Source organism: Caenimonas koreensis DSM 17982 (assembly GCF_009646335.1).
Taxonomy (GTDB): Bacteria; Pseudomonadota; Gammaproteobacteria; order Burkholderiales; family Burkholderiaceae_C; genus Ramlibacter; species Ramlibacter koreensis.
On the sequence record NZ_WJBU01000005.1, the window covers coordinates 56626 to 169172 of the forward strand.

Annotated in this window: 113 protein-coding genes, 1 pseudogene and 1 riboswitch (2 of these 115 only partly in view); of the genes and pseudogenes, 78 read left to right on the plus strand and 36 right to left on the minus strand. The window is 64.1% G+C overall.

Annotated elements, in window-relative coordinates; translation table 11 throughout:
• The 9 genes in view from GHT07_RS05570 to GHT07_RS05610 are tightly spaced (at most 30 nt apart) and all read left to right on the plus strand, a layout consistent with a single transcriptional unit that may run on beyond the window.
• On the plus strand, positions 1–133 hold the end of the coding sequence (locus tag GHT07_RS05570) for a fumarylacetoacetate hydrolase family protein (protein ID WP_323740812.1). Its footprint begins 614 nt before the window's first position; the window shows 133 of its 747 coding nt (coding positions 615–747); the start codon falls outside the window, past its left edge; it ends in the stop codon at positions 131–133.
• Between the two features lie 4 nt (positions 134–137).
• Positions 138–1595, plus strand: a complete 1458-nt coding sequence (gene hpaE / locus GHT07_RS05575; RefSeq protein ID WP_153584080.1) for a 5-carboxymethyl-2-hydroxymuconate semialdehyde dehydrogenase — start codon at positions 138–140, stop codon at positions 1593–1595.
• A 2-nt stretch (positions 1596–1597) separates the two neighbouring features.
• On the plus strand, positions 1598–2470 hold the full coding sequence (hpaD, locus tag GHT07_RS05580) for a 3,4-dihydroxyphenylacetate 2,3-dioxygenase (protein WP_194792837.1): 873 nt from the start codon (positions 1598–1600) through the stop codon (positions 2468–2470).
• 14 nt (positions 2471–2484) lie between these two features.
• Positions 2485–2889 carry a 5-carboxymethyl-2-hydroxymuconate Delta-isomerase gene (locus GHT07_RS05585; protein ID WP_153584082.1) on the plus strand — a complete coding sequence of 135 codons (405 nt, stop codon included), beginning with the start codon at positions 2485–2487 and terminating at the stop codon, positions 2887–2889.
• Positions 2886–3683 (plus strand): 2-oxo-hept-4-ene-1,7-dioate hydratase, encoded by a 798-nt coding sequence (gene hpaH / locus GHT07_RS05590; RefSeq protein ID WP_153584083.1) that lies wholly within the window; start codon positions 2886–2888, stop codon positions 3681–3683. Before GHT07_RS05585 ends, hpaH begins: the two co-directional genes overlap by 4 nt.
• Before the next feature lie 30 nt (positions 3684–3713).
• Entirely contained in the window at positions 3714–4496 is a 783-nt protein-coding gene (locus GHT07_RS05595) for an aldolase/citrate lyase family protein (protein ID WP_153584084.1), read from the plus strand.
• A 14-nt stretch (positions 4497–4510) separates the two neighbouring features.
• Entirely contained in the window at positions 4511–5287 is a 777-nt protein-coding gene (locus tag GHT07_RS05600; protein ID WP_153584085.1) for a class II aldolase/adducin family protein, read from the plus strand.
• A 6-nt stretch (positions 5288–5293) separates the two neighbouring features.
• Positions 5294–6289: a 2-dehydropantoate 2-reductase gene (locus GHT07_RS05605; RefSeq protein ID WP_153584086.1), complete on the plus strand. Its 996-nt coding sequence runs from the start codon at positions 5294–5296 to the stop codon at positions 6287–6289.
• On the plus strand, positions 6289–7191 hold the full coding sequence (locus GHT07_RS05610) for an EamA family transporter (protein WP_153584087.1): 903 nt from the start codon (positions 6289–6291) through the stop codon (positions 7189–7191). Before GHT07_RS05605 ends, GHT07_RS05610 begins: the two co-directional genes overlap by 1 nt.
• A gap of 2 nt (positions 7192–7193) precedes the next feature.
• Here GHT07_RS05610 and GHT07_RS05615 read toward each other — a convergent pair whose 3' ends face one another.
• A complete protein-coding gene (locus GHT07_RS05615) occupies positions 7194–7991 on the minus strand; it encodes a hypothetical protein (RefSeq protein ID WP_153584088.1) in 798 nt (265 codons plus the stop codon).
• Positions 7988–9085 carry an alanine racemase gene (alr, locus tag GHT07_RS05620; protein ID WP_153584089.1) on the minus strand — a complete coding sequence of 366 codons (1098 nt, stop codon included), beginning with the start codon at positions 9083–9085 and terminating at the stop codon, positions 7988–7990. The genes GHT07_RS05615 and alr overlap by 4 nt, the downstream gene beginning before the upstream one ends.
• A 103-nt stretch (positions 9086–9188) precedes the next feature.
• On the opposite strand from alr, the gene lplT reads away from it, so the two are divergent.
• Genes lplT through GHT07_RS05635 form a run of 3 tightly spaced genes read left to right on the plus strand, consistent with a single transcriptional unit; the run spans position 9189 to position 11882 of the window.
• The gene (lplT, locus tag GHT07_RS05625) at positions 9189–10472 is read left to right on the plus strand and encodes a lysophospholipid transporter LplT (protein ID WP_153584090.1); all 1284 of its coding nucleotides are present in this window, start codon (positions 9189–9191) and stop codon (positions 10470–10472) included.
• Positions 10465–11373 carry a DMT family transporter gene (locus GHT07_RS05630; protein WP_153584091.1) on the plus strand — a complete coding sequence of 303 codons (909 nt, stop codon included), beginning with the start codon at positions 10465–10467 and terminating at the stop codon, positions 11371–11373. Before lplT ends, GHT07_RS05630 begins: the two co-directional genes overlap by 8 nt.
• 26 nt (positions 11374–11399) lie before the next feature.
• Positions 11400–11882 (plus strand): glutathione peroxidase, encoded by a 483-nt coding sequence (locus GHT07_RS05635; RefSeq protein WP_153584092.1) that lies wholly within the window; start codon positions 11400–11402, stop codon positions 11880–11882.
• Here GHT07_RS05635 and GHT07_RS05640 read toward each other — a convergent pair.
• Positions 11815–13011: an acyltransferase family protein gene (locus tag GHT07_RS05640; protein ID WP_153584093.1), complete on the minus strand. Its 1197-nt coding sequence runs from the start codon at positions 13009–13011 to the stop codon at positions 11815–11817. The genes GHT07_RS05635 and GHT07_RS05640 overlap by 68 nt on opposite strands.
• A gap of 143 nt (positions 13012–13154) precedes the next feature.
• On the opposite strand from GHT07_RS05640, the gene GHT07_RS05645 reads away from it, so the two are divergent.
• Positions 13155–14033 (plus strand): LytTR family DNA-binding domain-containing protein, encoded by an 879-nt coding sequence (locus GHT07_RS05645; RefSeq protein WP_153584094.1) that lies wholly within the window; start codon positions 13155–13157, stop codon positions 14031–14033.
• 23 nt (positions 14034–14056) lie between these two features.
• Here GHT07_RS05645 and GHT07_RS05650 read toward each other — a convergent pair whose 3' ends face one another.
• The 7 genes from GHT07_RS05650 to GHT07_RS05680 all read right to left on the minus strand — a co-directional run bounded on the left by GHT07_RS05650 (position 14057) and on the right by GHT07_RS05680 (position 20980).
• A complete protein-coding gene (locus GHT07_RS05650) occupies positions 14057–14767 on the minus strand; it encodes a helix-turn-helix transcriptional regulator (protein WP_153584095.1) in 711 nt (236 codons plus the stop codon).
• A 66-nt stretch (positions 14768–14833) separates the two neighbouring features.
• The gene (gene glcF, locus GHT07_RS05655) at positions 14834–16075 is read right to left on the minus strand and encodes a glycolate oxidase subunit GlcF (RefSeq protein ID WP_153584096.1); all 1242 of its coding nucleotides are present in this window, start codon (positions 16073–16075) and stop codon (positions 14834–14836) included.
• 7 nt (positions 16076–16082) lie between these two features.
• The gene (gene glcE / locus GHT07_RS05660; RefSeq protein WP_153584097.1) at positions 16083–17168 is read right to left on the minus strand and encodes a glycolate oxidase subunit GlcE; all 1086 of its coding nucleotides are present in this window, start codon (positions 17166–17168) and stop codon (positions 16083–16085) included.
• A gap of 61 nt (positions 17169–17229) precedes the next feature.
• On the minus strand, positions 17230–18177 hold the full coding sequence (locus GHT07_RS05665) for an SMP-30/gluconolactonase/LRE family protein (RefSeq protein ID WP_153584098.1): 948 nt from the start codon (positions 18175–18177) through the stop codon (positions 17230–17232).
• 110 nt (positions 18178–18287) lie between these two features.
• Positions 18288–19841, minus strand: a complete 1554-nt coding sequence (locus GHT07_RS05670; RefSeq protein WP_153584099.1) for an ammonium transporter — start codon at positions 19839–19841, stop codon at positions 18288–18290.
• Between the two features lie 34 nt (positions 19842–19875).
• The gene (gene glnK, locus GHT07_RS05675; protein ID WP_153584100.1) at positions 19876–20214 is read right to left on the minus strand and encodes a P-II family nitrogen regulator; all 339 of its coding nucleotides are present in this window, start codon (positions 20212–20214) and stop codon (positions 19876–19878) included.
• Between the two features lie 28 nt (positions 20215–20242).
• Positions 20243–20980 (minus strand): TorF family putative porin, encoded by a 738-nt coding sequence (locus GHT07_RS05680; protein WP_323740813.1) that lies wholly within the window; start codon positions 20978–20980, stop codon positions 20243–20245.
• Positions 20981–21204: 224 nt separating this feature from the next.
• On the opposite strand from GHT07_RS05680, the gene GHT07_RS05685 reads away from it, so the two are divergent.
• Positions 21205–22749 (plus strand): YifB family Mg chelatase-like AAA ATPase, encoded by a 1545-nt coding sequence (locus GHT07_RS05685; RefSeq protein ID WP_153584101.1) that lies wholly within the window; start codon positions 21205–21207, stop codon positions 22747–22749.
• On the plus strand, positions 22746–23948 hold the full coding sequence (locus tag GHT07_RS05690) for an MFS transporter (protein ID WP_153584102.1): 1203 nt from the start codon (positions 22746–22748) through the stop codon (positions 23946–23948). Before GHT07_RS05685 ends, GHT07_RS05690 begins: the two co-directional genes overlap by 4 nt.
• Positions 23949–23960: 12 nt before the next feature.
• On the opposite strand, the gene GHT07_RS05695 is transcribed toward GHT07_RS05690, so the two are convergent.
• A complete protein-coding gene (locus tag GHT07_RS05695) occupies positions 23961–24833 on the minus strand; it encodes a YihY/virulence factor BrkB family protein (protein ID WP_153584103.1) in 873 nt (290 codons plus the stop codon).
• 90 nt (positions 24834–24923) lie between these two features.
• On the minus strand, positions 24924–27644 hold the full coding sequence (gene metH / locus GHT07_RS05700; RefSeq protein ID WP_153584104.1) for a methionine synthase: 2721 nt from the start codon (positions 27642–27644) through the stop codon (positions 24924–24926).
• Between the two features lie 39 nt (positions 27645–27683).
• Positions 27684–27776: riboswitch (S-adenosyl-L-homocysteine riboswitch) on the minus strand.
• A 60-nt stretch (positions 27777–27836) separates the two neighbouring features.
• Between metH and GHT07_RS05705 the strand changes: the two genes are divergently transcribed.
• On the plus strand, positions 27837–28451 hold the full coding sequence (locus tag GHT07_RS05705) for a Crp/Fnr family transcriptional regulator (RefSeq protein WP_153584105.1): 615 nt from the start codon (positions 27837–27839) through the stop codon (positions 28449–28451).
• A gap of 137 nt (positions 28452–28588) precedes the next feature.
• On the opposite strand, the gene GHT07_RS05710 is transcribed toward GHT07_RS05705, so the two are convergent.
• Both GHT07_RS05710 and GHT07_RS05715 read right to left on the minus strand, forming a co-directional pair.
• Positions 28589–29041 carry an Lrp/AsnC family transcriptional regulator gene (locus GHT07_RS05710; RefSeq protein WP_153584106.1) on the minus strand — a complete coding sequence of 151 codons (453 nt, stop codon included), beginning with the start codon at positions 29039–29041 and terminating at the stop codon, positions 28589–28591.
• A gap of 250 nt (positions 29042–29291) precedes the next feature.
• Positions 29292–30338, minus strand: a complete 1047-nt coding sequence (locus GHT07_RS05715) for a homocysteine S-methyltransferase family protein (protein ID WP_153584107.1) — start codon at positions 30336–30338, stop codon at positions 29292–29294.
• A gap of 68 nt (positions 30339–30406) precedes the next feature.
• Here GHT07_RS05715 and recQ point away from each other — a divergent pair, with 68 nt between their 5' ends.
• Positions 30407–32275 carry a DNA helicase RecQ gene (gene recQ / locus GHT07_RS05720; protein ID WP_153584108.1) on the plus strand — a complete coding sequence of 623 codons (1869 nt, stop codon included), beginning with the start codon at positions 30407–30409 and terminating at the stop codon, positions 32273–32275.
• Here recQ and GHT07_RS05725 read toward each other — a convergent pair.
• Positions 32272–32742 (minus strand): Lrp/AsnC family transcriptional regulator, encoded by a 471-nt coding sequence (locus GHT07_RS05725; RefSeq protein WP_153584109.1) that lies wholly within the window; start codon positions 32740–32742, stop codon positions 32272–32274. The genes recQ and GHT07_RS05725 overlap by 4 nt on opposite strands.
• Before the next feature lie 83 nt (positions 32743–32825).
• On the opposite strand from GHT07_RS05725, the gene GHT07_RS21270 reads away from it, so the two are divergent.
• The gene (locus tag GHT07_RS21270; RefSeq protein WP_194792838.1) at positions 32826–33191 is read left to right on the plus strand and encodes a DUF6356 family protein; all 366 of its coding nucleotides are present in this window, start codon (positions 32826–32828) and stop codon (positions 33189–33191) included.
• Here the strand turns inward: GHT07_RS21270 and GHT07_RS05735 are convergent.
• The 3 genes from GHT07_RS05735 to GHT07_RS05745 form a co-directional block, all read right to left on the minus strand.
• Positions 33182–33430: a hypothetical protein gene (locus GHT07_RS05735; protein WP_194792839.1), complete on the minus strand. Its 249-nt coding sequence runs from the start codon at positions 33428–33430 to the stop codon at positions 33182–33184. The genes GHT07_RS21270 and GHT07_RS05735 overlap by 10 nt on opposite strands.
• Positions 33431–33453: 23 nt before the next feature.
• Positions 33454–33990 (minus strand): hypothetical protein, encoded by a 537-nt coding sequence (locus tag GHT07_RS05740; protein WP_153584111.1) that lies wholly within the window; start codon positions 33988–33990, stop codon positions 33454–33456.
• Between the two features lie 92 nt (positions 33991–34082).
• Positions 34083–36407, minus strand: coding sequence for an ATP-binding protein (locus GHT07_RS05745; RefSeq protein WP_153584112.1), 2325 nt, complete (start codon positions 36405–36407; stop codon positions 34083–34085).
• Between the two features lie 102 nt (positions 36408–36509).
• Between GHT07_RS05745 and GHT07_RS05750 the strand changes: the two genes are divergently transcribed.
• From GHT07_RS05750 to GHT07_RS05780, 8 genes are all read left to right on the plus strand, one after another.
• The gene (locus tag GHT07_RS05750; RefSeq protein ID WP_153584113.1) at positions 36510–37709 is read left to right on the plus strand and encodes a threonine ammonia-lyase; all 1200 of its coding nucleotides are present in this window, start codon (positions 36510–36512) and stop codon (positions 37707–37709) included.
• Positions 37709–38113: a PaaI family thioesterase gene (locus GHT07_RS05755; RefSeq protein WP_153584115.1), complete on the plus strand. Its 405-nt coding sequence runs from the start codon at positions 37709–37711 to the stop codon at positions 38111–38113. The genes GHT07_RS05750 and GHT07_RS05755 overlap by 1 nt, the downstream gene beginning before the upstream one ends.
• A 46-nt stretch (positions 38114–38159) precedes the next feature.
• Positions 38160–38309, plus strand: a complete 150-nt coding sequence (locus GHT07_RS21275; RefSeq protein WP_194792840.1) for a hypothetical protein — start codon at positions 38160–38162, stop codon at positions 38307–38309.
• 155 nt (positions 38310–38464) lie between these two features.
• The gene (locus GHT07_RS05760; RefSeq protein ID WP_153584116.1) at positions 38465–39421 is read left to right on the plus strand and encodes an IS1595 family transposase; all 957 of its coding nucleotides are present in this window, start codon (positions 38465–38467) and stop codon (positions 39419–39421) included.
• A gap of 216 nt (positions 39422–39637) precedes the next feature.
• Positions 39638–39943, plus strand: coding sequence for a hypothetical protein (locus tag GHT07_RS05765; protein ID WP_153584117.1), 306 nt, complete (start codon positions 39638–39640; stop codon positions 39941–39943).
• A gap of 52 nt (positions 39944–39995) precedes the next feature.
• Positions 39996–40373 (plus strand): hypothetical protein, encoded by a 378-nt coding sequence (locus GHT07_RS05770; protein WP_153584118.1) that lies wholly within the window; start codon positions 39996–39998, stop codon positions 40371–40373.
• A gap of 169 nt (positions 40374–40542) precedes the next feature.
• Positions 40543–41211 carry a hypothetical protein gene (locus tag GHT07_RS05775; RefSeq protein WP_153584119.1) on the plus strand — a complete coding sequence of 223 codons (669 nt, stop codon included), beginning with the start codon at positions 40543–40545 and terminating at the stop codon, positions 41209–41211.
• Positions 41212–41571: 360 nt separating this feature from the next.
• Positions 41572–43446: a phosphoenolpyruvate carboxykinase (GTP) gene (locus GHT07_RS05780; protein ID WP_153584120.1), complete on the plus strand. Its 1875-nt coding sequence runs from the start codon at positions 41572–41574 to the stop codon at positions 43444–43446.
• A 71-nt stretch (positions 43447–43517) separates the two neighbouring features.
• Here the strand turns inward: GHT07_RS05780 and GHT07_RS05785 are convergent, their stop codons facing one another.
• A complete protein-coding gene (locus tag GHT07_RS05785; RefSeq protein ID WP_153584121.1) occupies positions 43518–43673 on the minus strand; it encodes a hypothetical protein in 156 nt (51 codons plus the stop codon).
• A gap of 13 nt (positions 43674–43686) precedes the next feature.
• A complete protein-coding gene (locus GHT07_RS05790) occupies positions 43687–44127 on the minus strand; it encodes a hypothetical protein (protein ID WP_153584122.1) in 441 nt (146 codons plus the stop codon).
• 123 nt (positions 44128–44250) lie between these two features.
• Here GHT07_RS05790 and GHT07_RS05795 point away from each other — a divergent pair, with 123 nt between their 5' ends.
• Positions 44251–45216, plus strand: coding sequence for a LysR family transcriptional regulator (locus GHT07_RS05795; protein WP_153584123.1), 966 nt, complete (start codon positions 44251–44253; stop codon positions 45214–45216).
• A 38-nt stretch (positions 45217–45254) separates the two neighbouring features.
• Complete coding sequence (locus GHT07_RS05800) at positions 45255–46226, plus strand: Bug family tripartite tricarboxylate transporter substrate binding protein (protein WP_153584124.1); 972 nt, start codon at positions 45255–45257, stop codon at positions 46224–46226.
• Positions 46227–46235: 9 nt separating this feature from the next.
• On the opposite strand, the gene GHT07_RS05805 is transcribed toward GHT07_RS05800, so the two are convergent.
• Positions 46236–46400: a hypothetical protein gene (locus GHT07_RS05805; protein WP_153584125.1), complete on the minus strand. Its 165-nt coding sequence runs from the start codon at positions 46398–46400 to the stop codon at positions 46236–46238.
• A 138-nt stretch (positions 46401–46538) separates the two neighbouring features.
• Between GHT07_RS05805 and GHT07_RS05810 the strand changes: the two genes are divergently transcribed.
• The 5 genes from GHT07_RS05810 (at position 46539) to GHT07_RS05830 (ending at position 52104) form a co-directional block, all read left to right on the plus strand.
• Positions 46539–48500 (plus strand): sensor histidine kinase, encoded by a 1962-nt coding sequence (locus GHT07_RS05810; RefSeq protein ID WP_194792841.1) that lies wholly within the window; start codon positions 46539–46541, stop codon positions 48498–48500.
• 4 nt (positions 48501–48504) lie between these two features.
• A complete protein-coding gene (locus GHT07_RS05815; RefSeq protein WP_153584127.1) occupies positions 48505–49872 on the plus strand; it encodes a sigma-54-dependent transcriptional regulator in 1368 nt (455 codons plus the stop codon).
• Positions 49873–50070: 198 nt separating this feature from the next.
• Positions 50071–50496: a globin family protein gene (locus GHT07_RS05820; protein WP_153584128.1), complete on the plus strand. Its 426-nt coding sequence runs from the start codon at positions 50071–50073 to the stop codon at positions 50494–50496.
• A gap of 50 nt (positions 50497–50546) precedes the next feature.
• On the plus strand, positions 50547–51374 hold the full coding sequence (locus GHT07_RS05825) for a metallophosphoesterase (RefSeq protein ID WP_323740814.1): 828 nt from the start codon (positions 50547–50549) through the stop codon (positions 51372–51374).
• A gap of 175 nt (positions 51375–51549) precedes the next feature.
• Positions 51550–52104: a hypothetical protein gene (locus GHT07_RS05830; protein ID WP_228488202.1), complete on the plus strand. Its 555-nt coding sequence runs from the start codon at positions 51550–51552 to the stop codon at positions 52102–52104.
• A 13-nt stretch (positions 52105–52117) separates the two neighbouring features.
• Here the strand turns inward: GHT07_RS05830 and GHT07_RS05835 are convergent, their stop codons facing one another.
• A complete protein-coding gene (locus GHT07_RS05835) occupies positions 52118–53026 on the minus strand; it encodes a LysR family transcriptional regulator ArgP (protein ID WP_153584129.1) in 909 nt (302 codons plus the stop codon).
• An 89-nt stretch (positions 53027–53115) separates the two neighbouring features.
• Between GHT07_RS05835 and GHT07_RS05840 the strand changes: the two genes are divergently transcribed.
• Entirely contained in the window at positions 53116–54441 is a 1326-nt protein-coding gene (locus GHT07_RS05840) for a D-amino acid dehydrogenase (protein ID WP_153584130.1), read from the plus strand.
• A 38-nt stretch (positions 54442–54479) separates the two neighbouring features.
• Here the strand turns inward: GHT07_RS05840 and GHT07_RS05845 are convergent, their stop codons facing one another.
• The 6 genes from GHT07_RS05845 to GHT07_RS05870 all read right to left on the minus strand — a co-directional run bounded on the left by GHT07_RS05845 (position 54480) and on the right by GHT07_RS05870 (position 60189).
• On the minus strand, positions 54480–55235 hold the full coding sequence (locus GHT07_RS05845) for a M14 family zinc carboxypeptidase (RefSeq protein ID WP_323740815.1): 756 nt from the start codon (positions 55233–55235) through the stop codon (positions 54480–54482).
• A gap of 122 nt (positions 55236–55357) precedes the next feature.
• The gene (locus GHT07_RS05850; RefSeq protein ID WP_153584131.1) at positions 55358–56149 is read right to left on the minus strand and encodes a molybdopterin-dependent oxidoreductase; all 792 of its coding nucleotides are present in this window, start codon (positions 56147–56149) and stop codon (positions 55358–55360) included.
• Positions 56146–56964 carry a cytochrome b/b6 domain-containing protein gene (locus tag GHT07_RS05855; RefSeq protein WP_153584132.1) on the minus strand — a complete coding sequence of 273 codons (819 nt, stop codon included), beginning with the start codon at positions 56962–56964 and terminating at the stop codon, positions 56146–56148. The genes GHT07_RS05850 and GHT07_RS05855 overlap by 4 nt, the downstream gene beginning before the upstream one ends.
• Positions 56965–57069: 105 nt before the next feature.
• On the minus strand, positions 57070–58335 hold the full coding sequence (locus GHT07_RS05860) for an acyl-CoA dehydrogenase family protein (RefSeq protein ID WP_194792842.1): 1266 nt from the start codon (positions 58333–58335) through the stop codon (positions 57070–57072).
• A 34-nt stretch (positions 58336–58369) separates the two neighbouring features.
• A complete protein-coding gene (locus GHT07_RS05865) occupies positions 58370–59155 on the minus strand; it encodes an alpha/beta fold hydrolase (RefSeq protein WP_323740816.1) in 786 nt (261 codons plus the stop codon).
• Positions 59152–60189, minus strand: coding sequence for a M29 family metallopeptidase (locus GHT07_RS05870; RefSeq protein WP_153584133.1), 1038 nt, complete (start codon positions 60187–60189; stop codon positions 59152–59154). Before GHT07_RS05870 ends, GHT07_RS05865 begins: the two co-directional genes overlap by 4 nt.
• A gap of 25 nt (positions 60190–60214) precedes the next feature.
• Here GHT07_RS05870 and GHT07_RS05875 point away from each other — a divergent pair, with 25 nt between their 5' ends.
• The 3 genes from GHT07_RS05875 to GHT07_RS05885 are packed head-to-tail and all read left to right on the plus strand — an operon-like array spanning position 60215 to position 62121.
• On the plus strand, positions 60215–60748 hold the full coding sequence (locus tag GHT07_RS05875) for a flavin reductase family protein (protein ID WP_194792843.1): 534 nt from the start codon (positions 60215–60217) through the stop codon (positions 60746–60748).
• A 1-nt stretch (position 60749) separates the two neighbouring features.
• Positions 60750–61178, plus strand: a complete 429-nt coding sequence (locus tag GHT07_RS05880) for a MarR family winged helix-turn-helix transcriptional regulator (protein WP_153584134.1) — start codon at positions 60750–60752, stop codon at positions 61176–61178.
• 37 nt (positions 61179–61215) lie between these two features.
• Complete coding sequence (locus tag GHT07_RS05885; protein WP_153584135.1) at positions 61216–62121, plus strand: DMT family transporter; 906 nt, start codon at positions 61216–61218, stop codon at positions 62119–62121.
• Here the strand turns inward: GHT07_RS05885 and GHT07_RS05890 are convergent, their stop codons facing one another.
• Positions 62122–64134: an acetoacetate--CoA ligase gene (locus GHT07_RS05890; RefSeq protein ID WP_153584136.1), complete on the minus strand. Its 2013-nt coding sequence runs from the start codon at positions 64132–64134 to the stop codon at positions 62122–62124.
• A gap of 65 nt (positions 64135–64199) precedes the next feature.
• Between GHT07_RS05890 and GHT07_RS05895 the strand changes: the two genes are divergently transcribed.
• The 6 genes from GHT07_RS05895 to GHT07_RS05915 all read left to right on the plus strand — a co-directional run bounded on the left by GHT07_RS05895 (position 64200) and on the right by GHT07_RS05915 (position 69681).
• Complete coding sequence (locus GHT07_RS05895; RefSeq protein ID WP_153584137.1) at positions 64200–64802, plus strand: TetR/AcrR family transcriptional regulator; 603 nt, start codon at positions 64200–64202, stop codon at positions 64800–64802.
• A 77-nt stretch (positions 64803–64879) separates the two neighbouring features.
• Positions 64880–65005: a hypothetical protein gene (locus tag GHT07_RS21625; RefSeq protein WP_267237605.1), complete on the plus strand. Its 126-nt coding sequence runs from the start codon at positions 64880–64882 to the stop codon at positions 65003–65005.
• Positions 65005–65892, plus strand: a complete 888-nt coding sequence (locus GHT07_RS05900) for an alpha/beta hydrolase (RefSeq protein WP_153584138.1) — start codon at positions 65005–65007, stop codon at positions 65890–65892. The genes GHT07_RS21625 and GHT07_RS05900 overlap by 1 nt, the downstream gene beginning before the upstream one ends.
• A 77-nt stretch (positions 65893–65969) precedes the next feature.
• Positions 65970–67292 (plus strand): solute carrier family 23 protein, encoded by a 1323-nt coding sequence (locus tag GHT07_RS05905; protein WP_153584139.1) that lies wholly within the window; start codon positions 65970–65972, stop codon positions 67290–67292.
• A 20-nt stretch (positions 67293–67312) separates the two neighbouring features.
• Positions 67313–69232 carry an acyltransferase family protein gene (locus tag GHT07_RS05910; protein WP_194792844.1) on the plus strand — a complete coding sequence of 640 codons (1920 nt, stop codon included), beginning with the start codon at positions 67313–67315 and terminating at the stop codon, positions 69230–69232.
• 26 nt (positions 69233–69258) lie between these two features.
• Positions 69259–69681 (plus strand): hotdog fold thioesterase, encoded by a 423-nt coding sequence (locus tag GHT07_RS05915; RefSeq protein ID WP_153584141.1) that lies wholly within the window; start codon positions 69259–69261, stop codon positions 69679–69681.
• 12 nt (positions 69682–69693) lie between these two features.
• Here GHT07_RS05915 and GHT07_RS05920 read toward each other — a convergent pair whose 3' ends face one another.
• Positions 69694–70254 (minus strand): cob(I)yrinic acid a,c-diamide adenosyltransferase, encoded by a 561-nt coding sequence (locus GHT07_RS05920; RefSeq protein ID WP_153584142.1) that lies wholly within the window; start codon positions 70252–70254, stop codon positions 69694–69696.
• A 147-nt stretch (positions 70255–70401) separates the two neighbouring features.
• Here GHT07_RS05920 and GHT07_RS05925 point away from each other — a divergent pair, with 147 nt between their 5' ends.
• Both GHT07_RS05925 and GHT07_RS05930 read left to right on the plus strand, forming a co-directional pair.
• The gene (locus GHT07_RS05925; RefSeq protein ID WP_153584143.1) at positions 70402–71826 is read left to right on the plus strand and encodes an FAD-binding oxidoreductase; all 1425 of its coding nucleotides are present in this window, start codon (positions 70402–70404) and stop codon (positions 71824–71826) included.
• A 97-nt stretch (positions 71827–71923) separates the two neighbouring features.
• Positions 71924–72904, plus strand: a complete 981-nt coding sequence (locus GHT07_RS05930) for a hypothetical protein (RefSeq protein WP_153584144.1) — start codon at positions 71924–71926, stop codon at positions 72902–72904.
• Positions 72905–72927: 23 nt separating this feature from the next.
• On the opposite strand, the gene GHT07_RS05935 is transcribed toward GHT07_RS05930, so the two are convergent.
• The 6 genes from GHT07_RS05935 to mnmG are packed head-to-tail and all read right to left on the minus strand — an operon-like array spanning position 72928 to position 78495.
• Positions 72928–73848, minus strand: coding sequence for a ParB/RepB/Spo0J family partition protein (locus tag GHT07_RS05935; protein ID WP_153584145.1), 921 nt, complete (start codon positions 73846–73848; stop codon positions 72928–72930).
• A gap of 7 nt (positions 73849–73855) precedes the next feature.
• The gene (locus GHT07_RS05940; protein WP_153584146.1) at positions 73856–74395 is read right to left on the minus strand and encodes an RBBP9/YdeN family alpha/beta hydrolase; all 540 of its coding nucleotides are present in this window, start codon (positions 74393–74395) and stop codon (positions 73856–73858) included.
• A gap of 55 nt (positions 74396–74450) precedes the next feature.
• Positions 74451–75227, minus strand: coding sequence for a ParA family protein (locus GHT07_RS05945; RefSeq protein WP_323740817.1), 777 nt, complete (start codon positions 75225–75227; stop codon positions 74451–74453).
• Positions 75224–75838 carry a LysE family translocator gene (locus GHT07_RS05950; RefSeq protein ID WP_153584147.1) on the minus strand — a complete coding sequence of 205 codons (615 nt, stop codon included), beginning with the start codon at positions 75836–75838 and terminating at the stop codon, positions 75224–75226. The genes GHT07_RS05945 and GHT07_RS05950 overlap by 4 nt, the downstream gene beginning before the upstream one ends.
• A 30-nt stretch (positions 75839–75868) precedes the next feature.
• On the minus strand, positions 75869–76546 hold the full coding sequence (gene rsmG, locus GHT07_RS05955) for a 16S rRNA (guanine(527)-N(7))-methyltransferase RsmG (RefSeq protein ID WP_153584148.1): 678 nt from the start codon (positions 76544–76546) through the stop codon (positions 75869–75871).
• Positions 76543–78495 carry a tRNA uridine-5-carboxymethylaminomethyl(34) synthesis enzyme MnmG gene (mnmG, locus tag GHT07_RS05960; protein WP_153584149.1) on the minus strand — a complete coding sequence of 651 codons (1953 nt, stop codon included), beginning with the start codon at positions 78493–78495 and terminating at the stop codon, positions 76543–76545. Before mnmG ends, rsmG begins: the two co-directional genes overlap by 4 nt.
• On the opposite strand from mnmG, the gene GHT07_RS05965 reads away from it, so the two are divergent.
• The 33 genes and pseudogenes from GHT07_RS05965 to GHT07_RS06125 form a co-directional block, all read left to right on the plus strand.
• Complete coding sequence (locus GHT07_RS05965) at positions 78494–80068, plus strand: hypothetical protein (protein WP_153584150.1); 1575 nt, start codon at positions 78494–78496, stop codon at positions 80066–80068. The two genes, mnmG and GHT07_RS05965, sit on opposite strands and share 2 nt — an antisense overlap.
• 7 nt (positions 80069–80075) lie before the next feature.
• On the plus strand, positions 80076–81260 hold the full coding sequence (locus tag GHT07_RS05970; RefSeq protein WP_153584151.1) for a nucleotidyltransferase family protein: 1185 nt from the start codon (positions 80076–80078) through the stop codon (positions 81258–81260).
• Positions 81257–82939, plus strand: a complete 1683-nt coding sequence (locus tag GHT07_RS05975; protein WP_194792845.1) for an ABC transporter ATP-binding protein — start codon at positions 81257–81259, stop codon at positions 82937–82939. Before GHT07_RS05970 ends, GHT07_RS05975 begins: the two co-directional genes overlap by 4 nt.
• Positions 82936–83397 (plus strand): lasso peptide biosynthesis B2 protein, encoded by a 462-nt coding sequence (locus GHT07_RS05980; RefSeq protein WP_153584153.1) that lies wholly within the window; start codon positions 82936–82938, stop codon positions 83395–83397. The genes GHT07_RS05975 and GHT07_RS05980 overlap by 4 nt, the downstream gene beginning before the upstream one ends.
• A 5-nt stretch (positions 83398–83402) precedes the next feature.
• Entirely contained in the window at positions 83403–84527 is a 1125-nt protein-coding gene (locus GHT07_RS05985) for a 50S ribosomal protein L11 methyltransferase (RefSeq protein WP_228488214.1), read from the plus strand.
• A gap of 10 nt (positions 84528–84537) precedes the next feature.
• On the plus strand, positions 84538–86445 hold the full coding sequence (locus GHT07_RS05990) for an asparagine synthase-related protein (protein WP_153584155.1): 1908 nt from the start codon (positions 84538–84540) through the stop codon (positions 86443–86445).
• Between the two features lie 62 nt (positions 86446–86507).
• On the plus strand, positions 86508–86660 hold the full coding sequence (locus GHT07_RS05995; RefSeq protein WP_153584156.1) for a lasso RiPP family leader peptide-containing protein: 153 nt from the start codon (positions 86508–86510) through the stop codon (positions 86658–86660).
• A 77-nt stretch (positions 86661–86737) separates the two neighbouring features.
• Positions 86738–87625: a hypothetical protein gene (locus tag GHT07_RS06000; protein WP_153584157.1), complete on the plus strand. Its 888-nt coding sequence runs from the start codon at positions 86738–86740 to the stop codon at positions 87623–87625.
• Positions 87615–87896, plus strand: a complete 282-nt coding sequence (locus GHT07_RS06005; RefSeq protein ID WP_153584158.1) for a PqqD family protein — start codon at positions 87615–87617, stop codon at positions 87894–87896. Before GHT07_RS06000 ends, GHT07_RS06005 begins: the two co-directional genes overlap by 11 nt.
• Positions 87897–87898: 2 nt before the next feature.
• Positions 87899–88864: a GDP-L-fucose synthase gene (fcl, locus tag GHT07_RS06010; protein ID WP_153584159.1), complete on the plus strand. Its 966-nt coding sequence runs from the start codon at positions 87899–87901 to the stop codon at positions 88862–88864.
• A 7-nt stretch (positions 88865–88871) separates the two neighbouring features.
• Complete coding sequence (locus GHT07_RS06015; RefSeq protein WP_153584310.1) at positions 88872–89831, plus strand: UDP-glucuronic acid decarboxylase family protein; 960 nt, start codon at positions 88872–88874, stop codon at positions 89829–89831.
• A 2-nt stretch (positions 89832–89833) separates the two neighbouring features.
• Positions 89834–92905: an asparagine synthase (glutamine-hydrolyzing) gene (asnB, locus tag GHT07_RS06020; RefSeq protein WP_153584160.1), complete on the plus strand. Its 3072-nt coding sequence runs from the start codon at positions 89834–89836 to the stop codon at positions 92903–92905.
• A gap of 8 nt (positions 92906–92913) precedes the next feature.
• On the plus strand, positions 92914–93765 hold the full coding sequence (locus GHT07_RS06025; RefSeq protein WP_194792847.1) for an ABC transporter permease: 852 nt from the start codon (positions 92914–92916) through the stop codon (positions 93763–93765).
• Position 93766: 1 nt separating this feature from the next.
• Positions 93767–94981, plus strand: coding sequence for an ABC transporter ATP-binding protein (locus tag GHT07_RS06030; protein ID WP_153584162.1), 1215 nt, complete (start codon positions 93767–93769; stop codon positions 94979–94981).
• 464 nt (positions 94982–95445) lie between these two features.
• Positions 95446–95595: pseudogene (locus GHT07_RS21780) on the plus strand (DapH/DapD/GlmU-related protein); the annotation flags it as partial.
• Between the two features lie 89 nt (positions 95596–95684).
• On the plus strand, positions 95685–96881 hold the full coding sequence (locus GHT07_RS06040; protein ID WP_153584163.1) for a glycosyltransferase: 1197 nt from the start codon (positions 95685–95687) through the stop codon (positions 96879–96881).
• A gap of 4 nt (positions 96882–96885) precedes the next feature.
• Positions 96886–97959, plus strand: a complete 1074-nt coding sequence (locus GHT07_RS06045) for a glycosyltransferase family protein (protein ID WP_153584164.1) — start codon at positions 96886–96888, stop codon at positions 97957–97959.
• Positions 97956–98738, plus strand: coding sequence for an FkbM family methyltransferase (locus GHT07_RS06050; protein ID WP_153584165.1), 783 nt, complete (start codon positions 97956–97958; stop codon positions 98736–98738). The genes GHT07_RS06045 and GHT07_RS06050 overlap by 4 nt, the downstream gene beginning before the upstream one ends.
• A complete protein-coding gene (locus tag GHT07_RS06055; RefSeq protein WP_153584166.1) occupies positions 98735–100075 on the plus strand; it encodes a glycosyltransferase family 4 protein in 1341 nt (446 codons plus the stop codon). The genes GHT07_RS06050 and GHT07_RS06055 overlap by 4 nt, the downstream gene beginning before the upstream one ends.
• A complete protein-coding gene (locus GHT07_RS06060; protein ID WP_153584167.1) occupies positions 100072–101172 on the plus strand; it encodes a glycosyltransferase family protein in 1101 nt (366 codons plus the stop codon). Before GHT07_RS06055 ends, GHT07_RS06060 begins: the two co-directional genes overlap by 4 nt.
• Positions 101169–102008 (plus strand): FkbM family methyltransferase, encoded by an 840-nt coding sequence (locus tag GHT07_RS06065; RefSeq protein ID WP_153584168.1) that lies wholly within the window; start codon positions 101169–101171, stop codon positions 102006–102008. The genes GHT07_RS06060 and GHT07_RS06065 overlap by 4 nt, the downstream gene beginning before the upstream one ends.
• A 9-nt stretch (positions 102009–102017) precedes the next feature.
• Positions 102018–102905, plus strand: a complete 888-nt coding sequence (locus GHT07_RS06070) for a glycosyltransferase (RefSeq protein ID WP_153584169.1) — start codon at positions 102018–102020, stop codon at positions 102903–102905.
• A 12-nt stretch (positions 102906–102917) separates the two neighbouring features.
• Positions 102918–103805 (plus strand): glycosyltransferase family 2 protein, encoded by an 888-nt coding sequence (locus GHT07_RS06075; protein WP_153584170.1) that lies wholly within the window; start codon positions 102918–102920, stop codon positions 103803–103805.
• 6 nt (positions 103806–103811) lie between these two features.
• Positions 103812–104387: an acyltransferase family protein gene (locus GHT07_RS06080; protein ID WP_153584171.1), complete on the plus strand. Its 576-nt coding sequence runs from the start codon at positions 103812–103814 to the stop codon at positions 104385–104387.
• Positions 104384–105580: a glycosyltransferase family 4 protein gene (locus tag GHT07_RS06085; protein WP_153584172.1), complete on the plus strand. Its 1197-nt coding sequence runs from the start codon at positions 104384–104386 to the stop codon at positions 105578–105580. Before GHT07_RS06080 ends, GHT07_RS06085 begins: the two co-directional genes overlap by 4 nt.
• Entirely contained in the window at positions 105574–106275 is a 702-nt protein-coding gene (locus GHT07_RS06090) for a hypothetical protein (protein WP_153584173.1), read from the plus strand. Before GHT07_RS06085 ends, GHT07_RS06090 begins: the two co-directional genes overlap by 7 nt.
• Before the next feature lie 138 nt (positions 106276–106413).
• Entirely contained in the window at positions 106414–107082 is a 669-nt protein-coding gene (locus GHT07_RS06095; protein ID WP_153584174.1) for a hypothetical protein, read from the plus strand.
• 225 nt (positions 107083–107307) lie between these two features.
• Positions 107308–108267: a glycosyltransferase family 2 protein gene (locus tag GHT07_RS06100; protein WP_194792848.1), complete on the plus strand. Its 960-nt coding sequence runs from the start codon at positions 107308–107310 to the stop codon at positions 108265–108267.
• Positions 108264–109127 (plus strand): formyl transferase, encoded by an 864-nt coding sequence (locus GHT07_RS06105; protein WP_153584176.1) that lies wholly within the window; start codon positions 108264–108266, stop codon positions 109125–109127. The genes GHT07_RS06100 and GHT07_RS06105 overlap by 4 nt, the downstream gene beginning before the upstream one ends.
• Positions 109124–110119: a polysaccharide deacetylase family protein gene (locus tag GHT07_RS06110; RefSeq protein WP_153584177.1), complete on the plus strand. Its 996-nt coding sequence runs from the start codon at positions 109124–109126 to the stop codon at positions 110117–110119. Before GHT07_RS06105 ends, GHT07_RS06110 begins: the two co-directional genes overlap by 4 nt.
• 1 nt (position 110120) lies before the next feature.
• Positions 110121–111017 carry a glycosyltransferase family 2 protein gene (locus GHT07_RS06115; RefSeq protein WP_153584178.1) on the plus strand — a complete coding sequence of 299 codons (897 nt, stop codon included), beginning with the start codon at positions 110121–110123 and terminating at the stop codon, positions 111015–111017.
• Positions 111014–112510, plus strand: a complete 1497-nt coding sequence (locus GHT07_RS06120; protein ID WP_153584179.1) for a hypothetical protein — start codon at positions 111014–111016, stop codon at positions 112508–112510. Before GHT07_RS06115 ends, GHT07_RS06120 begins: the two co-directional genes overlap by 4 nt.
• Positions 112491–112547, plus strand: the 5' portion of a protein-coding gene (locus GHT07_RS06125; protein ID WP_153584180.1) for a glycosyltransferase family 4 protein. The gene runs 1155 nt beyond the window's last position; 57 of the gene's 1212 nt are visible here — the first part of the coding sequence; the start codon lies at positions 112491–112493; its stop codon lies off the right edge, out of view. The genes GHT07_RS06120 and GHT07_RS06125 overlap by 20 nt, the downstream gene beginning before the upstream one ends.

Here is a 112547-nt window from a genome sequence, read left to right on the forward strand (position 1 = left end):
CGCTTTCATGACGCTGCAACCCGGCGACATCATTCTCACCGGCACGCCCGACGGCGTTGTCGATTGCAAGGCCGGTGATGTGATCGTCACCGAGATCGAGGGCATCGGCGCCCTCATGAACACCATCGGATAGCCACATGCGAATCGACCATCTCATCGACGGCAAGCACGTTGCGGGCCGCGACTACTTCGAGACCCTGAACCCCGCAACGCAGGAAGTGCTCGCGGAAGTTGCATCGGGCGGTGAAGACGAAGTGAATGCTGCCGTTGCCGCAGCGAAGCAGGCTTTCCCGAAGTGGGCCGCGACGCCCGCGCCGCAGCGTGCGAAGCTGATCCGCAAGCTCGGCGACCTGATCGCCGCGCATGTGCCCGAGATCGCGCAGATGGAGACGAACGACTGCGGGCAAGTCATCGCGCAGACCGGCAAGCAGCTGATTCCGCGCGCTGCCGACAACTTCTACTACTTCGCAGAAATGTGCACGCGCGTCGATGGCCACACGTACCCGACCGAGACGCACCTGAACTACACGCTGTTCCATCCGGTGGGCGTGTGCGCGCTGATCTCACCTTGGAACGTTCCGTTCATGACGGCGACGTGGAAAGTTGCGCCCTGCCTGGCTTTTGGCAACACCGCGGTGTTGAAGATGAGCGAGCTGTCGCCCATGACGGCGTCGCGGCTTGGTGAGCTCGCACTGGAGGCCGGCATACCGCCCGGCGTGCTGAATCTCGTGCATGGCTACGGCAAGCAGGCTGGTGAGCCGCTCGTGCGCCACAAAGATGTGCGCGCGATTTCGTTCACCGGCTCGACTGCCACAGGCAACCGCATCGTGAAGGAAGCGGGGTTGAAGAAGTTCAGCATGGAGCTTGGCGGCAAGTCGCCTTTCGTGATCTTCGACGATGCCGATCTTGATCGCGCGCTCGACGCTGCGGTGTTCATGATCTTCTCCAACAACGGCGAGCGATGCACGGCGGGCAGCCGCATCCTGGTGCAGCAATCGATCTACGCCGACTTCGCGCAGAAGTTCGTGGCGCGCGCGAAAAAGCTCACCGTTGGTGACCCGCTGGATGACAAAACGATCATCGGGCCGATGGTTTCGCAGGCCCACCTCGCCAAGGTGCGCAGCTATATCGAACTCGGCCCGAAAGAAGGCGCGACGATGCTGTGCGGTGGCCTCGACGCACCGCAGCTGCCCGATCGCGTGAGGAAGGGCAACTATGTGATGCCCACTGTGTTTGCCGATGTGAACAACCGCATGCGCATCGCGCAGGAAGAAATCTTCGGGCCCGTCGCGTGCCTGATTCCGTTCAAGGACGAAGCCGATGCGATCGCGCTGGCCAACGACATCGACTACGGCCTGTCGAGCTATGTGTGGACAGAGAACATCGGCAAGGCGCATCGCGTAGCAGCCGCCGTTGAAGCAGGCATGTGTTTCGTGAACAGCCAGAACGTGCGCGACTTGCGCCAGCCGTTCGGCGGCACAAAAGCATCGGGCACGGGCCGTGAAGGTGGCACGTGGAGCTATGAAGTGTTCTGCGAGCCGAAGAACATCGCCGTGTCGATGGGTTCGCACCACATTCCGCACTGGGGAGTCTGACCATGGGCACACTCGCACTGGCAGCGAAGATCACACACGTGCCGTCGATGTACTTGTCGGAGTTTCCGGGGCCGAACTTCGGCTGCCGCGACGCCGCGATTGCAGGCCACAAAGAAATCGACAGGCGATGCCGCGCACTCGGCGTGGACACGATCGTGGTGTTCGATGTGCACTGGCAAGTCAACAGCGAATATCACATCAACTGCGGCCCAAAGTTTGAAGGCGTGTACACGAGCAACGAGTTGCCGCACTTCATCAAGAACCTGCCTTACGCCTATCCGGGCAACCCGGCGCTCGGCCACATGATTGCGGACACAGCGAATGAAATGGGCGTCAAGTCACGCGCACATTCCGATACGACGCTCGAGCTGCAATACGGCACGCTCGTGCCCATGCGCTACATGAACAGCGACCAGCACTACAAGGTGGTGTGCGTGAGCGGCTGGTGCGACTGGCACGACCTAGATGAGAGCGGCCGCTTTGGCCTGGCCGTTCGCAAAGCCATCGAAGAGAAGTACGACGGCACTGTGGCGGTGTTTGCAAGCGGATCGCTGTCGCATCACTTCGCCGACAACGGGCGCGCACCCGAGTTCATGCACAAGCTCTACGACCCGTTCCTCGAACAAGTCGATCACCGCGTCGTCGAACTCTGGAAGCAAGGCGACTGGAAAACGTTCATTGGCATGCTGCCGATGTACGCGGACAAGTGCTGGGGCGAGGGCGACATGCACGACACCGCGATGCTGCTGGGCATGCTCGGCTGGACTGACTACAAGGCGCCCGCCGAAATCGTCACGCCGTATTTCGGCAGCTCGGGCACGGGGCAGATCAACGCGATCTTTCCGGTGACGAAATTGGAATCTGACCCCAATTAAGGGAGCCGACCGGCATGCCGCATCTCGTGATTCTCTACACACCCAACATCGAGAAGCTCACCGATCTTGATGTGCTGTGCCGCTCGCTGGCGGACCACATGCTCACCGTGCGTGATGAAGCGGGCAAGCAGGTGTTTCCAACTGGCGGCACGCGCGTGCTGGCCTACCCCGCCGCGCATTACGCGGTGGCGGATGGCAAGGGCGACTATGGCTTCATGTATCTCAACGTGCGAATGGCCGCGGGGCGCAGCGAGGCAGTCAAGAAGAGGGCGGGCGACGGCTTGCTCGATGTCGTGAAGCAGCACTTCGCACCCGTGTTCGATTCGAGCTTGCTGGGCATCACACTGCAGATCGACGAGAGCCCGGGCCAGGTGTACGACGGCAAGCACAGCACCCTGCATCCGCTGTTTAACAAATGAACGAAGCACTGATCCAGCAACTGGCGCGCGAACTCAACGAGAGCGAGAAGTCGCGTGTGCAGCTTGAGCATTTCTCCAAGCGCTTTCCGGAGATGACGATTGAGGACGGCTACGCGATCTCGCGCGCCTGGGTCGCGATGAAAATTGCAGAAGGCCGCACGCCGCGCGGCCACAAGATCGGCCTGACCTCGCGCGCCATGCAGCTGTCCAGCCAGATCGACGAGCCTGACTACGGCACGCTGCTCGACGACATGTTCTTTGAAGCCGGCGACATTCCCTTCGACCGCTTCATTGCGCCCCGCGTCGAAGTAGAGCTGGCGTTCATCCTCAAGCGCCGCCTGCAAGGCAGCCACATCACGATTGAAGACGTGCTCGACGCGACGGACTACGTGCACCCCGCCATCGAAATCATCGACGCGCGCATTGAGCAGTTCGACCGGCACAGCAAGAAGATGCGCCGCGTGCAAGACACGATCAGCGACAACGCAGCCAACGCCGGCATCATTCTGGCGGGCCGCCAAGTCAAGCCGCGTGAGGTTGATCTGCCGTGGTGCGGCGCGATCCTGCGGCAAAACGGCGCGGTGGAAGAAACGGGCCTTGCCGCTGGCGTGCAGGGACACCCTGCTGTCGGCGTGGCGTGGCTCGCGATGAAGCTCGCGCCTTGGGGCGAGTTTCTTGAAGCTGGCGAAGTGGTGCTCGCAGGCTCGTTCACGCGGCCTGCCATCGCCAAACGGGGCGACCTCTTTGACGCTGACTATGGCGCGCTCGGCCGTTTTGAATTCCGGTTTGTCTGATCACCCTTTCTCTTCCAGCCAAGGACACCCATGCAAACGCCCATCAATCCATTCAAGCAAGCGCTGCGCGACAAGCGAACGCAGATCGGCCTGTGGGTGGGTCTGGCAAGTCACTACTCCACCGAAATCTGCGCCGGCGCCGGCTTCGACTGGTTGTTGATTGACGGTGAGCACGCACCCAACGATGTGCGCTCCATCCTGCAGCAGGCGCAGACGATTGCCGCGTATCCGGATACGCATGCCATCGCTCGCGTACCCGTGGGTCACGGCAACATCGGCGTGACGCTGATCAAGCAGTACCTCGATCTGGGCATACAGACACTGCTCGTGCCCATGGTGGACACAGCGGAACAAGCCGCCGCGCTCGTGCAGGCGATGCGCTATCCGCCCGGCGGCATTCGCGGCATGGGCGGCGCGCGCGCATCACGCTGGGGCCGCATTCCCAACTACGCGAAAGAAGCAAACGACCAGGTGTGCCTGCTGGTGCAAGCCGAGACGCGCGAGGCGCTCAATAACCTCGATGCGATTGCGGCGACGCAAGGCGTCGATGGCGTTTTCATCGGGCCGGCTGACCTGTCGGCAGCGCTTGGACACGTCGGCGACCCGATGCACCCGCAAGTGCAGGCGGCGATTGAAGATGCAATCAAGCGCATCCACAAAGCGGGCAAAGCCGCAGGCATCCTCTGGCCCGATGAAACAGTGGCTCGCCGCTACATCGACGAGTTGAAGACAGAGTTTGTTGCGGTGGGGCTGGATGGCAATCTGCTGACAAAGCACACCTCCGCCCTCGCCTCGCGTTTCAAATCAAAGTGATTGGAGAGCATGAAATGAACGCCATTCTCAAACCCGTCGTCTCGACCATGCATCCGGACGAGTGGAAGGCGCGCGTGCAACTTGCCGCGTGCTACCGCGTCTTCGACATGCTCGGCTGGGCCGAGATGATCTACAACCACATCACGGTGCGCCTGCCCGATAGCGTCACGGGTGGGCAGAAGCAGTTCCTCATCAACCCGTTCGGCCTTCATTACAGCGAAGTCACGGCAAGCAACCTGCTCAAGATCGACGTGAAGGGCAACAAGCTCGACGACAACCCGTGGCCTGTGAACCCGGCTGGGTTCACGGTGCATTCGGCGATCCACGAGAACCTGCCGCAGGCGCATTGTGTGATGCACACGCACACGACGGCGGGTCTCGCGGTGGCTTGTACGGCAGGTGGTCTGGCGCAGAACAACTTTTATTCCGCGCAGCTGCACGGCCTTGTCGCGTATCACGACTTCGAGGGCATCACGATTCATGCGGACGAAGCGCCGCGCCTGCTCAAGAACATCGGCGACAAGCCCACAGTCATCCTGCGCAATCACGGCCTGCTCACGTGGGCGCCGACGCTGCCGCTCGCGTTTGTGCGGCTGTGGACGCTGCAGCGCGCCTGCGAAATCCAGATGGCGCAGGCCGCGCTTGGCCCGGCGATTCCGGTGCCCGTCGCCGTCGCTGAAAAAACTGTGGCGGATTCTTTCCAGTGGGACCAGCGCTTCGGCGCGGGGCAGGACGTGTTCGATGCCATGGTGCGACGCGTCAATCGCATCGACGACTCTTACAAGCACTGAAGCGCGATGACACAGCAGTTGAACAAGGTTTGCATCTACGGCGCTGGCGCCATCGGCGGGTGGCTGGGCCTGCGGCTGGCGCTAGCCGGTTGCGATGTGAGTGTGGTGGCACGCGGTGCCACGCTTGCGGCGGTGAAGGCGAACGGCCTCTCACTCACACAGGCCGCGAGCAGCAAAACGCAGAACGTGCGGGTGCGCGCCAGCGATACGCCCGCCGACTTAGGCGTGCAGGATGTCGTCGTCGTCGCGGTGAAGGCGCCTTCGATGGGCGAGGTCGCGAAGTCCATAGCGCCGTTGATTGGCGCCGACACCATCGTGCTCACTGCCATGAACGGCGTGCCGTGGTGGTTTTTCGAAGGCTTTGGCGGCAAGTTCGAAGGGCATGCGCTGCAGGCGGTTGACCCGGGCGGAAGCATCGCGAAGCAAGTGCCGGGCAAGCACATCATCGGCTGCGTGGTGCACGCGAGCTGCTCGCTCGACGCGCCTGGGCATGTGCGGCAGCACTTCGGCAACAAGGTGATCATCGGCGAGCCGTCGGGCCAGAAGACGCAGCGTGCGCGCGCGTTGCAAGCGCTGCTTGAACGCTCGGGGCTGGAGTCCGTGCTGTCGGATCAAATCCAGCGTGATGCGTGGTTCAAGCTGTGGGGCAACATGACGATGAACCCCATCAGCGCCATGACCGGAGCCACGACTGACCGCGTGCTCGACGATGAACTTGTTCGCGCCTTCATCGGCAAAGTCATGCTCGAAGCCAAAGAGATCGGCGCGCGCATCGGCATACCGATCGACCAGCAGCCTGAAGACCGGCACCAGGTCACGCGCAAGCTCGGCGCGTTCAAGACGTCGATGCTGCAAGACGTGGAAGCGGGTCGCGCTGTAGAGCTTGATGCGCTGGTGACGGTGGTGAAAGAACTGGGCGCACTGACGGATGTGCCGACGCCCTGGACAGACGCGCTGCTGGGCCTGGCGCGGCTGCATGCGCGGGTGCGCGGGTTGTATTGATGCCCGCCGGCAAAGCCATCAGCGGCGCAGCCTTCGCCACGCTCTTGCTCATCGCATTGATGATGGGGGCGAATCACGTCGCGGCGCGCGTCGCGTTCAACAACGGCGTCGATGTGGCCACGGCGGTGGTGTTCCGCAGCGCCGTCACGGCGACGGTGCTCGGTGTGCTGCTTGCATCGCAACGGGTGCGCGTCGCGTTCACCGCACGCCACAAGCGGATGCTGCCCGTGATCGGCTTGCTGATCGGTTTGCAGAGCTTGTGTCTCTACTCGGCGGTGGCGCGCTTGCCTGTGGCGCTTGCGCTGCTGGCGTTCAACACCTACCCGATCTGGACGGCTATCTGGTCGTTCGTGGTCTACCGGCGGCCACCCGAGCGCGCGCTGGTGATCGCGATGCCGGTGATCCTTGCAGGGCTCGCACTCGCACTCGATGTATTCGGCGCGGCGTCGGGCCTCGGCGCAGCGGGTCAGTGGGCGCGCATCGGCGCGGGTGTCGGCTTTGCGCTGGCGGCGGCGGCAACGTTCGGTCTGGCGCTGGTGCTCACGCAACATGAGGCCGGCGATGTCGATGGGCGTGTTCGCACGGCCACCACGATGACGATGGCAGGCCTGGTGGCACTGCTCACTGTCGCGCTGCAAGGCGGCTTTCATTTGCCGGCTGCGCCTGCTGGATGGGGCGGGCTCGCAGCGCTCACGTTCCTCTATGGCACTGCCTTCACCATCATGTTCACCGTGCTGCCGCGGCTGGGAGTCGTGGGCAATTCAGCGATCATGAATGTGGAGCCCGTGTTCGCGCTGGCGCTGGGCTGGCTGGTGCTGGGGCAGACCATTGCGCCGATCCAGGTCGGCGGCGCATTGATTGTTGTGGGCGCTGTGATGGCGCTGGGGTTGCGCCGGCGGTGACGCTATCGTGACGCGCGAATCATGTGGATGGCTTGCGGCAGTGAGTTCGCGGCAGGGATGAAGTAGTCAATTGCGCCGCCAAGTAGCACCGCGCACGCTACCGCGCCCAGCAGCGGTTTCCACGTCAGCCGCACCACCGCCGACAACCAACCCTCACGAACCACTCGCATGGCAGTCCGCGCAGACACGTAGCTGAACGCGATTTCGACCGCCGCCGTCAGAAGCGCCTCCCAGCCGAAGTAGAGCATCAACAATGAGCCTGCTCCAAAGATGAGGGCCAAGCCAATGAGGAAGACCGCGACGACCGGAACCACCACAACGGCGCCCTCCTCTGACCCGGCTGCGATTTCCACGGCGCCCTGAGCCACGCCGCCCACAAAATCACCGCCGCCCGCCGAGAAATCTCCCGTGGCGCCACCCCCGGCGAAGTCACCTCCTCCACCCGCGTGCATGCCGGGCAGGTCGACCGCACTGAGATCAGGGCCGGACGGCGAGTGGCTGATCCCTGGTCCATCGAGTCCTGAGATGTCGAGGCTGCTTCGATCCACCAGTGCTCCAGCCCACCACCGAAGTACCAGCAAATAGAACAAATATCCAATGCCAAGCGTCAAGAGATAGCGCAGCGCGAGCGAATGCAGGCCCGCCATCATCTGCAGATGCGCCGCACCCCACATCAGCCCCAACACGGCAAGGCCAATGAGCCAGCCATACATCCACAGAGGGTGTCTTGCGCGAAGGTGTTGCTCGATGCCGCGCTCCCACAATCGGACCGAGCGCCAGTCCGACACTTGGGATTTCATGCCATTGCAGCAAACGGCACCCGTGGTGCCACGGCACACATCAACTCATAACCCACGGTGCCGGCTGCGCGCGCGACTTCGTCAATGGCCAGCAGTGCGCCGTTCGACGCGCGCCCCCACAGCGTGACTTCAGAGCCGATGTGCGCATGCGGCATGTCCGTGATGTCCACCGTGAGCATGTCCATGCTCACACGGCCGACGAGCCGCGTGCGAACGCCATCCACAAGAATCGGCGTGCCCGTCGAGCAGTGACGCGGATACCCATCCGCGTAGCCGCACGCCACGATGCCGATGCGCAGCGGCACATCGGCCTTGAAGCTGGAGCCATAGCCCACCGTGTCGCCGGGTTGCAATTGCTGCACGCCAATGATGCGTGACGCGAGCGTCATCACCGGCTGCAGGCCCCAGTGCGCGATGTCGTGATCCGGAAAGTCCGGCGCGCTGCCGTACACGGCGATGCCAGGGCGGATCCAGTCGCCGCGCACCACGGCGTCCTGGCCAAAGCGCAAGCTCGCGGCGCTGTTGGCCAGCGAGCGCTCGCCCGGCAGGTCATGGGTGATGTCCTCAAACACCTTCACCTGGTGCGCAATGCCACGCGCGCCGTCGGCATCGCTGAAGTGCGTCATCAATGAAATCTCATCGACTTGCGGCAACGCATCGAGCCGCGTCCATGCGGCGCGATAGCGTTGCGGCGCGAAGCCCAGGCGGTTCATGCCTGAGTTCATTTTCAGGAACACGCGATGTGGCTGCTGCGTCTTGTGCGTAGCGAGCATGTCGATCTGCTCATTGCAATGCACCGCGTGCCACAGGTTCAGGCGCGAGCACAGCTCCAGGTCGCGCGCTTCGAACACGCCTTCGAGCAGCAGGATGGGCCCGCGCCAGCCGAGTGCGCGCACGCGTTGCGCTTCAGCCAGGTCGAGCAGTGCGAACCCATCAGCTGCGCGCAATGATTCATACACGCGCTCGATGCCATGCCCGTAGGCGTTCGCCTTGACCACGCCCCAGACCTTCGCGTCAGGCGCTGCAAGCCGCACGCGCGCAAGGTTATTGGTGATGGCTTGTGGATCAATCGTGGCCAGGATAGGACGGGGCATTGCGGGATTCTGTCATTACCCCGCGTGATATAAACCTTTGATCCGTTGGAGACAGCCTCAAAAACACCGCCCATCAGTGCTACTGATGCGGCCACGCATGCACATGAAGCGCGGTTTCTACACCCTGATGTCGGCCCAGTTCTTTTCGTCGCTGGCCGACCAGGCGCTTTTCGTTGCCGCGGTCGAATTGATCAAGGGCAATGGCGGCGCCGAATGGCAGCGCGCCGCGTTGGTGCCGATCTTCGCGTTGTTTTACGTGGTGCTCGCGCCATGGCTGGGTGCGTTCGCCGATGCCTACCCCAAGCGCGTGGTCATGTTTGCCAGCAACGCGATCAAGGTGGCGGGCTGCCTGCTCATGCTGTTCGGCCTGCACCCGCTCGCCGCCTATGCCGTGGTCGGCTTGGGCGCTGCTGCGTACTCGCCCGCCAAGTACGGCATCCTCACTGAAATGCTGCCGTCGTCGCAGCTCGTGAAGGCCAATGGCTGGATCGAAGGCCTGACGATCGCGTCGATCATCCTGGGCATTTTGTTGGGCGGGCAACTGGTGGGACACATGTTGTCGAGCCGCATGCTGGCGTTCGACTTCCCCTTCATCGAGACCAGCGTCGACACAGCGCCTGAAGCGGCGATCTCGGTGCTGATCTTCATTTATGCACTGGCCGCGTGGTTCAACACGCGCATCCCGTTGACGGGCGTCGAGATGCGGCCCATCCCGAAGAACCCGCTGGAGCTCGTGCCCGATTTCTGGATGTGCAACTCACGCCTGTGGCGCGACAAGCTCGGCCAGATCTCGCTGGCCACCACCACGCTCTTCTGGGGCGTGAGCGGCAACCTGCGCTACATCATCCTGGCATGGAGCGCGGCAGCGCTGGGCTACAGCACCACGCAGGCGTCGTCGCTTGGCGGCGTGGTGGCCATCGGCACTGCTGTCGGCGCGGTGATTGCGTCGATGCGGATGCGGCTGGATTCAGCCACCAAAGTGATTCCGATGGGCATCCTGATGGGCGTGCTGATCATCGTGATGGTCTTCATCAACAACGTATGGGTGGCGGTGCCCTTCCTGATCCTGATGGGCGGCCTGGGCGGCTTCCTGGTCGTGCCGATGAACGCATTGCTGCAGCACCGCGGCCACAACCTGATGGGCGCCGGCCGCTCAATCGCCGTGCAGAACTTCAACGAGCAAGCGTGCATCCTGGGCCTGGGCGCTTTCTACAGCCTCTCCACGGGCTTTGGCCTGTCGGCGTTCGGCGCGATCTTCGCGTTCGGCGCGCTGGTGGCCGGCGTGATGGCGCTCATCAGGCACTGGCACCTGTACAACCTGAAAAACCACCCCGAAGAAGTCGAGCACCTGATGAAGGTGGCGCGCCACGACACCCCGCATGGTTGACGCATCGAGCGGCCGCGCGCCGCCGGCTGCCGTGTTCGCCCTGATGCTCAATGCATTCGTGTGGGGCGTGTCATGGTGGCCTTTCCGTGTGCTGCACGAGCGCGGCCTGCATCCGCTGTGGGCCACTGCACTCATCTACGTCGTGTCGCTGGTCTTGCTGCTGGCCGTGCGCCCGCGGGCCTGGCGCAGCTTTGCGAACGAGCCGTTGCTGTGGGTGCTGGCGCTTGCCGCGGGCCTGACGAACGTCGGCTTCAACTGGGCCGTGACAGTGGGCGACGTGGTGCGCGTGGTGCTGCTGTTCTACCTGATGCCGGCGTGGAGCGTGATCCTCGCGTGGCCCTTGCTCGGCGAGCGGCCCACATCCATGTCACTCGTGCGGCTGGTGCTGGCGATGGCAGGCGTCATCGTCGTGCTGAAGCGGCCCGATGTGCAATGGCCGGTGCCGGAAAGCATTGCCGACTGGCTCGCGATTGCGGGCGGCTTCAGCTTCGCGCTCACCAATATCCTGCTGCGCAAGATGAAGGGCGTTGACGCGCCTTCGCGCATCCTGGCGATGTTCGGCGGTGGTGCGGTGAGCGCGGCAGTCGCAGGGCTGGTCGCCCTCGCGCTCGGCCTGATCGCAGCGCCGCCCGCGCCAAGCTTCGGCTGGGTGGGCGTGGGCATTGCGCTGAGCCTGGGCTTCCTGGCGAGCAACATTGCGCTGCAGTACGGCGCGTCCCGCGTCAACGCACACACGGGCGCGCTCATCATGCTGAGCGAAGTGGTGTTCGCGAGCGTGTCGTCCGTGGCGCTCGGCGCCGCAGAGATGGCAACACGCACCTGGATTGGCGGCGCGATGATTCTGTCGGCAGCCCTGTGGTCGGCGTGGTCTCCCGCGCCAGCGAAGGCTGCCGCACAATAGCCAGCTTCATTGTTCGCGAGCTCTCCATGACCACCATCTACGACTTTGAAGCGACTGGCATCGACGGCAAACCCGTATCGCTGGCGAAATTCAAGGGCAAGCCGCTGCTCATCGTCAACACGGCCAGCGCATGCGGCTACACGCCGCAGTTCGCCGGGCTGGAAGAGCTGCACAAGACGTATGGCAGCAAAGGGCTCGTGGTGCTGGGGTTTCCGTGCAACCAGTTCGGCTCGCAAGACCCCGGCTCCAACGATGAGATCTCGTCGTTCTGCCAGGTCAATTACGGCGTGACGTTCCCCATGATGTCGAAGATCGACGTGAACGGCGACACGGCAGCGCCGCTTTACAAGTGGCTCTGCGCGCAAGCGCCAGGCTTGCTCGGCAGCAAGTCGATCAAGTGGAACTTCACGAAGTTTCTCGTCGGCAAGGATGGCCAGGTGATCAAGCGCTATGCACCGGCGGATGCACCTGCCTCGCTGGCGAAGGATATCGAGGCGGCACTGGCTTGAGGCCGAACAGCGGGCGCAGCCATCGCGCCCGCTGCACCAGCGCCGTGGTGGCCCAGCAGCCGCACACCGTGCCTGCCACCAGCAACACTGGCTCCACGACAGGCCCGAGCGCCAGCGGCGCGAGCCACACCACCAGCACGATGATCACCGTCTGGTGCAGCACGTACCACGGATAGACGCTCTCGTTGGCCCACGCGAGCCAGGGCCACGGTCGGTTGAGGCTCGCGTGCGCCCAGCCCAGCACGGCAACCACCGTGATCCACAGATACGCCTGGGCAACGACGCGAACGAATGCGCGCGCTGGGCCGCTCGGCACCGTGGCCACGAGCGCGAGCACAGCCACCATGAGTGCGAGTGACGCCGCCAGCGTGCGATAGCGCAGCCGCTTCATTTCATTCCAGAGGCCCGCGTCCACGCCCATCCACCAGCCGTAGAGAAACAGCGTGAAGTACGCCGCGTGCAGCCACCAGTCATGAATCAGGTCGCGCGTGGGCGGAAAGCCTGGCGCGAGCGTCAGCGCGTAGACGGCAAGGGGCAACATCGGCAGCAGCACCAGTCGGGCACCGCGCAGGCCAACGAATGCTTGCCGCAAGCCTTGGCCCCACTTCGAATCGAGCAGCGGCAGTGCCAGCACGAGCACCGCCGTGTAGAGCCACAGGTAGGCCAGGTACCAGAGATGGTTCCAGGTGATGCGTGCTTCCCAGCCGTCGAACGCGCCGGCGGGCCATGCAGAGAACGCGTAGTAGCGCAGCAGGAAGTCGCCCAAGCCGGGCGCGACCAGGCCGTTGGCCACACCTTGCGCATACGGCTGGAAGGGCACGACCACCGCCATGCCAAAGGCCAGCGGCAGCAGCAGGCGCTTGCTGCGTTCACGCAGCATCCGGCCGCGTTCACGCAGCACCGCACTGCGCCCTCCCCGCATGAAGCCCAGTGCCAGCCCGGAAATCAGGAACACCAGGTCCATGCGCCACAGGTTGAGCGCGCGCATCGGCCACTGCAACCACTGCGCGTCGTGCGGGCTTTTCAGGTGCCAGTGCCAGCCGGCCACGTAGTACATGCCCACGTGGTAGATGATGACGAGTGCAAATGCCAGTGCGCGCAGCGCGTCGATGTCGTGTCGGCGGTTCATCGGTGTTCTCTTGGGTCAGGACGGCGATGATCGATACGCGCAGGGCAGCGGCGGTCAACTATGGGACGAGCCGACGGCAGTTTGGGACGAGCGGTGGCCGTGCAGTGACGAAAAACCTGTTGCCGGCCCTAGACTTGTCGGCCATGGACGACCCGACGATGGCCCTGTTGCGCCGCTACCAGCCCTGGCGGCGCTTTGCCGAAGTCGCCTTCTGGGCGGTGGTGCTCGGCGCGCAGGTCGTCTTCAACAGCACTGTGACCTGGATCGACCTGGGCCGCGGCGTCAACGGACATGCCTTCTGGGAGCCGTGGGCGTGGGAGATCACGAGCAACCTCGCCGTCGGGCTGCTGATTCCGTGCATCGTCGCTTTCGAGCGCCGCTTCCCGCTGCGGCTGGCCACCGCGCCGCGCAACGTGGGCGCACACGTGCTGGGCAGCCTCCTGTTTTGCCTGGCGCATGTGGCGGTGACCCAGGCCTTGCGCTACGTCGCATACAGCTTGATGGGCGCACCTTTCCCCGTACCCGGCAGGCTGCTCACACTGGCCTACGAATATCTCAAGGACGTGCGCAGCTACGTGCTGATCCTGATCGCCCTGTTCAGCTATCGCTTCGTGCTGCTGCGGCTGCAGGGCGAAGCGCGCGTGCTGGACGCGCCGGAATCACCCCAGGGCGATCCGCCGCCGGCGCCCGCCTCGCGGCCCGAGCGGTTTCTGGTGCGCAAGCTGCGCCGCGAATTCCTCATTGCCGCCGCCGACATCGACTGGCTGCAGGCGCAGGGCAACTACATCGGCCTGCGCGTGAACGGGCACGACTACCTGCTTCGCTCGACGCTCTCGGATTTTCTGGGTCAGCTCGATCCGGCGAGGTTCGTGCGCGTGCACCGCAGCTACGCCGTCAACCTGGACCGCATCGCCGAAATCGAACCCGTCGATTCGGGCGATGCCAGGCTGCAGATGAAGGACGGCAGCGTGGTGCCGTGCAGCAGGCGGTATCGCGACGCGCTGGGCGCCGCGGCCGGCTAGCGCGGCGCGAGGGCCTGTTAACACTAGTGCGCCGTTGCCCAGCCCCGCTCGGCCGACTGCGAATCGGTCAGGCGCGTGTAGTCGGCGAAGGTGCGGCCGGGCTCATCGCGAAAGCGATCGTCAAGGCTGCGCACATACGTGACGCGATCGACGCGAAACGTGCGGAAGTCATTGCGCTGTTCGCACCATGCGGCCAGCGTCCAGACCTTGCCCCAGTAGAAGCAGCCGAGTGGCCGCAGCGTTCGCTCGCTGGGCTTGTCGCTCAGGTCGCGGTAGTTGATGAAGACCTTGCGCCGCTCCTGCACGGCCTCGCGCAAGGTTTGCAGCGTGCGCTGTGTGGTGCTCGAAAAACCGCCGGACGGCGCGTACACGGCAAGCGCTTCGGCAGCGACACGCGCCTCAACGGGCAGCACCGACATGATTTTGCCCAGTGCGTCCTGCGCCGCTTCGGCCATGGCCGGGTCGAGCCAGACTTGTGCCATGCGCACCGATGCAACGAGCGCCTTCGCTTCGTCCTGCGTGAACATCATGGGCGGCAAATCGAACCCTGCGCCGAGGCGGTAGCCCACGCCCGCTTCACCTTCGAGCGGAACGCCTTGATGCTGCAAGTCGGCAATATCGCGATAGATGGTGCGCTCAGAGACTTCGAGGCGCTGTGCGAGGTAGGCCGCGGTGGTCAGGCGCCTGCCGCGCACGAGCTGGATGATGTGAAAGAGACGGTCGGCACGGCGCATGGTCGGGGCCTGTTGGCGATTCCAGAGGGAAGGATACTCTGGACGCACCCTGCTGACACGGTGGTGTCAGGAGCCAGCGGAACTTGCCGCCAAAGCGTCGTCGAGCACTTCGATCCAGTGGCGCACCGGCGTGGCCGTGCCGCTTTGCAGGTGCGTGATGCAGCCCACGTTCGCCGAGATGATCGCCGCCGGCTTGAGCTCGGACAAATGGCTGAGCTTGCGGTCGCGCAGCTGGTGGGAGATCACCGGCTCCAGCACCGAGTAAGTTCCGGCCGAGCCGCAGCACAGATGCGACTCGTTCATCGCGATGCGCACATCGAATCCGAGTTGCGACAGCCCGTGTTCAACGCCGCCGCGCAGCTTCTGGCCGTGCTGCAACGTGCATGGCGGGTGATAGGCCAGAGGCGCCTTCGGCACGTTGACCTTGCCCGCGAGCGACGCGACGAGGTCTGGCAGCAGCTCGCTCAAATCGCGCGTGAGTTCGCTGATGCGCGCAGCCTTGTCGGCATACGCAGCGTCATGGCGAAGGTGATGCCCATATTCCTTCACCGTCACGCCGCAGCCGGACGCATTCATCACGATCGCCTCGACCTCGCCGCGTTCCACGTACGGCCACCACGCATCGACATTCGCGCGCATGTGCGCAAGGCCGCCCGGCTGGTCATTGAGGTGGAACTTCACGCCGCCGCAGCAGCCCGCATTGCTTGCCACCAGTGTCTGGATGCCGCACGCGTCGAGCACGCGCGCAGTGGCCGTGTTGACGTTGGGCATCATCGACGGCTGCACGCAACCGGCCAGCATCAACACTTTGCGTGCGTGCGTGCGCGTGGGCCAGGCGCCAGATGGTTGTGACGCCGGCACTTTGTCCTTGAGCATCGATGGCAGCAGCGGCCGCATCAGTTTGCCGAGCGCCATCGCGGGTGCGAACGCGCTGGACGTCAGGCCTTCTTTCAGCGTCCAGCGCATGAGCTTTGATGAAGACGTGCGCGGCACTTTTTCCTCGACGATGCGCCGGCCGATATCGACGAGGTGGCCATACTCGACGCCGCTCGGGCAGGTTGATTCGCAGTTGCGGCAGGTGAGGCACCGGTCCAGGTGCATCTGCGTCTTTTCTGTCGGCGCCTCACCTTCCAGCATCTGCTTGATCAGGTAGATGCGCCCGCGCGGTCCGTCGAGTTCATCGCCCAGCAACTGGTAGGTGGGGCATGTCGCCGTGCAGAAGCCGCAGTGCACGCACTTGCGCAGGATCGCTTCGGCCTCATCGCCGTCGGCAGTGCCTTTGAATTCGGGGCTGAGGTTTGTCTGCATCGCGCGCTCAGAAGTCGGCGTAGAGCCGGCCGGGGTTGAAGATGCCGGCGGGATCGAACTCCCGCTTGAGCTCGCGATGGATGCGCGCGACGGGCGGCGTCAGTGGCGCGATGCGTTGCGCCTCATCGCCCGCGCGGGCTGCGCGAAACAGCGTGGCATGACCGCCTGCATTGGCGGCCACCTCGCGCAGTCGCTCGCCCTCGCCCGGCGCGACGCGCACCCAGCGTTCCCCGCCGTGCCACTCGACAAGCGGCGGCTCGGGCAAGTCGAGCACGGGCGCAGATTGCGCGACCGACAGCCGCCACAAGTCACGCTCGCCGCGCTCGTTGAACCACGGCAGCGTCTGGTCACGGCAGGCGGCCCAGTCCGCTGCGACGGCGGCGTTGTCCTGCCGCTCGCCGCCCAGCGTTTTGCATGCAGCATCGACCGCCGCGACCGCGCCACGCAGCCGCAAGTACAGCGTGCCGCCGCCGTCTTCGACCCAGCAGCTGGCGTTCAAAGGCAGCGGGCGCCCTGCCCATTCATTCAACTGCTGCAGCGCCTGCGCCTGCGTCATCTGGAATTTCAGCGTGGCTTCGGCAGGCGCAACCGGAAGCACTTTCAGGCTCACCTCGGTGATCAGGCCCAGTGAGCCCATCGCGCCGGCCATGAGCCGCGACACGTCGTAGCCCGCCACGTTCTTCATCACCTGCCCGCCGAACGTGAGCTGCTCGCCGCGGCCGTTGATCATCGTCAGCCCGAGCACGTAGTCGCGCACCGAGCCCACACTCGCGCGCGCCGGCCCGCTCAGGCCCGCTGCGACCATGCCACCGACGGTGGCGTGCCCCGCGAAGTGGGGCGGCTCGAAGGGCAGGCACTGGCCGCTTTGCGCCAGCACGGCCTCCAGCTCGGCCAGCAGCGTGCCTGCGCGCACGGTGACGACCAGCTCGCTGGGCTCGTAGCTGGAGATGCCTGACAGCACACGTGTGTCAAGGAGTTCCCCCTGCGGCGGCTGGCCATAGAAGTCCTTGCTGCCGCCACCACGAATGCGCACAGGCGTGCGTTCCTGCGCCGCGAGGCGAATGCGTTCAATGATTTCGGGCAACGGGTCCATGCCGCGATGGTAAGCGGGCCTGCACCGCACCAACACGGGCAGGCGCGTGATGTTTTTGAAATCAGCCGCTGACGAAATTGACGGGCAGGCCCGGCACGTCCACCCGCATCGACAACACACAGCCTGAGAGTGGCATCTCGTGCAGCTCTTGCGGAGAGCGGTTCTTGGATGCGCTCGTCACATACAGGGTGCGCAGGTCATCGCCGCCGAAGCACGGCATGGTCGGGCAACGCACGGGGATAGCGATGTCGCTGAGCACCTCGCCTGCGGGGGACAGTTTCAGCACGCGCCCACCCTCGAACATCGCGACCCAGTAATTGCCTTCGCTATCGACGCTCGCGCCATCAGGCCTGCCGCCATAGCCTGGCTCGCCGGGCTTCCAGCCCGCGGGCCTGCCGGGAAACTGCCTGAACACGCGATGGTTGGCCATGGCGTTGCTCTGCGCATCCCAGTCCCAGACGCTGATCACGTGATGCGTCGTATCTGTCCAGTACACCGTCGTGGCGTCGGGTGACCAGGCCAGGCCGTTCGCGATGATCGCGTTGCCCGCTTTCGTCTCGATGAGGGGCGCCGGCGGCGAGCCGTGCATGTGGCGCAGGTCGATGCTGTAGAGCTCGGCCTTGCGCGCATCGCGCGGCTCGTACATCGTGCCGGCCCAAAAGCGCCCTCGCGGGTCGGCCTTGCCATCGTTAAAGCGCGTTGTAGCGGTGTCATGCGCGAAGCGTGCGACGAGCGTCAGCGCGCCGCCCCAGCTCGCGGCCCGGTAGATGCCGTCGCGCAATGCCATGACGAGCCCGCCGCTTTGCGCCGGCGCCATGCAACCGGGCTCCTGCGGCATGGCCCAGCTTTCGATCTGCCCGCCGGCCGGATCCATGCGCCGCACTTGCCGCGCGTCGATATCGACCCAATACAGCTTGCGCTCGACCGGATGCCAGAACGGGGACTCGCCGAGCAGGTCGGGCCGGGTGGTGACGGGCGACCACGTCACTGCTTCATGGGTGTTGGGCATGAGGCATTGTGGGGCAGGCCGCGCACAAAAAAAACGGCCCGCAAGCGCCAGGCGCTGCGGGCCGAACATCCAAAGGAGACTTTCCCTCTGTTACCTAACCTAACTCTTGATCAACGGTTGTAAGCAGTCTCGCCGTGCGAGGAGATGTCGAGGCCTTCGCGCTCTTCTTCTTCCGTCACACGCAGGCCGATGGTCATGTCGACGATCTTGTACGCGATGAACGACACCACGGCAGACCAGACCACTGTGACCATCACGGCCTTGAACTGGATCCACACCTGGTCCATCACCGGCACCGAGCTCACGGTGGCCGTGACCCAGTCGCTGACCAGGCCCGGGCCGCCGAGTGCCTGGCTGTTGAACACGCCCGTGAGCAGCGCGCCGACGATACCGCCGACACCGTGGACGCCGAAGACGTCCAGCGAGTCGTCAGCACCCAGCATGCGCTTCAAGCCCGTGACGCCCCAGAGGCAGGCGAAGCCGGCAACGACACCGATCACCAGTGCGCCCATCAGGCCCACGTTGCCGCAAGCCGGCGTGATGGCGACGAGGCCAGCGACGGCACCGGACGCAGCCCCCAGCATCGAGGCCTTGCCCTTCATCAGCGCTTCACCCATGCACCATGCGAGCACGGCAGCGGCGGTGGCCGAGAACGTGTTCATGAAGGCGAGCACAGCGGAGTTGCCTGCTTCCAGCGCAGAGCCTGCGTTGAAGCCGAACCAGCCCACCCACAGCAGCGAGGCACCGACCATCGTCAGCGTCAGGCTGTGAGGCGTGAGCGACTCCTTGCCGTAGCCGATGCGCTTGCCGATCACGTAGGCACCCACGAGGCCTGCAACAGCTGCGTTGATGTGCACCACGGTGCCGCCTGCGAAGTCGAGCGCGCCCCACTGCCAGATCAGGCCGGCCTTGGCATTCATCGCATCGACCACTTCCTTGGTGGCGTAAGCGTCCGGGCCCATCCAGAACCACACCATGTGTGCGATCGGGGTGTAGCTGAACGTGAACCACAGCGCCATGAACAGCAGCATGGCCGAGAACTTGATGCGCTCAGCGAACGCGCCAATGATCAGGCAGCAGGTGATGGCAGCAAACGTTGCCTGGAAGGCCATGAACAGCAGCTCAGGCAGCACAACGCCCTTGCTGAAGGTAGCGCCCATCGCGAACGTGCCGGTTGCCGGATCGAACAGGCCCTTCATGAAGACCCGGTCAAAGCCGCCGATGTAGGCATTGCCCTCGGTGAACGCCAGGCTGTAGCCGTACAGGCACCACAGCACCACGATCATCGAGAAGGTCACGAAGACCTGCATCAGCACCGACAGCATGTTCTTGCTGCGCACGAGGCCGCCGTAGAACAGGGCCAGGCCGGGGATCGACATCATGATCACCAGCAAGGTCGCCACGATCATCCACGACACGTCGCCCTTGTTGGGAACGGGTGCGGGCGGCGCGGAGGCTGCAGCAGCGGGTGCTGATGCAGCGGCTGCGGGAGCGGAGGCAGCGGCAGCAGGTGCCGACGCCATCGCAGCAGGAGCGGAAGCTGCGGGTGCAGCAGCCGATGCGGCAGCTTCAGGAGCGGAAGCTGCTGCCGCCGGTGCCTGCGCGAACGCAACACCGGTCATCAATCCCAGGCCCAGGGCGAGGGTAGCAAGGAGTTTTCTCATGTTCGTTTCTTTCTTGTGAAGGACGGTCGCCGGGTTACAGCGCCTCCTTGCCTGTCTCGCCAGTGCGGATGCGAACAACCTGCTCGAGGTCGTACACGAAGATCTTGCCGTCGCCGATCTTGCCGGTGCGCGCCGCTGCCTCGACGGCCTCGATCACGCGGTCCACCAGGTCGTCGGCCACGGCCGCTTCGATCTTCACCTTGGGCAGGAAGTCAACGACGTACTCCGCGCCGCGATACAGCTCGGTGTGGCCCTTCTGGCGCCCGAAGCCTTTGACTTCTGTCACCGTGATGCCCTGCACGCCGATACCCGAGAGGGCTTCGCGCACCTCGTCGAGCTTGAATGGCTTGATGATCGCCGTTACGAGTTTCATGATTTCTCCTTGGTTCTCGCCCGCGTGCTCAGAAGCTGTACTTCGCGCCGAGCACCAGGCCTGCACGGCCCGTGAACTTGCCGGACGGCGTGAGATAGACGGTCTTGTCGGCGTCGGTGCCAATGATGGCGGCCGTGGCGCTGAAGCCGTTGCCGAAGTCCTTGCCCAGCGTCAGCGCGTAGTCCAGGTACGAGCCGGCCGAGAAGTTGTTGATCTTCTGGTAGCCGATGTGCGGCGTGAGCGAGTAGCCGTCACCCAGGTCAATCGCGGCGCTCGCGTCGAGGTAGCTGGAGTTCTTGCTGTCGAAGAAGCCGAACGTGTTCGTGACGGCATGCGAGTACTTCAGCGTGAAGACGCCCACCGTACCGGCCACATAGAGTTCCGTCGTGTTCGGGCTGACTGCCAGGCCGTGGCTGGGGTACTGGTAGCGCAGGACGCCAACGTCCATGCCGACGTCGCCAAGCGGGAATTTGTAGCCGCCGTAGATGTCCCATTCGACATCGGAGCCGCCGCCAGCGTCCTTGATCCACTGGATGGTCGACAGCCAGGTGCCGACATAAAAGCCGCTCTTGTGGGCGTAGTCGATGCCACCTTGCAGGGCCGGGTTCAGGCGCGACTGCGAAATGCCGCGGTAGCGGTAGTCGGTGACGACGCCCACGTTGTACGACAGCGTGTAGTCCGGCTCCGGAGCCTTGGTTTGGGCAAAAGCGGCGCCAGAAAGGGCAAGGGCAGCCACGACGATTTTTTGTGCGATCTTGAGTTCCACTGAGTTCTCCTGAGGATGAAAAGAGTTACCGACTCAGCCCTTAGCAGGACGCGTGCCATAAGTCACACGTATGGCACATCAGTCCACGTATCCCCACTGGCCGCCGTTGAGCACCATCGCGGCGCATACGGAAGATTGCACTCAAGACGCACCTTGACGGTGCATCAAGGGCGTCTGGCCGTCGCGCCAACAATAATTGCACTCGAATGGGGAGGAATGAATCGATGAGCTTGTCTTTGGTGCAAAGCCGCGCCCTGGTGGCGCTGCAGGCGGCATCTGTCACGGTAGAGGTCCATCTGGCCAATGGGCTGCCCAGCTTCACGCTGGTCGGGCTGGCCGACACGGAAGTGAAGGAGGCGCGGGAGCGGGTGCGCAGCGCCATCCAGAACAGCGGTCTGGAGTTTCCGCACAACAAACGCATCACGGTGAACCTGGCGCCGGCCGAGCTGCCCAAGGACTCGGGGCGGTTCGACTTGCCGATTGCCTTGGGCATCCTGGCGGCCAGCGGGCAAGTGGATGGATCGAAATTCGCCGGCCATGAATTCGCGGGCGAGCTCTCGCTGTCTGGTGAATTGCGTGCCGTACGTGGCGCGCTGGCCATGAGCCTGGCAGTGCATGGGGGCGGCGGGGCCGCAAAGATGGTGCTGCCGCCCGGCAGCGCTGAAGAGGCGGCGCTGGTGCCGCAGGCGCACGTGTACCGCGCCAATCACCTGCTCGACGTGGTGCAGCAGTTCCTGCCGGAAGGCGCAGCCGGCGCGACGGCCGAGCCATCCACTGGCTGGTCGCGTGTGGTGGCCGCGCCCGTTGCGATCCCGGCGAGTTACCCCGACCTTTCTGACGTGAAGGGCCAAGCGTCGGCCAAGCGGGCGCTGGAGATTGCGGCTGCGGGCGGTCATAGCGTGTTGATGCTGGGCCCGCCCGGCTCAGGCAAGTCGATGCTTGCGCAGCGCTTTGCCGGGCTGCTGCCTGCAATGACGGTCGATGAGTCACTGCAAAGCGCGGCAATCGCGAGCCTGGCGGGGCAGTTCAGGCAAGAACGCTGGTCGCTGCGGCCAACGTGCAGCCCGCATCACACGGCAAGTGCGGTGGCACTGGTGGGCGGCGGCTCGCCGCCACGCCCCGGCGAGATCTCGCTCGCGCACAACGGGGTGCTCTTTCTGGACGAATTTCCGGAGTTCTCGCGAGCCGCGCTGGAGGCGCTGCGCGAACCGCTGGAGACCGGGACCATCACCATCTCGCGCGCTGCTCGGCGTGCCGAATTTCCAGCGCGCTTTCAATTGATCGCCGCGATGAACCCGTGCCCGTGTGGCTGGCGCGGCTCGCAGACCAAGGCCTGCCGCTGCACGCCCGACCAGGTGCTGCGCTACCAAGGCAAATTGAGCGGGCCTTTGCTGGACCGCATCGACTTGCATGTGGAAGTGCCGACGATTGCATCGGCTGAACTGCTCGACGCGCCGCCGGGTGAAGAAACGGCTGCGATCCGCGAGCGCTGCGAAGGCGCTCGGGAGCGGGCCATGAAGCGCCAGGGCAGACCCAACATGGCGCTGCAGGGCAAGGAGATCGACGCACATATCGAACTCGATGCTGCTGCCGCCAGATTCCTGAACGTGGCTGCGGCCAAGCTGGGGTGGAGTGCGCGATCCACTCACCGCGCGATGAAAGTAGCGCGCACGATTGCCGATCTGGCCGCATCCGCCACGACGCAGACTGCGCACGTGGCAGAGGCCGTGCAGTACCGGCGCGCACTCGCGGCGACAATCACCGGATGACGCAAGCCGCCATCCCATCGCCGACGCACAACCGGCGGCTCGTGGGCTGGTTGTCCGTCGCGCAGCTCATCACCTGGGGCAGCGTGTTCTACACGTTCTCCCTGCTGCTCGAGCCCGTCGAGCGCGAGCTGGGCCTGACGCGCGCGCAGTCGTCTCTTGCCTTCAGCCTCGCGCTGCTGGCCGAAGGCATTTGCGCTTACCCGGTCGGCCGGTGGATTGATCGCGGCCATGAGCGCGCCGTGATGACGGGTGGCTCGCTGCTCGTGGCTGCATGCCTGTTGGCGCACAGCTTCATCTCGACGCTCACAGGTTTTTACGCCGTCTGGATCGTGATGGGTGCCGGGTTGGCCGCCACGCTGTACAGCCCTGTGTTCGCGGTGACCACACGCCGGTTTCCCAGTGACTTTCGCCGAGCGATCATCACGATCACGTTTCTGGGCGGGCTGGCCAGTACGGTGTTCATTCCGTTGTCGTCGCTGCTGATTTCGCAGCTCGGGTGGCGGCATGCGCTGTGGGTACTGGCGGCGATGCAGGTTCTGGTCTGTGCGCCGCTGCATGCGGTGCAGTTGCGCAATGCGCCAGGCCCTGTCGATCACTCGCATGATCACAAAGTTGCGTCGCCGGGTGTGTACTTGCGCAGTGCGCCGTTCCTGCTGATCGGCGTGTTCGTGATTTGCATGATGGCGGTGACGTCCGCTTTGCCGCCGCACATGATCAGCCTCTTGCGCAGCTCAGGGCTGTCGGAGGCATGGGTCATCGCGATCCCAGCGAGCATCGGTGTGTTGCAGGTATTCGGGCGGCTGCTGCTGTATTTCTTCGAGCATCGCTTCGACCTGCATCTGGCTAACCGGTTGATTCCGGTGCTGATTCCGCTCGGGCTCGGCGCGTTGATTGCGGGCGGTGGTCACGGCTGGACAGCGCTGGTGTTCGTGGTGCTCTACGGCATGGGCAACGGCATGATGACGATCGTGAAGGGTACAGCGATTGCGCAGTACGTGAACCGCGAGCATGTCGCATCTCTCAACGGCGCGCTGGGCATCCCGACTGCGATCGCTCGCGCCGCCGCGCCGTTGTTGCTGGGCGTGCTCTGGACTGCGCAAGACGGGTATCGCTGGGGCTTGTGGGTGATGCTGGGTGCGGGGGTGGTTGCTGTCATTGCGCTGGCGATGGCGCAGCGCAAGTCGCTGTTGCCGGCTTGAGGTTGGCTGCTCTCAGCGCTCTTCTTCCAGCGCCCGTGCGAAACCGGCCGAGAACAGCAGCACGGCCGACGAAAAATAAATCCACATCAGCAAGACGATGAGCGAGCCCGCCGTGCCATAAGCCGACACGACTGCCGCCGTGGACAGGTACAGCGTCATGAGCTGACGGCCGATGGTGAACAGGATGGCGCCCGCTACGGCACCAACGATCAACAGCTTCATTGGTGGTTTGGGCCCTGAGCTGATTCGCATCAATGCAAGAAATAGCGCAGCGCTGACGATGAAGGAAACCAGTTCATTGACGACCCGAAGCACCGCTTCGAACCCCATCCAGGCGCCGGCCCAACCTGAGAACAGGGCCAGCATCGTGGAGAACACCAGCGACACGAGCAGCATGAAGCCAAACGCGAGGATGTAACCAACGCCGCGCAGACGCAGCGACGCGCCGTGCCACCACTTCTGCCGGGCCGGCTCAGTGCGCCCGTGACGCCACAGGCGCTCGAATGCTTCCTGCAGTTCCGTGAAGACGCCGGTTGCACCAAATAGCAGCACACCGAATCCGAGGATGGACGCCAGGATTCCGTCGGAAGGTTTCTTCGCGCTGGCCAGCGCCTGCTTCACGAGCGCCCCGCCCTGATCGCCCACGACCGCACCGATCTGCGAGACGATTCCGTTTTCCAGAACATCGCGGTCAAGCCACCAGCCAAGCACCGCGACCATCACGATCAGCAGGGGAGCGAGACTGAGAATGCCGTAGAACGACATGGCGGCGCTCATGCGCAAGCCGTCTGCGTCGCTCCACAGCCTCGCGGCGCGCAGGACCGGCCGCAAGGGCGCCGCCGCTGTGCGCAGCCATTGAGGGATGTGACCGGCCAAAGACTCCATTCGGCTAGCTTGGGGCCGAGCCCTGCCGCACGGGATCGGCAGCGCCCGACAAAACGGGTAGGAGCAGGCGCCGCAACGCCCGGGCGCGGGCTACAGATTCGGCGCGAGCAAGCGCTGCATGCGCGTGATGTCTTCGCCGCGGCGGCGCGCCTGGTCTTGCACCTGGTCTTCGCCAATCTTGCCGACGTTGAAGTACGTACTTTGCGGGTGCGCAAGGTAGAAGCCGCTCACGCTGGCCGCCGGTGTCATGGCCATGCTGTCGGTGAGTTCCATCTCGACCTCGCCAGCCTGCAGCACATCGAACATCTCGCGCTTGACGCTGTGATCGGGGCACGCGGGGTAACCGGGCGCGGGGCGAATGCCACGGTACTTCTCGGCGACCAGGTCTTCGATGGTTGCGGCTTCATGAGGCGCATAGCCCCACAGGTCTTTGCGCACACGCTCGTGCAGGCATTCCGCGAAGGCTTCGGCCAGGCGGTCAGCCAGTGCCTTGAGCATGATGGCCGAGTAGTCGTCGTGATCGTCCAGGAAGTACTTGATCTTCTTTTCGATGCCCAGCCCCGCAGTGACAGCGAACATGCCCACGTAGTCATCAGCAACGCCTTTGGGCGCGACAAAGTCGGCGAGGCAGCGGCTCGGGCGCATCACGCCATCGACTGCCTGCTTTTCTGTTTGCTGGCGCAGGCCCCACCACGTCAATGCGGTTCTGGTGCGCGATGCATCGGTGTACAGAACGATGTCGTCACCCACCGCGTTCGCGGGCCAGAAACCCATCACGCCGCTGGCCGTGAGCCAACGGCCTTCGATGAGGCGCTTGAGCATGCGCTGGCCATCGGCGTACACGCGCACGGCTTCAGCGCCGACCACTTCATCTTTCAGGATCGCCGGGAACGGGCCGGCGAGATCCCACGTCTGGAAGAACGGGCCCCAGTCGATATATTTCGCGAGCTCGCCCAAATCGAAGTTCCGGAACACACGGCGGCCGATGAATTTGGGCTGTGGCGGCGTGTAGCCGGACCAGTCGATGGGCGTTTTGTTCGCGCGCGCTTTGTCCAGCGGCCACAGCGGCACCTGCTTCTTGTTGGCGTGCTGCAGGCGCACGTTGTCGTAGTCGGCGTTGACCTCGGCGATGTACTTCGCCGCCTGGTCAGACAGCAGGCCTTGCGCCACGCTCACGCTGCGCGAGGCATCCGGTACATAGACTACGGGGCCTTCGTAATGAGGCGCGATCTTCACTGCAGTGTGCACACGGCTGGTGGTCGCGCCGCCAATCAACAGCGGAATCTTCTTGATGCGGAAGTGGTCGTCCTTCTGCATTTCCGACGCAACGTATTGCATCTCTTCGAGCGACGGCGTGATCAGGCCCGACAAGCCGACGATGTCAGCGCCTTCCACTTTAGCGCGCGCCAGGATTTCATGGCAGGGCACCATCACGCCCATGTTCACGACTTCGAAGTTGTTGCACTGGAGCACGACGGTGACGATGTTCTTGCCGATGTCGTGCACGTCACCCTTGACGGTGGCGATCACGATCTTGCCCTTGGCCTTCACGTCTTCACCGGCGTCAGCCTGCAGGCGCTTTTCTTCTTCGATGTAGGGGATGAGGTGGGCCACAGCCTGCTTCATCACGCGCGCTGACTTCACGACCTGCGGCAAGAACATCTTGCCCTGGCCGAACAGGTCGCCCACGATGTTCATGCCGTCCATCAACGGGCCCTCGATCACGTGCAGCGGCCGGCCACCCTTGGCGAGGATCGCGCGATACGCCTCTTCGGTGTCTTCCACGATGTAGTCGGTGATGCCCGAGACGAGCGCATGCGACAGGCGCTGCTCGACAGGGTGTTGCCGCCACTCGTTCTTCTTCGTCTCGTCCTTGCCGGCGCTCTTGGCGCGGTCAGCGATTTCGATGAGGCGCTCGCCGGCATCGGCGCGGCGGTTCAACACCACATCTTCCACGCGCTCGCGAAGCTCAGGCTCGATCTCGTCGTACACGCCGACCATGCCCGCGTTGACGATGCCCATGTCCATGCCGGCCTGGATCGCGTGATAGAGGAACACGGTATGGATTGCTTCGCGCACAGGGTCGTTGCCGCGGAACGAGAAGCTCACGTTCGACACGCCACCGCTCACCTTCGCGCCTGGCAGGTTCTGCTTGATCCAGCGCGTGGCGTTGATGAAATCGACCGCGTAGTTGTTGTGCTCTTCGATACCCGTTGCGATGGCGAAGATGTTGGGGTCGAAGATGATGTCCTCGGGCGGGAAATCGACTTCATCGACGAGCAGGCGATAGGCGCGCTCGCAGATTTCGATCTTGCGCTCGTACGTGTCGGCCTGGCCTTTTTCGTCGAAGGCCATGACCACGGCAGCCGCGCCATAGCGCTTGACGAGCGTTGCCTGCTTCTTGAAGGCCTCTACGCCCTCTTTCATCGAGATCGAATTGACGATGCCTTTGCCCTGTATGCAGCGCAGGCCCGCCTCGATCACTTCCCACTTTGACGAGTCGACCATGATCGGCACGCGTGCGATGTCGGGCTCGCTGGCGATCAGGTTGAGGAATCGAACCATGGCGGCCTTGCTGTCGAGCATGGCTTCGTCCATGTTGATGTCGATGACTTGCGCGCCGTTTTCAACTTGCTGGCGCGCGACGGCCAGCGCTTCTTCGAACTGGCCGTTGAGGATCATTCGCGCGAATGCCTTGGAGCCAGTGACGTTGGTGCGCTCGCCCACGTTGACGAACAGGCTGCCAGACGCAATCGAGACGGGCTCGAGGCCTGAGAGTTTCATCGGGGGAACGGTTGCTTGGCTACGCATTTCTCACCTGGTCGACAAGCCGGCGCGGGGCCGGCGGGTTGAAGGTGAGCGCGGTTGAAAGTCAATCGTCAGTAAACATTCAAGCCTGGCGATTAACCAAATGGCTTAATCGCTGCAGCGCTCCTTGAACTATCGCAATTCTAAATGCAGACAGCGTTTTCATTTCCCCAGGACGACTCCGACGGGTCTACTATGCTTGACGAGCCTGCTGCGCTTGGCGAGACGCGTCTTGACCCGGCGAGCGCAGGCACTGCGCGCATTTGCGCTGACCGCCTTCGCGATGTCGTGCAGTCGGCCAGTGCCGAGCTTGCGGCCGACTTGCTCCGGGCGCCGAGCGCGCTGATGCAGTTGTCGCACGAAGAAGCGCTGGCAGTCGTCGCCTGCATGGAGCCCCGCCTCATCGCCGAAGGCGAAACCTTCATTCACGAAGGCGACAAAGACAACACCGGCTTCATGCTGCTCATCCTGGACGGCGAAGTGACCGTTGAGAGCTCTGTCGTGCATCGCGACGATCCGATCACCTGCCGCATCCTCGGTGCGGGCAGCCTGATCGGTGAGATTGGGCTGATCGATGGCTCAGCACGTTCGGCGTCTTGCACCGCAATGACAGACCTTCGCTGCGCCATGCTCAGCCGTGACGCATTGAATGGTCTGCTCGACGCGGACCCGCGCACAGCCGCCAAGCTGATGATGGCCATCTCTCACCGCATCGCCCAGCGTATCCGCGCCAATCACGACCGGCTGAAGCTCTACTCCCAGCTCACGCTGGCGATGAACGAAGAGATCCACTTCCTGATGCCGTTCTAAAAAAAATCCCCCGGAACCTTCCCGTTCCGGGGGATGTGAGTGGGTCGGGCTGAAGAAACTTGCAAAAGCGCCCAACCGAAGAGACGAAATCACTTAAGCACATGCCGTGCCTGCTCGTCGAATCCGTTCGCAATTGCTTACACAAGCGGCAGGTCCGCCTTCTTCAGCGTGCGCAGCACAAAGCTCGATTTGCTGTGCCGCACGCCCTTGATCTTGTAGAGCCGCTCACGCAGCAGCCGCTCGTAGTCGCGCGTGTCCTTCACGGCTACGCGCAGCAGGTAGTCGTACTCGCCCGAGACCAGGTAGGCCTCGATCACCTCCGGAATCGCGGCCAGCGTTTCGCCAAATTTTTCGAGCGTGTTGTCCGAGTGACTGTCGAGCGTGACCTGCACCATCACCGTGTCCGCAAAGCCCAGGGCCTGAGCGTTCAGGCGAACCGTGTACCCCTCGATCACGCCGCCGAGCTCCAGCTTCTTGATGCGTTCCCAGCACGGCGATGTCGACAGGCCGACGGCCTGGCCAATCTCCTGCAGGCTGGCGCGGGCGTTCGACTGGAGAACGGCGAGTATTTTTCGGTCGAGATTGTCCATGACCGTTAAATTATCGGCTCGAATCGGAAACTACAGGTAATTTTCCTGAACTTCTCGGCCAAGCCAGAAACTTCAGCAAGAATTTCCGCCCCCAGGCCGCGATACTTTCTGCCAGGCCAGCGGACTTACCAGTCCCGATGCCAGACAAGGGCCCGGCGGGTTACCGCTCGCCGGGCAGCTTGGACGAAGACAGCGCAGCAAAGCCCGGCCACAAGCCGCGCACTGCACTCCTCAACCGTGCAGTGCCCGATCAGGCCGCTTCTTTATAGAAAAATTCTTTCTGCCGCGAGCGCGCGGCCAGCGGCTCGACAGCGCTACGAATTGCGCCGATGTGGTCAGGCGTCGTGCCGCAGCAGCCGCCGACGATATTGACCAGGCCATCCGCCGCAAACTCACGCAGCAGGCGCGACGTCACGTCGGGCGTCTCGTCAAAGCCGGTCTCGGCCATGGGGTTGGGCAGGCCTGCGTTCGGGTAGCAGCTGATGAACGTGTCCTGCGCGACGCGCGCCAGTTCCTGGATGTACGGCCGCATCAGTGCCGCACCCAATGCGCAGTTCAAGCCGACGGCCAGCGGCCTGGCGTGGCGCACGCTGTGCCAGAACGCAGTGACTGTCTGGCCGCTGAGGATGCGCCCGGATGCATCAGTGACGGTGCCGCTGATGATGAGCGGCAAGCGCTCGCCCGTATTGGTGAAGTACTCATCAATGGCAAACAACGCCGCCTTGGCGTTGAGTGTGTCGAAGATCGTCTCGACGAGCAGCAGATCAGCGCCGCCATCAACGAGCCCCTCGACCTGCTCGTAATAGGCCGAGCGCAGCGATTCGAAATCGACGTTGCGCGCGCCCGGGTCGTTCACGTCGGGGCTGATGCTTGCGGTCTTCGGCGTCGGGCCCAGGGCGCCTGCCACGAAGCGTGGTTTGTCGGGTGTTGAAAACTTGTCGGCGGCGGCGCGCGCAATCTTGGCGGATGTGAGGTTCATCTCGCGGGCGAGGTGGCCGAGGTCGTAGTCATCCTGCGCGATGCGCGTGGCGCCGAATGTGTTGGTCTCGATGATGTCGGCGCCAGCGGCAAGGTAGCTCTCGTGCACATCGCCGATCACGTCGGGCCGCGTGAGGGAGAGCAAGTCGCCGTTGTTGCGCACGTCCTTGGGGTGATCCTTGAAGCGCTCACCACGATAGTCAGCCTCTGTCAGCTTGAACCGCTGCGTCATCGTGCCCATCGCGCCGTCAAGGATGGCGATTCGCTTGTCGAGGATGCTGGGCAGCTGCTGGCCGCGGGTGTAAACAAGGGGCTTCATGGTGGCTCGATTGTAGAAACAACGAAGCAGGCCCGCGGACTTCGGGACAACTTCGGGACAATAGCGCCATGTCCCCCGCACCCAACGCTATCCTGCACGAGATTTTTGGCTACGAACAGTTTCGCGGCCCACAAGCCGCCATCGTCGATCACGTCATTGCCGGCGGTGACGCGCTCGTGCTCATGCCCACGGGCGGCGGCAAGTCGCTGTGCTACCAGATCCCGGCCATTGCCCGTCAACGCGCTGGGCATGGCGTGACGATCGTTGTCTCGCCGCTGATTGCGCTCATGCATGACCAGGTCGGCGCTTTGCATGAGGCCGGTGTCGAAGCAGCTTTTCTGAACTCCACCTTGTCAATGGAGGACGCAAGCTCCGTCGAAAAGCGAATGTTGCGCGGTGAGGTGACGCTCGTCTACGCGGCGCCCGAGCGAGTGACAACGCCGCGCTTCCTGTCGCAGTTGCAGGCGATGCACGACAACGGGCGGCTGTCGCTCTTTGCGATTGACGAGGCGCACTGCGTGAGCCAGTGGGGCCACGACTTCCGCCCTGAGTACCGGGCGCTCACTGCCCTTCACGAGCGCTTTCCGGGTGTGCCGCGCATGGCACTCACTGCCACTGCCGACGACATCACACGCGCCGACATCCTGGAGCGGCTGCAACTCGGCGATGCGCGGCAGTTCATCAGCAGCTTTGACCGGCCCAACATCCGCTACACCATCGTCGAGAAGAAAGACGCCACGGCACAGCTGCTTCGCTTCATCGAACGCGAACACGAAGGCGAGGCTGGCATCGTCTATTGCCAGACGCGAAAGCGGGTCGAGGAAATCGCCGCGACGCTCAGCCAGCAGGGCATTCGCGCACTGCCGTATCACGCCGGGCTTGATCAGGACGTGCGGCAGGCCAACCAGGACCGCTTCCTGCGCGAAGAAGGCATCGTGATGGCAGCGACCATCGCTTTCGGCATGGGCATCGACAAGCCTGATGTGCGCTTTGTTGCCCACGTTGACATGCCCAAGAACATCGAGGGCTATTACCAGGAAACAGGCCGTGGTGGCCGCGACGGCCTGCCTGCCGATGCGTGGATGGCTTATGGGCTGCAGGACGTCGTGAACCAGCGCCGCATGATCGACGAAAGCCCCGCCGGCGACGAGTTCAAGCAGGTGATGAGGGGCAAGCTCGATGCGCTGCTCGCCCTTGCTGAAGCGACTGACTGCCGCCGCGTGCGCCTGCTGGCCTACTTCGGCGAAGCGAGCAAGCCTTGCGGCAACTGCGACAACTGCCTGAATCCGCCCGCCGTGTGGGACGGCACGGATGCTGCGCGCAAACTGCTCTCGACCATCTACCGCGTGCAGCAGCAAAGCGGCATCAGCTTTGGCGCGGGTCACATCATGGACATCCTGCGCGGCAAACCAACGGAGAAGGTCAAGCAGTTCGACCACGAGCGCTTGTCCACATTCGGCATTGGCGCGGGGTTCAGCGAAGCGCAATTGCGCGGCGTATTGCGCCAGCTCATCGCCATTGGCGCGTTGTCGGTTGACAGCGAGGCGTTCAACACGCTGCGCCTGACGGAGGGATCGCGTGCCGTGCTCAAGGGCGAGTTGTCGGTTCGCCTGCGCGAATCGGTGTCATTGCCGCCCGAGCGCAGCCGCCGGCGCGCGGACGAGAAGGTGCGCGAGAAGACGCGAGCGCCGGCCGCTTCAGCAGGGTTGACAGGCCAGGCCGAGGCACTGTTCACTGCGCTCAAAGCATGGCGCGCCGACGTTGCTCGCGCGCACAACCTGCCAGCCTATGTGATCTTTCATGATGCGACGCTCGCAGCGATCGCCGCCATGTCGCCGAGTTCACTCGATGACTTGCAAGGCATCAGCGGGATCGGCGAGACGAAGCTTGCGAAGTACGGCAGCGACGTGCTGCGGGTGGTGGCCGAAGCCAGCTAGGACGAGTACTGCGCGTAGTCGAGAGGCAGCGCCGTCGTGGACTTGAGCACTTCCATCGCGAAGCTGGAACTCACGTCCTGCAGGTCAACCGCCTTGATCAGGCGCTTGTAAACAGAGTCGTAGCCGGGAATGTCAGGCACGACGATCTTCAGAAGGTAGTCCACATCGCCGCTCATGCGGTAGATCTCCACGATCTCCGGAATGTCGCGGGCAGCAGCCACGAACTTCCTGACCCACGCTTCGCTGTGCTGGTTCGTGCGCAGCGAAACAAACACGGTGACGGGCACATTCAGCTTGACGGGGTCGCACAGCGCGACTTGCCCGCGAATCACGCCCGATTCATTGAGTTTCTGGATACGGCGCCAGCACGGCGTCGATGAAAGACTCACTGCCTCAGCCAGTTCCGCCAGCGGCGTGGCGCCATTCTTTTGGAGAATGGAAAGTATTTGCAGATCTTTCTTGTCCATAAGGATTATTTTCTAATAGACACCACTTGGCAGCCATCAGTTTGCAACCTGATTCTCCAGCGGCATACCTAGACTTGGTCTCCATGAACATCTTCACTCAACACCCCCGCAGCGTCGGCGAGAGCTATTGGGAGCACATGGGCGTTGCCCTGTCATTTGCGGGCTCGCTGTTTCTAGGCAGTGCAGCGGCGCTGGTCCACGCCGTCTTTCCGTTCCTGTTTACCGACACGAGCAGCTCACTCATTGCACGGCTTTCCAAGCGCATGATGAATCGAAAAAGATCGGAAGTGCTGCGCGCGCTGCGCGAGACGCATGCAGAGCGCTTCGCGCATCTTGGCTCTGACGCCATGCGCCGGTTCAAGCTGCTCGAAGAGTTCGTCGATGCGGAATTGCAACGCGACGACGGCGACCTGCCTGCCTATAGCCGCGCGGCGACGCCTCAGCTGTAGTTCAAAGCGAGCTCCTGCGCCAAGGCGCTCATGCCCTGCTCGGTCAGCCCCATCGAGCGCGCCAACTCGTTGACAAACGCTGCCGACCGCTGCCCCCCGGCAAACGGAACATTGAACGCATCCGGGCCCGGCAACTCGCTGGCCGGCGAACGGGCGGGCTTGGCGATTTGGGTGCCCCGGATGGCATGGGCGCTTTGCATAGCAAGGAGCGCGGGGGTCGTGAACAAAGCAACTGACATGGCAAATTCTCCAAACGCGGTTATCAAAGGCAAGGATGCGGGCCGGACTTGATGGTGTCCATCAGGCGCTGCGCTGCGTACTGCAGGTCCTCGGCACCTTCGACATCACGTGCCACATCCAGGGCTGCATCAAAGGCACGGTCGGCATTGGCGTTGTCGCCGAGCGCAAGAAGGCACTCGCCAAGGCGAAACAGTGCTGCGGGATGGTCGCCCCCGTTCACGAGCGCAAAGCAGAAAAAACGGATGGCGGTTGCTGGCGCGCCGAGCTGCTGCATGCAGGTGCCGGCCAGGAAGCTGAAGCGCGGCTCAGCGGGTTTGTGGGTTGCCAGGTGGAGCGCAAGCGCCGAAGCAAAGCGGTAGTTGCCTTCGTTGCACAGCGCACGCGCCGTGCTGTACACCGCTTCGAGCTGGCTGGGCGTAGGGTCATCCGCATGTGACGGCCGGCCCGTCGGCGTGAATGCCATTTCGAGCTCGCCCGCCGTGGGGCGGGTGATGTGCGCATTGCAGGCCTGAACGATCGAGAGAATCTCTGTTTCAGGATTGGGGTCTGACGGCGTCATGGCTGTTCCTGTGGTTAGCATCGACTTCGACGCTACCGATAGGGCTGCCTTCACGCCACTATGCTTTGGTCTCTTGGCTCTGCTCGCCCGCGTTACTGCACGAAGCCCATGCCCCGCGACTCACGCACCTCGGGCTTGATGCGATGCTCCGCTTCAAGCTGCTCGATGAATTCTTCCGCCGTGAATGTCGCGCTGAGGATGTCGACCTGCCGCTTCACGGCGGCGAAGTCGCCGGGACAGAGCTGGTCGAGTCGCGCCAGCCGCGCGATGACCGCTGGCGTCAACGACGCCTGGTCACCGTCTAACGCCTCGGTCACGAACATCCGTTCGCGCTGCTGCTGCGTAAGCGGCTTGAACCGGATCTTGAACGTGAAACGGCGCAGCGCCGCCTGGTCGATGCGGTCCAGCAAGTTGGTGGTGCAGACAAAGATGCCGTTGAAGCGCTCCATGCCCTGCAGCATCTCGTTGACCTCAGTGACCTCATAAGTGCGTTGCGCCCCGCGACGGTCCTGCAAGAAGCTGTCTGCCTCATCGAGCAGCAACACGGCCTTTTCGTTTTCGGCCTCACGAAACATCGCAGCCATGTTCTGCTCGGTCTCGCCGACGAACTTGCTCATCAGGTCGCTGGCCTGCTTGATCAGCAGCGGCTTGTCGAGCGCTTTGGCAATGTGTTCGGCCAGCGCCGTCTTGCCCGTGCCCGGTGCGCCGTAAAAGCACAGCGTGCCGTGCCCGCCCGCGCGCAAGGCCTGCACGATGCGCGGGATTTCGAAACGCGTCTCCACGTTCAGCATGTCCAGGTCGTAGTGCGTCACGCTGCGCCGCGCGCCCGCCTCGTTCGCGCGATTGCCAAGCGCCTGGTCCGAGTTGCGAAGCTGGCGGTCAATCAGGGTTTCGATGGCGGCGGGCTCGTCGCTGGCGAGCGCGGCGAAGCGCACCGCCGTGCGGATCTGCGCGGGCGTCAGGCCCTTGCGGCTCGTCAGTTTGCCGACGAACTCGTCGGACACGGGTACGCCTTCGAGCGTCTTGCGAACAATGCCTTCTCGCGCGCCCGGCGGCGGCGATTTCAGCTCAAGGTGATAAGCGAAGCGGCGGCGAAACGCCGGGTCGATCTGCTCAATTCGGTTCGTGACCCAGATGGTGGGCACTGCGTTGGTTTCGAGAATCTGGTTCACCCACGCCTTGCCGCTGACGCTGCCCGTCGGCGGCGCCACCACCTGGTCGGCGCGCGCCATCAGCTGCGCGGCTTCGCTGGAGATGGGCGGGAATACGTCTTCCACTTCGTCGAACAGCAGCGCCGCCTGCGCGCTGCCTTTGAGGAACACCTGCGCGATCTGCAAAGACCGGTAGCGGTCCCTGCCGGAGAGCGAATTGCCATCGCGATCGGCATATTCGACCTCGAACAACTCGAGGTTCGCCGCCTGCGCCACCACCTTGGCCAGCTCGGTCTTGCCGGTGCCGGGCGGGCCGTACAGCAGCACGTTCACACCGGGTTCCTTGCGACTCACGGCATTGCGCAGCAGCGAACACAGCACCGCTGCGTCTTCCTGCACAAAGCTGAAGTCGCCCAGGTCGAGCGAGCTTTTGGCGCTTGGCCGTGTGAACACGGCCATCAGCTCGTTCTGGTCGCGGTACTCGCGCATTAACACAGGCGGCAGCTTTTCGCTGACCTTCATCAGGTCAGCCAGGTCGGTGATGTTGTGTTCAGAGATCAGGTTTTCGACCAGGCCGATCCGCTCCAGGCGCGAGCCGGCGCGAAGGGCTTCGCCCACTTCGGTGGCGCTCACTCCGGCGAGTTCGGCAATCGCGGCATACGCTTCGGGTGCGTTGTTGACCTTGAATTCGACGAGGATGGAGCGCAGGTCGCGTTGATAGCGTGCCAGGGTGCCGTAGAGCAGCAGTGCCCGTTCGGCCTTGTTCAACTGCAACAGGCCCGACAGCGCGTCGATGTTCTTTTCAACCAGCGTCGATTGCTTCTTCAGGGCGTTAGTCAGCCAGTCGCCGGTGACGGCCAGCACAGACAGCAGGTCCTTCGGCTGGTCCTTCGCGTATTCGTCCAGATAGAAGAACAGCGTGCCCTCTTCATAGGGGCCGCGCCACACGCCGTGGCGATCGAGAAATTCCTGTGTGCTGAGCGCTTCATGGTTGCGCCAGAACTCGTTGTCTTTGCAACGGCGGCCAAGAAATTCGCGAAGGCGTGCGAGTGCGGGTGCGGGCCAGACGAGGTGGCGGCCGGCCAGTGACAGCAGGCCATTGAGGTCGCGCCGCACGTTGAACTTGCCGCCCTGTTTGGCCGCAAGCGTCAGCACAAAGTGCGAGCACATGAGGTCGAGCACCGGCGCATTTTTCAGCCCCGGTGAGGGTAGGACCTGCACATCCGCCGAACGCTTGACCACTTTGGAAAGCCTCCAGCACCGCATGGCGCCAAATTGAAGATAACGCGACTTCATGCTACATGGAAGACACTCATTGTGGGAATACCCACACACCATTGGCTTTTTAGCCCTGACAATCCCGAGCACATGATCGACCTTGCCGACGTCCGCGCTGCAGCACACCGCCTTGAAGGCCAGCTGACCGACACGCCTTGCGTGGAGTCGCGCACGCTGTCGGGTATCACGGGCGCGCAGGTCTTCCTGAAGTTCGAGAACCTGCAGTTCACCGCATCATTCAAGGAACGGGGCGCGTACAACAAGCTGTCGCAACTCTCCAATGAAGAGAAGGCGCGCGGCGTTGTCGCGATGAGTGCGGGCAATCATGCCCAGGGTGTGGCCTACCACGCGCAGCGGCTGGGCATGCGCGCAGTGATCGTGATGCCTCGCTTCACGCCAGGCGTGAAAGTGGAGCGCACACGCAGCTTCGCGGCGGAAGTCGTGCTGCACGGCAACACACTTGAAGAAGCGCGCACCCATGCTTATGAGCTGGCTGCGCAGCAGCACCTCACGTTTGTGCATCCGTATGACGACGAGCAGATCGTTGCGGGCCAGGGTACGGTGGGCATCGAAATGCTGCGCGCCGCGCCCGAACTGGACACGCTCGTCATCGCCGTGGGGGGTGGCGGCCTGATCGCGGGCATCGCTGTCGCGGCGAAGGCGCTCAAGCCCGGAATTGAAATCGTGGGCGTGCAGACGCTGCGCTTTCCGAACATGTTCAACGCCGTGAAGCACGAGTCGCTCCCACAGGGCACCAGCACGATTGCCGAGGGCATCGCGGTCGGCACGCCAGGCCGCATCACGCAGGAAATCATCGAGAAACTCGTTGATGATCTGGTGCTGGTGGACGAAGGCGACATCGAGCAGTCGATCGTGATGCTGCTGGAAATCGAGAAGACGCTGGTCGAAGGCGCCGGCGCAGCCGGGCTGGCGGCCCTGCTCAAATACCCCGAGCGCTTCAAGGGCCGCAAGGTCGGCCTGGTGCTGGGCGGCGGCAACATCGACCCGTTGCTGCTTGCTGCGATCCTGGAGCGCGGCATGGTTCGCGCCGGCCGGCTGGCACGCGTTCGGGTCAGCGCGCGCGATGTGCCGGGGTCGCTTGCGCGCATCACCGCCATCGTGAGCGAGGCAGGCGCGAATATCGACGAAGTGCATCACCAGCGCGCATTCACCATGCTTGCTGCGCAGAACGTTGAAATTGAACTCGTGGTGCAGACACGCGGGCGCGACCACATCAGGGCCGTGATCGACGCGCTGCACGAAGGCGGCTTCCAGGCGGAGGAACAATGATGGACAAGGCAGTTTTGCAGTCAGCGCTCGGCGAATACTTTGCGCCGTGGGTTCAGGCGCTCGCGCTGCAGGTCGAATCGTTCGATGCCGACAGCGTGACACTGCGGCTGCCGCAAAGCGACTCGCTCTCGCGCGTGGGCGGCATGCTGTGCGGGCAAGCCATGATGGCTGCGGCAGACACAGCGATGGTCCTGGCGCTCATCAACCAGTTCGGCGAGTTTCGCCCCTGCACCACCGTGCAGATGAGCACCTCGTTCCTCAAGCCGCTGTCCAAGCAGGATGCGCTGATTCAGGCGCGTGTGGTGCGCGCCGGCAAGACGCTGGCCTTTGGCGAGATCGATTTGCGAGGCGCCGATGACGGCAAAAGCGCCAGCCGCGCCAGCGTGACGTACGCCCTGCTCTGACGACCCGCTAAAATCACGCGTAGTCCCCCGATTTCAGGAAACCACCATGTCCACGCCGCAAACCCAGACCGATGCCAGCCAGAAGCACACCCAGGATCCCCTGGAGGCCATCATGCCGATGGTGCCGATCGTGCTGCCGGTTGTTGGCGGCGTGCTGATTTTCCTGCTGGCATTCATCGCCATTTCCATGGCCTGAAGCAGCCCTGCGCTGATCTAGCCAAAGGCCCCTGTTGGGGCCTTTTGTTTGTCTGCGCCGGCTTGTCGCAGCGGGGGAACTTCACCCGCCAAAGTATGTACTTGACATCCCCGACTTTAGTATGTACCATGCAGTCATTCTCGGAGATTTCCCCAATGACAGCCATCTTCAACCAGCCGCAATTTCAAGACGCAGACAAGGCCCGCGAGTACCTGGAGGCTCAGGTCTGGCCGAATGGTCGTATTTGCCCTCATTGCGGCGTTGTGGGTGAGCATTACGTCTTGAAGGGCAAGTCCAACCGTCCCGGCCTGTACAAGTGCGCTGACTGCCGCGAACCCTTCACCGTGACCGTGGGCACTGTGTTCGAGCGCTCCAAGATCGGCCTGCATGTCTGGCTGCAAGCCGTCCACCTGATGTCCGCTTCCAAGAAAGGCGTTTCAGCAAAGCAGCTTGAACGCATGCTTGGCGTGACCTACAAGACCGCGTGGTTCATGTGCCATCGCATCCGCGAAGCCATGACCGCTGCACCGTCCAAGATGCTCGGCGGTCCCGGCTCATCCGGCATCGTTGAAGCCGACGAAACTTATTGGGGCCGTGCCGCTGACGAGGAAGGCATTCGCTACCCCAAGGGCATCAAGCGCGGCGCTGCAAACAAGATGAAGATCGTGACGCTGGTCGAGCGTGATGGTGACAAGCGCTCTTTCCACGTCGCCAACGTCAACGCTCAAACGCTTGCTCCAATCCTTAAGGCACAAGTCGCTAAGACCGCTCGCCTGATGACCGATGAAGCCAGCTATTACAAGAAACCCGGCGCGCACTTCGCATCGCACCAATCAGTGAACCACTCGAAAGAGGAATACGCTCGCGGCGACGTGACCAGCAATACTGCTGAATCCTCTTTCGCCATCCTCAAGCGCGGTCTTGTCGGCACCTTCCACAGCGTTAGCGAGCAACACCTGCAACGCTATTGCAATGAGTTCGACTTCCGCTGGAACTATCGCCAGTCGCAAGGTTTTAGCGATACGGCCCGCGCAAACATGGCGCTCATCGGCATCACTGGCAAGCGCCTGACCTATCGGCGGACTCACGCGCCAGTCTTCGCGTTTCAGTAATCAGCCTGTAACGCCGCGAGCCACGAAGCTCAAGGCCGTCGCGGACTCGATTCGCTTCCGATCTGGCTACACCGGCTCAGATCACTGCCCGCAGTGTTGGACTCTGCATGGCGCTTTGCGCCCGCTGCGCTTTGAGCCTCATCACAATGGGGTAGGCGCGTTCCTAGCAGCCTGTGTAAATTGCGGGTTCCACATCACTTTGTGAAGGGGCTTGTGATGGCAACGAATATTCCTCCCATGCCTTCGAACGTGCGCTCCATCGCGCTTGCGTGGCTGAGAAAGGACGAATGGCCGCGATGGTTGGAACTAGACCCGCAGTTCCAGCCCGACTACGAGCATTGGCTGCGCCGAATGAATGAAGCGGTGGCCGAGTTGCAGCGTCGCGGAAACAAGGTCAACAAGATCGATGTAGGCATTGACGAATTCCTCGAATGGAGCCGCGTCAACGGAGGAAAGGTCGATACCCACACACGGTCTGCATTCGTCGCCTACAAGGGGATGCGAAAGGAAACCGACCACTGATGCTGTACGCTGAACTGACATTGTGTGAGCGCTCGTGAAATTGGAGTTCTGCATGGACGAACTAGCCATCACAGCGGCAGAAATTGACGGTGGCAAGATCACTGACGATGGCATGGCGCTGGTTCTGAAAGTAATTCAGGTCAGCGGCTTTGAAGTGAACTTGGCGTTCCCTCATCTTGCGCTGCCCGCCTTGATAGAAGCGGCAGCACACGGAATCACAGAAGGATTTGCTAAGCAAGGGAAGCCGGATCAGCGCTATCCAGTCCAATGGGTCAACTGGAATCTCGATCCAATTTCAACAGGCTCTTTGCTGACAATGACTCTTCAAAGTGGCGGGCAATTGGCCTTTGTGCTGCCGCCGCAGGTTCAAAGCGAATTGCTTCAGGCTATTGCCAATCAGATCGGAGCCACGGTTTTAATGAAGTCTTAGCCGCCGCGTCCACGGCTGTTATTAGGCTCCGGCGGCTTCGCAGGCTTCGGCTTGACCTTCGGCATGGGAGGCGCGGACCATACACGCTTCAATGCCTCGTTGAAGGGCATTGCGGGGACTTCTTCGCTCTTCGCCTTATCGTGTTTCATTTCATCACTCGCGAGGTCCTATGAAGAACAAGAAGGATATCAACGACCGCACCTTTACGTTTGCTCATTCGGGGCTCAGAGACACACATCCTGAGGTGATTGAGCTAATGATTGCCTTCGCTGAAGCCAGTTGGACCTGGACGCACACCGAAAGCTGCTTGTTTCGACTCTTCGCTCATGTGGTTGAGCCCAAAACCAATTTACATACGAAGGCGCTTCGCGCTGCATTCTTCTCTGTGATCAGTCCGTTAGGCCGACTGGACATGATCAACGCTGTGATCGCCGCGAACTTCGACAAGGAGTTCATCAAGCACTGGAACAAAATCTATCTGGAATACCGCGCTCAGATTGCGACAAGGGGCCGCTTGGCCCATCTTTGCGGCTTTTCATATTCGCCCAAGAACGGAAAACCGCGAGCCATCTTGATGGAGCCTCGCGTTCATCCAAGAGCGAAGCACACGCACGGAGAGGCAAACGCAGTCGAATACACCGCCAGCTATCTAAACCGCTTGACCCACAAATGGGGAAAGCTGGCCGCGAAAGTCAGCATCTTCATCCTGCTTGTCGATGAGACAGACATGCTTTCAGAATACGCTCAACAAGTAGCGAGTCTGCTGGTGATGGAGGACGATCCAAGTAGCCCGATTCCTCCAAAACCAACACACCAGCCGACAGCATCTCAGGCGTAATCGCAAAATCTCCCGCTACATTTTCTGTAGCAGGAGATTCAACCGGCCTGTCGCTTTCGACTGTAGTCATTTCGTTTGGTAACGTCAAGTACATAATTCGCTTCACCCGGCGCATAACCCCATGCAAGTTTTGCATTGTTTTCACCCCGAGTTCCGCTTGTCCGGGGTAGCTCGTCCCTAAAATTGGTGACCCAGCCGACCCGCGGACAGTGAAACATCCTTCACGACCCCAGCGTTGCCAAAGCGCGCAACCCCCGCCCGCCGACTGCGCCAAGCCTGATTTCAAAAAGGCCAGCGCTCGTGCCCCGTCGTGAGCTCCTGCCTTCCTGAAATACGGTTTTTTGACTTAGGAGCTTTTGGATGAACTCTCCCGCCATGAAGGGGCTGAACCTCAGCGCCCCCGCCTACGTAAAGAACGCGAAACTCATCGCGTGGGTCGCCGACATGGCCGCCCTGTGCAAGCCAGACGCCATCTATTGGTGCGACGGCAGCCAGGAAGAATACGACCGGCTTTGCCAGCGACTGGTCGATGGCGGGACCTTCAAGAAGCTCGACCCAGTCAAGCGCCCCAACTCATTCCTCGCCTGCTCGGACCCGACTGACGTGGCACGCGTCGAAGACCGCACTTTCATCTGCAGCGCCAAGCGTGAAGATGCCGGCCCCACAAACAACTGGATGGAACCGGCCGAGATGCGCCAGACCCTTCAGCCCCTATTTGACGGCTGCATGAAGGGCCGCACGATGTATGTCGTGCCGTTCTCGATGGGGCCGCTGGGCTCGCCGATTGCGCATGTCGGCATCGAACTCTCCGACAGCCCCTATGTGGCCGTGAACATGCGCATCATGACGCGCATGGGCAAAGCCGTTTACGACGTGCTCGGCGTCAACGGCGACTTCGTTCCCTGCGTGCACACCGTCGGCGCGCCGCTGGCCGCCGGCCAGCAGGACGTGAGCTGGCCCTGCAACAAGACGAAGTACATCGTCCACTACCCCGAGACGCGCGAGATCTGGTCTTATGGCTCCGGCTACGGCGGCAATGCGCTGCTGGGCAAGAAATGCTTTGCGCTGCGCATCGCCTCCACGATGGGCCGCGCTGCGGCAGGCGGCCCCGCCGGCAGCCCGGGCTGGCTGGCTGAGCACATGCTGATCCTCGGCGTGACCAATCCGCAGGGCAAGAAGTACCACGTCGCTGCTGCGTTCCCCTCAGCCTGCGGCAAGACCAATTTCGCGATGCTGATTCCGCCGGCTGGCTTCGACGGCTGGAAGGTCACCACGATCGGCGATGACATCGCCTGGATCAAGCCCGCTGCCGATGGCCGCCTGTACGCCATCAACCCGGAAGCCGGCTACTTCGGCGTCGCGCCCGGCACGAACACGCTCACAAACCCGAACTGCATGGCCAGCCTCACGAGCGACGTGATCTTCACCAACGTCGCGCTGACGGACGATGGCGATGTCTGGTGGGAAGGCATGGGCCCTGCGCCCGCGCACGCCATCGACTGGCAAGGCAAGGACTGGACGCCCGAGATCGCCAAGGAAACCGGCGCAAAGGCCGCGCATCCGAACGCGCGCTTCACCGTCGCTGCCATCAACAACCCGGCACTCGACTCCGCCTGGGACGACCCGGCCGGCGTGCCGATCGACGCATTCATCTTCGGCGGCCGCCGCTCGACGACCGTGCCGCTCGTGACCGAAGCACGCAACTGGGTCGAGGGCGTTTACATGGCCGCGACGATGGGCTCCGAAACCACCGCCGCGATGGCTGGCGGCAACGGTGCCGTGCGGCGCGACCCGTTCGCAATGCTGCCTTTCACGGGCTACAACATGTCCGACTACTTCCAGCACTGGCTGGACCTGGGCCGCAAGCTGGCTGCCACCGGCGCCAAACTGCCGCGCATCTACACCACCAACTGGTTCCGCAAGGGTGAAGACGGCAAGTTTGTCTGGCCCGGTTATGGCGAGAACATGCGTGTGCTCAAGTGGATGATCGACCGCATCGAAGGCACGGCCCAGGGCAAGGAGCACGTGTTCGGCGTGAGCCCGGCGTATGAAGAGCTGAACTGGACGGGCCTGAATTTCAGCGCCGACCAGTTCAACACCGTGACCAGCATCGAGAAGGCAGCGTGGCAACAGGAACTGAAGTTGCACACCGAGCTGTTCCAGCAGCTGGAATATCACTTGCCCAAGGAACTCGGCGAGACAAAGGCGCAAATCGAAAAGCGGTTGGCTGCCTGATCGCGCTAGCCGGCTCCCCATGAAAAAAAGCCACCGCGAGGTGGCTTTTTTCTCTTTGCATTGCTCTCTGTCTATTTCTGGACAGCGCGGCGCATGGCCTTCTGGCGCCGCCGCTCGGCGCTCTTCTTGGCCAATCCGCGCGACCACGTGTCGAGCGGTTGCAGCAAGGTGGCCGGCAGGCGCCTGAGCACAGCGTGCACCCAGCCTGCATGCGGGATGGCAGTCATGGCAAGCCGATGCCTAGAAGTACGACCTGAGGTCGCGCGAAGCACCGGCGCTCATGGCGCGGCTGATGTCAGCCATCACACGTACATCCGTCAGCGCGACTTGCCAGAGGCGCTCATCGTCAGCGGCCATCTTGCGGGCCTTGTTCCACCGGGCAAGCCCCTCGCGAACACGCACGGACATGCTCCTGGCGGGCGTCGCCATCAGGGCCAGCGCGCCGAACGCGACAACCCACATCACGATCCACGCTGCAAGCAGGTGGCCTTCAGTCCAGGTGTCGATCACCTGGTTGGCAGCAACCAGCAGCGCGGCAACGATCGCGGCGAGCAGCAGGCTGGCATTGGCGCGGGCGCCATCGATACGACGGGTCAACTCCCTGGCGTTGTGCGCCAGTCGTTCGGCACGGACCACGCCCGGGTGTTGGGTGGGGTGGTCAACATGTGCGAAAGCGGTCATGGTTTGTTCCCTTTCTTCGGATTCACAGCGGGAGGCGGAATTGCACCCCGTGAGTCCATAGATTAGGGTTAACGCTGATATTTTTCCAATTTAGATTGGTGATGAGTATCATTCACCATGGTGATGACTGGGCCCAATTTCCGGACACTAGACCTGAACCTCTTGCGGGTGTTCGACCAGGTCATGTCCGAACGCAACCTGACGCGCGCCGCGCGCAACCTGGCGATGACCCAGCCCGCGGTGAGCAATGCGCTCAACCGTCTGCGCGAGGCCGTCGGCGACAAGCTCGTTGTTCGCAGCGGCTACGGCATACAGCCCACGCCTCGCGCGTTGTCGTTGTGGCCCGCCATCGCGGACGCCCTGCGCCAGATGGAAGCCTCCCTGTCACCCGGCGACTTCACTGCTTCAGAGGCTGGCAACACCTTCATGCTGTCGATGGCTGATTCCACTGCGGCAGAACTGGTGCCGGGGCTGATTGAAATCATCGAGCGCGACGCGCCGGGCGTCTCGATCCGCATCGTGCCACTCACGACGCGCGATCCGCGCCCGCTGCTCGATGAAGGCGAAATCGACCTGGCCGTGGGCTACTTCCCCGCCGTGCTCGCGGACCTGACGGCGCAGGCCCAGCAAGGCGGGCTGGCGCCGTTCGATCACCAGCGCCTGTACGAGGGCGAATATGTCTGTGTGATGCGGCAAGGCCACCCGCTCGCGCGCGGGCCGCTGACACTCAAACGGTACTGCGAGGCGCACCACCTGCTCGTGAGCTTTTCGGGGCGTCCGTTCGGCTTTGTCGATGAGGCGCTGGCGTCATTGGGCCGGCAGCGCCGCATCTTGCTAACGGTGAACCAGTTCTTCACGGCGGGCCGCGTCGTGGCGACATCAGACCTGCTGACCGTCATGCCCCGCCACTTCGTTCACGTCACCGGCATGGCGGGCGAACTGGTCCTGCGCGATCTACCGTTGAAGGTACCCGCGGTGCATGTCGACTCCTTGTGGCACCGCCGGCAAGCGCTGCGAAGCGACCACGCCTGGCTGCGGCTGGCCCTGGCAGCGGCCGCGAAGATGGCTTTCGAAACAGATATGTCTTAGGCTCTTCGCTGGCATGTGCCTTGCATTCGATGCTCGTCATGAAAAACCTTCCCCGTCGCCACGTCCTGAAACTCGCCGCTGCAGGCGCGGCCTCCCTTGCCCTGCCCGCGTTTGCGGCATGGCCGGACAAACCGATCAAGATCATCGTCACGTTCCCTGCAGGCGGCGCCAGTGACATCGTGGCGCGCGTCATGGCCGAACAACTCGCGCAGAAGCTGGGGCAAGCGGTGGTGGTGGACAACCGGCCGGGCGCCGGTGGCAGCGTGGGCGGCACGGCGGTGACGCAGTCGCCAGCCGATGGCTACACGCTGATGCTGTCGAATTCGACGCCGATCTCGATCGGCCCCTTTGCCCTGGAAAAGCAGCCCTACGACCCGGTCGAAGGCTTCACGCATATCGAACTGATCGGCAGCGCCCCTTGCGTGGTCATGGCCAACCCGAAAGCCGGACTCAAGACGCTCGCCGACCTCGAAGCCTTCGCGAAGAAGTCGGGCCGGCTGGACTTTGGATCGGGCGGCCCGGCGTCGATCGGCCACATCTACGGTGAACTGATGAAGCACACGCTGGGCCTGAACATGGTTCATGTGCCCTATCGCGGTGGTGCGCCCATGACGACCGACCTGATCGCCGGCATCATTCCCGTGGGGATCGACGTGCTCACAGCCTATGTGCCGTATTTCAAGAGCGGCCAGCTGGTGCCGCTGGCGGTAACCTCGGCCGCCCGTTCTGCGCTCGTGCCGGACGTGCCCAGCGTGGTGGAAGCGGGGCAGAAAAAACTGGTACTTGATAACTTCTTCGGCTTGTCCGGTCCGCCGAAAATGCCGGCCGATGTGGTCTCACGGCTGAACGCCGCCTGTACCGATATCCTGCGTCAGGCTGACATCAAGAAAAAAATGGAAGAGCTGGGCATCACGCTGTCACCCGCCCCATCGGCGGCCTTCACGACTTACGTGAAGGAACAGGTTGCGCAGCTGTCGCCAGTGGTCAAGTCCGCCGGCGTGAAGCTCTGATTTGCCGAATCAGCGAACCACACTGAGGTAGGCGACGGCAGCACGGCGCAGCTGGCGTGCGTCGCTACCGGTGTGGAATTCGGCCTTCTCCATCAGCGATTGGGCGACGCCGTCTTCTGTGTCTTGGGCAGGGGTTTGGGGAAAGCCAAAAAGGCGGGCAAGCAAGGCAAACATGATTTCAGGGCAGCCGTTTTGGGGCTGCGGTTGGTTGATGTATGAAGAATAAGGGTTATCCCTAGGTTATCAAGCCCAACCATGCGCGGAACCCATGCCGGTCCCGCATGGGCCGATGCCGACGCTATGCTTGACCGGATGAGCGCCCCGCCCCCCGTTGCTGCCCCTGCGCAGGCACACGCCGCTGCGCAGCCGTCGCCTGGCGCGTGGCTCGTGCAGATCGCCGGCGCCATCGAAGAAATGCTGTGGGTGACGCACGAACACACGGGCGAGATCATCTTCAGCAACAGCACGTTTGCAAGCTATTGGTCACTCGACACATCCACGCCGGGGCACCGCGCCGCGGCGCTGGCCGAACTGGTCCACCACGACGACCGCGAGCGCCTGCGCCACGCTCGTGAGCAATTGCCAGCCAAGCCTTTCCAGGAGGAATACCGCGTCACGCTGCCCGCGCGCGGCGACAAGGCAAGCCGCACGGCACGCGTGCGTGAACATGCATTTCGCTCACCGGGCCCCGCCGGTGAGCCCTGGGTCACGCACATTGCACGCGACGTGTCCTGGCAGTTCGACACCACAGCGCAGCTGCGCGCCGAAATCAGCCGCCGCACCGACGCCGAGCGCAGCCGTGACGATGCGACGCAGCGGCTCGAAGCGATGATCGCGAGCGCCAACGATGCCGTCATCACCATCAACGAGCACAGCGCCATCATCGACTGGAACGCGGCCGCCGAACGCATCTTCGGCTGGAAGCGCGCAGAAGCCCTGGGCCGCACACTCACCGAACTGATCGTGCCGCGCACGTTCCGCTCGCACCACCACGCGGGCATGGAAAACTACATGCGCCACGGCACGGGCGACATCCTCAACCGCCGCGTGGAGACCACCGCGCTGCGCCGCAGCGGCGAAGAATTCCAGATCGAGCTGTCGATCTGGCCGGTGACCTCCGGCGAAGGCGTGACATTCAGCTCGTTCATCCGCGACATCTCGCGACGCAAGTCGAATGAGCGGGCGCTGGCTGAGTCAGAGGCCAAGTACCGCAAGGTCGTGGAGAACGTGAACGAGGGCATTCTCGTGACGGCAGCGGGCCGCATCCTCTATGCCAACCCGCGCGCGCTTGAACTCACTGGCCTGGACGACGCTACAGCCAAGTCACGCCCCTTTGTCGAATTCATCCACGCCGACGACCGCGAGCGCGTGATCAGCAATCACATGCGCCGCCTCAAGGGCGAGCAGGTCGAAAACCACTACCAGTTCCGCGTGATCCATCGCGACGGCAATGTGCGCTGGCTGGAGATCTCTGCCGTGGTCTTCGAGTGGCAGAACACGCCTGCCACGCTGAACTTCCTGACCGACGTGACCGAGCGGCGCAGGGTCGATGAGGAAATGCGCGCCTCGCTCGCTCGCGAGCGCGAACTGTCAGAGTTGAAGTCGCGCTTCGTTGCTGTTGCTTCGCACGAGTTCCGCACGCCGCTGGCGGCGATCCTATCGTCGGTCGAGCTGCTGGACGACTACGGGCTGCGCCTGCCCGACGACGAGCGCAAGGAAATCGTCGGCCTGGTGAAGAACGCCGTCGCTCGCATGAACAAGATGGTCGAGCAGGTGCTGCTCACCAGCCGGCTTGAATCTGGCAAGTTTGCGTTTGAGCCGCGCCCGCGCCACCTGTCCGACCTGCTGGTGCAAGTCGCATCCGAGATGGACCAGGCACACCCACAGGCGTCGCGCATTTCCATGCAATGCGAAGGCGCAGAGCAAGCGCGCATGATCGACGCCAAACTCCTGAGTCACATCCTGGTGAACCTGCTCACGAACGCCTTGAAATATTCGCCGCCGGACAGCGAGGTGACCTGCATCGCAAGCGCCGATGGCGAGCACCTGCACTTCAGCGTGCAGGACCGCGGCATCGGCATACCGAGTGCCGACCTCCCGCGCCTGTTCGAGAGCTTTCATCGCGGCACCAACGTCGGCAACATCCAGGGCACGGGCATCGGCCTGCACATCGTGAAGGAATGCGTGGACCTGCATCGCGGCACGATCGACGTGCAAAGCGTCGCCGGCGAAGGCGCCACATTCAATGTGCGGCTGCACGCCCCGCAGGCCTGATGCAATGGCACGCATCCTGATCGTTGACGATGATGCCGCGCTGCTGCGCCTGCTGTCGCTGCGCCTGCGCAAAGGAGGCCACGGCCTGATCGAGGCATCCAGCGGTGAGGCCGCGCTGGCAAGGCTCGACCAGGAACTGCCGGACCTGGTGATCACCGATATGCGCATGGGCGGCATGGATGGCCTGCAGCTGTTCGAAGCAATCCACCGCCGGCATCCGCTGCTGCCGGTGTTGATGATCACCGCGCACGGCACGATTCCCGATGCAGTGCGGGCACTGCAACGCGGCATGTTCGGCTACATCTCCAAGCCGTTCGAGGCGCGCGACTTGCTGGCAGAAGTCGATCGCGCCATTGCTGCATCACAGGCGCTCGGCGCCAATGTGCCGGTGGACGACTCAGACGACCCCGCCGAAGGCTGGCGCGAAGCGATCCTCACCCGCAGCCCGCGCATGCAGCAGGTGCTGGCCGAAGCGCGCATGGTCGCGGCGACGGATGCATCGGTGCTGATCCACGGCCCCAGTGGCAGCGGCAAGGAACTGCTGGCGCGAGCCATCCATGCCGCCAGCCATCGCGCAGGCGCAAAACTCGTTGCCGTGAACTGCGGAGCGATCCCCGAGAACCTGGTGGAGTCGGAACTGTTTGGCCACGTCAAGGGCGCATTCACCGGCGCCGTGCGCGACCGTGCGGGCCTGTTCGTCGAAGCGCAGCGCGGCACCGTCTTTCTCGACGAAGTGGGCGAGCTGCCGCTGGCGATGCAGGTGAAGCTGCTGCGCGTGCTGCAGGAGCGCGAGGTACGTGCAGTGGGTGCCGAGCGCGCGATCAAGCTCGACGTACGCGTGATCGCAGCGTCGCATCGCAACCTTGAAGAAGAAGTCGCTGCCGGCCGTTTTCGGGAAGACCTGTACTACCGGCTCCATGTCGTCGCGCTTGACTTGCCGCCGCTGGCCGAGCGGCGTGAAGACATCCCTCTGCTGGCCCGGCACTTCATGGCCGCGCTGGCCCAGCGCTACGGCAAGACGGTGAACGCGTTTGGCGCCGGCGCCGTCGAGGCACTGGCCAGCGCGCCGTGGCCCGGCAACGTGCGCCAGCTGCAAAACACCGTGGAGAAGTGCGTGGTGTTGAGCACATCACCCCTGATCGACTTGACCCTGGTTCAGCGCGCGCTTGCCAACCAGTCGCAGACCATGCCGGCGCTCGATGAGGCGCGCCGCGCGTTCGAGCGCGACTACCTCGTGCAGCTGCTGCGCCTGACCAGCGGCAACGTGAGCCAGGCGGCGCGGCTGGCCCACCGCAACCGCACCGACTTCTATGCGCTGCTCGGGCGCCACCAGCTCGAGCCAGGCCAGTTCAAACCAGCTGACAGCGCCTGACCGCGACGCTGCAAATTTGTCGGGATTCACCGACATCGCAGCGCGTTGATCCATCACGGTTTTCTCGCGACCGACCAGAACGCTGTCGGCCAAACCCGACAAGCCCGGCACCGGCACGCGCGTAAGTTGTTGATTCATAACGGCCTGCCTGCTGGCACGGAACGTGGAATGGAAGAGGACCTATTCAGGAGACCTTCCATGACCCCGCAACAGATCACCCTCGTCCAGAAATCCTTCGCCGACGTCAAGCCGATCGCCGGCCCGGCGGCGAATCTCTTCTACAACCGCCTGTTCACGCTCGACCCGTCGCTGCGCAAGATGTTCAAGGGCGACCTCACCGCGCAAGGCCAGATGCTGATGAGCATGATCGGCGCCGCCGTGATGGGCCTGAGCAACCTCGAAGTGCTCGCGCCTGCCGTTCGCAAACTCGGTGCGCGCCACGCCGGCTACGGCGTACGCACCGAACACTACGCGGTGGTCGGCAGCGCTTTGCTGTGGACGCTGGAGCAAGGCCTGGGTTCGAAGTTCACGCCGCAAGTGCGCGAAGCATGGACGGGCGCCTACGAACTGCTTTCCGAAGTGATGCAGCTCGGCGCCATGGAAGAGCAGCCGATGCTGTCGTGATGCGAAGCTGATTGCTCGTGGGGGCGCCAGCGCGTCGGCACAATAGGCCGGTGAAGATCCAGCTGCTGTCCGACCTGCACCTCGAGGTGCATCCCCACTTCTTTCCGCGCCCTGCACCGGGCGCGGAACTGCTTGTCCTGGCCGGCGACGTCGGCTCTTACCAGCGTGGCGGCCAGCTCGATGACGACGACTTCGGCCTCGCGCGCTTTTCACCACGCAACGGCTGGCCCGTGCCGGTCCTCTACGTGCCCGGCAATCACGAGTACGACTCTCTCGACTTCGACGAAGCGCACACGCGGCTGCGAGAGACGTGTGAGCGGCTCGGCATCACGTGGCTGGAGCGAGAAACGCTGGAAGTCGCCGGCATCCGCTTCATCGGAACGACGCTCTGGGCGGACTTCGATGCGCTGGTCACCGACGAAGACCGCGCGCAGGCCAGCCCCGCCGCCATCCTGAAAAAGCGCGAGAAGGCCTTCCGCGCGGCCAACTTCTATTTGCAGAAAACCGGCACCATGCGCCACGGCGAGCCGATGTTGGCCGAACAATGGCGCGAGCATGCCCTGGTGTGCCAGCAATGGCTGCGCGATGCACTGGCAAAGCCATTCGATGGCACCACCGTGGTGATCACGCACTTTGCACCGACGTTGCTCAGTGCCGATCCGCGCTATGGCCTGCGCCCGGGCACCGCTGGTTTTTGCAATTCGCTGGACGAGCTGCTGCCGCTTGCGCAGTACTGGCTGCATGGGCACCTGCACTGCCAGTTCGACTATGTCTCGCAGGGCTGCCGGGTGGTGGCCAACACGCTCGGGTATGCAGCCAAGGGCGAACAGGAAGGCTTTCGCGAGCAGTTTCTGCTTGATCTCCGGGCGCGCGATTAGCAGCGCCACGCCGCGCCCCTTGCATTCGCGAACCAAGGCCCGCATCTTGCATGCGCTGACAGGCAGCGCGTTGTGCTCAGCAGTTACCGGCAAGCACATCTGAGGCGACGTCTTTACAACCTGGACGTCACACGCGCGCGGTGGCTGTGAAACACTTGAGGTGACGGAGGTCACGATGAATCGAGCGCAATGGGCACCCACGATGGCATGGCTGGCCGCCGTGACGGCCGCACTCGCACTCGCCTTTGTCGGCCCCAGCGAAACCGTGGTGATGGGCCAGGTGCCCGTGATCACCACCAAGCGCCTGGACCAGCAACACATCGTAGTGCCGCAAGGCCTGACTGCCGAGCGCACCCTCGCCCTTGTGGCTTACACACGCCTGCAGCGCCCCGAGATCGACAGCTGGATCGAAGGCTTGCGCCTGAATACGGATCCGACCATTCCCTGGGTGCGCATGCCCGTGATCAATGACCCGGGCGATGACGACAAGCGGCTCGCAATTGAAACCTCGCTGCTCGAGCGCCACAAGACGCAGCCCGAGCGTGCGCGGCTCGTGCCCGTCTTCACCAATCGGGAAGCATTCATTCGCGCTGCAGGCATCTCCGGCTCCGAACACGCCTCGGTGCTCGTGCTCAATCGCGAAGGCAAGGTGCTGGCGCGGGCCGAAGGCCACTTCGACGAAGACAAGGCGCAGGCGCTGCGCGAGACGCTGCTGGCCCGCGGGGATTGAGGCCGCAGGCGGGTTACGTCAAGGCCGCTGCTGCGGCCGCCGTCAGCGCCTTCGTCAGCGCATCCAGCACTTCCGATTCCAGGTTCCAGCAATGCCAGTAAAGCTGGATCGGCAGCGAATGGTCCGGCGCCAGGTTCACCAGGCGCTTGTCGCCAAGCAGGTCACGCACGAGCAGCTGCGGCAACACGCTCACCCCCCAGCCCGCCAGCACCGCACGCACCTGCCCTTCCGAGCTGGGCACGAACATCTGGTTGAGCGAGACGTGCTTGAGGCCGAAGGCCTTGCTGATGAACTCGCACTGCATGTCGTCCTTGCGGTTGAACGCAACGAAGGGTGACTCGCGGAAGTTGTGCGCGTCCAGCCCCTTCGGGAAGTGCGCCTTCGCGAAGTCGGCCTGCGCGACTGCAACGTACTGCATGGCACCAAGCGGCACGACCTTGCAACCCCGCAGCGCCTGCTTGAGCGTGGTGACGCAGCCAAGAACCTGGCCCTCGCGCAGCCAGTCCTGCGTGAAGTCCTGGTCGTCGGTAATGACTTCCATGGGCAGGCGCTGCGCCGCGAGCTCATCAAGTGCCGGAAGCGCCCACGTCGCGATGCTGTCGGCATTGATCGCAATCGAAATACGCTCCTCTTCGCGCGCGCCGCCGGTTGAGCTCGGCGCCAGCTCTTTCAGGTCGCGCTCGAGGTCGGCGCGCAAGAGGCGCATCTGTTTGGTGTGCTTCAAAAGCAGATGGCCCGCCGAGGTCGGCTTGAGCGGCCTGCTGCGAACAATCAGCACGGTGCCGATCTGCGACTCCAACGCGCGCAGCCGCTGCGACACGGCTGACTGGGTGATCGACAGTCGCTGCGCGGCCCGCTCGAACCCGCCCTCCTCCACGATCGCGGCAAGGCATTCCAGTGCGTCGGGATCGAATGTGCTCATGACCTGGCCTCAATTAGGGGTGCTGATGTTTTCACTGAGAGTTTAATTTTCCTTTTGCCGCCAGACAACATTACGCATACTCTGCCCCCATGAAAATTCTGGTTCTGGGCGCCGGCATCATCGGCACAAGTACGGCATGGCACCTGCGCCAGCACGGCCACGAAGTGACCGTTGTCGAGCGGCAAGCCGGCGCTGCGCAGGAAACCAGTTTCGCGAACGCGGCACAGATTTCAGTGAGCTACTGCGAGCCGTGGGCCAACAAGCACGCGCCCGCCAAGCTCGTGAAGTGGATGTTCCGCAACGATGCACCGCTGCTGTTTCGCCCGCAGCTTGACTGGCAGCAATGGCGCTGGGGCGTGCAGTTTCTCGCGCAGTGCAACGACGAAGCGTTCGAGCGCAACGTCAAGCAACTCGTCGCACTCGGCGCCTACAGCCACACGGCATTGAAAGACATCGTGCGCGCCACCGCCATCGAATACCAGCGGCTGGAGCGCGGCATCGCACACTACTTCACCGACGAAGCCTCATTCGCCGATGCCGCGCAGGCCGCTGCACTGATGCAGAAGTTTGGCGTGCAGCGGCGCGTCGTCACGCGTGACGAGCTGCTGAAGATCGAGCCCGCCTTCAAGAATTTTGCGCACCGCATCGTGGGCGGCACCTACACGGCCAGCGACGAAAGCGGCGATGCGCGCGTGTTCACCGAACAGCTTGCGCAGCGCGCCGCGCAAGCCGGCGTTGAATTCATGTACAGCCATGACGTCGAGAAGCTCGAGAGATCGCGCGGCGCCATCCGCTGCGTCGTCGTGCGCGAGCGCGCGACACGCCTGTCGCGCTGCATGAAGGCCGATGCCGTCGTGGTGGCCTGCGGCTCATACAGCGCACCGCTGCTGCGGCAGGTCGGCGTCTATTTGCCGATCTATCCTGGCAAGGGCTACAGCGCGACGTTCAAGCTGAAGCAGCCCGCGCTGGCGCCCTTCGTGAGCACCATCGACGACGAGGTGAAGTGCGCCATGACGCGCCTGGGCAACGAGCTGCGCGTTGCCGGCACGATCGAGCTGGCCGGCTTCGATCTGTCGCTGGACACGCCCGCCGCACGCGCACGTTGCCGCATGCTGACAGAACGCGTCGAGCAGGTATTGCCCGGCGTGTGCGACACACGCACCGACGACGAAGGCGGCGAGCCGCGCTTCTGGTGCGGACTGCGGCCCGCGACGCCGACGAACATTCCGTATATCGGCCGCACGCGCATCGACAAGCTCTGGGTGAACGCCGGCCACGGCACGCTGGGCTGGACACACGGCGCGGGCTCGGGCAAGGCGATCGCCGAGCTGATCTCAGGCCAGAAGCCCGAGATGGATTTCAATTTCCACGGCTTTGCCAACGAGCGCCAGGAACTGGCAGCTCGCACGGCCTGAAGCGACGGCAGCATCGCCCGCGCCTGACGCTGCGGTGCCTATCGGCCGACCGCAGCCCCGTCACGCGCCATGCGCTCGCCCATCCAGCGCTGCAGGTCGATCCACATTTGCCGCATTTCCGCATCGAGCGGAGTGCGCATGGCATTGGGCAGCTCGATGGTCACGACCGGAACGCCTTTGTGCACGCCACCGTAGTTGCCCAAAGAGCCAGGGAAGATGCCGACCTGGTCCAGGTACAGCCGCCCGAGTCGCGACGGCGGCACCGACGGCCCGTCGAAGTCAAGCACACCGTACGGTGCATGAATCGACACGATCAGGTTCGGCTTGAACGACTGCATCTGCTCGTGCAGGAAGCGGCTCTCCGGCTCTGACAGCGGCTTGGGGCCAGGCCACCGGCGCGGATCTTTTCTGGTGCGCTTTTCCCAGTAACTGGACGCATCGCTTTCCCAGTTCGGCGTGGGGAAGTTGCGGTTCAAATCGACGCCGCTCGCATTCACGCGGCGCGGCGGCCGTGCGAGCGCGCCATCGGGGTTCAACACCGGAAGGAAGCGCCAGTGCACAGGCTGCGGCTGCTGCAGGTTCTCTGTCGAGGCCAGATGAATCCACTGGAAGGCGAGCGCCGCGGACGACAGCTCGTCGCCATGGATCGCACCGACCACCAGCACGCGCAGTTTCGCGCCAGGCGCCGCGACATCGCGCACGTACAGCGGCATCCCCTTGACCGATCGCGCGCCACTGGCACGCAGGCCAGCTTCCTTGCACAGCGCCTTGCTCACATTGGGCAGCTTGCGCACGAACGTATCGCAGGGGTCTGCTGCATGCGCCCCGTGGCGCGGCTCAGCCCACAACGCCCCGGGCAGCAGCGCTGCAGCGGCTACGAGAAGGTGACAGGAAACAAGCCGTGCACGCACCAAAGTCAGATTCCGCCGTACCAGTTGTAGCCGTGATCTTCCCAGAAGCCGCCCTTGCCGCCAGCGATGTCGGAGAAATCGCTCACGACCTCGATGTGGTGCAAGTACTTGGGCTGTTTGTAGCCCAGCTGGCGCTCGATGCGCGCCCGCAGTGGTGCGCCATTTGCCACGGGCAACGGCTTGCCGTTGAGCTCCCACGCGAGGATGGTCTGTTCATGAAAGGCGTCGTCAAGATCCACGCTTTCATAGTACATCGTGTCCTCGTTCTTTTCGTCCATCTGGTCGAGGCAACGGAACACGACGAACTTCGCCTCAGGCTTGAGTGTGGCCATGTTGAGCAGGTGCGACAGGCGCACGCCCTTCCACTGGCCGATGCAGCTCCAGCCCTCAACGCAATCGTGCCGCGTGATCTGCGTGCGCGTCGGCATCGCCTGCAGTTCGGCCATCGTGAGTTCAAGCGGCTTGTCCACCAGGCCATCTACGGTGAGCGTCCAGTCCTTGAAGCCGTCCGCCACCATGGCCGCGTAGCTCTGGCCGATGGGCGATGTCGTGCCGTTGGCGCGGAACACCGGCGCGATTTGCGACGGCGAAAACTCCTGCGCCATGGCGCGGCGGCCGAGCACGCGATGCACGGACTCGGTCAATGCTTCGGCGCTGCGCAGCACGTTCACAGCCGTCTCGTTGTGGCTGAGCGAATCGCAACCGGCCAGCGTGCCGGTTGCGGCAACGGCCACGCCTGCGCGCAGGAAGGAGCGGCGCTCGCGGCGTTGCTCGAAATAGGGTTTGGCTTTTTTCATTTCGGCACCTTCCAGTAGCCCGTGACCATCGAGCGCAGGTTGTTGAACAGCCCCGTGACGATCACCTCGAACACATGTACCAGCACAAAGGCCACGAGCAGCACGGCGGCGATGAAGTGCAGCGTGCGCGCTGCCTGGCGCCCGCCGAGCAGCTCGACCCAGCCCGGCGCGAACGAATCCATCATGGGAGACATCGCCCAGCCGCCCAGCACGATCAGCGGCAGCACGCCGAAGACGATCGTGAGGTAGGCCAGGTTCTGCAGCACGTTGTAGCGCTTGGCCTCTTCACCATGCGCGTGCCGAAACAGCAGGTGGTCGCGTACCGACCGCAGGATGCCCTTGAACTCCGTGCGCGTCGGGATCAGGTCGCGGCGCAAATGCCCGCTGAACACCGTCCACAGGATGTACGCAGCGCCATTGATGACGAACACCCATGCAAAGAAGAAGTGCCACACACGCGCCATCGACAACCACTGCGGGCCCGGAATCGTTGACCACGCCGGGAAAGCGCGGGCCGCGTATTCGGTTGCGTCACCCGAGCGGGACGTGCCCAGCACGCCATGCGTGTTGAACTCCACGCCGCCGATGCGCGTGACACCCTGCCATTGACCATTGACCTGCTTTTGCGTGATCTGCAGCACGCGCGTGGCGTCGCGCGAGTCTTCGCTCCAGTAGAGCGAAGGGTGTGCGTTGAAGATCTGCAGCCCGCTCATGAGCAGCACGAAGAGGCACACCACATTGATCCAATGCATGATGCGCACCGGCACGCGGTGGCGGTAGATCACAGGCGCAGAGCCTGTGGAGACAGCTTCCATGAGAGAACTCCTGCAGCGAAACAATCAGATTGCGTACCCGGGCACTCGGGCAATGGCAGGCCCATCAGTCGCGCGGCCAGCGCACTTCTTACAGTTTCGCAGCACTCAGGCGGGCGCGTCGTCCCGCTCGCCTGCTTCGTACAGCGTCTCGCGCCCCATTCGATCGAGCACCAGTTCCGCCGTCCAGGGCAGCATGAGCGAGCCGCAGCGGCTGTCGCGGTAGATGCGCTCGAGCGGCAGGTGCCTCATCATCCCCTGGCCGCCGCAGGTGCGAATGGCCAGGCGCGCGATGTCGTTGGCGCCTTCCATCACGCTGTACTGCGCCGCATACAGGCGCATGCGCGCGTCCTTGGTCGGGTTCGGCCCGGCCTCCTGGATGGCACGCGCAAACAGGCTCTTCATCGACTCCAGCTGGATGCGCATTTGCGCCATGGCGATCTGCTTGGTGGCGTACATGCGGCGCTTGATGGGCGGCTCGCCGGGCACTTCGCCGCGCAGGTACTGCACCGTGAAGTCATACGCTGCTGTCGCCTGGCCGAGGTACGTGGGCGCGAGCGTGAAAAACATCGCAGGCCAGGTTTGCGCGCCCTTGTAGTAAATGCCGCGCGGCATGAGCTGCTCGTCGTCGCTGACGAAGACATCCTTGAACGTGAGATTGCGGCTCACGGTGCCACGCATGCCCAGCGGATTCCACTCTCCGCTGATCGCGAAGCCCTCGCTGGTGGCGGGCACCGCGAGATAAAGCGTGTCGCGCGCGTCGGGCTTGTCGTCGCCCTTGTCTTCGGTGCAGAGCACGCCGTAGTAGTTGGCAGCGCCTGAGAGCGACGCGAAGATCTTGCGGCCGTTCACGAGCCAGCCACCCTCCACCTTGCGCGCTGTCGTTCCGAATGGCGCACGGCCCGCGGCAGCGGCACTGCCTTCGGAGAACGGCTGCGCGTAAATCGCGCCGTCTTTCACCACACGCTGGAAGTGCAAGGCGCGGCGGCGCACGTGCTCGCTGCGCTGCTCTTCGGTCATGGCGATGCCGTCAGCCAGCACGCCCGTCCACATCGTCGAGCAGATGTGCATGTTGTACGTGAGCGCTGTCGCGCCGCAGAAGCGGCCGATCTCCGCGCCGATCATCATGTACGTTGCGTAGTCGGCACCAAGGCCACCGTGGGCTTCGGGCACGCACAGCGCGAGCAAGCCGGCGTCGCGCAGGTCACGATAGTTCTCGAACGGGAAGCTCGCTGTTTCGTCCCATTGCGCGGCGCGCCCGGCAAACTTGGTTTTGCCCAGCTCGTGCACGAGCGAGAGCAGCGAGCGCTGTTTGGCGGTGAAGGGCAGGTCGCCCACCGCAGGTGTGAAGTTCAACTGGGGCAAGGCGTCCATCGTTCGTCTTTCGGCAGTGTGACGGGAGTGCAGTTCAGTGATGCAGCGCGCGCGGCAGCGCCAGGAAGTTCAGCACCATGCCGTCGAAGTCATCGGGCACTTCGAGGTTGGCCAGGTGTCCCGCGCCTTTGAGCTCGATGTACGTGCTGCCGGGAATGGCGTCGGCCATCTTCTTCATCACCGCGGGCGGGGCTACCTTGTCGAACTCGCCCGCGAGCACGAGCGTGGGCACGCTGATGCGGGCGAGCTCAGCGCGCCGGTCGAAGGTGACCAGCGCTTCAAGCGCACGCCGGTACGTGGCTGGCGGAACCATGCTCATGCAATGCGTTGCGAGGTGAACGCCTTCAGGCAAAGCGCCGGGGCCGATCATTTGCGGAATCAGTGTTTCGGCCAGCTGCGCCATGCTCTTGCCCGCGTCGAGGGGCGCTGTGCGCTGCGCGATGAATTCGCGTTGCCAGTTGCCGTCGCTCTTGCCGAATGCGGGCGAGGTGCCAGAGAGCACGAGCTTGTTCACCAGCTCAGGCCGCCGCGCCATCACCTCCTGCGCCACCATGCCGCCCATGCTGTGGCCGATGAGCGTGACGTCACCGCATTGCAGCGCCTCGATCAGCGTGATGCAGCTTTGCGCCAGCCCCTTGAAGGTGTACGGCTCGATGGGCGCGCTGTGGCCATAGCCCGGCATGTCCCACGCCACAGCGCGGTAGCCCGACGACGCGAGTGTTTCGACCTGCGGCGCGAACGCCAGGTGCCCGCCGCCAATGCCGTGCAGCATCAACACGCAGGGCCCGCTGCCCAGCGCCGTAAAAGTTGGAGCGTTCACGCGATGACCTCGCCCGCTTGCACGACGGCGACGCCATCGAGTTCCACGGTGCAGTTGCGAACGGGCAAATCGAAGTGGCCACGCGTGTGCCGCCCTGCCACTTCATTCGCGCCGGTGCTGTAGAGAAAGTTGCCGGCGAAAGCGCGCAGCTCGGTGCCGTTGAAATCGCGCTTGTCGTACAGCGCCATGCTGTCCCAGCGCGCGGCTGCGTTCAAGCCGTATCCCACGTGGCTGACGGCATACGCGTCCCTGTCGCCCCAGGCTGAGATGTAGCTGCGCATCAGCTCTGCATCCACACCCGCACCTTCGATCTTCACCACGTAGTCGTCTTCGATGCGCAGTGTGATGGGCCGCTCGATATAGCGTTTGAAGGTGAGGTTGACATCGCCCTCGGCCAGCACAAGCGTGCCGTTCACGCTCCTGGCAGCGGGGAACGCGAGCGCAAGGCCACCAGGCCAGTGCGTCATGGTGCCCGGCCGTGTGGTGTAGCCCCAGTTGCCGCCGCAGACAGCGGCAGCAAGCGAGATGACGAGGTCTGTGCCTGCGGGCGACGACACACGCATGGACTTCGCGGCGCGCAGGCGCTTCACGTGGGCCTTGACGAGGGGCTCGACCGCATCGTTGGGCACGAGCCGCGCCAGCGCCTCGGGATGCTCATTGCTCACGTAGATGACGCGCGCGCCACCGGCAAGGATCGCGGGCAGCTCCGGCGCGTGCATCAGGCCTTCGACAGTGCAATCGACCACGAGTGTGCTGGCCGCCAGCGCGCCAACCACCGGGCCGAGTTGCTGCAATGCGGCAGATGCGCCTGTGGAACGCACGACAGGACCTGCGTTGTCGAACGGTGTGGGAACGCAGAGGGTGAAGACACGGCAACCCAGGCGGGCGGCGGCGAGTTGCGCCAGCTGCGGCAGCACAGGCCGCGTCTGGCTTTCGCACAGCACGGCCACCACTTCACCGGGCTGCAGGGCGCAGCGCGCGAGCACGGCTTCAAAGGCGGCGAGCCACGAGGGCTCCAGGGTTTCGGGCAGCATGGCTTGAAGTTTCAAGTCATACTACATGAAATTTCATGCAAAAAGCCGTTTGAACCCGCCCCGCAAAGCCCAGCCGCCCAGCTTCTCGTCGAAGGAGTTTCGCAGCGCCTTGGGCATGTTCGCCACTGGCGTGACGATCGTCACCGCGCGCACTGCCGACGGCGGCGTGCTCGGCCTCACGGCCAACTCGTTCAACTCGGTCTCGCTACAGCCGCCATTGGTGCTGTGGAGCCTGGCGACTGCCGCGGCATCACTGCCGGCCTTGCGCGGCGGCTCGCACTACGCCATCAACGTGCTCGCCGCTGACCAGAAGCTGCTGGCCGAGCGCTTCGCAGCCAAGGGCACCGACCGCTGGGCCGATGTGCCCTTCACCGAAGGCATCGGGGGCGCGCCGCTGATCACCGGCGCCTGCGCTTCCTTCGAGTGCTTCAACCGCAGCCGCTATGAGGAAGGCGACCACGTGATCTTCGTGGGTGAGGTCGAGCGCTGCACCTGGCGTCCGGGCGCATCGCCGTTGCTGTTCCACGGCGGGCGCTTCTACACGGAGCATCCGCTCTGACATGGCCACCGGGCGCTTTGTCGATGACTACCTCGGCTACCTGCTCGGCCAGGCGAACCACGCACTCTACAAAGATTTCGACGCGCACGTTCGCGCCGCCGGCTTAAGTTCGATCGAGTGGCGCGTGCTCGCCACGCTGCACGACGCGCAGCCGCTCACCGTGAGCCAGCTCGCGCACGAGGTGCTGGCCAAGCAACCCACGGTGACCAAGCTCGTGCAGCGCATGTGCGATCAAGGCTGGCTGGCGTTGCACTCGGACGCACGCGACCAGCGCTGCACGCTCGTGGCCGCCACGGCAGCGGGCAAGCGGCTGGTCAAACCGCTTGTGGAAGAGGCCAAGCGGCATGAGTCGCGCATGCTGCGCTCGCTCGGCGCGACAGAGAAGGTCGCGCTTCGCAAATTGCTGCAAAAGCTCGCACCGCAATCCTGAGTGCCTGACTGGCGCAGCACACCGCTACCATCAGGCGATGGTCGAACGTAAAAACCACCTCGATGCGCTCGCGGTGTCGCTGCTCGTGGCGTGTTGCCTGTTCTGGGGCTTCCAGCAAATCCTGATCAAGTCCACTGTCGGCGAAGTGCCGCCGCTGTGGCAGGCGTCGCTGCGATTTGCGGGCGCCACTGTGCTGCTGTGGCTGTGGTGCGTGGTGCGCGGCGTCAAGCTGTTCGCGCACGACGGCACACTCAAGGCAGGCCTGCTCGCAGGCGCGCTCTTTGCGGGCGAGTTCAGCTGCATCTACCTGGGCCTGCGCGACACGACGGCATCGCGGCTCACGGTGTTTCTCTATACCTCCCCTTTCGTGGTCGCCGTCTTGCTGCCGCGGCTTGTGCCGACCGAGAAATTGCGCGCGCTGCAATGGATCGGTTTGTTCATCGCGTTTGCGGCGGTGGCCTTTGCATTCAGCGAAGGCTTCACCGGCGGCCACAGCACGGCGCTGCAATTGCGGGGTGATGCGTTCGCGCTGGCAGCGGGCACGCTATGGGGTTTGACCACGCTGGTCATCCGTGCCAGCAAGCTCTCGACGGCCAGCGCGGAGAAGACGCTGTTCTACCAAGTGGCCGTCACGTCGTTGATCGCACCGCTTTTATCGCTGATGCTGGGTGAGAGCTGGTCGTTCAGCTATTCAGCGCATGCGTGGGGCTCGCTCGCGCTGCAGACAGCGATTGGCGCTTTCGCCAGCTATCTCACCTGGATGTGGCTCTTGCGGCACTACCCGGCCACGCAGATGTCGTCGTTCACGTTCCTCACGCCTGTGTTCGCCCTGGTGTTCGGCGTGCTGCTGCTCGACGAGCCGCTCACGGCGCAGCTGATGCTGGCGCTGTGCGGCGTGGCGATTGGCATCGTCCTCGTCAATCGCAAGCCTGCCGCGCGTTGACTAGGCCTGGGCAAGCCGCTGCTTCGCCAGCGCGATGTACCAGTCGAGGCAGGCCGGGTTCGCCATCGCATCGCGATTGACCACTTTCTCGATCGGCTGGCCGAGCAGCAGCTTCTTGATCGGCAGCTCCTGCTTCTTGCCCGAGATCGTGCGCGGGATTTCTTGCACCTGGAAGATCTCGTTCGGAATGAAGCGCGGCGACAGCGCAGTCTTGATGGCGTTGTTGATGCGCGTCTTCATCGCGTCGTCCAGCTCCACGTGCGGCCGCAGCACCACGAACAACGGCATATAGCTTTCGCGGCCCAGGAACTCGAGGTCGACCACCATCGAGTCGAGCACTTCGGGCAGAGCTTCGACGGCGCTGTACAGCTCGCTCGTGCCCATGCGCAAACCATGGCGGTTGATGGTCGCGTCACTGCGGCCGTAGATGATGCAGCCGCCCGAGGGCGTCACCTTGAGCCAGTCGCCATGGCGCCACACGCCGGCGTACGTGTCGAAGTACGACGACAGGTAGCGCTTGTTGCCTTCGTCGTTCAGGAAATACAGCGGCATGGAGGGCAGCGGCTTGGTGCAAACCAGCTCGCCCACTTCATCGATCACCGGTTCGCCCTGCTCGTTCCAGGCTTCGACCGAACAGCCAAGCAGGCGGCACTGCATCTCGCCCGGCATCTGCGGCAGTTCGCGATTGCCGCCGATGAACGCGCCCGCAAAGTCAGTGCCGCCCGACATGTTGAGCCACCAGATGTCTGGCGTGCCGATGGCTGCGAACTGCTGCGTGCCCCACGCCTGCACGTCGATGCTGAGCGGCGAACCCGTGGTGCCCAAAGCGCGCACGGCGCTCAGGTCACCACATGCGGCGAGATCGACATGCGCCTTCATGCAGTTCGCGAAGAACGCCGCACCAGCGCCAAAGAACGTGACGCGATGCTGACCCGCGAATCGCCACAGCGTCGTCCAGTCAGGCTGGTCTTTGGTGCCGCCGGGGTTGCCGTCGTAAATGCAGATCGTCGTGCCATTGAGCAGGCCGGCCACTTGGCAGTTCCACATGACCCAGCCCGTCGAGCTGTACCAGTGGTAGCGCTCGCCCCAGCTGTTGGCGTCGTAGCTGCAGCCGATATCGTTGTGCAGCACCTGCAACGCGAGTGCGACGATCACCGTGCCGCCATGCCCATGCACGATCGGCTTGGGCAAGCCGGTGGTGCCGCTTGAATAGACGATCCACAACGGGTGTTCGAAGGGCAACGACAGCGGCTCGAAGTGCGCGACGGCGTCGTCATCGCGCTGAATCACATCGGAGAAATCAGTGAACGGCTGCAACGCGCGCAGCGCTTCGTCACTTGCGCCGAGGTTGCGATGCACGATCACCCGCTGCACCGTGGGCAGCGCCGCGCGCAGTTGCGCGACCACATCGACACGATCGAACTCGCGGCCCGCGTACGTCACGCCGTCCACCGCGAACAGCACCTTGGGCTCGATCTGCTTGAACCGGTCGAGCACGGCGTTGGTGCCCATGTCGGGCGCGCACAAGCTCCACACGCCGCCGATGCTCACCACGGCCAGGAAAGCAACGATCGTCTCCGCAATGTTGGGCATGTAGGCAGCCACCCGGTCACCGGGCTGCACGCCCTGCGCCTGCAGATGCAGCGCGAGCGACGCAACTTGCCTGCGCAGCTCGGGCCAGCTCATCTCGCGGACCACACCCTGCTCGTTCTGGCTGACCACAGCGGCAAAGCCTGCGTCGTGCGCCGGCTCGACATGGCGGAACAACTGCTGCACGTAATTGAACTGCGCGCCTTCAAACCACTTGGCGCCCGGCATCTTCTCTTCGACCAGCACCGCTGTGTGCGGCGTTGGCGAGTGCAGCTCGAAGAAGTCCCACACGCTTTGCCAGAACGCCGGCAAGTCGGTGACGGACCAACGCCACAGCGCGTCGTAGCTGTCGAACTTCAGGCCGCGTGTTTCATGCAGCCAGTCTTGGTACAGGCGAATCCAGGGGGTGTGAGGCGCGCGCATGGCGTGCAGCGTAGCAGCGACGGGGCCCGGCATACTATTTCGCACAACCGTGCTATATTTGCGCCATGGACGCCCTGACCCAGAAAAGCGAACTCACCCGCACCGCCATCGTCGGCGCGGCAATTGATGTTGCCGCTGGCGAGGGCCTGGAGGCGATCACGTTGCAGGCTGTGGCCGACCGCATCGGGCTTTCCAAGAGCGGCGTGTTCTCAAGAGTCGGCTCGCGCGAAGCGCTGCAGATGGCCGTGATCGAGGAATTTGGCCGCCGCTTCCTGGCCGACGTGTTCGTGCCGTCCATGCAATTGCCCAAAGGCCTGCCCCGGCTGGACGAGATTGTCCGGCGCTGGGTGCTGCGCACGCGCGACGTCGAGGCGCAAACCGGCTGCATCTTCTCTGCGGGCGCCTTCGAGCTCGATGACCGCGAAGGCCCGCTGCGCGACTTCCTGCTTGCAGAAGTGACGCGCTGGCGCGCGGCGTTGCGCCGCACGGTGCAGCAGGCCGTCGAGGCCGGGCACTTCAGGCGCGACACGGATGCCGATCAACTCGTCGGCGAAATCTATTGCCTGATGCTGGGAATGATTCACGACACGCGCTTCCTGCGCGAGCCCAAAGCAGCCGAGCGCACGCAGTCCAGCTGGCAGCGCCTGCGCCAGACTTACCTGTCCTAGAAACCAAACGGAGACAACCACCTCTTCCTGTCGTTCGTCAACATTTCGCACAACCGTGCGAAGAAAGGAAAACTGTCATGGTCACGATTCTTCTTCTGGCTGGCACCTATGCCGGCGTTCACGCTAGCATTCGCCTCATCGGCAGCGCTGTGGCGTCGCTGGGCAACTTGCCCCGCACCAACGACGACATGGTGTTCTTCTGATGGCCGCCCGTACTGCCGTGCAGGCCACGTCGGCCTTCTACCAGGCCAGCCCTGGCATCCGCCTGTTCCGGCTTGCGCTCGGCGCGTTCGAGCGCGTGGCGCCGTCACTTGGCGTGCGGGCAGCACGCCGCCTGTTTTGCACGCCCCTGCCGCCCAAGCAAATGACGCGGCGCGCAAAGTGGGCGCAGCCGTGGCAAGCGGAGCACTGGCCGTTCGAGAACGCCAGCGTCACGCTCTATTCACCGGCCGTCGCCCCTCATGCACCGGTGGTGCTGCTCGTGCATGGCTGGGGTGGTCATGCGCGGCAGATGCTGCCCTTGGCCGAGTCGCTCGCGCAGCACGGCCTGCGGCCCGTGTTGCTTGAACTGCCGGCCCACGGCCACAGCGCAGGCTCAACGAGTTCGCTGCCCCAATTCGCGCGGGCCATCGAGTACGTCGCGGCCAGGCTGGTGCAGCAGGGCCACACGATTCGCGCTGTCGTCGCCCATTCGCTCGCAGCCAATGCAGCCGCTTATGCAGCCAGCCGTGGCATGCAGGCGCAACGGCTCGTGCTGCTCGCGCCGCCAGCTTCACCGCGCGAATACACGCGGTACTTTGCAAAGGTGTTCGGCTTGTCCGAGATGACTCGCATGGCGATGCAAAAGCGCATCGAGTCGGCCGAGGGCGCGTTGATGCAACTGTTCGAACCCGATGCGGTGGGCCCGCGCATTCGGGTGCCGACACTCATCGTCCACGACAGTGACGACAGCATCAATTCGTTCTCTGACGGCCAGGCGTATGCCCACGCGATCCACGGCTCACGCTTCGTGGCCACCGAGGGCCTCGGTCACCGCAAGATCCTGAAAGACGCGAAGGTGCTGGGAGAGGTCGCGATCTTCACAGCCTGAGCGCAACACACGCTGCGCCTTGTAGCCAGCGCGCATTCCACCTAGCATCGGCGCACTTTCACAAGAAGGAGCGAGCGATGGGAATGTTCAACTGGACGGAGAAGTCGGCCGATGTGCTGCGCCAGGGCGGCGTCATTGCACCCGATGAGCGCCTGCCCTGGCCGCAAACAGCGGTGATGGGCGTGCAGCACGTGATTGCGATGTTTGGCGCCACCGTGCTTGCGCCGATTCTCATGGGATTTGATCCCAACATCGCGATCCTGATGAGCGGCATCGGCACGCTGATCTTCTTCGTGGTCACGGGCGGCAAAGTGCCGAGCTACCTCGGGTCGAGCTTCGCTTTCATCGGTGTGGTGATCGCCGCGACCGCTTATGGCGGCAAAGCGCCCAACGCAAACATCGGCGTCGCGCTCGGCGGCATCATCGCGTGCGGCGTGGCGTACACCGTCATTGGCGCCATCGTGCAGGCTGTGGGTACGGCGTGGGTCGAGAAGCTGATGCCGCCTGTGGTCACCGGCGCAGTCGTCGCCGTGATCGGCCTGAACCTCGCGGGCATCCCGGTCAAGAACATGGCCGCGAGCAACTTCGATTCGTGGATGCAGGCCGTGACATTCGTGAGCGTGGCCGTGGTCGCGGTATTCACGCGCGGCATGGTGCAGCGGCTCTTGATCCTGGTGGGCCTGGTCGTCGCGAGCGTCATTTACGCGGTGCTCACCAACGGCATGGGCCTGGGCAAGCCGATGGACTTGTCGGGCATCGCGAACGCCGCCTGGTTCGGCGCACCGGCGTTTGCGAGCCCGGTGTTCGACGCCAACGCCATGCTGCTGATTGCGCCCGTCGCGATCATCCTCGTCGCGGAGAACCTCGGCCACATCAAGGCCGTGACAGCGATGACGGGCCGCAACCTCGACACGTACATCGGCCGCGCGTTCATCGGCGACGGCGTGGCCACCATCGTGAGCGGTGCGTCGGGCGGCACAGGTGTGACGACCTACGCCGAGAACATCGGTGTGATGGCTGCGACCAAGATTTATTCAACGGCGGTGTTCCTGTTCGCCGCAATGCTCGCCGTGCTGCTCGGCTTCTCGCCGAAGTTCGGCGCGGTGATCCAGGCGATTCCGCTGCCGGTGATGGGCGGCGTGTCGATCGTGGTGTTCGGCCTGATCGCAGTGGCCGGCGCAAAGATCTGGGTGGACAACCGTGTTGATTTTTCGCAGAACAAAAACCTGATCGTCGCGGCCATCACGCTGGTGCTGGGCACGGGTGACTTCACGCTGAAGTTCGGCTCGGGGCCACAAGCATTTGCGCTGGGCGGCATCGGCACTGCTACGTTTGGTGCGATCCTGCTGTACGCGCTGCTCAACCGCGGCGGTGAGGCGCCAGCCAGCCGCGCGAGTTGATGCCACGACTCGTTGAGTCGATGACTGCTCCCGTCGGGCCGCACGCAACAAACGGCAGCTCGCCGGGCTATCGCGCCGACATCGACGGCCTGCGCGCCATCGCCGTGCTGGCCGTCGTGCTGTATCACGCTGGCGCCGACTGGCTACCCGGCGGCTTCCTCGGCGTGGACATCTTCTTCGTGATCTCCGGCTTTGTGATCACGACGCTGCTGCGCGCTCAGCTCGCTGCGGGCGCCTTCACGCTGGCGGGGTTCTACGACCGGCGGATTCGCCGCATCCTTCCCGCGCTGCTCGTCGTGCTGGCGGTCACCGGCGCAGTGGCATGGGTTGTTTTGCCGCCGCCGGACATCGCGAAGCTGGGCCAGGGCACGGCGGCAGCAGCCTTGTTCGTTTTCAACCTGTACATGGTGACGGCGCGCGAGGGCTACTTCTCTGGCGCCGCGCAGGCAGACCCGGTGCAGCACACCTGGTCGCTCGCCGTCGAAGGGCAGTTCTATTTGCTGTTCCCGCTGCTGTTGCTGGCCTGCAGAAAGTGGACGCGCGCACAACAGGTATTGCTGCTCACCAGCCTGATGGCGCTGAGTGCGATGGGCGCCGTCGCGCTTGCAGGCTACAGCCCCAACACCGCGTTTTATTTCAGCGGCGCACGTGCGTGGGAGTTGCTGCTCGGATCGTTGCTCGCGTTCTACGAGGCTCCCGCCGCGCGCTGGCGCTGGCTGCAGGAGGCTGCGGGCCTCGCGGGCCTGGCGCTGATCGCGTTCGGCCTGGCGTCGGATACCGAAGTCGGCTCTGTACAAGGTGCGCTCATGCCCTGTGTGGGCGCCGCGCTCGTGATCTGGTGCGGGTCGCGCTCGCGCGCCGCCGCCACACGCTTGCTCGCCTTCAAGCCGCTCGTGGGCGTGGGCCTCGTGTCGTACTCGCTCTATCTCTGGCACTGGCCGCTGGTGGTGTTCTACGGCGCGATGTTTCCCTTCGAGCCGTTGCCTGCCGCGGCGATCATCGCTGCCTCTCTGCTGATGGCAGTGCTCTCATGGCGATTCATCGAGACGCCGCTGCGCCGCTCGACAGCCCGCAGCGCGCAGGCGTATCGCTGGGCTGCAGGCACGACGGCCGCAGTCCTCGCCTGCGCAGTGGTGCTCATCGGCACTGCAGGCGGCGACTGGCGCATTTCGCCCTATGCCCGATGGCTCTACACACTTGGCGACTACCCCACGGCGCAGGTCTACCGGGACGACACGTGTTTTCTCGTGCCCCGGCGCCAGCAGCTGCAGCACCTCGATCGTGACAAGTGCCTCGCCCGCGCGCCAGGCAAACCCAACTACCTGTTGATCGGTGACAGCCATGCCGCGCACCTGTGGTCTGGCCTGTCACGGGCATTTCCAGACGCCACGATCCAGCAGGTGACGGCGGCAGGGTGCAGGCCGTTCAAATCGGTCGATGCCAGCCCAGACTGCCGTGCGCTGGCAGACGAAGTGCTGGACCACATCATCCCGGCGGGCAATTTCGATGCGGTTGTGCTGTCGGCCCGTTGGGCGGCTGATGACATCGAGCCGTTGCGCAAGACCGTCGCGGCACTGCTGCCGCACACCCGCGCTGTCATCGTGGTCGGCCCGATCGCGCAGTACCGCATGCCGTTGCCGCGCGTACTCGCGCTGGCCGAAAGCCGCAACGATGCTTCGCTGGTTGCGCGCGCTCGCCTCGACGGGCGCGAACAGCTCGACCGTGCGATCGCCTCTGCGCTGGGCGCGAGCGGCGCTGTGTACTTGTCTGCCTATCGCGCGTTGTGCGCAACGGCCTCGGGCGAGTGCATCACGACTGCGACGGCAAACCGCGTGCCCGTCCAGTTCGATGACGCGCACCTCACCGCAGAAGGCTCCGTGCTCCTGGCCAGCCGGCTGCGCGACGCCAACCCCGCCGCGTGGCCGCGCGTCAGGCAATGACACCCGTCGCCTCCTAGAATGGCCCGATGCGAATCTGGAAAAAACCCGTCTCTGTTGAGCATCTGGCCGCGGCCCACAAGGGCACGGCCCCCGAGCATCTGGGCATGGAGTTCCTGGAAGTCGGCGACGACTTCATCCGCGCGCGCATCCCCGTCGACAACCGCACCAAACAGCCTTACGGGCTGCTGCACGGCGGCGTGTCGGTGGTGCTGGCGGAAACGCTGGGTTCGTGCGGTGGCATGTATGCATGCCCCGAGGGCTTTCGCGTCGTGGGGCTGGACATCAACGCCAACCACCTGCGCGGCGCCACGCAGGGCTGGGTCACGGGCATCACGCGGCCGATCCACATCGGTCGCAGCACGCAGGTCTGGCAGATCGACATGGTCGATGACGAAGGCCGGCCGACCTGCGTGTCACGACTGACGCTGGCCGTGTTGCAGGTTCCGTGACCGGTCGAGCCGCTATTCCTTGCGGGCCAGCCGTTCGCTCTTCCAGTACACATCGTCGCCGCCGTTCATACGGTTGCACACGCGCGCCAGCACGAACATCAAATCGCTCAGCCGGTTGAGATACTGGCGCGGCGTTTCACGCAGTGTTTCGACGGCGCCCAGCGCCACCACCGCCCGCTCGGCGCGCCGCACCACCGTGCGGCACACATGCGCCTGTGACGCCGCCCGGCTGCCCGCGGGCAAGATGAACTCTTCCAGCTTGGGCAATTGGCAGTTGTAGTGCTCGAGCGCTTCGTCGAGCGCTGCCACGGCCTCTGGCTTGAGCAATTCAAACCCGGGAATGGACAACTCGCCGCCCAGATTGAAGAGCTGGTGCTGCACCTCCACCAGCAACTCCCGCATGGCGGGCGGCAGCTCTTCGCACAGCAGCACGCCCAGGTGTGAATTGAGCTCATCCACATCGCCCATGGCGTGCACGCGCAGGCTGTCTTTCGATGTGCGCGTGTTGTCGCCCAGGCCCGTGGTGCCGTCGTCGCCGGTGCGCGTGGCTATCTGTGTCAGTCGCTTGCCCATGATCGCTCTCGCTGGTGAACTGCCGCAATTGTGCGGCACGTCGTAGCGGCACGCTGGCGCGTCGCCATAGGGCTGCAAGGGGCAAGCCTGCCGCATGGTGCGAAACAGCGCCTGCGCTTAAACTGGGGCGCTGCCCCGGAGACAAGCATGAACGCGCCCACGCCCCACTCGCATCTCGTTCCTGAAATCAACCAGCGGGATGTACCCGAAGCGCTGCTCGCCGCGCTGAAGTCGCGCTTTGGCGCGAACTGCTCGACAGCGCTCGCCGTGCGTGAGCAGCACGGACGTGACGAGTCCTCTTTCGTCGCGCCACCGCCGGCGGCGGTCGTGTTCGCCGAGAGCACGCAGGACGTCGCGGATGCCGTGAAGCTTGCAAGCGACTTTTCAACGCCCGTCATTCCCTTTGGCATTGGCTCATCGCTCGAAGGCCACCTGCTCGCCGTGCAGGGCGGCATCAGCATCGACGTCTCGCGCATGAACAAGGTGCTCGCGATCAACGCCGAGGATCTCACTGTGACGGTGCAGCCCGGTGTCACCCGCAAGCAGCTGAACGAGGCCGTGAAGAGCACGGGCCTGTTCTTCCCGATCGATCCCGGCGCCGACGCCTCCATTGGCGGCATGAGCGCCACACGTGCCAGCGGCACGAATGCCGTGCGCTACGGCACGATGCGCGAGAACGTGCTCGCGCTTGAAGTCGTGACAGCCAGCGGCGAAGTGATCCGCACCGGCACGCGCGCCAAGAAATCCAGCGCCGGCTATGACCTGACGCGGCTCATGGTGGGCAGTGAAGGCACGCTCGGCGTGATCACCGAAGTCACCGTTCGCCTGTATCCGCTGCCCGAAGCGATTTCAGCCGCCATCTGCTCGTTCCCGAGCATCGAGGCCGCTGTTCGCACCACGATCCAGGTGATCCAGCTGGGCGTGCTGATCGCGCGCGTTGAGCTGATCGACCACAACACCGTGCGGATGGTGAATGCGCACAGCAAGCTCGGCCTGCGCGAAGAGCCAATGCTGCTAATGGAATTCCACGGCTCGCCTGCAGGTGTGAAAGAGCAGGCCGAGACGGTGCAGGAGATCGCATCCGAATTCGGCGGAACGGCCTTCGAATGGGCGACCACGCCGGAAGAGCGCACACGCTTGTGGACGGCGCGGCACAACGCGTACTTCGCTGCGATCCAGTCACGCCCCGGCTGCCGCGCGATCTCCACTGATACGTGTGTGCCGATCTCCCGCCTGGCCGACTGCCTGCTCGACTCGGTGAAAGAAGCCGACGCGAGCGGCCTGCCCTACTTCCTCGTGGGCCACGTGGGTGACGGCAACTTCCACTTCGGCTACCTGCTCGACCCGAACGATCCGAAGGAGCGCGAAGTGGCCGAGCAGCTCAACCATCAGCTGGTGGCTCGTGCGCTCGCGCTCGAAGGCACCTGTACCGGCGAGCACGGCGTGGGCCTGCACAAGATGGAATTCCTCGTGACCGAAGCTGGCGTCGGCGCGGTGGACATGATGCGCACGATCAAGCGCGCGCTCGATCCGAAGAACATCATGAATCCCGGCAAGATATTCGCGATGTAGTTCACACATCGGGACGCTGGCCCCCGCATTCGCGGGGTGTCACCAAAGGCGCCGCACCCTTAGCCTGAACGCTCCATCAACCTTGGAGAGTTGTGCCATGCGGTCTGTAGTTCGACGCCCCTTCCTGCTTTTGTCTGCGGCCATTGCCGCCAGTGCGCTCATCGTTGCTTGCGGCGGTGGCGGTGGTGGAGGCACAGTAACGCCCACGACCATCAGTGGCTCGGTGGTGAAAGGTCCCGTGAGCGCTGCCAACGTGTGCGCGTACAAGGCAGTTGCCGGCGGCAAGGGTGACCAGCTCGCTTGCACCACCACCAACGCGTCGGGCGCTTACAGCTTCGACATCCAGTACACGGGCGATGTGGTCATTGAAGCGTCGGGCGGCACGTATGTTGATGAAGCAACGCATGTCAGCACCGCGCTCTCCACGCCGCTGCAAGTCGTGATCGCCAGCTCCGGCGGCACAGCCACTGGCATCGTGACGCCGTTGACCTCCGTCGCATACAGCATGGCCAAGGGCATGTCGGGCGGCGTGAGCAGCGCAAACTTCTCCACGGCGGCCACCAATGTGGCAACGCAATTCCAGCTGGGCTCCATCAACATCGCGACGACGGCGCCGACCATTGGCTCGTCAGCCAACGTGTACGGCAAGGCGCTGCAGGCGTTCTCGCAGTTCGTTGCAGCAGGCGGCTCGTTCTCTGCGTTCGTGACGTGGACCAACCCGGCGAGCTTCCAGTCAGCATATTCGTCGGCTTATGTGGTGATCAACGGCAACTCGATCACCTTCACCTTCACCGGCACGGGCATCAACCCCGGCGGCGGCAGCACTGAGTCGTGCGGCATCACCGTGGCAGGCTCGGGCACGGTGTCGGCCAATGGCGGCTCGTTCCCGTTCACGCTGCCGCCCACGAAGGTCTGCGTCACGGGCCTGCCGACAGGTGCCTGCTCTGCAGGCAACTCGCAGCTGCAATCACTGGCTTCCAGTGGCGCGACACCTGCTGGCAACTACTCGATCAGCTACACGTACGCCTATGCACCGAACGACTGTGCCGGCGCACTGGTGACGGTGAACTACCAGTAACGTGAGTGGATGCTGAAGGGCGCTCAGCCCTTCAGCCGTTCGAGGAGCCCGTTCAGCTCCTCGAGCGATCCGAACTGGATCGCGACCTCCCCCATCTCCTCGAAGCGCCCATGGCGCTTCACACGTTTTTTCACGCGTACATCGACTTCAGCGGTGAGCAGGTCGGAGAGTTCTTCTTCGAGCCGGCGCAAGTCGCGCGACTTCTCTTTCTTGGGCTTGGGCGACACGAGGTTGAACTCGGCGCCGAGCTTCTTGACCAGGCCTTCTGCTTCCCGCACCGACAACTTCTTTGCCGTGATCTGGTTGGCCGCGGTGATCTGCGTGGCGCGCTCCAGCGCGAGCAACGCGCGTGCATGGCCCATGTCAAGGTCGCCTGCCATCAGCATCGTCTGTACAGGCTCGGCGAGGTTGAGCAGACGCAGCAGGTTGCTCGCCGCGCTGCGCGAACGCCCGACGGCCTGCGCCGCCTGTTCATGCGTGAGGCCGAATTCCTTGACGAGGCGCTGCAGGCCATGCGCCTCCTCCAGCGGATTGAGGTCTTCGCGCTGGATGTTCTCGATGAGCGACATGGCCGCTGCGGCTTCGTCTGGCACGTCGCGCACCAGCACAGGCACGCTGTCGAGGCCGGCGAGTTTGGCCGCGCGGAACCTGCGCTCGCCAGCGATGATCTCGTACTTGCCGGCCGTGGGCCCATGCGACATCTTGCGCACAAGAATCGGCTGCATGATGCCCTGCGCCTTGATGCTCTCGGCAAGCTCATAGAGCGCGCCCTCGTCCATGCGCGTGCGAGGCTGGTAGGTGCCCGGCACCATGTCGGCCAGCAGCAGCGATGCAGGCAGGCCGGGGTTGCCGGCATTGGATTCCTGCTGGGCTGACTCAGTGGCCGTGGGGCCAAGCAGTGCTTCTAGTCCGCGGCCGAGGCCTTTTGGTTTTTTGGTGGCCATGGGGCAATCAGTTTTTCATAAGGTCTTGCAACAGCACGTGGCCCTCGGGCCAGCTGGCCAGCCCGGAGTCGCCATTGATGTGGCCACAGTCGCCGTAGTCCATGAACTGCGAACCCCAGGCGTGTGCGAACAATTGCGCGCGCTCGAACTGGCAGTACGGGTCATTGCGGCTCGCGAGAAGCACACTCGGGAAGGCCAGCGCGCTCAGGTCTATCGGCGACCAGCTCGGCAGCTGGTCGCGCACTTCGGGGCGCTCGATGTCGCCTGGCGCCACGAGCAGCGCGGCCTTCACGCGATGGGTGTTCATGGATCGCCGGGACCACGCGGCTGCCAGGATGCAGCCGAGGCTGTGGGCGACGAGCACGACAGGTTCGTCGCGCGACAGGATCACTTCTTCCATGCGCGCGAGCCAGTCCCCGCGCAGCGGCTTGTCCCAGTCATGCTGCTCGACGCGCACGTAGCCGTGACGCTGCTCCCACAGCGTCTGCCAATGGTCGGGGCCGCTGTTGAACCAGCCCGGCAGGATGAGGACGTTGGACGGCTTCATGCTCTATTTTCGATAGCGTTATATGCATATAGGAAGTGCCTTCGGGGCGATCAGGCTATTTCATCGACTGGATACGCTCAACCATCTCGCGCGCGAATTCGACATAGGCGAGGCTGCCACGGGCATTGGCGTCGAACACGACGCCGGGCAAGCCGTAGCTGGGCGCTTCGGCAAGGCGGACGTTGCGCGGAATCACTGTGTTGAAGACCTTGTCGCCGAAGTGCGACTTGAGTTGGTCGCTCACCTGCTGCTGCAGCGTGATGCGCGGGTCGAACATCACTCGCAGCAGGCCGATGATCTGCAAGTCTTTGTTGAGGTTCGCGTGGACTTGCTTGATGGTGTTGACCAGGTCGGTGAGGCCTTCGAGCGCAAAGTACTCGCACTGCATCGGCACAATCACGCCGTGGGCGCAACACAGGCCATTGAGCGTGAGCATCGACAGCGAGGGCGGGCAGTCGATGAGGATGAAATCGTAGTCGGCCAGGACGGGAGCCAATGCTTGCTTCAGCCGCTGGTCACGGCGCTCAACTTCGACGAGCTCGACCTCGGCGCCAGCCAGATCGCGGTTTGCACCAATCACATCGAAGCCGCACTTCTCGCTGCGTACCCGCGCCTCTGCCACCGTGGCCGACTCAAGCAGGACGTCATAGATCGACAGTTCCAGCTTGCGCTTGTCGATGCCTGAGCCCATGGTCGCGTTGCCCTGCGGATCGAGGTCGATCATCAGCACGCGCTGGTCCACCTTGGCCAGGCCCGCTGCGAGATTGACCGTCGTCGTGGTCTTGCCAACCCCACCCTTCTGGTTGGCGATGCAGAAGATTTTTGCCGTCACTTTTGGATCGCCAGTTTGATGCCGAAGCCCAACAGGAAGGTGCCAGCGACTTTTTCAAGCACGCGGCCCACAAGCGGATTGGCTTTCATCTTTTCAGCGAGGTAGAAGGTCAGCAGCACGACGATCAGGCCGTAGAGGAATGTGAGTGTTGCGATGGTCGCGGCCATCACGCCGAAGGTCAGCATGCCCTGATGATGGGCCGGGTCAACGAACAGCGGAAAGAACGCCATGTAGAACACGATGGCTTTGGGGTTGAGCAGCGTGATCAACGCGGCCTGCTTGAAGTAGTGACGCGGCTCGATGTTCAGGATGGGCTTGGCACCGGGCTTTGCCAGGATCATCTTGATGCCGAGCCAGGCCAGGTACGCGGCGCCCAACCATTGCACGGCGTGGAAGGCCGTCGGGTACGCAAGCAGCAGTGCCGCCACACCCGCGACCGCCGCCCACATCAAGACCTGGTCTCCGGCGATCACTCCGAAGGTGGCAGCCAGACCGCCCTTGATTCCGCCCTTGCTGGTGGACGTGATGAGCGCCAGGTTCCCGGGGCCGGGAATCGCGAGAAAAATGATGATCGCGGCGACGAATGCGCCGTAGTCTGCAACGCCGAACATTGAAAAATCCCCCGGGAAGTGAAGCCGAGTTTACGTTACGGCAGCCGCGCGTTTCATCCAGATGAGGCAGCGGTCCGCATCCAGGCCCGGGACTTTGAGTTGTTCCACGTGAAACACGTCGATGCCTGCTGGCAGATTGGCGATTTCTTCAGCCGGGTGCTTGCCTTTCATGGCCAGCCAGACGCCTTCGGCAGCGAGCGTGCCGGATGAAAGCGTCACGAAATCCTGGAGGGAGGCGAATGCCCGCGACGTGACGATGTCGTAGTGACCGGCCAGCCGTTCCACCCGCTCGTGAACACCCTTCAGGTTGGAAAGCTGGAGCGAGACAGCCACCTGCTGGATGAACGCCGCCTTCTTGGCCACCGTGTCCACGCAATGAACCGTCATGTCAGGGCAGCAGATTGCGATCACCACACCAGGCAGCCCCGCTCCTGATCCAACGTCCAGCAACTTGATCGCACGGCCTTGTGCTGCAGCGCGAAGCGGCGCGATCACCGCCAGGCTGTCCAGCAAGTGATGGGTCAGCATCTCGGATGGCTGACGCACCGCCGTCAGGTTGTAAACCTTGCCCCACTTGGCGATGAGATCGATGTACGACAGGAGCTGCGCGACTTGTTGCTCCGACAGATCAAGCCCCAGCGATTTCAGCCCGGCTTGCAATCCATCCCGCAGCCCGCCGCCCAGACTGGCGCCCGTCGAGTCAGTCATGCCGCAGGCACGTCTTCCGTTTGCACCGCGGGCGAGAAGCCAGCTGCCCTGCGCTTCTTCAAATGCACCAGCAGCAAGGAGATCGCAGCGGGCGTTACACCGGAAATCCGCGACGCCAGCCCCAGCGTTTCCGGCCGCTGCTTGTCCAGCTTCTGGCGGATCTCAATGGAAAGCGCCGGGATCGACAGGTAGTCCAGGTCAGCAGGCAGCCGCAGGTTTTCGTAGTGCGCCGACCGTTCGACTTCGCCCTTCTGTCGCTCGATGTAGCCCGAGTACTTGGCTGCGATCTCAAGCTGCTCCACGACGGGATCAAACAACTCACCCAAAGCGGCCGGCGAAACGTCGGCATCGGCAAACTTGCCCTCGTCCAGCGACATGAGTGCGGCGTACGAAACGCCGGGCCGGCGCAGAAGGTCAGCCAGGTTGTATTCGTGGTCAATCGCCTTGCCCAGCACACGCTCGGACTCGGCATCGGCCAGGTTGCGCGGGCTCACCCAGATCGACCGCAGCCGTTCTGTTTCACGTGAAACAGCATCCTGCTTCCGGCTGAACGCCGCCCACCGGGCGTCATCGATCAGCCCCAACTTGCGGCCTGTCTCCGTCAGTCGCATGTCTGCGTTGTCTTCGCGCAGCTGCAGCCGGAACTCGGCACGGCTGGTGAACATGCGGTAAGGCTCAGTCACACCCTTGCTGATGAGGTCGTCCACCAGAACGCCGAGGTAAGCCTCGTCACGACGCGGCAACCACGCCGCCTCGTCACGGCACAGCAGTGCCGCATTGAGACCGGCAAACAAACCTTGCGCCGCCGCCTCTTCATAGCCCGTCGTCCCGTTGATCTGCCCGGCAAAGAAGAGCCCAGCGATCGACTTGGTCTCGAAGCTCGCCTTGAGCGAGCGCGGATCGAAGTAGTCGTATTCGATGGCGTAGCCCGGCCGCAGGATGTGCGCGTTCTCCAGTCCGGCCATCGAACGCACCAGCTCATACTGGATGTCGAACGGCAGGCTCGTCGAAATCCCATTCGGGTAATACTCGTTGGTCGTCAGGCCTTCAGGCTCCAGGAAGATCTGGTGGCTTTCCTTGTCGGCAAACCGATTGACCTTGTCTTCCACGCTCGGGCAGTAACGCGGCCCGACGCCCTCGATCTTTCCGGTGAACATCGGGCTGCGGTCGAAACCGGAGCGGATGATCTCGTGCGTCCGCGCATTGGTATGCGTGACCCAGCACGACACCTGGCGGGGATGCATCGCGGCATTGCCCATAAAGCTGAAGACCGGCACCGGGTCCAGGTCGCCCGGCTGCTCTTCGCATTTCGAAAAGTCGATCGTCCGGCCATCCAGCCGCGGCGGCGTGCCGGTTTTCAGGCGCGCCTGCGGAAGCTTCAGCTCCTTCAGCCGCGCCGACAACGAGATCGCCGGCGGGTCGCCCGCCCGCCCCGCCTGGTAGTTGTTGAGCCCGACGTGGATGCGCCCGTCGAGGAACGTTCCGGCCGTCAGCACCACGGCCCGCGCTGTAAAGCGAATGCCCACTTGCGTCACAGCCCCCGTCACACGGTCACCTTCAATCATCAGGTCATCAACGGCCTGCTGGAAGATCGTGAGGTTGGGCTGGTTCTCCAGGCGCTGGCGGATGGCCGCCTTGTACAGAACACGGTCGGCCTGCGCCCGTGTTGCGCGCACGGCCGGGCCTTTCGAGCCATTGAGAATCTTGAACTGGATGCCGGCCTCATCGGTCGCGATAGCCATCGCGCCGCCCAACGCGTCCACCTCTTTGACGAGGTGCCCCTTGCCGATCCCGCCAATCGACGGGTTGCAGCTCATCTGGCCGAGCGTCTCGATGTTGTGGGTCAAGAGCAACGTCTTGCACCCCATGCGTGCCGAGGCGAGAGCGGCCTCGGTTCCGGCGTGGCCGCCGCCGACTACGATGACGTCGAATGATTGAGGGTAGAGCATGGCAGTCCTGAAGGCGGATTTTATCGGTCGGGTCGCTTCAGGCGCCGAATACCTGTGGTGGCGAAGCGAAGAAGGCATGCGCACAACCATTGCGCTCTTTCGCTCCGGCCGCCAGACCGGCACCACCTGCCTGCCCATCGAAGCCGTCCTGTTCGACCGCGAAGGCGGCGTTGCGGCGCGATGGCAGTTCGAGCTGCAACCCGAACGCGCCTGCATCATCGACAGCGGCGTGGCCGGCCCGTGGACCACCGCTGGCCCGATCAACGGCGTGCTCGCGCTGTATGTCTGCCCCGACCCCCCACAGGACCCGCGCCAGACTGACTCAACCCTGCGCCTGTATCCGCTGGTCACCTGGCGGCGCGCGGACGGCCGCATTGCCTCACTTCACAGCGACCAGGCCCTGTCGCTGGGCACCTCACAACCGCAGCGTTTCACCGAAATCGTGGTCTGCGAATCAGCGGACGAGCGCAACGCACTAATCATCGTCAACGGCGAAACACCGCAGGCTGCCGGCGCGCTCACCCTCACCGTGCACAACGCCGCGCACGAGGCTCGCAATGCGCGCTACGCACCGGCGATGGCGCCACACACCGTTCACCGGATTGTGCTGGCCGACCTGTTTGCAGACCTGCCGCACTTCGCAGGCTCCGACGCATTGCTCGTGTCCGGCACGTTCGCCTCACTCGATCTGGAAACGCGCCCCTATGTCGAAACCACCGGGCAGCGCTGGGGCCTGTATCACGCGGGGGACGTCTACAAATGGCATCCTCGCCCGTATCTCCAGCATGCGTACGTCGATGGCGAAGTGAACCCCATGGCCGTCGTCAACAACGACGTTGTCACGACATGGGTGAACCTGCTGCACTCGCATGACGGCATGGAGGACGACACGCCAGTCGATGTCCGCCTCTACGACGACACGGGGCGCTGTGTCGCCTCCCTCCCGCGATGGACGCAGGCACGCCGCCACAGACTGACCCGGTTTTGCGTCAGCGAGTTGCTGGAAGATCCGTCGCAGCCTTTCAGTGGCCACATCGCCATCACGTTCTCGCCCGAGCCGGGCCAGGACGTGCCTTACCACGTGCAGGCGCTGATGGAATACCGGTCTGCTCACGTCGTCGCCCGCGTGATGGGCTGGAGCGACGAGTGGAACTCCGACATCAAGCGCGCACGCCGCAGCCGCCTGGGACAAGCCGATGAGATCCGCGCGTACTTCATGGTGTGGAACGATGCCGAGCTGGAGTCGCTGGTCGCGATTGCCAATGCCGGCCACTCCAACTACCAGGACAGCGCGACAGCCGAGCTCACGTTGCTCGGGCCCGACGGCCCGGTGATGAAGGACACGATCAGCATCGCGCCTTACGCAAGCGCCTTCTTCGCAGTCGGCGAGCGCTTTCCCGCGTGGCACGAGCACTTGAAAGCGGGCGCAGCATTGCTCATCATCTCCAGCTGCAGCGACCTCGCCTCCATTGCCTTTACGCGCCATCGCGCAAGCGGCGCACTCGCTGCAGAGCACTTCCTTGCGCTGTGGGACTGGACTGGAACTCACTACACCGAAGCGGCCGGCAGCTGACCGCGTCATGGACAATAGGCAAGTGATACCCAGCGAACATTCATCCGACGATTACAGGCAATGGATGTGCGCGGCGCTGCGAGGCGAGCAGCCCACGTGGAACTGGCCCCATGACGCGAAGACCATCGAAGCCTTCGTCAGCATGGTCGACGTCGAAGGCATCGGCCCCCTCCTGTATCGCGCGTATTCACCTGCCTGGCCGACTGCACTGCGCGATGCGCTTCACAGGCGCGCTGCCGCAGGTGGCATGTGGGAGCTGCATCACCAGCAAGCACTCACCGCAGCCTTGAACTCACTCGCGCAGGCGCAGGTGCCCGCCATCCTGATGAAGGGCACGGCGCTGGCTTACTCTCTCTATGCAGACGCTAGCCTGCGCCCTCGAGGCGACACCGACCTCATGATTTCGCCGCACGATGGCGACAAGGCCTGCCAGGCGCTGGAGGCACACGGCTTCAAGCGTGAGAACGCGGTACGCGGCAGGTTCATCAGCTACCAGTCCAGCTTCACGACAGTCGATGCATCCGGCTTCGCTCACACGCTGGACGTGCATTGGCGCCTGAACAACTCGGAGGTACTGGCGCGCCTCTTGACGTTCGACGAACTCGCCAGCGGTGCAGCACCCCTCACGCGACTGTCTGACAAAGCCATGGCCGCATCGGCCGTTCACCTGCTGCTGGTCGCGTGCATCCATCGCTGCTCACACCGGCAGAACCCGTACTTTGTGGACGACGTCGCGCACCACACCGACAGCCGGCTGATCTGGCTCTACGACATTCACCTGCTGGCCGAGTCATTGACCATTGCCGAATGGCAATCGCTCATCGACCTGGCGCGCAGCAAAGACCTGCTGGCGATCTGCATCGAGAGCCTGCTGCTGGCGCAGCAATGCTTCGGCACGGCCTTGCCCGCGACACTCACCAAAACGCCCGCAGCAGCTGATCAGGCGGGCACGCCCTCGCGCTACCTGGAGTCCTCCAGGCTGCGGCAGCAATGGATGGATTTCGTCGCATTGCGCAACCCTCTGCACCAGTTGCAATTCATCCGCGAGCTGGCCTTTCCGCCAGCGGCATACATGCGCGCGAAGTACGCAGACGAGTCACCTGCCGCCCTTGCCTGGCTTCCGTGGCTCTACGCGCGGCGAGCCGTGCAGGGCATCGGCAAACGATGGCTCGGAATGGATTCATCGCGATGAACCTGGCCATGCTGCTCGGGTTTGCGCGCCCGCATCGCGGCGCACTGGCGCTGTGCATCGCGCTCACGCTCGGCGACACCCTCGTGGCGCTCGCCATTCCGTGGCTGGGCGGCAGCTTCATTGCGGGGATTCTCGCCACGCAGCACCGGGTGTCGGCAACTATCCTGCTCGCCCTGCTCGGGCTGCTGGCCGTTCAGGCGGCACTCAAGTTTGCGAACAGCTACGTCGCGGGCCGGACCACGGCGCATGTGCTGGCGGACCTGCGAGTGCGCGTCTATGAGCATCTGCAATCGCTTCCGCTTTCGTTTCACCAGCAGCGCTCACATGGAGACCTGGTCGCGCTGCTCACGCATGAAGTAGGACAACTCGGGCAGTTCATCACCGGCACGCTGCTGTCCATTCCCTCCCTGCTGCTCGCTGTGGCTGGCTCCCTCATCATCATGCTCAGGATCGACGCGAGCCTCGCCCTGATCGTGGCGTTGCTGGTGCCCGTGTTCTACCTCACGCTGAAAATTCTTGGCCGGCGCCTTCGGCCGCTCGCGCAAGACCTGCAGCAGGCGGACGCGGCAGCTGTGGCTATTGCTGGCGAAAATCTGAGCATGCTGGCCGCCATCAAGGCGTTCACCCGCGAGCCGCAGGAAGTCCAGCGTTACGCCGGGCAGATTGCGAAGGTGCGGGCGCTCGGCGTGATGGAGCAACGCTACTACGCGCTGCTCGAGCCCGCCATGCAGCTGTGCGCCGCCAGTGCGATGGTCCTGCTGCTTTGGCTTGCCGGCGACCGCATTGCGACCGCCCGGATGAGCGCGCAGGAACTCGTGAGCTTCCTGCTTTATGCAGCGCTGCTGACACGGCCAGTCGGCTCACTGGCCGAGGTGTACGGCCAGACGCTGATGGCGCGCGGCACGCTGTCGCGATTGCAGAGCGTCTTCGAGGAACAAACCGAGTCATCGCGCGAAGGCGGCGCCGTGCTGGCGCCTGCCGTTGGCAACATCGTTTTCGACAACGTCACTTTCGCCTACCCGGGCCGGCCTGCTGCAGTGACGGGGCTGCATCTCGACATCCGCGCCGGCGAGACGGTTGCCATCACAGGCGAGAACGGCGCTGGCAAGAGCACGCTCGCGCATCTGCTGATGCGCCTGCACGAGCTCGACTGCGGCGCCATACGCATCGACGGCACCGACATCACACAGGTGACACTGCAAAGCTTGCGCTCGCAGATCGGCGTGGTGCCGCAGCATGTGATGCTGTTCAACGGCACGGTGCGGGACAACATCGGCTTTGGCCTGGCCGGCGCAAGCGACGAGGCCATCGAACGCGCCGCTCGCGCAGCGCAGGCGCATGAATTCATCAGCGAACTGCCGCAAGGCTATTCGAGCGTCATCGGCGACCAGGGTGTCCGCCTGTCGGGCGGGCAACGCCAGCGGCTGGCGCTGGCGCGCGCGCTGCTCAAAGACCCGCCGATCCTGATCCTCGACGAGGCCACGGCCATGTTCGACCCCGAAGGTGAGCGGCGCTTTATTGCCGACGCGAAAGAGAGCCTGGCGCACCGCACCGTCATCCTCATCACGCACCGGCCCGCCAGCCTCGCGCTGGCAGATCGCATCGTGCGCATGGAGCACGGCCGGGTCGTTGCCACCGCCATGACTGCAACGCAGCACACGCCGGGGATCGCATCATGACGATGGCCTCCAAATGGCGGCGCTGGCACGAGCTGCCCGCGCGCGAACGCATCGTGCTGGTGAAAGCGTGGCTCGGCCTGCCCGTCGCATGGCTGCTGCTGCGCGTGATGCCCTTTCCTTCGATCCAGTCGCACATCCGGAACAGGCGCGTCGATCAGGCAGCGCGCGACAGCGCCCTCGCCCCCATCGATCTGGGCCGGCTGATCGACATGGCAGCGCGGACTTCACCCGTGCCCTCGACCTGCCTCACCAAATCAGTGTTGCTGTGCTGGATGCTCCGGCGTCGCGGCGTCGCACACGAATTGATCATCGGCGTGCGCCCGGGCGAAGCTGGTTTGCAGGCACACGCATGGGTCGAATGCGAGGGCTCGCCCGTCAACGACCAGGGCGATATCTCGTCGCGGTTCCATCCGCTGCAGTACGCTGCGGGCACCGCCTCCTTGAAGGATCTGTTGTGAGCGACATGCTGGATGAACACCTGGAGTACGTGAGCGACCAGGCGCGCATGGCGCTCTTCAGGCAGGCCATCGGACGCGTCGTGAAACCCGGCGACAGCGTTGTCGATCTCGGCTGCGGCTCGGCCGTGCTGGGCCTCATGAGCCTGAAAGCTGGCGCCCGCCATGTGGACGCCATCGACTCCACCTCCGCTATCGATCTGGCGAAGGGCACGCTGCAAGGCGCAGGCTTTGCCGGTCACGCGCACTTTCATCACGCGCTGACCAGCCGCGTCGAGCTGCCGCGTGAAGCCGACGTCATCATCTGCGACCACGTCGGCTACTTCGGCTTCGACTACGGCCTCATCGAACTGCTCGCCGATGCAAGGCGGCGCTTTCTCAAGCCAGGCGGCGCTCAAGTGCCGCGTCGCCTGCGGCTTTTCCTGAGTGCGGTCGACTCAGAGGGTTGCCGCAAGGAAACCTCGGGCTGGGCCGCACCGGAAGTGCCCGCTGAATTCCACTGGGTCCGCGCGAGTGCGCTCGCCCGCGTGCATCCGATGCAGCTGAAAGCCGCCGACCTCATCGCCGCACCCGCCGCGCTGGCCGACCTGAACCTGATGGAAGACCAGCCTGATTTCATGAGCTGGACGGCGACGCTCGCCATCGAACGCGAGGGGGTGATCGACGGCCTGCTCGGCTGGTTCGAATGCGAGCTGGCGCAGGACGTGTGGATGACCAATTCACCCGTGAACGCCGCTGCGATCGCGCGGCCGCAGGCCTACCTGCCATTGAGCGAGCCGATGGAAGTGAACGTGGGCGACGTGGTGCAAGCCACCATCATGGCGCGCCCGGCGGACAACGTCGTCGTGTGGCAGGTGCAACGCCCGGGTGACGGCGCGCTGCTCTCGAATTCGACGCTCAACAGCGGCTTCGACTCGGCCGTGCACAGGCTGATGTCGCTGCGTCCTGACCATGTTCCGCAACTCAGCGCGCCGGGCCGTGCGCGCCAGATCGTGCTGGGCTATTGCGATGGAAAGCGCACGCGCGCGGAAATTCACGAGGCCGTCGCGCGCGACCATCCCCGGCTGATGCCGACACCGGCCGAGCTGTCGCGGTTCATCAACGAGGCACTGGCACAAGACGCATCGTCATGAGCGCTACCGCATGAGCGCAATAGCTGGCATCTTCAACGCCAGCGGCCGCCCGATCGAGCCCGGGCACGTCGCGCGCATGCTCGAACCCATGCGAAGGCGCGGCCCCGATGGCGCGTCCACATGGCACAGCACGACGGCCGCGATGGGGCACTGCCTGCTGCGCTCCATTCCTGTCGAGAGTGATGCCACGCAGCCGCTCGCCAGCGCTGCTGGCGATGTCGTGCTCGTGCTCGACGGCCAGGTGCATAACCGCACGCAACTCACGTCAGCCCTGCGCAGTGCAGGCGCACGCCTGCGCGATACAAGCGACGCAGAGCTTGTTCTCCACGCCTATGAAGCATGGGGGCAGGCTTGCTGCGACCGCATCATTGGCGAGTTCGCGTTCTTCATCTGGGACGGCCGCCAGCAGTTGATGTTCGGCGCACGCGACGCAGCAGGCGCGCGCCACTTCTACTATCACCGCACGCCGCAACGCCTGGCCTTCGCCTCCGAGATCAGGGGCTTGCTGGCCTTGCCGGACGTCGAGCGGCGCGTCAACTCATCGCGCATGCTCGACTTTCTGGTGGACGACTTCGATCGCGACGACGAGATCGGCACGCTCTACGAAGGCATTGATCGCCTGCCCGCCGGCCACGCGATGCAGGTAGACCGCAGCGGCATGAAGACATGGCGCTACTGGGATCCGAAAGACCTCACCGCTGCGCACTTCACGTCGCTTGAAGAGTGCACGCGCGAATTCATGGCCGTGGTCGATGTCGCGGTTGCGTCAAGGCTGCGCCACACAGGCGCCGTCGGCGCGATGCTCAGCGGCGGCATGGATTCGTCAACGATCGTGGGGCTGATCAGCGGGCGCCATCGCAGTGAACTCTGCGAGCCGCTTCGCACGTATTCGCTGGCGCTGGAAGACCGCACCGTCTGCGGTGACTGGCAAGCGGTGTCACAAATCCTGCGTCACGATCCATGGCTGCGCGCAACGGCAGTGGGGTCGCAACAGGGCGAAGCATTTGCGCACAAGCTGGATGCGGCGCTCACCGATGCGGACGAGCCCTTTGGCGTGCTGAGCGCCATGCCCTACCAGCTCCTCTTCGAGCGGGCAGCAGCCGACGGCTGCAAGCTCATCTTCGACGGCATGGCCGGAGACACCTTGTTCTACTCGCCGGAGAAAACCCTGGCGATGGCGGTGCGGCAAACGCGCCTGGACCTGGCTCCTGCGCTGGTGCGGGCCTTTCACCGGCACGAAATGTTCGGCTGGGGCGCAAAGCAGGCTGGCCGCTCGATCGCCGCCCGGCTGACGCCCGCACCGCTTCGCGCTGCGTGGCGCGCGCGCGAACGTGAGCAAAGGCTGCGCAGCGGCATGCTGGGGTTGCTGCGCCCGGGGGTCGCCGACGCACTGGTTGGTGCCCGTGAGAAGGCAAAGCGGCAGCCAGGGCCGTCGGACATCGAGCAGCACGCAGCCCTGTTCACTTCAGGCCTGCTCTCGTTCGCGCAGGAAAGAAACGGCGCAATGGCCGGGCAGTTCGGCCTTGAAACACTGTCGCCACTGGCGGACCGGCGCGTGATCGAGTTCGCGGTGCGGATGCCGCTGGCTGCCAAGCTGGCGTTGCCCTGGTACAAGCATGTGATGCGCAACGGCACCGCGGGCTTGCTGCCGGACGAGGTTCGCTGGCGGCGCAGCCTTGAAGGGCATCCGGGCTGGAACTTCTACGAACACATGCAGCGCGGTCTGCGCGCACAATGGCCCTCGGGTAGCCCACCGGCTGGGTTTTTCGAGCCTGTTGGTGCGTGGGTGGACCTCGCAGCCGTCGCGCGACTGTGGCCTGCAACCAACAACGGATTGCTCAGCCATAGCGACGATCGCGTTTTGTCTTTAGCAATTGCTGCCAAATGGTTGCGATTAAATGGCTTTTCCGGGCCTTGAACTTGCTGTACGTTGTTCGGACGAGTCAAAATAGCGATTACTGGACGTAACAAGGGTTTCGAATGAGCGCTTCAACCGACAAGGATCTGGCCAAGGCTGAAAAAAAGCCTTATTCGCCTCCACGGGTTACGGTGCTGGGCGACCTGCGGACGCTGACCCAATCGGGCTCACTGACGCCGACAGAGTCCATGACCATGATGATGAGGAAGCCCTGAGGGCCCACGACGCTGCACGCCAGCCTCAAGAGCTTCGGAGCACCGGTCCAGATCATCAGGAGCCCCTCGCCCACAGCATGTCCCGCGACACGGAATTCCCTGCCCGCGCGACGCGTATCCAGCGACCCATTCCCTCAGAACCTTTTCATAGCTGGCGCCACGTCGATGGCTCGGCTTTGTCTCACTTCTACAAGTTGGGCAGCAGCTACCTCCTGCGATTCCCGGAACTGGCCGACTTCGAAGTCTCGCCGGCTGGCAAGTGCGTGCGGGCATGGGCGACGCCGCGAACTTCTGCCGAGGTCCTGCGACACCTGTACTTGAACCAGGTTGTCCCGCTGGCCGCGAGCCGGCGTGGTGCGCTCGTCCTGCATGCCAGCGCCATCAACCTTGGCGACGGCGCCATCGCCTTCCTCGGCGCGTCCGGCAGCGGGAAATCGACCCTCGCGGCCAGCTTTGCCAGCGCCGGATACGGCTTTCTCACCGACGACGGGCTGCGGCTCGAATGGACGGGCAGCGAGTACCTCGCCGTCCCGAGCCACAGTTCCATCCGTCTTTGCGCGGACAGCCACGGCGCGATCACCGGGCGCAAACACCCCCGCGCCGCGCCCAAGGACAAACGACGCCTCACCGCAGATGTGAACCTGCCCCATTGCGATGCGGCCCGCCCGCTTGCTGCGCTGATCATGCTCGGCCGACGCGACGTGACCGAAGTTGAAATCCAGCCACTCGCTGCACGAGATGCATTGCCGCAACTGGCCGCCAACGCGTTTTTCCTGAGTACAGGCGAGCCAGCGTTGCTGCAAGCCCACTTCGAGCACCTTTGTCGCGCGGCAGAGTCGGGCATGGCCTACACACTGGATTACCCTCGAAGCTATTCCTGTCTTCCTGAGGTCCGCCAGTTGGTAGTCAAGCAATTCGGGCACGGCGCTTCCACTGGCGCGAAGCAGTATCGCCATGAGCATTGAAGGCACAGTCACCATCCCCAAGCAGGTGATGGCACGCCGCGTCGGCGAGGAAGTCGTTCTGCTCGACCTGCTGACCGGCACCTATTTCGGGCTGGACCCCGTGGGCTCGCGGGTCTGGGACCTGCTCGCAGCAGGACACTCACTGGCGCAGGTGTCAGGCGTGGTGATCGACGAATACGACGTGACCCCCGAAGCTTTCGGGAAAGACCTTGAAGCGCTGCTGCGGGACCTGCAGGCGCGCGGCCTGATCGCAATCAAAACGGCAACCTGACGATGGCATCCGAACCCAAAATCTACATCGCCGGCCACAACGGCATGGTGGGAAGCGCGATCCTGCGCACGCTCAAAGCGCAGGGCCACACTCGTTTTGCGCTCAAGCCCCGCGCCGAGCTCGACCTGACCGACCAGCGCGCCGTGATTGAGTTCTTCGAGACCGAGAGGCCCGACCAGGTGTACCTGGCCGCCGCACGGGTGGGTGGCATTCACGCCAACAGCACCTTCCCTGCCGAATTCATCTACAGCAACCTCATGGTGCAGGCCAACGTGATTCACGCGGCCTTCACCCATGGCGTGAAGAAGCTGCTGTTCCTCGGCTCGAGCTGCATCTACCCCAAGCTCGCTGCGCAGCCCATGACCGAAGACGCGCTGCTCACGGGCCCGCTCGAGCCCACGAACGAGCCGTACGCGGTGGCCAAGATCGCCGGCATCAAGCTGTGCGAGAGCTACAACCGGCAGTACGGCACCGACTACCGCAGCGTGATGCCCACCAACCTCTATGGCCCGGGCGACAACTACCACCCCGAGAACAGCCACGTGGTGCCCGCCATGCTCAGGCGCTTCCACGAAGCCAAGCTTGCCAACACGCCTGTCGTGGCCGTATGGGGCACGGGCACCCCCCGCCGCGAATTCCTCTACGTGGACGACATGGCGGCGGCGTCGGTGCATGTGATGCAACTGCCGCAGGACACATGGCAATCGTGCACATCACCCATGCAGGCGCTGCTCAACGTCGGCTACGGCAGCGACGTGAGCATTGCCGAACTCGCCCGGACAGTCGCCGATGTCGTGGGCTATCAGGGCAAGATCGAATTCGATACCACCCGCCCCGACGGTGCGCCGCGCAAGCTGATCGACAGCGCGCGGCTGCATGCGCAGGGGTGGAGGCCGAAGGTGGCACTCTCGCAGGGCCTTGCGCTTGCGTATGCCGACTTCGTCAGCAAGCAGCCTGCTGCCGTTTAAGAACTACATGCGCGTCTACAACCCCCAAAAACGAATCCTGGTCACGGGTGGCGCCGGCTTTCTCGGCTCGCACCTGATCGACCGCCTGCTCAAAGACGGCCATGAAGTCGTTTGCGCAGACAACCTGTTCACCGGTAACAAGCGCAACATCGCGCACCTGCACGGCAACGCTGCCTTCGAATTCATGCGGCACGACGTGACGTTTCCGCTGTACCTGGAAGTCGACCAGATCTACAACCTGGCGTGCCCCGCGAGCCCGATCCACTACCAGCACGACCCGGTGCAGACCACCAAGACAAGCGTGCATGGCGCGATCAACATGCTCGGGCTCGCCAAGCGGCTGAAGTGCCGCATCTTCCAGGCCTCGACCAGCGAGGTCTATGGCGACCCGTCGGTGCACCCCCAGACCGAAAGCTACTGGGGCAACGTGAACCCGATCGGCATCCGCTCGTGCTACGACGAAGGCAAGCGCTGCGCCGAGACACTGTTCTTCGACTATCACCGCCAGCACCAGCTCGACATCAAGGTCGCACGCATCTTCAACACGTACGGGCCACGCATGCATCCGAATGACGGGCGCGTGGTGTCGAACTTCATCGTGCAGGCGCTCAAGAACGAGCCCATCACCATTTACGGCAGCGGCCTGCAGACACGCTCGTTCTGCTATGTCGACGACCTGATCGAAGGCTTCGTGCGCCTCATGAACACCGGCCCCGACACCCCGGGCCCGATGAACCTGGGCAACCCCAATGAGTTCACGATCCGCGAGCTGGCAGACAAGGTGATCGAACTCACCGGCTCACGCTCGACCATCGTCGACAAACCGCTGCCCAGCGACGACCCGATGCAGCGCAAGCCCGACATCACGCTGGCGCGCGAGAAGCTCGACTGGACGCCGAAGGTGCAGCTGGATGAGGGCTTGCGCAAGACCATCGAGTATTTCGACCAGCTGCTCGAAACCGCCTGACCATGTGCGGCGTCGTCGCCCTCTATGCGCATGCCGCCTCGGCCCCGCAGGTGGACCGTGACGAGGTGCGCGCAATTCGCGACCACATGGCCGCGCGCGGACCGGACGGTGCAGGCGAATGGTTCTCTGCAGACCATCGCGTGGCCCTGGCCCACCGGCGGTTGTCGATCATCGACCTGTCGGAACGCGGCGCTCAACCCATGCGCAGCGCCGATGGCCAATGCGTCATCAGCTTCAACGGCGAGATCTACAACTACCGCGAACTGAAGGCAGACCTGGTTGCACGCGGGCGCATCTTTGCCAGTGACAGCGACACCGAAGTGCTGCTGCAGCTCTACGCGGAATTCGGCACCGGCATGCTCGACAAACTGCGGGGCATGTTCGCGTTCGCCCTGTGGGACGGCCGGCTCGGTGCCATGCTGGTGGCGCGAGACCCTTTCGGCATCAAGCCGCTTTACTACGCCGACGACGGGCGAACATTTCGCGCGGCCTCGCAGGTCAAGGCCCTGCTGCGCAGCCCGATCGATACATCGCCCCAGCCTGCGGGACTCGCCGGCTTCTTCCTGTGGGGAAGCGTGCCACCCCCATGGACGCTCTACAAAGGCATCCACAACCTGCCGGCGGGTCACTTCATGTGGGTCCGGCAAGACGGCATCACCGCGCCACAGCCCTATTGCCTGATCAGCGACATCCTGCGCGAAGGGCTCGCTGCGCCCGCAACTGGCTCCGAGGCCCAGGCCCTCGAAGCGATTGCCGACGCGCTGCACGAGAGCGTTCGCGCCCACCAGGTGGCGGATGTGCCCGTGGCAACCTTCCTGTCTGCAGGGCTCGACTCGTCGATGATCTGCTCGCTGGTGTCGAAGGACGGCATCACACCGAGAACGATCACGCTGGCGTTTGCCGAGTTCGTGGGCATGCCCGACGACGAGTCCGTGCTGGCCGCAGCCATCGCAAAGCAATACAACACGCGGCACGCGACAGTCGCCGTTCAACGCGCCGACTTCGAGGCCGAACGCGCTCGCCTCATGATGGCGATGGACCAGCCTTCCATCGACGGAGTCAACACCTGGTTCGTGGCGCGCGCTGCTGCGTCAAAGGGCATCAAGGTGGCCATGTCCGGCCTGGGTGGCGACGAGCTCTTCGCGTCCTATCCAAGCTTTACCGATGTACCTCGCATACGCCGTCTCGCAGGGCCGCCAGGCGCTGTGCCTGGCCTGGGCATCACCGTGCGGCGGCTCACGAGCTCCATGCTCCGGCGCTTCACGTCGCCCAAGTATGCGGGGCTGCTCGAATATGGCGGCACCATGGGTGGCGCTTATCTGCTGCGCCGCGGGCTGTACATGCCATGGGAGCTGCCCCAGGTGATGGACCCTGACATGGCGCGCGCTGGCTGGCGCGACCTGGCGTGCATTGCCACCCTGAACGAGACCGCATCGGGTATGGAAGGCCACCCTCGAATGGCCGTCACGGCGCTGGAAACCTCGTGGTACATGCGCAACCAGCTCCTGCGTGATGCTGACTGGGCAGGCATGGCGCATTCACTCGAAATCCGTGTGCCGTTCGTGGACGTGCCGTTGTTCAGGAAAGTGGTGCCCTGGCTGGCGGCGCATCCCCACCTCGCCAAGCGAAGCGTGGCACAGGCCACCGCACCCGAGCTGCCCCCCGAGTTGCTGGCCAAACCCAAGACCGGCTTCACCGTACCGGTGCGGACGTGGCTTGGAGCGCCGCATTCAGGCAAGGCAGAACGTGGCCTGCGTGGGTGGGCCCGCATCATTGCCCGCGACAGCGCAGCTGGCGGCCCCCAGGGTGCGCACCACACCAGGCGCCCCCGCGTGCTGCTGTCCACGATAGCGCCAGGCAACGGCGGCGTGCATGCGATGACAGCCTTTGCCGTGCGGGCGCTCAAGGCCCACGGTTACGAACCCGTCATCGCCCACTACGCACCGTACAGCGTCATGCCGTCGTTATCGGCGCCTGTGTACAAGCTGCCCTGGGCCCGCGTCGGCACCCTGCGTGGCACGTCTCATGGCGATGTGGAGACGCACGCGATCGGCGCATGGCTGCCCGAGCTCGAGTTCACGCACTACAACGCCACCCGCCAATGGCGCGCCGTCATGGACGGCTGTGATGCGTTCGTCATGGCGTCAGGCAATGTGCTTGCGGCGACCGCCTTCCAGCAAACCCGGCGCCCCTACGTGGCATGGGTCGCCACTGATTGGGCAGGCGACCGCAAAGACCGCGTTCGCCACTTCCCGCTGGTGCGCCGGATGGTGGACCAGTTCATCAGCACGCCGGTGATCAGGCGCATGGAGCGCTCGCTCCTTCAAAGCGCAAACGTACTCTCGCTGAGCAAGTACACGGCGAAGATGCTCCACGAGGTGGCCGGCCCGGACATCGGGGACACAACGCTGCCCGTGCCGATCGACACCCATTTGTTCGTGCCGGATCCGGCGGCACGAGTGCCCCGACGGATCGGGTTTGCCGGCCGCTACAACGACCCGCGCAAGAACATAAGCCTGCTGCTGGAAGTCACGCAGCTCATGCGCGCAAACGGCCGCCCTGTGCAGCTGTTCCTGATGGGTGACCACCCCACAGATGCGCTGGCGCAGCGCGTAGCAGCGATGGGCCTGGCAGGCGACGTGACGTTCACCGCCACACTGCCTCGCGAGGCGATGCCTGCAGCCCTGCAGACGCTCGACGTGTTTGTGCTGCCCTCCCATCAGGAAGGCCTGTGCATTGCGGCACTCGAAGCGATGGCTTGCGCGGTGCCCGTCGTATCGACGCGCTGCGGCGGGCCGGAAGAATTCGTTGTCGATGACGTCACCGGCTACGTGGTGGGCTTCGAGCCGCAGGCGATGTGCCAGGCACTCGACGCCATCCTGGATGACGCGCAACGCAGGGCGCGCATGGGCATGGCGGCGCGCGAAATGGCGGTGAGACACTATGGGCACCAGCGAGCCGAGATGACGTTCATTGGCGCTTTGCACACCACATTCCCGCAGCTGTGTCCGGCTGCGCCCCATGCACCGGATGCGCCCGAAGCGCCGCAGACGACTTTCGCGGTCGCGGCGTAATGGACACCATGAGCACTGACCTGTCGACACCTTCGCACTCCAGCCAGCGCGTTACCGTCATCGAGCCGCCAGCGGGCTGGCGCATGCTGGACTGGCGCGAACTCTGGGCCTATCGCGAACTGCTGTGGGTGCTGACCGCCCGCGACATCAAGGTTCGCTACAAGCAGACCGTGCTTGGCGCCGGCTGGGCCATCCTGCGGCCCGTGGCGGCCATGCTGATCTTCACGATTGTGTTTGGGCGCCTCGCCCGCATTCCCTCGGACGGCCTGCCGTACCCCATCTTCGTTTATGCCGCGCTGCTGCCCTGGACGTTCTTCGCGAGTGCGATCACGGCGTCGGGCCAGTCGCTCGTGGGCTCTGCCCACCTCGTGAGCAAGGTGTATTTCCCGCGCCTGATCATTCCCCTGGCCTCCATCGGCGCCGCCTTCGTCGACCTGCTCGTGTCGGCGGTGCTCCTGGTGCTGATGATGGTCTGGTACCGCGTCGGCTGGACACCCAATCTGCTGGCCGCGCCACTGCTGCTGCTCGGCGCTGCATTCCTGGCGCTCGGAACGGGCACGCTGCTGTCGGCCCTCACGGTGAAATACCGCGACTTCACGCACATCACGCCGTTCGTCGTGCAAATCTGGATGTACGCCACGCCAGTGATTTTTCCGCTGTCGATCGTGCCGCCGCAGTGGCAGTGGGTCATGCTGCTCAACCCCATGACGGGCATCATCGAAGGCTTTCGCAGCTGCTTCCTCGGGCAGCCATTCAACGTGCCGGCCATTGCGACTTCGCTCCTGATCGCTGTGGCTGTATTCGCCGCGGCCATCGCCTACTTCGAAAAAGTCGAACGCCGTTTCGCGGACATCATCTGATATGGGCGCACCTGCTGTTCGCGTTTCTGGGCTGTGGAAGGAATACGCCGTGGGCATCGCCCAGCCGCCGTCCACTTTTTACGAAACGATAGGCAATGCCTTCGGCCGTCGCAACGCGCCTGAGAGCGACCAGCACTTCTGGGCGCTGCGCGACGTGAACTTCGATGTGGAGCCCGGCCAGGTCGTGGGCATCATCGGGCGCAACGGCGCGGGCAAGAGCACGCTGCTCAAGATCCTCAGCCGCATCACCGCACCGACCAAGGGCCGCGTCGAGATCCGCGGCAAGCTGGCGAGCCTGCTCGAAGTCGGCACGGGCTTCCACCCCGAGCTCACGGGCCGCGAAAACATCTTCCTGAACGGCTCCATCCTGGGCATGACCACCAGCGAAGTGCATCGCAAGCTCGATGCGATCGTGAGCTTTGCCGAGCTGGAGAAGTTCATCGATACGCCCGTCAAGCGCTACTCCAGCGGCATGTATGTGCGCCTGGCGTTTGCGGTGGCGGCGCACCTCGACCCCGACATCCTGATCATCGATGAAGTGCTGGCCGTGGGAGATGCCGACTTCCAGGAAAAGTGCGTGGGCAAAATGGAAGCGATCCGCGGTGAGGGCCGCACGCTGCTCGTGGTGAGCCACAACATGCAGTTGATCAAGAAGCTGTGCCCGGTGGCCGTATTGATGGAGCGCGGAAGTGCGACGGCCATCGGTCCTATCGACGATATCCAGGCGAAGTATCTTGCCGGCGGCGCTGGGGTGAGCTCGTGGTCACCGGCAGCTCGCGACCATCATCCGTTCCAGTTTGAAAGCGTTGAAGTGGTTCCGCCGCAAGGGCACGTTGCGACGGCGCTGCCAGCCGACCGCCCTTTCGAAATCCTGTTCAGGTTCGAGGTCGCGACGAGCATCACCGGACGCGTTGCATTGACGATTCGCAACCAGTTTGGTGTGCTGGTGCTCGCCTCTTGCGACACGGACGCATTTGCCTACATGAACAAGCGCTGGGCTGCGGGCCGCTACATCGAGCGCTGCGTTGTGCCCGGCTCGTTGCTGGTGCCTGGCGAATATTGGCTGGCCATCTCACGCCCCCTGAACGAAGGCAACGAAATCATCCAGGACATCTGCCGGTTCACCATAGACCGGTCAGGCAGCCTGGTGGAGCGCGACTATCGGGAAGGTGTCGTGGCGCCGTTTCTTGAATGGACGACTGAGGAGCGCTCATGAAGTCGTGGTTCTGGAGCCAGCTGGGCGATCCCGTGCTGCGCCGGATTGTCTCCCGCATGGAACACTTGCGGCAGGAATTGCCGTCCACCTCCGATGGCCGCAGGTGGCGTCGCACGGCGACTGTTGGCACGGGTGTGCTGCTCCACAAGGAGGCGTCCCTCACGAACGAAGCAGGCGCAGATGCCGTGTTGATCGGCGAGTACTGCCGGATCTATGGCCACCTCTGGTTACAGGGCAACGGCAACCTCTCGGTCGGCCACCACTCGTTTATTGGCCCGGGCACCCGCGTGTGGTGCGCCGAGCGCGTGCGCATCGGCTCGTACGTGCTCATCTCGCACCTGGTCGATATCAATGACTGCAACTCGCACTCGCTGGACTGGCAGGCGCGCCGCACCGAGATCGACGCCAGGTTCGAACATGGCGAACGCTTTGTTCCACCGGGCGTCGACACCGCCCCCATCACGATCGAAGACGACGTGTGGATCGGCTTCAAGAGCTCGATCCTCAAGGGCGTGACCATCGGCCGTGGGGCCATCGTGGCAGCAGGCAGCGTGGTCACCAAGGACGTCTCGCCGTTCACGATGGTGGCCGGCAACCCGGCGCGCCTGATCAGGGAACTCCCTCAGTAATCCATGACCAAGACCACGCGAGTGAATGAAACCGGCCTGCGACGGCGCCACCCCGGTCCTTGGAGACCGCTCTGATGGATGCTGCAGCACGCGATGCTTCGGCAGGCCGGATAGGCCTGGTGTGCCCGAGCACGGATGGCCGCTGGCTTGGCGGCCTCTACTACCTTCAGCACCTCGTGCTGGCGGTCGCCGAACTGCCGCCGCACGAGCGGATCAACTTCGTCGACGTCTGGTGGAACGAGGCGCCGGAACACGATCCGTTCTCGGAGATTCGTGAACATCTGGGGCCGCGCGTTGTGGTCGGGCTGCCGCAACGTCTTGTCCCGCGCATTGCGCGCGCCGTCAAACGACGCGTGCTCGGGGCGCCGCCCGGGATGTCAGACCTGTTCGAGGCGAACGGGATTGGCGTCCTGTTTCCGTCCCTGCCGTGCGAAGAACCGGGCGTGCCCTACGTCTGCTGGCTCGCCGATCTGCAGCACCGGCATCTGACGCAGTACTACACCCCCAGCCAGCTGGAGGCCATCGACGCCACGGTGATCGAAGAGTCTGGCAAGGCGGCGCTGATGATGCTCAGCAGTCACGCGGCGATGCAAGACCTTGAAAAGTATTTCCCGCGCCTCGTTCCCAAAGCCAGGGTGGTGTTTCCAGTCTCGGTGCCAACAGCCGAATGGTTCGCGTGCGATCCCGCAGAAGTGGCAAACCGGCTTGGCCTGCCCGAGCGCTTCCTGATGGTGTCGAATCAAATCTGCGCGCACAAGAATCACGCGGTGATCCTTGAAGCGGTCCGAAGACTCCATGATGAGGGAACGCGGGTAACGGTCGTGTGCACTGGACTTCGCCAGGATTACCGCGACCTGACGTTCTACTCGAGGTTGCAGGCGCGCGTGGATGCCATGGGACTTGCCGACCAAATGCTTTTCGTGGGGGCGCTGCCTCGAGCGGAACAACTGGCGCTCATGCGACGCGCTGTCGGGGTCGCGCAGCCTTCGGAATTCGAAGGCTGGGGCTCTGCCATGTCCGATGCGAAAGTGCTCGGACGACCCATCCTCGCCAGCGATCTGCCCGTGCATCGCGAGCACCGCGCGAACGTGCTGGCCTACCTCGATCCGCACGATGTGGACGGCTGGTCGAGGGAAATCCGCAGTTTGTGGCTGCACGGCTCATTGGGGCCAGACCTGGAAGGCGAGGCGCGCGCGCTGGAGTCAGCGCGACAAGAGCGCCTTCGTGTTGGCAGGGAAACGGTGGCGTTGTTCCGTGAGGCGATGGGGTAGAAATATGGTGGAGCCGAGCACGCGCGCACTGGCCGCAACCGCCGTGCTGCACGTCGCGCCAGCGCATGTGGACGTGCGGCCCGGGCAAGGCAGCCACAAGGATGTGGGCGGCCGGCGGGCCTTCTTCGTCCAGCACTGCGAGAGCTACCGTTATTGCTCGGTAGGCGGCGACCAGCCTTCGGAGCTCGACGCGCATCTTGCGGGGTGGACGCCTACCCACATCCTGATCGAGTACTCCTACTTTCCAAAAATCGCAGGTGCCTTGCGAAAGCGGTTCCCCGATGCACGCATCGCCATGCGCGCGCACAACATCGAGCCGCTGCAGAACTGGGCGGTGTCGCCGCCCGAGCAGAAAAGCCTCTTCATTCCGCTGGCCAAGACCATCTACGCCACCTTCAGGCTGCTCTACGCAGACTGGCTCACGTGCCGGCGCGTCGATCATGTGTATGTCATTGCGCCTGCGGAAATTCCAGCGTACTGGCGATGGCTGTGCGGCGCGAAGAACGTGTCGTGGCTGCCGTATATGCCGCCTGCGCCACTGCAACGGCCGCGGGGCCATCACGCTCGCAGCGTGATCGCGTGCCTGCCTGGCGGCACTGAAACCGTCCGCACCAAGGATCTGGTCAACCGGTTCATGGACTTCGCCGGTGCCGCGCGCCGGTCTGGCTGGAACGACCCCTTTGTGCTGACAGGTAACGTCGACGGCTGGAAGGTTCGCACCGACGCTGCCGTTGAGATCGCAGGATTTGTGGACGACCTGCCGGCCTTCTACGAGAAGGTGGCCGCGGTTGCCATTCTTTCGCCAGTGGGCTATGGCTTCAAGACAACCATCGGCGATGCACTGGCCTGCGGCGCAATGGCGCTGCTGCACCCGAAGCTCCATGGCGAACTGCCGCCGGAGATGAAGCCGTACGCCATTGCCGTCCAATCACTGGAGCCAGCGGAATTGGCTCGCGTACGATCACGGCTGCAAGGCGCTCCTTCGGCGCTCGACGCGATGGATGCTGTCCGCACGCGATTTGAGGCAGTCATGCTGGACTTCCTGAACCCACGACCGAAAGGCGCAAGAACTTCATGATCGGTTTGATCAAACGCCTGGTTCCTGATGCCATCAAGAGGCAGCTCAAAGCCACACTTGGCGTGCAGCCCACCAGACTTCATCCCGAGTGGGAAGTTCTCGCGCCCATCGGGCCCGTGCTCGCGCCGCACGTCATCCTGGACATTGGCGCCCACCACGGCTGGTTCTTCCACTGCTGGCAAGACTGGTGTCCGCAGGCACAGGTCCACGCGTTCGAGCCGTTCCCGGCCTCGTTCGAGATCTGCAAGGGGCTCTATGGCCAAGACCCACGTGTCCACCTGAACCAGATGGGCGTGGGCGACGCAGCCGGTGAACTTGAGCTCAACGCCTTCGCCGACTCGCCTGTGTCGAACTCGTTCCTCGCGACGGATACCAAGGCCTGGGACGGCCTGAAGTACCACACGGGCGCGGCCTCGCGTGTCACTGTTCCTGTCACCACGGTCGATGACTATGTTGCGCAAAAGGGCCTGGGGCGCATTCATCTGGCCAAGGTGGACGTGCAGGGCTTCGAGCTGCATGTGATGCGCGGCGCCCAGAAGAGTCTTGCGCAGATCGACCACATCTTTGTGGAGGCGGGCATTGAACGCCTGTACGAAGGCGCACCCATCTTCACCGAGATCTTCGAGTTCCTGGCAGCGCGCGGCTTCCATCTCATGACGATGCGCGCGTGGCACCGGGGCAATCGCGTGCTGGTCGAGACCGACATGCTGTTCCGCCGCAACGACCTGGCGCCACCTGTCGACGAGAGCGTGATCAAGACGATGGAGCAGTTGCGTTGAGTGCAGGCGCGCGCGCTCTTTTTGTGGCGCCCGCCGCTTACCCGCTCGGGGGCGTGCAGGTCTGGCTGGACTATCTGCTGCCAGGGCTTCGCACGCATGGATGGCAGCCGGTACTGGGGCTGGTGGCCGGGCCGCTCCATGACGTCGAGCGGTATGTCGCTGTCCATCCTGGGCATGAACTCGTGGCGATCCCGAATCCCACAGGGTCGGTCGAAGGGCGCGCGCGTGCGCTCATGGCCACGATCCGCGAGCTCAGGCCCGACATCCTTGTTTGCGTGAACATCGTTGACTGCTATGAGGCGGTGGCGCGCTTGCGAGCGGCCGGTATCGCCGCGCCGCGCATCGTGATGGCCGACCATTCGCTGGAGCGCGACTTCCTGACCGATGCAGCGACGTGGAAGCACACGCTGGACGGTTTCATTGGCACCAACCAGCTCACCTGTGAACTCGCCCGGCAAGTCTCAGGCCTTGCCGCCGAGCGCATCCAGTATGCGCAGTACGGCGTGCCGCTGTTGGCGCTGCGTCCTGCCACGCAGACGCTCGACCGCCCGCTGCGCATTGCCTACTCAGGGCGGCTTGACCAGGCGCAAAAGCGCGCACAAGACCTGCCCGCCATCCTGCGGCGCCTTGACGACACGGGCGTCGCGTACGAGTTCAGGCTTGCGGGTGGAGGCCCGTACCTGCCCACGCTCACCCGCGAACTCGGGCCCGCGATCGACCGCGGCGTGGTCAAGCTGCTGGGCGTGCTCGACTCGAAGACGCTGCAGGCTGACCTGTACGACTGGGCCGATGTGTTGCTGGTGACATCCTTCTGGGAAACTGGACCCATCGTCATCTGGGAAGCCATGGCCTCGGGGCTTGCCGTGGTGAGCAGCCACTATGTCGGATCGGGCCTGGAGGCAGCGCTTGTGCACGACACCAATGCGCTGCTGTATCCGGTGGGCGATTGCGATGCTGCCGCAGCCTGCCTCGCCCGCATGCGCGACGCTTCGCTCAGAGCCTCGCTCACGCAGGAAGCTCATCGGTTGATCGACGCGCGGTACAGCCGCGAGAAGTCGATCGCCGCGTGGGACCGGTGCCTGCGAAACATTCTTGCCCTGCCGCCACTGGGTGCGGCAGCGCGCATGCTGCCGCCGCCGCCCGCAACAGGCCGCCTCGATGCACTGCTCGGCGCTGGCGCGGCGGAGTCCGTCCGGCGCCTGCTCGGGCGCAGCTTCGCGCACGCCGAACCTGGAGGGGAGTGGCCGCACACCGGCAGGCAGCCGACCGCAAGCGAAGACAGCGCGCACTGGGAGGACGCACGCCGCGTCGACACACAAGAGGAAATTGCGCCATGACCCGCAAGCGAGCCGCCCATTTCGTCAGCTGGCCCTACCTCGTCAACAACCCGTCGAACCAGACCTTGATCAGCGCCCTTCTCGAGCTGGGCTACGACGTCGATGTATTCACATCCGACCCGGCGCTCAAGCTCGATCAGTACGGCCCTCGCGTGACACCCCGGTTTGCCCAGTACAGCTATCGCTGGTTACTTCGCAACCTTCTGCATCCGCGCTGGATGGGCTACCAGCTGTTTTCCGGAACGACCGAAGAGCCGATGGCTGCTGCAGGATTGCTTGCACGCATTTACCGCGGCCGGTGCATCACGCTGGCTGATGAAATCAAGAGCGGCAGCACCAGCGGCCAGCGCTCAGCCCGATGGAAAGCCCTGTGCCGTTTTGGCATGCGCGCCTCCAACCTGACCATTGTCAACACCGTTGAACGCATCGAAATACAGCGCGAGTACGCAGGCCTTGCTTCGAGTCATCCGATCGCAGTCATGCCGAACTCATTCGTCACGCCGCCGGCACCGGGCGACCGGGCGGTGCTGCGCCGCGAGCGGGGAATCCCTGAAGACGCGTTGGTGGTCTGCTACTCAGGCGTGTTCAGCCTGGGCAACGGGGCCGTGTGGTTCGCGCAGGCGCTCGCGCAGCAGCGCGATGCGTGGTTCTGGGGCCAGGTCGTTCCGCAAGACGCCATCGCCGGCGCACTGCTGCCCTGGCTGGACGGGCGTGAGCGCCTGGTCATCGAGCCCGGCCCGCTGGGATGGACCTTCCCGTCGGTCAGCATGGCAGCAGCCGACGTGGGAGTCGTCGTCTATCTGCAGGACGCCCCCCAATTCCTGAACATGGGCATTGCCTCCACGCGTCTTTGCATGTTCCTCTCGATGGGCGTTCCGGTCATCGCAAGCCGCCAGCCGAGCTTCCAGTTCATCGAAGACTACGATTGCGGCGTGCTGGTCGGCTCAGCAGATGAGTTTGTCGCCGCGATCGACACCATACGCCTTCGCCTTCCCGCCATGCGGGCCAATGCACTTCGTTGCGCCCGCGAGTACATCGACGCACCGGGACACTATCGCAAGCTGGTCGACGCCATTGCGAGCCATTGTTCAACATGACCGCTGAAAAACGCCTGTTCCGCCGCTTCATCGAGGCATCGCGCCGCTGCTTCCACTTCGTCGGGATCGACGTGCGCAAGCACGTGCCGGTCACGTCGAACTATCCGAGCCACGCGGAAGTGTTCAAGGCCCTGGTGGCGCTGCGCTACGGTTACCAGCGCACCGGCCAGCACGACGATGCGTCGCGGTTCCTCGATTTCTGTTCGGACCACCTCGCGCAATCGCAGGCGCAGCTGTTGCAGGACTTGTTCGTGCTCTACCAGACCGGCAGCAAACGCGAAGGCTTCTTTGTCGAGTTCGGTGCCACTGATGGCGTCTCCATCAACAACACGGTGCTGCTGGAGCGCCAGTACGGATGGCGCGGCATCCTCGCTGAGCCTGCGCGCTCATGGCGCGAGGCCCTGAAGCAAAACCGCACCTGCACCATCTCGACCGACTGCGTCTGGCACACCAGCGGCGCCGTGCTGGCTTTCAACGAGACTGCGGACAAGGAGTATTCGACGCTCGCTGAACTGTCCACGTCCGACTACCACCACCGCTCGCGCGCCGGCGGAGAGCGCTACGAAGTCAAGACCGTGTCGCTCGTCGATCTGCTGGATCAGTCCAACGCACCCAAAACCATCGACTACCTCTCCGTTGACACGGAAGGCTCGGAGCTGGACATCCTGCGTGCTTTCGACTTCGACAAGTACGACATACGCCTGATCACGGTCGAACATAATTTCACGCCCAATCGCGAGCTCATCCACGACCTGCTGTCCCGCCATGGGTACAGGCGCAAGTTCGAGGCTTTCTCCAGCTTCGACGACTGGTATGTGCGCGACCCCATTGCCTGAGGACCACGAGTGACGCCAACCCTATTCATCGGAATTGCCACCTGGAACAGCGCGCGCTTTCTCGAGCCGTGCCTGGCGCGCATTGCCGCCACCTGCTCCACATTCCCCTACCAGGTCGGCATCGTGGACAACGGCTCCACGGACGGCACCGTGGCACTTGCGCGGTCCAAGGGCTGCAAGGTGGAAGTGCGCGAATCCGTCTTCCCGGATGCATTGAACAGGCTCGTGGGCATGTCCGATGCGCCGTACACGCTCTTCATGCACTCAGACACCATGCTCATGAACCCCGACTGGTTCGAGGTCTGCCGCGCCAAGCTGCAAGGCACCCATGCCTTGATCTCGCCCCAGGACATCGGCTGCGGCCCTTTCACGCGGCCCTGGGGAAAAGGCATGCCGGAAAGCTCATTCATGCTGTTCCGCACGCCCGACCTCAAGCGCATGCGCTACGTGCGCTGGGTACGCCGCTTTCGCATCCGGTGGCCGCAGCGCGTCGTCAATTTCTATTCGAACCACGCTACGCACTTCCTGCCCGATGAATTGCAGCGGCGCGGCCTGACCTGGGTGCCGATGAAGGTGCATACGTCGCGCTACTTGCCCGAGACGCTGTACACCCCCGGCGCCAACGTGAAGTGCTGGTCCGACGAGCTCGCGCATCTCGAATACGGCCTGGGCAATTTCTACAGCGTCGATGGCGTGTTCACCCACTATCACAACTGGTATGAGCGCCTGCTGGACAACGAGCATTCCAAACGCCAGCCGGACCAGTCGGGCATTCCGCTTGACTACGTGGGCCAGCGTTCGCGCCAGTTCCTCGCCGACCTTGCAGCCGGCCAGGTCAACTACCCTGACGTGACCACGCCCGAACGAGAGCCGGCGGCGATCCCCGTTACTGCCTGAGCCGCCGCAGACATGAAGTTCAGCCTGGCCCTTTGCACCTACAACCGAAGCGCCATGCTGCAGCGCGCGCTGGCAAGCCTGGCTGCCTGCCAGGAGCCGGGCTGCGAGTGGGAACTGCTGCTGATCGACAACAACTCCAGCGACAACACGCGAGCGGTCGCAACGTCGTTCGAAGGCCGGCTGCCTCTGCGCTACATCTTCGAGCCCACACAGGGCTTGTCCGCCGCGCGCAATCGCGCCGTGGCCGAATTTGCGGGCGAGGTGCTGCTCTTCACCGATGACGACCTGGCCTTCGATGACGACTGGCTGCGCGTGTACACCCAGGCGTTTGACGCGCAGCGCGAAGCCGGCTGGTTCGGCGGGCGCGTGCGCCCTTTCTGGCCGCACGGCACGCCGCGCTGGCTGCACGACGAGAACCTCGCGCTGCTCACGGGATTGATGGTGCGTTTTGACCTCGGCGATGAAAGCCGCGCGTTCGCCGCCCACGACCCTTCGCCCTTCGGTGCCAGCTTTGCCCTGCGTCGCAGCACCATCGGCAGCACGGGCGAATTCCGCCACGACCTGGGCGTCAAGGGCGCCGTCCCCGGCCGGGGTGAGGAAGCCGAGTACCTGGCCAGGGTTCGGGCTGCGGGCGTGCCGGGTCACTATGTGGGGCAGGCGAGCGCCTGGCACTGGCAGGACCCTGAGCGATTCCGCTGGCCCTACCTCTATCGCTATGGCGTGCAAAAAGGCATCACCGAGCGGCGCACGGGCACTGCACGTCCGCCCGCGGGCGCCACACGCCTGCGCGAAGCAGCATTCGCCTTGAAGGCGGCCGTCCAGATGGGCAAGGGCCGCGGCGATCGAGCCCGCCAGTGCGTCATCAACATGGGCATCATGCGCGGCTTGCGCGAAGGCTGAACCTCAATGCAACGCAGCCACGAAATCGATGCACTGCGCGGCCTGGCGATCATCAGCGTGCTGCTCGCCCACTTCCGGGTGCTCGTTCCGGTCGACTGGGCCATCTACGACTGGTTCCGCATCGTCGCCTACATGATCGCCCCGCGATTCGCAGCCCGGATCCCGCTGGGGCGCATCCTGTGCATTGCCCTGCTGCTGATGCTGCTGGCCGTGCCGGCAAGAATTCTCACCTCAGGCGTCGCCTATACCGTCGTTGGCTTGCTCGGCGGCGGCGTCGTGCTCATCGGGCTGGCCGGCAAGGGATGGGTGCCTGATCCTGCGGGCGTGCTCTCGTGGATAGGGCGCCGCTCGTATGGCCTTTACCTCGCGCACGGACCGTGCATTGCCGCCACGCTCGAGCTGCAACTGCCCGCACCCGCGCGCGTCGTCGTCTGGCTGGCGCTGACGCTGGGCGTCACCGAGCTTCTCTACCGCTATGTCGAGCTGCCGCTCATCGCACAGGGCAAGCGCCGCGCGCAAGCACTGGAGGCACACCCGCGGCTCGACACGCAGGCCGCGGCCACTTCGAAAGCTTCCGCGTGAGTGACGGCCGCCGCACCATCGTGATCGTCTCACCCGACCTGGGCGCGGGTGGAAGCGTGAGCGATATCGCGATGCGCCATGCACGCGAGCTGGCCGCGAACCACCGCGTCATTCTCATGAGCCGCAGCGCGCCACAAGCGGTGCCGGCCCGCGTTGAAATGATCACGGTGGTTGCGCGCCGCTGGAACTGGCTGCGGCGGTTTTGCCATGTGCCCAATGAAGTGTCGTTCGCGCTCGCCGTGCGGCAAGCGCTGCTGCGGCTGCACGAACACTCGCCCATCGACATCGTCTGGTGCCACAGCCACGCCACTGCGGCGCTGTCGGCAGCGCCGCTGCGGCGCCTGGGCGTGCAGTCTTTCATGACGGCGCACGGCGACATCTTTGACCGGCCGGCCGGCACCTACTCGAGCGAACTCGCGTGGTTCTATCGCCAGGTAACACCGGCTGCGTACCGGCTGTCAGATCGCGTCCAGGTGCTGAGCCCGGCGATGCGCGACCGGGCCATCGCCAGCGGCGCTGCGCCCGCGCGCATCCACGTGATTCCCAATGGGCTCGATGCTGCAGAAATCGGCGTGCCCGCCGACACACCGCCGCGCCCGGCCGAGTCATTTCTTCCCGGCCACCGCTTGCGCCTGCTTTTTGTCGGAAATCTCCTGCACGTCAAAGGCCCGGACGTACTGCTGCACGCCGTGAGAATTCTTCGTGACGGCGCCGCAGGCAGCCTCGATGCAAGCGCCTGCTTTGTTGGCGGTGGCCCGTCGGGCGAGCTTGAAAAGCTTGCTGCGCAACTGCGCCTGGGCGATCACGTGCGCTTCCTTGGCAGCCAGCCTCGCACCGCCCTCGGCCCACATTACGCCAACTGCGACATCGTCTGCATCCCGTCCCGGTCCGAGCCGCTTTCACTGGCCGCACTGGAGGCCATGATGTGCGGCGCGCCCGTGGTCGCATCACGAACCGGTGGGCTTGTGACTGTGGTGACGGACGGCGTGACAGGCTGCCTCGCCAATCCGGGCGATCCGCAAGACCTGGCCCGCGCGATCCGCCAAGCCGCCTCCTCGCGGGAGCATCTTGCGCAGATGGGCCTGCACGGATTCGAGAAAGTCCGGCGCGAGTACAGCTGGCCCCAGGTTGCTGCGCAGTTGCAAGCCATGGTGGACGGCGCATCAAACGACTCACCGATACGGGCATGCTGAAGCAACTCGCCGACCGGCTCTCGCACCCCGGGCAGGGACATCCGCGCGGCCTGCGCATCGGCGCAATCATCCTTGTCATGCTCTGCGCCATCGGTGGCGGCACCCTGTCGCTTGCACCACTGGTGTGGACCGATTCGACCACCTTCGTTTCCTCCGCGCTGGCCACGCTCAACACAGGCTCATTGCAGCTGCATGCAGGCCGGGGCGCCGGCTATGTGGCGCTGCTGGCCGGCCTCTTCGCAGCGGGCGGCACGATGACAGCTGCTGTGCTTGCGCAGCAGGTGGCCTGGTGCGCGTCGATGGGCCTGATGGCGTTCGTGGTCGTTCGCATGCTGCCCCTGGGCTACGCGCTTTTCGTCATGGCGCTGGCCTTCTACCCGGGGCTGCAGCTGTTCAACAACCTCATCCTCGCCGAGTCGCTGTATGCCTCGACACTGGTCGCGGCACTTTGCCTCATCGTGCTGGCCACCACGTCAAAGCGGCCACGCATGGCCTGCCTGTTGCTGGCCGTTGCCATCACGCTCACGGCCATGGCGGCGTTGCTGAAGGCGCAAGGCATCCCCGTGTTTGCGGCGGTGGGCGCGATCTCGCTGTGGATTGCATGGCGCCAGCGCTCAAGCATCACGGCCGCGGTGGTCGTCATGTCGCTCGCCGCCGCTTCCGTGGTGCTGGCCGCTTCATTGGGCACGAAGTAGAAGTCGCAAGACCCCACGTCAGCGGTCTTCGCGACGAAGACACTCTTTTGCATCCACCTTGATCTTGTCCTCGCATCCGACACCACGGCAGCTTTCGCGGCCAGCACGATGGGCAGTCGCGCGCCGCAATTCATGGCCATGCTGGAGACCGACCTGCGCTCCAAGGAAGGTGAATTCAAGACCCTCGGGTTCTATGCAGACAAGTGCCAGTACGACATGGCGATGGATCAACTCGGTATCACCGGCGCGGGCCTGGGGGCCGAGGGCCTGAGCCGGTGGTACCGGCAGGCGTTCGTCAAGGCCGTGCTGCGCCATCCGCAGGCGTACATCGCGAAGGTGGCGCGCCAGATGGTTTACGGGCTGAAGATGTCATTGCCGCCCTTGGGCCTCACGCCCTCGTACGGGTCGGAGCCTGCGCAGCTGGCCATGGTGGAGGCGATGCTCGACAAGGCCGGCGTCACGCGCGGCGCTCAAGAGGGCCATGAGCGGGTGAGCGCCCCACTGTTGGCCCACGCTGACAAACTGGCCGGTCCCGTTCTTCGCGCTGCTTCGCTCGTCGCATCGCTGGCCATGGTCGCATCGCTCGCCGGGCTTGCCTGGCGCCGCTGGCGCGCGCACCCGCTTGCAGCGCCAGCGGCAATCGCCTCACTCGTCTGGTTCGCGCAGATTGGCGGTGTTGCACTCACCCATACGCTGGACATCTGGCGATACATCAGCCCGGTGGCGCCAGCAGCCATCATGGCACTGGCCCTGACCATGCGCATCGCCATTGACATGAGCCGGCAGCGCTCTGACACCGCCGCTTGACGAGTGCGCCGTGCTTTTCAAGCGGCTACATGCTCCTTCCTGCGGGGTCATTCCTTGCAGACCGCACTGTCATTGCCGACGACAATTCACGGATGTCGGCGATGCAGGGTGCGAGCGTGCAGCCGCGGGCAAGGCGCCATAGCGGGGCACTCGAATGAAGCGACAATGGCGGCATCCCGGCGCCAGCAGCCGCCCTCCTCGTGCGTTTCTCGAGTCCCGTCTCACATGCCTGAAGTCTCTGTGGTCATGTCGGTTTACAACGGCGAAGCAGCATTGCCGTCGACCCTCTCCAGCTTGCTCCAGCAGACCGGATGCGACTTCGAGATCATCGCCATCAACGATGGCTCCACCGATCAATCCGGACAGGTGCTCGATGCGTGGGCAGCTGAGAACCCCCGGCTGCGCGTGTTTCATCAACCCAACCAGGGCCTCACGCGCGCCCTGATCCGCGGCTGCAACGAGGCCAGCGGCGAGTTCATCGCACGCCAGGACGTGGGTGACGCCTCGCGGCCCGGCCGTCTGGCCGCGCAGGCCCGGCTGCTTCGCTCGGATCCATCGCTCGTGTTTGCCGGTTGCCGCTACGCGCTGGTCGGGCCGGGCAATGAGCCGCTGACGGACGGCGAGCCGCCGCAAGGGGCCACCACCGACAGCGGCCTGCGCAACCAGGACGGCAGCGCAGTGGCGAGCCCTCATCACGGCACGGCCATGTTCCGCAAGAGCGCCTATGCGGCCGCAGGCGGGTACCGGCCCGAGTTCTACTATGCGCAGGATGTGGACCTGTGGTCCAGGCTCATCGACCAGGGCGATTTCGGGCAAGTGCCCGAGGTGCTGTACCAGGTGAAGTTCGACCTGGACAGCATCACCGCCAGCCACCGGGCCGAGCAGCAAAGCCTGCGCGCACTGGTGGCGCACGCCAGGGCGCTGCGATCGCAAGGGCGCAGCGATGCGCCTGTGCTGGCGCAGGCCCAACGCATACGCCCCGGCGGAAGCAGCCCTGTGCCGCCAGCACCGCGGCGCGACTCGCGCCCTGCCGCCAACTACTTCGTCGGCAGCTGCCTTGCCAGCCGTGGCGACCCACGCGCCAAGAGCTACCTGACGCAAACCGTGCGCGCCAAGCCCTTGCACATCAAGGCCTGGTTCAAGCTGGCGAAGCTGGCGCTCAGCCCGTCAAAGCGCGCCCTATGAGCGATGTGCGTGCGCTCGTGTTGTGCTGCGACGGGTTCTACCAGACCCACATCCTGCAGCAGGCCGCCCGCCACCTGCACCTCGTGGGTTTCGTGCTCTACAAGGGCATGGAAGCCAGGCAAGGTTTGCTGCGGCGCATGTGGCGCTACGCCGACCCGCGTGCGCTGGTGCGGCAGTTGCAGGCGAGATTCCTGCTCAAAGGCTACGAGCCGCGCCTGCAAGCCATGCAGCGCGAGGTCTTCCATGAAGGCGGCCAGCCGCCGACCTTGCCCGACAGCGTGCCGCATCTCGTCACGCAGGACATCAACAGCGTCGAAGTGGCCGACTTCATCCGCCGCATGAAGCCGGACATCGTGCTGGTGAACGGCACGCAACTGCTGCGCGCACCGATCCTCGAGTTGATTGCGCAGATTCCGCTGGGCATCATCAACCTGCACACCGGCCTGTCGCCGTATTCGCGCGGGGGCAACTGCAATCTCTTCATGCTGCTCGAAGGCCATCCCGAGCTGGTCGGCGTCACCGTGCACCACATCGACGCGGGCATCGACAGCGGCGACATCATTCTTTCTGCGCAGGTGCCGATCCTTGAAGGCGACACGTTTGAAATGATCGATGCCCGCTCGTTTCACCTGGGTGCGCAGTTGCTGGTGCGCGCTGCGCAACAACTCGCCGCAGGGCGGGCCGCGCGCGTCAAGCAGTGGGAGGCCGGCAAGCTGTTCCTCAAGCGCACCGGCTATGTCTATGAGCCGTATCACCGCCTGGCCGCCAACCGCCTGCTTGACCGCGGCCTGGCCCGCGAGTACCTGGCGAACAAGGCCTCACGGGACGCAGGTGTGCGCACCATCGGGGCGGCCCCATGAGCGCGCTGGCCAGCCGCATTGCCAATCGCGCGAAAGACCTGCTCTTTGTGGCGCCGCTGGACAGTCATTGGCGCCGCGCTTTGCGCGGCAAGGTGATGTGCCTGCTGTATCACCGCGTTGACGACCCGGCCCATGTTCCGTACCTCGAACAATTCGGCGCGCCGAGCATTCCGCCGGATGAGCTGGCCCGCGAACTGCGCTTCCTCCAGGGCCAGGGTGCGAAGTTCATGACGCTGGCCGACCTGCGCCAGGGCGAGTTCCCCGACCCATCGCAGTTCGGCGTCATCGTGAGCTTTGACGACGGGTTTCGCGACAACTACACCGCCGGCCTGCCGGTGCTCGAACAGCTCGGCATTCGCGGCGTGATGTTCCAGTCCACCGGCATGGTCGATGCGCCCAGCCTGCTCTGGGAACACGCGCTTTACTGGCTCTGGAGCGATCCGCGCAGCCGCGAAAGGCTGGAGCGCCTCGTGCGTTCACGATTGGCCGACATGACGGCGTCGCAGGGCCCCGCTTTGCTGACTCGCCTTCGTGATGAGCTGCCGATGACGCAGCTCGAAGCCATCCTGGCCGAGTTGACCGCAGGCGATGCGAGCGCCGCCGCGCTGGTGGAGCAGGCACGCCGCCTCTATCCACGCGCCAGTGACGTCACGCAGGCACATCGCCACGGTCACGAGCTGGCCAGTCATGGCCATCACCACTATCCGCGCCGATCCATCGACGGCGCCACGTTCGAAGCCGAGCTGGTGCGCTCCATCGACGTGCTGACACGACTGACCGGCACGGCACCTGGCGCGTTTTCCTATCCGTTCAACAGTTACCTGCCGGGCGATGCAGCGCTTTGCGCGCAACACTTCAAGCAGGTCGCCACCGTTGATCGCGCGCTGATCGATCGCTCGAGCGATCCGCACGCGCTGGCGCGGTTCACCTGGCCAGGTCCGCATCGCAATGGCTTGCGCAGGCGGCGCTGGTTACTGACGGGGCGCATCTAGCATGGCCATCTCGCCCGGCCTGGAGCCGATTTCCATCGTCATCCCGACCTACATGCGCGACCAGGTGCTGGTCGACACGCTCGTGCATTTGCTGCGGCTGGAGCGCCGCGCCGCCGAGATCCTGGTGGTGGACCAAAGCGCCTCGCATGATGCAGCCACGGCCGGACAGCTTCAGCGCATGCACGACGCCGGCGACATCCGCTGGGTGCGTTTGACGGTCCCGTCCATTCCACAGGCCATGAACAAGGGGCTCGTGCTGGCCTCGCAGCCGTTCGTGCTGTTTCTCGACGATGACATCATCCCCGACGAGGGACTTGCCGCGCAGCACGTGCTGGCGCACCGCGAGCATCCGGACATCATCGTGGCGGGCCGCGTCATCCAGCCCTGGCAGGAAGGCACGACGCCGCCAGAGGCGGAGCCGTTCAGCTTCTTCGGCACGCACCCTCGCTGGATCAGCGAGTTCATGGGTGGCAACTTCTCGCTGTCGCGTGAACTGGCGATCCGGCTGGGAGGGTTTGACGAAAACTTCGTGCGCGTTGCCTATCGCTTCGAGGCCGAGTTCGCGCATCGATTCATCAAGAGCGGACACCGCATCCGCTTCACGCCGGCCGCGTGCATCCATCACCTGAAGGTGGCGGCCGGCGGCACCCGCATGTACGGTGAACACCTGACGACCTGGCGGCCGGATCACGCCGTGGGCGCGTACTACTTCGGCCTTCGAACCGGATCTGCCGGGGAATTTGTCTCGCGGCCGTTGCGGTCCGTGGTCACGCGCTATCACCTGCGACACCCGTGGCGCATTCCGGCAACGCTGCTCAGTGAGTTTTCAGCAATGGTTTGGGCGATGATGCTGTATGCGAAAGGGCCCAAATTTGTCGAACCAGAACCTGGCCAATGATTGAACTGACACTGGTCCTCGTCGCCACTGCCGCCCTGGTGGTCATGCTCGATTGGCGCAAAGGCCTGGCGGCCTGCGTCCTGATCGGGATCGTGCAGGATCCCCTGCGCAAGCTCGCGCCCGGGCAGCCCGTCTATTACGTGTTGCTGGTGGGCGTGATCTTCGGCGTCACGCTGGTTCGCGCCGCACTGGCCAATGTGCGCCTGGACCCCGGTGTCATCCACGGCTGGCGCAAGAACCTGCGGCTGCCGTTCTCATTTTTCATTGCCGTCGTTTTCGCGCAGGCGCTGCATACCCTGGTGGCCTACAACAGCTTTTTCATGGCTGGAATTGGCCTGCTGGTGTGGTTGTCACCCATTCCAGCGGTGGTGTTGTCGTATCAATTTGCCATCCGGCGGGGGCTCCAGGGCGTCAGGCGCCTGATGGTCCTGTACGTGCTGATCGCACTGGTCGCCCTGTCGGGCGTCTACCTCGAATATGCAGGCTTCGAGTGGCGCACGCTTGGCGAGGTGGGAGAAGGGCTGGTCATCTATGACATGGGCACGATCCTGAAGGCCCACTCCGGATTCTTTCGCGCGTCGGAAATGGCTGCGTGGCATGCCGCGACCATTGCCTGCTTCGTATTCATTCTGTCGGTAGGCAAGCGGCCGACACTGCTGCGAATCGTGGCAGCGCTGCTGCTGATCGGCGTGCTGATCAGCCTGGGCATGCTGACCGGGCGGCGCAAGATGCTGGTGGAAGTCACGATTTTCCTTTGCGTGTACGGCATCCTGATTGCACTGCTGCAAAAAGGCCGGGCTCGCCTGGCACTGGCATTGGGTGCGGTCGCACTCGTCGGCTATTTTGGAATCGTCGGGCTGGTGGCCCCCGATCCGGTGCAAACGCCGTCGAGCCGCTCGGCTCGAATCGACAACCCGAACGGTATGCAAGGCTACGCTGCGCGTGGCCGCACTGTCGTGCAGGACTTGCCGCAGCGCGTCAGCGATCTCGGGCTCCAGCCCATCGTTTACGTCGTGGACCGGTTCGGCTGGCTCGGCGCCGGCTTGGGAACGGGCAGCCAGGGAACGAACCAGGTGACCGCAGCTGCGGGCATCAATCGCTGGGCCGCAGAAGGCGGGCTGGGCAAGATCGCCATGGAGCTGGGCATTCCGGGCTTGCTGGTCCTGCTGTGGCTCGGCGTCGCCCTGTTCAAGCACCTGCGCAAACAGCTGGCCGCCGTTGCACAACTGTCGACCCAGCACATGCGCATGGCCTACGGCCTGGTCGCGTTCCTGGTCGCCAACCTCGCGACCTTCTCCATCGCGACCCAGGCGTACAACGACCTGTTCATCCTCGTGATTCTTGGTTGGAGCACCGGGTTCCTGCTTGCCATGCCCGTGCTTGCCGCCAAGGGAGACCCGTCCATCCGGCGGCGCAATCCACAAGACACCATCCCCTTTGGATTGCCCCCAGGCTATCGACACCCCTCTGCCCATGTTGCATCGTTCCGCTGACGTGGCCACGACGCAGCCCTTGCGCGTCGTCGCCGTT

Coding starts and splice junctions, on each gene's coding strand:
- GHT07_RS05980 (WP_153584153.1), top strand. CDS start 82,936: ATGACGATGGCCTCCAAATGGCGGCGCTGGCACGAGCTGCCCGCGCGC.
- GHT07_RS05585 (WP_153584082.1), top strand. CDS start 2,485: ATGCCGCATCTCGTGATTCTCTACACACCCAACATCGAGAAGCTCACC.
- alr (WP_153584089.1), bottom strand. CDS start 9,085: ATGCCCCGTCCTATCCTGGCCACGATTGATCCACAAGCCATCACCAAT.
- GHT07_RS05670 (WP_153584099.1), bottom strand. CDS start 19,841: ATGAGAAAACTCCTTGCTACCCTCGCCCTGGGCCTGGGATTGATGACC.
- GHT07_RS05860 (WP_194792842.1), bottom strand. CDS start 58,335: ATGGACGCCTTGCCCCAGTTGAACTTCACACCTGCGGTGGGCGACCTG.
- GHT07_RS05630 (WP_153584091.1), top strand. CDS start 10,465: ATGGTTGACGCATCGAGCGGCCGCGCGCCGCCGGCTGCCGTGTTCGCC.
- GHT07_RS21275 (WP_194792840.1), top strand. CDS start 38,160: ATGTCCACGCCGCAAACCCAGACCGATGCCAGCCAGAAGCACACCCAG.
- asnB (WP_153584160.1), top strand. CDS start 89,834: ATGTGCGGCGTCGTCGCCCTCTATGCGCATGCCGCCTCGGCCCCGCAG.
- GHT07_RS06105 (WP_153584176.1), top strand. CDS start 108,264: ATGAGCGATGTGCGTGCGCTCGTGTTGTGCTGCGACGGGTTCTACCAG.
- GHT07_RS05810 (WP_194792841.1), top strand. CDS start 46,539: ATGAGCGCCCCGCCCCCCGTTGCTGCCCCTGCGCAGGCACACGCCGCT.
- GHT07_RS05650 (WP_153584095.1), bottom strand. CDS start 14,767: ATGCGCCGTGCCGACCGTCTCTTTCACATCATCCAGCTCGTGCGCGGC.
- GHT07_RS05750 (WP_153584113.1), top strand. CDS start 36,510: ATGATCGACCTTGCCGACGTCCGCGCTGCAGCACACCGCCTTGAAGGC.
- mnmG (WP_153584149.1), bottom strand. CDS start 78,495: ATGCTCTACCCTCAATCATTCGACGTCATCGTAGTCGGCGGCGGCCAC.
- GHT07_RS05665 (WP_153584098.1), bottom strand. CDS start 18,177: ATGCCCAACACCCATGAAGCAGTGACGTGGTCGCCCGTCACCACCCGG.
- GHT07_RS05690 (WP_153584102.1), top strand. CDS start 22,746: ATGACGCAAGCCGCCATCCCATCGCCGACGCACAACCGGCGGCTCGTG.
- GHT07_RS06040 (WP_153584163.1), top strand. CDS start 95,685: ATGGATGCTGCAGCACGCGATGCTTCGGCAGGCCGGATAGGCCTGGTG.
- GHT07_RS05610 (WP_153584087.1), top strand. CDS start 6,289: ATGCCCGCCGGCAAAGCCATCAGCGGCGCAGCCTTCGCCACGCTCTTG.
- GHT07_RS05890 (WP_153584136.1), bottom strand. CDS start 64,134: ATGCGCGCGCCTCACACCCCCTGGATTCGCCTGTACCAAGACTGGCTG.
- GHT07_RS06000 (WP_153584157.1), top strand. CDS start 86,738: ATGTCCCGCGACACGGAATTCCCTGCCCGCGCGACGCGTATCCAGCGA.
- GHT07_RS05765 (WP_153584117.1), top strand. CDS start 39,638: ATGGCAACGAATATTCCTCCCATGCCTTCGAACGTGCGCTCCATCGCG.
- hpaE (WP_153584080.1), top strand. CDS start 138: ATGCGAATCGACCATCTCATCGACGGCAAGCACGTTGCGGGCCGCGAC.
- GHT07_RS05930 (WP_153584144.1), top strand. CDS start 71,924: ATGCGGTCTGTAGTTCGACGCCCCTTCCTGCTTTTGTCTGCGGCCATT.
- GHT07_RS05920 (WP_153584142.1), bottom strand. CDS start 70,254: ATGGGCAAGCGACTGACACAGATAGCCACGCGCACCGGCGACGACGGC.
- GHT07_RS05745 (WP_153584112.1), bottom strand. CDS start 36,407: ATGCGGTGCTGGAGGCTTTCCAAAGTGGTCAAGCGTTCGGCGGATGTG.
- GHT07_RS06060 (WP_153584167.1), top strand. CDS start 100,072: ATGACCCGCAAGCGAGCCGCCCATTTCGTCAGCTGGCCCTACCTCGTC.
- GHT07_RS05985 (WP_228488214.1), top strand. CDS start 83,403: ATGCTGGATGAACACCTGGAGTACGTGAGCGACCAGGCGCGCATGGCG.
- GHT07_RS05940 (WP_153584146.1), bottom strand. CDS start 74,395: ATGAAGCCGTCCAACGTCCTCATCCTGCCGGGCTGGTTCAACAGCGGC.
- GHT07_RS05910 (WP_194792844.1), top strand. CDS start 67,313: ATGACTGCTCCCGTCGGGCCGCACGCAACAAACGGCAGCTCGCCGGGC.
- GHT07_RS06050 (WP_153584165.1), top strand. CDS start 97,956: ATGATCGGTTTGATCAAACGCCTGGTTCCTGATGCCATCAAGAGGCAG.
- lplT (WP_153584090.1), top strand. CDS start 9,189: ATGAAGCGCGGTTTCTACACCCTGATGTCGGCCCAGTTCTTTTCGTCG.
- glcF (WP_153584096.1), bottom strand. CDS start 16,075: ATGCAGACAAACCTCAGCCCCGAATTCAAAGGCACTGCCGACGGCGAT.
- GHT07_RS06100 (WP_194792848.1), top strand. CDS start 107,308: ATGCCTGAAGTCTCTGTGGTCATGTCGGTTTACAACGGCGAAGCAGCA.
- GHT07_RS05840 (WP_153584130.1), top strand. CDS start 53,116: ATGAAAATTCTGGTTCTGGGCGCCGGCATCATCGGCACAAGTACGGCA.
- GHT07_RS05795 (WP_153584123.1), top strand. CDS start 44,251: ATGACTGGGCCCAATTTCCGGACACTAGACCTGAACCTCTTGCGGGTG.
- glcE (WP_153584097.1), bottom strand. CDS start 17,168: ATGGACCCGTTGCCCGAAATCATTGAACGCATTCGCCTCGCGGCGCAG.
- GHT07_RS05815 (WP_153584127.1), top strand. CDS start 48,505: ATGGCACGCATCCTGATCGTTGACGATGATGCCGCGCTGCTGCGCCTG.
- GHT07_RS05875 (WP_194792843.1), top strand. CDS start 60,215: ATGAAATTTCATGCAAAAAGCCGTTTGAACCCGCCCCGCAAAGCCCAG.
- GHT07_RS05915 (WP_153584141.1), top strand. CDS start 69,259: ATGCGAATCTGGAAAAAACCCGTCTCTGTTGAGCATCTGGCCGCGGCC.
- GHT07_RS05850 (WP_153584131.1), bottom strand. CDS start 56,149: ATGAAAAAAGCCAAACCCTATTTCGAGCAACGCCGCGAGCGCCGCTCC.
- GHT07_RS05900 (WP_153584138.1), top strand. CDS start 65,005: ATGGCCGCCCGTACTGCCGTGCAGGCCACGTCGGCCTTCTACCAGGCC.
- GHT07_RS05705 (WP_153584105.1), top strand. CDS start 27,837: ATGCTTGACGAGCCTGCTGCGCTTGGCGAGACGCGTCTTGACCCGGCG.
- GHT07_RS05710 (WP_153584106.1), bottom strand. CDS start 29,041: ATGGACAATCTCGACCGAAAAATACTCGCCGTTCTCCAGTCGAACGCC.
- GHT07_RS06015 (WP_153584310.1), top strand. CDS start 88,872: ATGCGCGTCTACAACCCCCAAAAACGAATCCTGGTCACGGGTGGCGCC.
- GHT07_RS05790 (WP_153584122.1), bottom strand. CDS start 44,127: ATGACCGCTTTCGCACATGTTGACCACCCCACCCAACACCCGGGCGTG.
- GHT07_RS05870 (WP_153584133.1), bottom strand. CDS start 60,189: ATGCTGCCCGAAACCCTGGAGCCCTCGTGGCTCGCCGCCTTTGAAGCC.
- GHT07_RS05935 (WP_153584145.1), bottom strand. CDS start 73,848: ATGGCCACCAAAAAACCAAAAGGCCTCGGCCGCGGACTAGAAGCACTG.
- GHT07_RS05595 (WP_153584084.1), top strand. CDS start 3,714: ATGCAAACGCCCATCAATCCATTCAAGCAAGCGCTGCGCGACAAGCGA.
- GHT07_RS05820 (WP_153584128.1), top strand. CDS start 50,071: ATGACCCCGCAACAGATCACCCTCGTCCAGAAATCCTTCGCCGACGTC.
- GHT07_RS05800 (WP_153584124.1), top strand. CDS start 45,255: ATGAAAAACCTTCCCCGTCGCCACGTCCTGAAACTCGCCGCTGCAGGC.
- GHT07_RS05600 (WP_153584085.1), top strand. CDS start 4,511: ATGAACGCCATTCTCAAACCCGTCGTCTCGACCATGCATCCGGACGAG.
- GHT07_RS05645 (WP_153584094.1), top strand. CDS start 13,155: ATGGACGACCCGACGATGGCCCTGTTGCGCCGCTACCAGCCCTGGCGG.
- rsmG (WP_153584148.1), bottom strand. CDS start 76,546: ATGACTGACTCGACGGGCGCCAGTCTGGGCGGCGGGCTGCGGGATGGA.
- GHT07_RS06120 (WP_153584179.1), top strand. CDS start 111,014: ATGATTGAACTGACACTGGTCCTCGTCGCCACTGCCGCCCTGGTGGTC.
- GHT07_RS05735 (WP_194792839.1), bottom strand. CDS start 33,430: ATGTCAGTTGCTTTGTTCACGACCCCCGCGCTCCTTGCTATGCAAAGC.
- GHT07_RS06090 (WP_153584173.1), top strand. CDS start 105,574: ATGCTGAAGCAACTCGCCGACCGGCTCTCGCACCCCGGGCAGGGACAT.
- metH (WP_153584104.1), bottom strand. CDS start 27,644: ATGCGTAGCCAAGCAACCGTTCCCCCGATGAAACTCTCAGGCCTCGAG.
- GHT07_RS06095 (WP_153584174.1), top strand. CDS start 106,414: ATGCTGGAGACCGACCTGCGCTCCAAGGAAGGTGAATTCAAGACCCTC.
- GHT07_RS05975 (WP_194792845.1), top strand. CDS start 81,257: ATGAACCTGGCCATGCTGCTCGGGTTTGCGCGCCCGCATCGCGGCGCA.
- GHT07_RS05835 (WP_153584129.1), bottom strand. CDS start 53,026: ATGAGCACATTCGATCCCGACGCACTGGAATGCCTTGCCGCGATCGTG.
- GHT07_RS05615 (WP_153584088.1), bottom strand. CDS start 7,991: ATGAAATCCCAAGTGTCGGACTGGCGCTCGGTCCGATTGTGGGAGCGC.
- GHT07_RS05925 (WP_153584143.1), top strand. CDS start 70,402: ATGAACGCGCCCACGCCCCACTCGCATCTCGTTCCTGAAATCAACCAG.
- GHT07_RS05715 (WP_153584107.1), bottom strand. CDS start 30,338: ATGAAGCCCCTTGTTTACACCCGCGGCCAGCAGCTGCCCAGCATCCTC.
- GHT07_RS06025 (WP_194792847.1), top strand. CDS start 92,914: ATGAGCACTGACCTGTCGACACCTTCGCACTCCAGCCAGCGCGTTACC.
- GHT07_RS05855 (WP_153584132.1), bottom strand. CDS start 56,964: ATGGAAGCTGTCTCCACAGGCTCTGCGCCTGTGATCTACCGCCACCGC.
- GHT07_RS05695 (WP_153584103.1), bottom strand. CDS start 24,833: ATGGAGTCTTTGGCCGGTCACATCCCTCAATGGCTGCGCACAGCGGCG.
- GHT07_RS05635 (WP_153584092.1), top strand. CDS start 11,400: ATGACCACCATCTACGACTTTGAAGCGACTGGCATCGACGGCAAACCC.
- GHT07_RS21625 (WP_267237605.1), top strand. CDS start 64,880: ATGGTCACGATTCTTCTTCTGGCTGGCACCTATGCCGGCGTTCACGCT.
- GHT07_RS05885 (WP_153584135.1), top strand. CDS start 61,216: ATGGTCGAACGTAAAAACCACCTCGATGCGCTCGCGGTGTCGCTGCTC.
- GHT07_RS05965 (WP_153584150.1), top strand. CDS start 78,494: ATGGCAGTCCTGAAGGCGGATTTTATCGGTCGGGTCGCTTCAGGCGCC.
- GHT07_RS05830 (WP_228488202.1), top strand. CDS start 51,550: ATGAATCGAGCGCAATGGGCACCCACGATGGCATGGCTGGCCGCCGTG.
- GHT07_RS05805 (WP_153584125.1), bottom strand. CDS start 46,400: ATGTTTGCCTTGCTTGCCCGCCTTTTTGGCTTTCCCCAAACCCCTGCC.
- GHT07_RS05755 (WP_153584115.1), top strand. CDS start 37,709: ATGGACAAGGCAGTTTTGCAGTCAGCGCTCGGCGAATACTTTGCGCCG.
- GHT07_RS05760 (WP_153584116.1), top strand. CDS start 38,465: ATGACAGCCATCTTCAACCAGCCGCAATTTCAAGACGCAGACAAGGCC.
- GHT07_RS05995 (WP_153584156.1), top strand. CDS start 86,508: ATGAGCGCTTCAACCGACAAGGATCTGGCCAAGGCTGAAAAAAAGCCT.
- recQ (WP_153584108.1), top strand. CDS start 30,407: ATGTCCCCCGCACCCAACGCTATCCTGCACGAGATTTTTGGCTACGAA.
- GHT07_RS05880 (WP_153584134.1), top strand. CDS start 60,750: ATGGCCACCGGGCGCTTTGTCGATGACTACCTCGGCTACCTGCTCGGC.
- GHT07_RS05895 (WP_153584137.1), top strand. CDS start 64,200: ATGGACGCCCTGACCCAGAAAAGCGAACTCACCCGCACCGCCATCGTC.
- fcl (WP_153584159.1), top strand. CDS start 87,899: ATGGCATCCGAACCCAAAATCTACATCGCCGGCCACAACGGCATGGTG.
- GHT07_RS05685 (WP_153584101.1), top strand. CDS start 21,205: ATGAGCTTGTCTTTGGTGCAAAGCCGCGCCCTGGTGGCGCTGCAGGCG.
- GHT07_RS06080 (WP_153584171.1), top strand. CDS start 103,812: ATGCAACGCAGCCACGAAATCGATGCACTGCGCGGCCTGGCGATCATC.
- GHT07_RS05780 (WP_153584120.1), top strand. CDS start 41,572: ATGAACTCTCCCGCCATGAAGGGGCTGAACCTCAGCGCCCCCGCCTAC.
- GHT07_RS05725 (WP_153584109.1), bottom strand. CDS start 32,742: ATGGACAAGAAAGATCTGCAAATACTTTCCATTCTCCAAAAGAATGGC.
- GHT07_RS05775 (WP_153584119.1), top strand. CDS start 40,543: ATGAAGAACAAGAAGGATATCAACGACCGCACCTTTACGTTTGCTCAT.
- GHT07_RS05740 (WP_153584111.1), bottom strand. CDS start 33,990: ATGACGCCGTCAGACCCCAATCCTGAAACAGAGATTCTCTCGATCGTT.
- GHT07_RS05950 (WP_153584147.1), bottom strand. CDS start 75,838: ATGTTCGGCGTTGCAGACTACGGCGCATTCGTCGCCGCGATCATCATT.
- GHT07_RS05990 (WP_153584155.1), top strand. CDS start 84,538: ATGAGCGCAATAGCTGGCATCTTCAACGCCAGCGGCCGCCCGATCGAG.
- GHT07_RS06045 (WP_153584164.1), top strand. CDS start 96,886: ATGGTGGAGCCGAGCACGCGCGCACTGGCCGCAACCGCCGTGCTGCAC.
- GHT07_RS21270 (WP_194792838.1), top strand. CDS start 32,826: ATGAACATCTTCACTCAACACCCCCGCAGCGTCGGCGAGAGCTATTGG.
- GHT07_RS05640 (WP_153584093.1), bottom strand. CDS start 13,011: ATGAACCGCCGACACGACATCGACGCGCTGCGCGCACTGGCATTTGCA.
- GHT07_RS05785 (WP_153584121.1), bottom strand. CDS start 43,673: ATGACTGCCATCCCGCATGCAGGCTGGGTGCACGCTGTGCTCAGGCGC.
- GHT07_RS06030 (WP_153584162.1), top strand. CDS start 93,767: ATGGGCGCACCTGCTGTTCGCGTTTCTGGGCTGTGGAAGGAATACGCC.
- GHT07_RS06005 (WP_153584158.1), top strand. CDS start 87,615: ATGAGCATTGAAGGCACAGTCACCATCCCCAAGCAGGTGATGGCACGC.
- GHT07_RS05970 (WP_153584151.1), top strand. CDS start 80,076: ATGGACAATAGGCAAGTGATACCCAGCGAACATTCATCCGACGATTAC.
- GHT07_RS05605 (WP_153584086.1), top strand. CDS start 5,294: ATGACACAGCAGTTGAACAAGGTTTGCATCTACGGCGCTGGCGCCATC.
- GHT07_RS05770 (WP_153584118.1), top strand. CDS start 39,996: ATGGACGAACTAGCCATCACAGCGGCAGAAATTGACGGTGGCAAGATC.
- hpaH (WP_153584083.1), top strand. CDS start 2,886: ATGAACGAAGCACTGATCCAGCAACTGGCGCGCGAACTCAACGAGAGC.
- glnK (WP_153584100.1), bottom strand. CDS start 20,214: ATGAAACTCGTAACGGCGATCATCAAGCCATTCAAGCTCGACGAGGTG.
- GHT07_RS06110 (WP_153584177.1), top strand. CDS start 109,124: ATGAGCGCGCTGGCCAGCCGCATTGCCAATCGCGCGAAAGACCTGCTC.
- GHT07_RS06115 (WP_153584178.1), top strand. CDS start 110,121: ATGGCCATCTCGCCCGGCCTGGAGCCGATTTCCATCGTCATCCCGACC.
- hpaD (WP_194792837.1), top strand. CDS start 1,598: ATGGGCACACTCGCACTGGCAGCGAAGATCACACACGTGCCGTCGATG.
- GHT07_RS06065 (WP_153584168.1), top strand. CDS start 101,169: ATGACCGCTGAAAAACGCCTGTTCCGCCGCTTCATCGAGGCATCGCGC.
- GHT07_RS05905 (WP_153584139.1), top strand. CDS start 65,970: ATGGGAATGTTCAACTGGACGGAGAAGTCGGCCGATGTGCTGCGCCAG.
- GHT07_RS06075 (WP_153584170.1), top strand. CDS start 102,918: ATGAAGTTCAGCCTGGCCCTTTGCACCTACAACCGAAGCGCCATGCTG.